Genomic DNA, 112,021 nt, shown 5'->3' with positions numbered 1-112,021 from the left:
GGGGCGTGCTTCTCCAGGGCCTGCGCGAACGTCAGCACCGCCGTGGCGAGGCGCTGTGCGCGCGGGTCGTCGTGCAGCAGCTCGGGGAGGTCCGTGCGCAGGGCGGCGGCGCAGCTCGGCTCGAGGACGACAACCGGGGCGCCCGCCGCCAGGACCGGCTCCATCAGGTCCAGGGTGCGGCGCATGACCTTGCGGGCGCGGTCCAGTTGGCCCGTGGAGACGTACGTCAGGCCGCAGCAGACCCGGCCACGGCGGCCCGGCGGCAGAGCGACCCCGAGGCCGGCCGCTTCCAGGACGCGGACCGCCGCGCGGCCCACGGACGGCGCCAGGTGTTCCGTGAAGGTGTCCGGCCAGAGGGCCATCAGGGGGCCGGTCGCGCGGAGGCGCCCGCCCGTCGTGCGCCTCCACCATCGGGTGAACGGCTCCTGTGGCAGCCGGGGGAGCCGGCGCTCGGGCGCGATCCCGGCCAGGCGCTTGGCGAGCGCCGCCAAGGGGTCGGCCGAGGCCAGGGCGTTGACCAATGGGGCCGTGCGGGTGCGGTCCACCGCCCCCAGCCACAGCGGCAGCCATCCCATCGCGTAGTGCGCGGCCGGGCGGCGGCGGCCGGCGTAGTGGTGGTGCAGGAACTCCGCCTTGTACGCGGCCATGTCGACGCCGACCGGGCAGTCCGTACGGCAGCCCTTGCAGGACAGGCACAGGTCGAGGGCGTCCCTGACCTCCGTCGAGCGCCAGCCGTCCCTCACCACCTCGCCCGCCAGCATCTCGTGCAGCAGCCGGGCCCGCCCGCGCGTGGAGTGCTCCTCCGCGCCCGTCGCCCGGAAGGACGGGCACATCACCGAAGAGCCGGACACCGTCGTCGTACGGCACTTGGCGACGCCGACGCACCGGCGGACCGCCGCCGAGAAGTCCCCGCCGTCCGCCGGATAGCCGAAGGCGACCTCGACCGGCTCCCGGGGAAGCACCGCGAACCTCAGGTTCTCGTCCAGGCGGGCCGGGCGGACCAGCATTCCGGGGTTGAGCAGGCCGCGCGGGTCCCACAGGTCCTTGGCGCGGGTGAACAGGGCGACCAGATCGGGGCCGTACATCTTCGGCAGCAGCTCCGCGCGCGCCTGCCCGTCACCGTGCTCCCCCGACAGCGAACCGCCATGGGCGACAACCAGGTCCGCGAGGTCCTCGGAGAAGCGGCGGAATCGGGCGACGCCCTCCTCGGTCAGCAGGTCGAAGTCGATACGGACGTGGATGCAGCCGTCCCCGAAGTGGCCGTACGGGGTGCCGCGCAGGCCGTGGCCGGTCAGGAGGCGGCGGAAGTCCCGGAGGTAGTCGCCGAGCCGGGCGGGCGGCACCGCGCAGTCCTCCCAGCCCGGCCAGGCTTCACTCCCGTCCGGCGTACGGGTCGCCGTACCGGCGGCGTCCTCCCGCAGCCGCCACAGCGCGCGCTGTCCGGCAGGGTCGGTGACCACCGTGGCGTCCGTGACGTCCGCCGCCCGGACGACGGCCTCCGCACGCGCGCGTGCCTCCGCCTCATCCCCGCCGCCCGCCTCCACGAACAGCCAGGCGCCACCGCGCGGCAGCCCCGCCGACGGTGGTACGAGATCGGCGGCCATGCCCTCCACCGTCAGCGGGCCGAGCGGCAGCAGCCCGGCCGCCGCCTGGGCCGCCGCCGTCTCGTCCGCGTACCCCAGCACGGCGAGCGCACGCGCGCGGGGTGCCTCGACGAGGCGGACGACCGCCTCCGTCAGGACGCCCAGCGTGCCCTCGGAGCCGCAGAAGGAACGGGCCACGTCCGCGCCCCTCTCCGGCAGCAGAGCGTCCAGCGCGTATCCGGAGATGCGGCGCGGCAGAGATGGGAAGCCGGTGCGCAGGAGCGCCAACTCCCCCTCCACCAGTGCCCGCAGGCCCTCGGGGGCGCCCTTCCAGTCCCGGCCCAGGGTCAGCGGCTCGCCCCGCGCGGTGAGCACCGACAGCTCCCGTACGTTGTCCGCCGTCGTCCCCCACGCCACCGAGTGCGAGCCGCACGCGTTGTTGCCGATCATCCCGCCCAGCGTGCAGCGGGCGTGGGTGGAGGGGTCCGGGCCGAAGCGCAGGCCGTGCGGGGCGGCGGCCTCCTGGAGGCGGTCCAGGACCAGGCCCGGCTGCACCACCGCCGTGCGCTCCTCGGGGTCCAGGGACACGATCCGGTTCATGTGGCGGGTGAAGTCGAGCACCACGCCCGTGCCCGTCGCCTGCCCGCCGATCGACGTGCCTCCGCCGCGGGCCACGACCGGCACGCCGTGCGCCCGGCACACCGCGAGCGCCGCCGCCACGTCGTCCGCGTCCCGGGGCGCCACCACGCCGAGCGGGACGCGCCGGTAGTTGGACGCGTCCATGGTGTGCAGCGCCCGCGCGGTCGTGTCGAACTCGACCGCACCGCGCACCGCCGCGTGCAGCTCCCGACGCAGCGCACCGACGTCGGCGCCGGCGCCCACCGCCTGCTGCCCTCGCACCCCACGATCCGTCATGCCACCAGCATGCCTGCCGCCACTGACAGTGACCGTCCCGGGGCACACCCCCGAACAACCCCGACCGTCCGAACAGGAGCTGGTGTGACCTCCGCCCCCGTGCCCCTGAGCGGGCCGAGGTTCCAGACCGAACCCGCCGCGCTCTACCGCGAGATGCGGCGCGAGCACGGCGCCGTCACCCCGGTCCTGCAACAAGCCGGTGGTGACGCAGAACGACCTGTTCGAGCTGCCGGTACGGCTCGAGGGCTGAGGCAGGGGTTCCTCGCCCCCGTCCCTGCCCTTCCCGTCCCTGGGGGCTGCGCCCCCAGGACCCCCGCTGTCGGCCTTACGGCCTCGCACGCGAACGCCGAGCGGGCTGAATTCTCAGCCCGCCCGGCATGCGAGGAGCCGGAGCCCGGAAGCAGGCGCCCCGGAGGGCGCGCAGGGGCAGACCGACGGAAGGCCGACTCACGCGGTCCCGCTTCAGTGCTGTGCGCCCTGGGTTTCCCTCGAGCCGGCGACGAGCCCCTGCGTGTCCTGGGCCTGGGCGGTGGACTCCTGAGTGTTCTCCGGCCTGTCGGCGAGCTTGAGCCAGACCACTCCGACGATGATGACGCCCAGCCACAGGGCCTGGACCGGGGTGAGGGTCTCGCCGAAGAAGACCGGGCCGAGCAGCGCCGCGCCGGCTGCCCCGATTCCCGCCCAGACGGCATAGCCGATACCGACGTCGATGGTGCGCAGTGCGACGCTCAGCGCCCAGAGCGTCAGGAGGAAGAACACGACGGCGACCAGTGACCACGTCAGACGGGTGAAGCCGTGGCTGCCGCCGACGGAGAGCGCGTAGCCGACTTCGAATCCTCCGGCGAGGAGGAGCATGAGCCAGGAGTTGGCCGAGGAGCGGTCGGTGTGGGACATGTACCCGGGTCCTTTCGGGGAGACGGATCAGGCGTGGGCGGGATTCCTAGGCGGCACCGCTGAGCTGGAGGCCGACGACCCCCGCGATGATGACGACGATGCCGAGGGCCTTGCGCCAGTTCAGGCGCTGGCCGAAGAGCAGCACTCCGAGAACGGTGATGCCGACACCGGCGATGGACGTCCAGATGGCGTAGCCCACGCCGACGTCGAAGGTCAGCAGTGCCCTGCTGAGGAAGTAGGTCCCGAGCGCGCCGCTGACCAGGGTGATGGCGGTCCACCGGCGGTTCTTGAAGCCTTCGGCCTTGCCGGCTGCGATGGCGACGACGATCTCGAAGATGTCCGCGATGGCGAGGTAGAGCCACTGCATGGCAGTCCTTTCGTTCGGTGAGGGGCAGCGTGTTTCGGGACCGGCTCGCCGTGAGCGACGGTGGCCCGGACGGCGGCGGCAACAGCGGCCAGGCCACACTTCCCCATGACATTTGCTTGTACGTGCATGCTCAGCGCGTCCATAGAGCCACGTCACAAGGCTCTCGAGCAGACAGGTAAAGCTTGCATGAACATGTATCTAGTTGTCAATGCCGCTCGGGAGAGTGCCGCGTGCGACCGGCCCAGGTGATGTACACGCCCCCCGCCCCCGCCGCCACGGCCACCACCACACCGAGCAGGGTCGCGCTCAAGCCGATGCCGACCGCGTCACCGAGGTAGCCCGAGCCGACCGGCAGGAGCCCGGCGAACAGATATCCCCAGGAGCTCAGCGCCGCGTTCGACTCGGCCAGCCGGGCCGCGTCGACCCGGGCACCCAGCAGGGAGAAGCCGCCCAGCTGCCCCATCCCCTGCCCGGCACCGGCGAGGACGGCGGCCGCGAGCAGCAGACCGATCGACCGGCCGTGCACGGCCGACACGACCAGCGCCATGCCCGCGGCGGTCGCCACGGTGGCGGTGGCCAGCAGCCGGCGTGTCGGCCATCCGCTCACCACGAACTGCACCGCGGTCGACGTACCGAACATCACGAACGCCGTGCCGCCCGCCACGATCCGGTTCTCGGTCCCGAGCAGGGCCGCCAGCAGGGACGGGCCGAGCGCGAGCAGGAACGACGTCCCGGTCATGCCCGGCATGTACGCGGCCAGCCCCAGCAGGAGGTCGCGCCTGTTGCGGCGCGGCACGGACGGCAGGCGCAGCCACGGCCCCGTGGCGGGGCGGCGGACGTTCGGCACGTGGCGTACCACCAGGAGCGCCGACAGCAGCAGCACGGCCTCGACGACGAACACCGTCACCGTGGGCGCCGGCAGCGTCTGGGCCACACAGCCCGCCAGCAGCGGGCCGGTGGCCAGGCCGGCGCCCATGGCCACCGACCCGGCGAGCGAGGCCTGCCGACGCCGCTCGGGTCCGCCGACGTCCACCACCGCCGCCATGCCCGCGGCCACCGTGCCGCCCACCGCGAGACCGGTCAGCAACCGGGCGGCCAGCAGCGCGGCGACGCTCGTCGCGGTCGCGTAGAACAGACACGCGAGCAGCGCGCACAGCACGCTCGGCAGCAGCACGGTCCGCCGGCCGCAGCGGTCCGAAAGGGCGCCCGCGACCGGCAGGGCGAGCAGCAGTCCGCCGATGTACATCGCGAAGACCACGGTCAGGGTGCCCGTGGCGAAACCGATCCGGTGCTGCCACAGCACGAACAGCGGGGTCGGCGCGTTCGACAGCATGAACACCGCGGTCAGCGGCCAGGCGGCGCGCCAGATGTCCCCCTGGCCCGCCCGGCTCGTCCCGGTCGGCGACGCGACATGCCGACCCGCCCGTGGCGTACGGGTGGTCCCCATCACGCGGCGGAGCGCAGCAGGGGCAGCAGTTCCTCGGCGGTGCGCTCCAGGGCCGCCCGGTAACGGGGCTCTTGGAGGTCGGCGGTGGGCAACCGAAGCACGAGGTGGCGGGCACCGGCCTCGATGTAGCCGCCGAGCCATTCGGCGACCTGTTCGGCGGTGCCGCCGAAGATCCCCTGGGTGGTGCGCATGGTGGGCAGGTCGAGCCGGTAGTAGGCGCGGAAGTAGGCCTCCAGGGTCTGCTCGGCCTTCTCCCGGCTGTCGTCGACGGCGACCGACAGGTAGACGGCGGCGGTGACGTCGCCCTCGGGACGCCCTGCGGTCCCGGCGGCCTCCCGCACCCGCAGCCAGCCCTTCTCGTAGTTCGCGGCGGTGGTGCTGGTGGGCATCCAGCCGTCGTAGAGCCGCCCCGTGCGCTCCAGCATCTTCTCGCCGGAGTGGGCCATCCACACCGGCGGCCCGCCCGGCCGGCCGGGCACGGGCAGCAGCGCCACGTCGTCGAGGCGGTGGTAGGTGCCCTCGTACGACACGGGGTCGCCCTCGGCGACCCACAGGGCCCGGCAGATCTCGATGGTCTCCCGCATCCGGCCCACCCGCTCCTGGAACGGGACGCCGTACGCCGCGAACTCGGCCTGGGTGGCGGGCGAGGAGAAGCCGGAGCCCAGACCGGCGATCAGGCGGCCGCCGGAGATCCGGTCCAGGCAGGCCAGTTCGTGGGCCAGGTGCACCGGCGGGCGCAGCGGCAGCAGGACGGCGGTACCGAGGCCGACCCGCTCGGTGGTGGTGGCCGCGGCGGTCAGGGCCAGCAGCGGGTTCATCCGGGAGCGGGCCAGCGGGGACTCGCCCGCCCAGATGGAGTCGTAACCCGACGCCTCGATCTTCGCGGCGAGTTCGCCGAGGTGGCTCGGGTAGTCGCCGCGGTCGACGACGGACTCGCGTCCGGGCAGGACGACGCCGATACGCAGGTCGGAGGTGGGCTTGGGCATGGGGGTTCCTCTCGGGCGGTCCGCAGGGCCGGTGCTCGGCGCCGCTGCTGGGTGGGGTCTCGGCCCGGTCGCACGGGCCCGGGTCAGGCGAAGACGGCGTCGATCAGCTCGTGTGCCTGGCGGGGGTTGAGGCGCGGGTCGCACAGGGTCAGGTAGCGCTCGGACAGCAGGTGTTCGGCGACCGGGCCGCCGACGCACTCGGTGACGTCGGCCGGGGTGGTCTCCAGGTGGAGCCCACCGAGATGCTGTCCGTGCCGGTGCAGCTCCCGCCGGACGGTGACGGCCTCGGCGACGGCGTCATCGAGGTGACGGGTCTTGATCCCGGCCGCGGCCGTCACGGTGTTGCCGTGCAGCGGGTCGCTAAGCCACACCACGGGATGACCCGCGCGGCGCACCGCCTCGGCGATCGGTCCGGTGGCGGTGGCCGCGGCCTGTGCGCCCATGCGCAGGATCAGGGTGAGCCGGCCGGGCAGCCGGTGCGGATCGAGGACCCCGCACAGCCGCACCACCTCGTCGGGCGTGGCGGAGGGGCCGATCTTGCAGCCGACGGGGTTGGCCATCGCGGCGAGCAGTTCCACGTGCGCCAGGCCGAGCTGGCGGGTGCGCTCGCCGATCCACGGGAAGTGCGTGGAGGCCAGGTACGGCATACCGGTCGCCACGTCCCGGCGCACCAGCGCGCCCTCGTAGTCCAGCACGAGCGCCTCATGGCTCGCCCACGGCCCGGTGGAGTCCGTGCGCAGCAGGTCGAGGGCGCCGATGACGCGCTCGCTCGCCTCGTAGGCCCGCAGCATCCGGACCGGGTCGTGGCGGCGGGCGGGCGCGGTCGGCTCGTGGGAGTTGATCAGGTGCCCGCGGAAGACGGGCAGGTCCATGCCGTCGGTCCGCTCCGTGGGACGGCTGCGCGGCTTGGCGAACTGGCCGCCCATCCGGCCGATGCGGACCACCGGCCGGCCGGTGCGCGCGGCGATCCGGTCGGCGAGATCGGCGAGCAGTCCGGCCTTGCGCTCGGTGTGATGCGGGGCGCACTCACGGATGTCCTCGGCGCAGTCGCCGGTCTGCAACAGCACGGCCCGGCCCAGCGCCACCTCGGCGAGCTGCCCGCGCAGGGTCCGCACGTCCCGCGCCGACGTGAGCGCGGGCGCGCCGCGCAGCTCCGCGCGCACCCGGGGCAGGTCGGGGTGGGCGCCCCAGTGGGGCTGTTGTTCGGCGGGGAGCAGGTCCCACACCGCGGGGGTGGTGGTCTCCGGCGCGGACAGCGAGGGAGACTCGCTCATCGGGTCCACTCCGGTCCGGGGACCAGGCCTTCGATCTCCACGAGCAGGTCGTCGCGGCACACGGCCACGTTCAGGTACACGGTCTCCGCGTCGGGACCGAGCGCCTCCCGGCAGCGGGCGCGCACCACCGCGAGGTCCTCCTCGTGGCGGACGTACACCTTCACCAGGCGCAGGTCCTTCAGCTCGTGGCCGCTCCGCAGGCCGGCCGCGGCCAGGTTGGGGCCGCTGATCAGCTCGGCGATGTTCTCCAGGACCACCTCGGTCTGCCGGGCGACGTCGCCGCGGTGCACGGTCTCGTGGCCGAGGATGCTCGCGGTGCCGGAGACGAACAGCGTGCCGCCGGTGGGTGCGTCGGCCGGTTCCAGCAGGGTGGCTCGGGCGAAGCTCGGCGGCTTCGGTCCGTACTGCTCGGGGTAGTGGTAGGCGGGCGTCTGCCGCTGGTTCTCCACGTGCCGGGGGCGGCCGTCGCGGCAGGCGATCAGAGTGAAGGAGATGCCCTCGCCGCGGGTGCCGATGCCGGTGGCGGCCGGCATGTGGCCGGTGCCGTCGCCGTAGGAGGCGAAGGCCTCGGCGCGTCCTGCCACGAAGTCCCGGTAGATCTCCATGCCCTCGGCGTTGGTGCCGATGATGTCGCCGACGAAGTTCCACATCCGGAAGATGTGCGGGTAGCCGAGGTCGGAGACGAGTGCGAAGGCGGCCTCGTAGGTGGCGCGGACCGTGGGCGCGTAGACCGGCAGCGGGTCGATGGTGCCGGAGACGAAGAGGTGTTCGCCGTCGTGGGCGAAGGCCAGGCCGTCACGGGTGCCGAAGACCGGTTCGGCGGTGGTGGTCCACACCTCGCGGAAGGCGTCGAAGCCGGGCGAGGACATGGGGATGGCCAGCTCGGGGTGGCCCTGGGGGGTGAGGGCGAGGCCGGAGTGCTCGCCGAAGGCCACCGTGGCGAGGACGTGGCGGCCGAGGACCGGCTGGGGGGTGCCGTCGAGGGGGGCGAAGTAGGCCTGTAAGCCGGGGTGCTGGGACATGGCTGATGCCTTTCCGTGCGTGGGGGGCGGCCCGGAGGCCGCCGGTGACGGGCCCGTGCGAGGGGTGCCGCACGGGCCCGGGTGGTTCAGCCGGCCGCGCCGGCGTAACGCGGCCGCGGTTCCTCGGGCGCGAATGAGGGGGCGGTCTCGCTGCCGTGCGCGTAGCGGCGGAAGCCCGGTACGAGCTCGGCCTGGCGCAGCGCGCCGCGGTACAGGACCAGGCCGTGGACGGTGGTGCCGTCGTCACGCCAGCAGACCAGCGGCAGGCCGTAGGTGTCTCCCTCGGGGGTGCCGAACAGGGCGATGTGGCCGTCGGCCGCCAGCAGGCTCATGACGCACCGCTCCCGGGTGCCGTGTCGAACAGCCGCCCGTAACCGGTGATCCGGGCTGCGGCCTCACCCGCGCCGGCCAGGTGCAGGGCGTGCCAGAACAGCACCTGGTTGGCGGTCAGGACGGCGAAGTCCAGCTCCTTCTCCAGGGCGTTGATGACGCCGACCGCGCGGATGCCGTTGCCGGCGACCAGGACGGCGTCGGGCCGGTGGCGGGCGACGGTGGTGCGGATCCAGTCGGACAGGGCCTCGGGCGTGATCAGCTTCTGGTTGCTGGGCAGGCCGCACGGGCCGTGGTGGACGACCGTGAATCCCTGCTCGGTGAAGTAGTCGGCGCCGAGCCCGGAGAGCCGGTCGTCGAACCACGGCGGGTTGACGATCGCCACCTTGCGGGCGCCGAGCGCGGTGAAGCCGGTGACGGCGGCCGCGGTGGTGCCGGTGAGCGGGATGCCCCGGGTACGGCGCGCCAGCCGGTCGAACAGCTCTTTCTCACCGCTCGCGCCGAGCACATAGGCGGAGCTGGTGAAGCCGAGCGCGATCACGTCGAGCGGGGACGCCGCGAGCAGTTCCACCGCGTCGTCGATGAGCGGCGGCTCCACGAAGGCGCGCACGGGGTCGTGCGGGATCTTCGGGTCCATCTCGCCGCCGGGGCGCATCGCCGCGAAGTGCACGCGTGAGCCGTGGACGAAGACGTCGTCGGGGGCGATGGCCTGGAACTCCGACTCCGGGCCGACGTCCGCGTGCGGTACGACCACGCCCACCCGGGCCCGGGCCTCCCAGCCGTCCTTCTCGGCCTGGACGTTGCTCATGTTGGTCACTCCTTCCGGGGTCAGGCCTTCGCCTCGGCGGCCAGCGAGCCGCCGCGGACCGTGCCGGTGCCGCTGCCGTCCAGGAAGCGGGGGTGCTTGCGGCGCATCTGGGACATGACGAACTCGTAGGGCACGTCGTCGAAGTCGCCGTGGTCGGCGACGAACTCCATGTTCTTCTCGCCCTGGTCGTCGAAGGGGTGGTGCACGCTGTCGGCGGTGCCGTCGAACTCCAGCGGCGTCATCCCGTACAGACGGCAAAGGATCTTGTTGAAGACCGGGGTGGCCTTCACCCATCTGCCGTCCAGGTGGACGGTGTTGAGGCCGTGGAAGAAGACGTCTCCGCCGATGTGGGCGCGCAGCCGGTCGGAGGCGAGGTGGTTGCGCACGTCGCCGTAGTGCAGACGGGCGGGGATGCCCACGGCCCGGCAGGCCGCCGCGTACAGCACGGACTTGTGCAGGCAGAAGCCCTTCTTCGTGGTCGCGACGTGGCTGGCCCGCAGTCCCTCCGGGGACAGATCGGCCCCGTACACCTCGTAGAAGACGTCGTCGCGGACCGCGTAGTACAGCTCGACGGCGAGCCGGCGCTTGTCGGCGGCCCGGTCGGCGACCGCGTGGTCGACGAAGGCCTGGACGGCGTCCGTCTCGTAGTCCAGGAATGCGGTGGGCGCGGTGAGCCGGGCGTGCTCGGCACTCGTGATGGCGTTCATGGTCCCCCTTTCGTCAGCGCTGCCCGCTCACAGGCCCAGCAGGGCGGCGATGCGGTTGCGCTGGATCTCGCTGGTGCCGGAGTAGATGGTTCCGCCGACGGCGTTGCGCACGTCGCGCTCGATGCCGGTGCCGGTCAGATAGCCCTGGCCGCCGAAGATCTGCACCGCGTCCAGAGCGGTGCTCTTGTTGGCCTCGCTGACCACGGCCTTGGTCGCGGCGATGTCGATCGCCGCGTCCTGGCCGGCCTCGACCTTGGCGCCGGTGTCGGTGAGCCACTTGCGTGAGGTCTCCACCGCGATCTTCATGTCGGCGATCCGGTGTGAGACGCCCTGGAACCGGCCGATCGGCTGGTCGAACTGGCGGCGTGTCCGGGCGTGGCGGATCACCCGCTCCAGGCGGTGGCTCATCTCTCCGAGCGTGAGGGAGAAGGAGAACAGGATCTCCCGCTTCATCACGTGGTCGAGGATCAGGAAGCCGGCGCCCTCCTGGCCGATGCGGCGGGTGGCGGGCACCCGCAGGCCCTCGAAGGTCACCTCGCTCAGCGGGGAGGTGCGCAGTCCCATCTTGGCCAGCGGTTCACCGACCCTGAGGCCGGGGGTGTCCCGCTCGACGAGAAAGACGCTCAGGCCGAAGGGGCCGGGGTCGCCGGTACGCACGTACAGGAGGAACAGGTCGGCGATCGGCGCGTTGGTGATGAACATCTTGCCGCCGTCGATGACGTAGTCGTCGCCGTCACGTCGCGCGGTGGTGGTGATGTTCAGGGCGTCCGAGCCGTGTTCCGGCTCGGTGATGGCATGTGCCGTGATCAGCTCGCCGGAGATGATCCGTGGCAGGAAACGGGACTTGAGCTCCTCGCCGGCGAACGCCTGGAGGGGTACGCCGACGCTGACGATCTGGGTGGAGGTGGAGAAGCCGAGGCCTGCGTCCCGGCAGGTGTGGCCGAGTCCCTCCAGGGCGCGCATCGTCTCGGTCAGGGTGCCGCCTCTGCCGCCGTAACGCGTCTCGAAGGGGACCGCCAGGATTCCCGAGCGCCGGATGGTCTTCCACTTCTCCCAAGGGAATTCGGCGCGGGCATCGAACTCCTCGACGTCACGGTTGAGTTCCTCTGCCCAAGGGGCGGCGAGTTCATAGGGATCGGGGGCGGGATCGGGGGTCTGTGGAGCGGACTGCGCGAATGCGGATGTCATGGCTGTGCCGGCCTTCCGGTACGTGGTGAGCTGAGGGGCCGGGGCCCGTCGGCGTGCGGGCCCCGGAAACACGTGACTCAGTACTGGGAGAAGCCGTCGGGGGACAGCGTGTGCTTCTCGTCGCCGCGCAGGGCCGGACTGAAGATGGATATCAGCCGCAGGTCCTCGTAGTCGGACGCCACGAGGTGGTGCGCGTCGTGCTCGTTGAGGGCGTAGATGGTGCCCTCCGTTATCTTGAAGCGCGTCCCGTCCTTGGTTATGACTTCGCCGGAACCACCGGTGCAGTAGCAGGCCTCCAGGTGCCGGCGGTACTGCAGTGCACTCGAGGTGCCCTTGCGGACCAGGGTCTCGCACACCGTGAAGCCCATGCCGTCGGCCTCGGTCAGCAGACGGTGGCTGGTACCGTTGCCCCACTCCACGGGGACGACGTCACTGATGCTCCGAACGATCATGACAAAACTCCTTCTCGATGTGTGGGTTTCGCTTCTCCGGGGTTCTCCCGGAAGATCAGGCGGCAGCCCGGTTCGCGTTCTCGACGAAGGCGACGATGGCGCCGATGCTGCGGAAGTGCTCCGGCTTCAGCGGGATGTCGTCGATGGGAATCGCGTAGGCACTGGAGAGGTGCGAGACGATCCTGACCAGTCCGAGACTGTCGACGACTCCGCTGTCGATCAGGTCGAATTCGGTGGTCAGGTCGGAGGTGTCCTCTCCGTCGAGGAATTCGGTGACGACATAGCCGCGGATCTCGTCCGTCAGCGTGCTCATGCGTGGTTTCCCTTCTGGCGCAGCGCCTTGATGAGGTTGCGGTCGGGTTTTCCGGTCGCGGTGCGCGGCAGGGGTGTGTCGCCCACCTGGACCGAGGAGGGGATGGCGTGCCGGGGCAGGTGCGCGGCGCTGTGGGTGCGCAGACGCAGGGAGGTGAGCGTGGTGCCGGGCCGCCGGGTCACCTGGGCGTGCAGCCGGTAGCCCGCCTCCGGGTCGGGGAGGGCCACCACGGCGGCCTCGGCGACGTCCGGATGGGCGGCCAGGACGTTCTCGACCTCCTGGACGTTGGTGCGCACACCGCGGACCTTGACCTGGAAGTCGGTCCGCCCGTCGAGCCAGTGCAGGCCCTCGGAGTCCCGGGAGACGACGTCGCCGGTCCGGTAGAACACCTCGGGTCCGCCGTCGGGCGCGGGGACGAACACGCCTTCGTTGCGCTCGCGTTGCAGGTAGCCCGCGGTCTGGAACGGGGTCGACACGAAGAGTTCACCCTTGCCGGGCCCGTCGAGGACCTTCCCCTCGTCGTCGAGCAGCAGGGCCCGCACGCCCGGCAGCGGACGGCCGATCGGGGTCTTCTCCCCCGCGGCGGCGGGGTCGACGTCGTGGAGGAAGCTGTCGTTGGTCTCGGTGCAGCCGAAGACGTTGTGGAAGCGGGCACCGGGGAAGGCCGCGCCCAGCCGGGCCAGCAGCGGAGGCGGCATCGCGTCTCCGGTGAAGATCACGGTGCGGACGTGCGGGTGCCGGGCGTCGTCCTGGGTGAGCAGCCGGTACAGCATGGGGACGCCCTGCACGAAGGTGACCTCGTGCTCCGCGAGCAGGTCCCGCAGGTGGCGGGCGTCGGTGCTGGAGTCCTGCTCGACGAGCACGACGGCGGCGCCGAGCCGGAGCCCGGTCCAGACGTCGAGCAGCGAGAGGTCGAAGTTGAGCGGGGCGTAACTGAGCAGCGTGTCCCGCTCGGTGAGGTGGAAGCGTTCGGTGGCCCATGCGGCGAACCGGTCGAAGCCGTCGGCCGCGATGGGCACGATCTTGGGCGTTCCGGTGGATCCGGAGGTGGTGAGCAGCAGGCGGGCGGCGGTGGGGTCGACGGCGTCGAATCCGCGGGCGGCCGCCTCGTCCTGCGGGACGTCGTCGTGGTGGAGCGCACCCTGGTCGTCCACGGTGAGGACCACGGAGCACCGGGCCTGCACGGTGAGCGTTTCCAGGACCGCGGCGCCCAGCCCGGGCGAAGGGGTGAGGACGGCGTAGCCGGCCCGGAAGGCCCCGATGAGCAGGGCGATGGTCTCCGGCGTCTTGTGTGCGGGTACGCACAGCGGGCGGCTGGGGTCGAGGCCCAGGCGGTCCAGCGCGGCGGCCAGTTCCCCGGCGAGGTCGACGAGCCGGCGATACGTCGTACGCCGCCCGCGCCACACCAGGGCCACGGCCTCGGGCCGGTGCCGCGCATGCTCCGCCAATGCGTCGCAGAGGCATAAGGATGGCATGGTTCCCCCTAGTTCATCCCGGTTTCGACGGGAAGAGTGATCTCCGCTGCAAGGGGGGTGACGGCGCATGAGGCGCGCCGAAATGCCGCGCCCGGAGACCGGCGCCCATCAGGCCGAGCCGGCTCCGGCCACGTCCCCCGTGGCGGTTCGGTCATTCACCGTAGCGGCAATGCATGCAGAGTCAAGCATGTATTTGCTGCAACGGGCGTGACAGAAGTCACGTCGGGCCATGGGGCGACCCTGCTTCATGAAGTATTCATTTCAAAGGGATTAAAAACGCACTACCGAAGCATCAAAGGCGTCACGGGTCGCTCCACCTCAGAAAGAGGGCGTTTGCCGTCGGCTGCCGCACCGGCGTCCGGAAACGCCGAGAGCCGCCCCGAAAAACCGGGCGGCTCTCGATCGGGCCATACAGGGGGAGTGTCGGCGGAAGCCGACGAAGCGCAGGTCAGACGCCGCTGCGCAGCGCCTGGACGATGCGGGCGAGCTCGGGGACGGCTCCCGCGGTGTTCAGTGCCGCGCTCAGCACCTCGCCGTAGGTGCCGCGGGCGGCGGCATAGCGCTGCCGGCCCTCGTCGGTGATCACCGCGTACACCCCGCGTTTGTCGTCGGGACACAGGTCCCGGAAGGCGAATCCGGCCGTGCTCAGGCGGCCGACCAGGCGCGTCACCGAACTCTGGCCGAGACCTACCTTGTCCGCCAGGTCCTGCATGCGCAGCTCGCCGTCGGCGGCCTGGGCCAGGCATTCCAGGGCGCGAAATTCGGACAGGCCGATGCCGTGCTTGCGCTGCAGCACCTGGGTCAGCTGGCGCTCGACATGCGCGAACAGAGTGAGCACCCTGTTCCACATGGCTTGGTCAGAGGAAGCAGTGGGCGCGTGAGGGATGGTTGTCATCTGGGGTACCGGCTCCTCCCAAGCGGCGTTGACAACAAGATACATGTTCATGCAATCTTTTGCTCCATCCCTTCGATTCCTCAGGAGGTCGTCTCACATAGGGATTACTTGTACGCACAAGCAAGCAGATGAGGGGCGCACTCATGCCGGAGAACGCGGAGTACCCCGCAGGCGGTTCCCTCCGCCGAGGCCGCCCGGCTGCCGTGGCCCTCGCTCTTGGAGATCATGTCCGCGCTGAGCACCCGCACCGCCGAGAGCTGCGCCCGGAGGATCGCCTCGGCCGGGCTTCTCTCCTTCGCCTCGATCACCGGCGGCGCCCTTCCGCTCCGCCCGACCGCCCTCTGACAGGAGTGCAGCCATGACACCCACCGAGAGCCGGCTGGCCGAATACGTCCAGGAAGCGGTGCGAATCAGCAGAGAGCACGTCGCCGAGGGCGGCATCCCCTTCTCGGGGATCGTCGTCAACCACGGGCAGATCCTGGCCACCGGTTTCAACCGCGTGCGCGAGGACGACGACCCCACCGCCCACGCCGAGGTCGTCGCGCTGCGCAAGGCGGCGGCCGAACGAGGGGTGTGGGCCACCGCCGGAGCCACGCTGATCGCCTCCGGCGAGCCGTGCGCCCTGTGCTACATGGCGTCGTTGTACTTCAGCGTCAGCCATGTCGTGTACGCCGTCGACCGCAAGACGGCCGCGCAGTACGGCTTCGACTACTCGGGCTCGTACTCGATCTTCGCGAAGGACCCGGTCGACTGGCCGGTGAAGGTGACGTACCTGCAGGTGCCGGACGCGACGAAGCCGTTCGAGGAGTACCTCATGAGCAAGGGGAGGCTGGGATGAGCGACGCGACGAACGACCGGGTGAGCGTGAAGGTCTGGTCGGACTACGTCTGTCCGTACTGCATGCTCGCCGAGGGGCCGCTGCACGAGGCCACGCACGATCTGGACGTCGACATCGAGTGGATGCCGTTCGAACTGCGGCCGTACCCGAAGCCGACGCTGCGGCCCGAGGACGAGTACCTGCCCGCGGTGTGGGCGAGTTCGGTCTATCCCATGGCCCGCCGGATGGGGGTGGACATCACCCTGCCCACCGTCTCGCCACAGCCGTACACCCGGCTGGCGTTCGAGGGGTACCAGTACGCGGCCGAGCACGGCAAGGCGGCCGCGTACACCCCGCGCATGCTGCGGGCGTTCTTCCAGGAGAACCAGGACATCGGCCGGCTGGAGGTGCTCACCGCCATCGCGGACGAACTCGGCCTCGACGCCGACGACTACGCACGGGCGCTGGAGGAGGGCACCTACCGGGAGACCCACCAGGAGGCGCTGCGCACCGCGGAGGCGTACCGCATCTCGGTCGTTCCCACGATCGTCGTCAACGACCGGCACCGCATCGAGGGCGTGCCGAACGCGGCCCGGCTGCGCAAGGCGATCCTCGACGAACAGGCCTCCCTGGCCGTCGTCCAGGGCAACGCCTGCGGGATCGACGGCTGCTGAACCGCGGCGACCGCCCCCAGGATCGCCGCAGTTCCGAGCCACCGCCCACCGTGCCGAAGGCCGGTGCGTGGTGCCCACTTCCCGGAAGACTCCGGGAAGCCCGACGGACGGCCCGGATTCCCCCGACGGGCCGTCCGTCTCGGCCTGCCCGCACACCGCCCCTACGACGGAGCGGAGCCGTCCGCCGGATCCGCGAGATCCGCACCGCCGGAAGCAGCTCGTGACGGAGCAGGGGACGCAGTCCCCGACGGAGGCACAGGGGGACGCAGTCCCCCCGGCCCCGTCCGGGTTCCAGGGGCCGGGCACTGGCGGGGTCGGAGGGGCGGAGCCCTTGGAGGACGGGAAGAGAAAGGGGTGGCGGGGGCGGTTCACCCCCTCGGGGGACACCCCGTCTCAGCCGACGGACCACGTTTCGCCCAGGTTTCCTCCAGCGGCTACGCTCCCGTCCGTGGCTGATATCCAGATCCCTGACGACATCAAGCCCGCCGATGGTCGTTTCGGCGCGGGTCCCTCCAAGGTGCGGGTCGAGGCGCTGGACGCCCTCGCCGCCACGGGTAGCTCCCTGCTCGGCACGTCCCACCGCCAGGCCCCGGTCAAGAACCTGGTCGGCAAGGTGCGCGAGGGTGTCCGCGAGCTGTTCCAGCTCCCCGACGGCTACGAGGTCGTCCTGGGCAACGGCGGGTCCACCGCGTTCTGGGACATCGCGACCCACGGCCTGATCGAGAACAAGTCGCAGCACCTCAGCTTCGGCGAGTTCTCCTCGAAGTTCGCCAAGGCGGCCAAGCTCGCCCCCTGGCTCGCCGAGCCCACCGTCGTCGCCACCGACCCCGGCACCCACCCCGAGCCGCAGGCCGAGGCGGGCGTCGACGTCTACGCCTTCACGCACAACGAGACGTCGACCGGCGTCGCCATGCCGATCAAGCGCGTCGAGGGTGCCGACGAAGGCGCGCTGGTCCTCGTGGACGCCACCTCCGGCGCCGGCGGCCTCCCGGTCGACATCGCCGAGACCGACGTCTACTACTTCGCCCCGCAGAAGTCCTTCGCCTCCGACGGCGGCCTGTGGATCGGTGTCTTCTCCCCGGCCGCGATCGAGCGCGCCGAGCGCATCCACGCCTCTGGCCGCCACATCCCGGAGTTCTTCAGCCTCCCCACGGCGATCGACAACTCCCGCAAGAACCAGACGTACAACACCCCGGCCCTCGCCACCCTGTTCCTGCTCAACGAGCAGCTGGAGTGGATCAACGGCCAGGGCGGCCTGGACTGGGCGGTCCGCCGCACCGCCACCTCGGCGCGCACGCTGTACGGCTGGGCCGAGGACGTCAAGTTCGCGACCCCGTTCGTCACCGACCCGGCCAAGCGCTCCCAGGTGATCGGCACGATCGACTTCTCGGACGAGATCGACGCCGCCGCCGTCGCCAAGGTCCTGCGCGCCAACGGCATCGTCGACACCGAGCCGTACCGCAAGCTGGGCCGCAACCAGCTCCGCATCGCGATGTTCCCGGCGATCGAGCCGACGGACATCGAGGCGCTGACGAAGTGCGTCGACTACGTGATCGAGAAGCTGTAGGGCTCAGCCGACTTCATGCGTACGACGGAAGGGGCGTCCGGTGTCACCGGGCGCCCCTTCCGCCCTTCTCTAGCGCGGGGTGCGGCGCAGCAGGCGTTTGAGGACCAGGACCACGGCCAGGCCGGCGGCGAGGACCAGGGCGCCCACCTTGTAGTCGGCGTTCAGTGGTGAGCCGTTTCCGGCTCCGGTCTGCGTACTCCCTTTCCCTGAGGGCGACTTGGACGACTGGTGACCGGGCACCTTCTCCGCCTGCACCGGGCTGTCCGCGCCCTCGCTCCCGTACAGGAGCTTGGAGCCGTCGAGCGTGTACGTGACCGACTCGCCCTGCCGCTGCAGGGGGACGTCCAGGCGGGTCTGCTTCTTGATCCGCCCGCCGTTCCACGCGTACGCGATGCCGCCGAAGTAGCCGCGCACGGCGAGCTGTCCGCCGTCGGGTGAGAAGGCGGCGTCGGTGGCCCACAGGTCGACGGCGGCGGTGGGGCGGAAAACGTTCGTCCCCGTGGCGGAGAGCCTGGCCGGGCCCTCGTAGAGGTGGCCGCCGTCCTCCTTCTTGTCGATGATGTAGACGCGCCCGGTCTTCGGGTGGACCAGCAGGGACTCGGCGTCCCTGGGTCCGTCCGCGTACTTGACGACGTACTGGGTGGCGCGGATCGTCTGGTCCTTGAGCACCTTCGGCTCGGGCAGCTTGTAGATCCACACGTACGGCCACCTGCCGCCGAAGTTGTCGCCGATGTCGCCGAGGTAGATCTCGTTCCCCGGGCCTATGGAGACGGCCTCCACGTCACGGGGCGTGCCGATGCCGCGGAGGGTGAGGGTGGCCACCGTCCTTCCGGTGCGGCTGTCCACCGCGTAGACGTACGGGCCGTCGTCGCTGTCGTTGTGCGTCCAGTAGATCCCCGGGTGGAGACGGGAGGCGGCGAGCCCGCTCGACTCGGTGATCCGGGGGTCCTTGATGGTGAAGCCGCCGTCATCGGCGGACGCGGGCGCCGACGCGACGAGCGCGAGCACACCGGCGAGAAGGGCCCCGAAGAGGCCGGAGAGGAACGCGAACGATCGACGCATGGCCCCAGCGTGCCATCCCGTGATCGACGGCCGTCGCGCGTGTCGATCCTCACACCCACCCCGTCCCATACGTCCCACCCCGCTCCCCCGCTGATCCTCCATCATGAGCGGATGCTCAGGTTCATGCCCGTAGGCGACTCCCAGACGATCGGCAGCGCGGGCGAACACACATGGCGCTACCGGCTGTGGCGGCATCTGTGCGAGACGTACGGCGGCCCGTACACGCTCGTCGGTCCGCGCGAGACGCTGTACGACAAGGCGGAGGACGCGCCGACGTCGTACGCCTACGCCGAACCCGACTTCCCGCGTGCCCACCTGGCGGGCTGGGGCGAGGGCTGGCTGCACATGGCGCCGCTGATCGGGGACGCGGTCCGCGCGTCGCGGGCGGACGTGCTCCTGGTCTCCCTGGGCCTGATCGACCTCGGCTTCTACACGAACGCGGAGCAGACGGCGGAGAACGTGCGCCGCTTCGTGGCGGAGGCCCGGGCGGCCGACCCGCGCATCCGTATGGTCATGCTCCCCGTGATCCCGAACATCCGGGCGGAGGCGGACGCCTCGTTCGCGGCCCAGGTGACGCTCTTCAACGAGCTTCTGGCAAAGGCGGTGGCCGACCTGGACGAGCCCCGGTCGCCGATCCTGCTGGCCTCGCCGCCGCCGTCGTACGACATCCACGTCGACACGTACGACGGTACGCATCCGAATGCCTCCGGCGAGCACAAGATCGCGGCGGCGTTCGCGGGGGCCATGTATCAGGGGTGGGGATTCGGACAGCCATACGCGGCTGGAACGAGTTGACCGAATACCGGCGTGCCCCGGTCACCGTGCGTATCGTTGTACTGCGCGCCTGCACTCGTGCGGAGAGTGGCCGGGGAGTAGCGCCACGATGACCGTCGTTGCAGACAGGATCGAGATGGCCGACAAGAGCGGCGAGCTGACTCTCGACATCATGTTCGAGTCGCTCGAGAAGATGCCCATCCCCGAGGGAACGAAAGTCGAGATCGTCGGGGGGCACATCTTCATGTCACCGCAGCGGCAGACCCACTGGGAGATCATCCTCGGCATCATCGAGCAACTGCGCGGCAAGTACCCGCGCAATCGGCTCGCGTCGGACGTACGCATCGACTTCCCCGGGCACCTGAACGGCTTCGCGTGTGACGTGGCGGCAATGACGGAACGGTCGGTGAAAGACGGCAACGGCCGCTGGCGCTACCAGGATGTCGAGTTCGTGGCCGAAGTCATCTCCGAGGACACGGCTGCCAACGACTACGGACCCAAGAAGCTCGCCTACGCCCTCGCGGAAGTGCCCGTCTACCTCATCGCCGACCCGTACGAGGGCCGATGCCACCTCTTCACACAGCCGAAGGGCGGCGATTACATCAGCGAACTCTCCGTCGCCTTCGGAGCCGACGTCGACATGACCACCACTCCACTCGGCCTGACCCTCAAAACCGACGACTTCCCCCGCGACTGATCCACCCCCTCCCCAACCCCCCTTGCCTAGAGCGCACTCCACGCCGTTGGCTAAGCAGTCATGAGGTACACGCAGCTCGGACGCACGGGACTCAAGGTCAGCCGGCTCGTTCTCGGGACCATGAACTTCGGTCCGCAGACCGAGGAAACCGACAGTCACGCGATCATGGACGCGGCCCTGGACGCGGGGATCAACTTCTTCGACACCGCCAACGTGTACGGCTGGGGCGAGAACAAGGGCCGTACCGAGACCATCATCGGCAACTGGTTCGCCAAGGGGGGCGAGCGGCGCGACAAGGTCGTGCTCGCCACGAAGGTGTACGGCAACATGGCCCCGGACGGCACCACCGCCTGGCCCAACCACGACAAGCTCTCCGCCGTGAACATCCGGCGGGCGGTCGACGCCAGCCTCAAGCGCCTCCAGACCGACTACATCGACCTGTACCAGTTCCACCACATCGACCGGAACACTCCCTTCGAGGAGATCTGGCAGGCCCTGGACGTGCTGGTCCAGCAGGGCAAGGTCCTGTACGTCGGCTCCAGCAATTTCCCCGGCTACAAGATCGCCCAGGCGAACGAGACCGCCGCCCGGCTCGGCTCGCTGGGGCTGGTCAGTGAGCAGTGCCTGTACAACCTCTTCGAGCGCCGCGCCGAGATGGAGGTCATCCCGGCCGCGCAGGACTACGGCGTCGGGGTCATCCCGTGGTCGCCGCTGCACGGCGGGTTGCTGGGCGGTGTCATCAAGAAGGAGGTCCAAGGCGGACGCCGGGCCGGTGGGCGCACCGCCGACTCGCTCGCCGACCCCGCGGTCCGGGCACAGATCCAGTCCTACGAGGACCTGCTGGAGAAGCACGGCCTGGAGCCCGGCGAGGCGGCTCTCGCCTGGCTGCTGACCCGCCCGGGCGTCACGGGCCCGATCGTCGGCCCGCGCACCGCCGAGCAGCTTCAGTCCGCGATCAGGGCGGTGGAGCTGGAGCTGTCGGAGGAGGTCCTGGCGGGCCTGGAGGAGATCTTCCCCGGTCCGGGTCCGTCGCCGGAGGCCTTCGCCTGGTAGCCCGCCGGCGGGGCGTGGGGTGGTGTCCGCGGGCCGGGGAGGCCTGGCCCGGGGCACCTTGCCCGCGTTCCGCGCGGGACCTCCGGATCTACTTCCCGACCGCCGCCGTCAGCGCAACCACCGCGAACATCAGCACGAGCACACCGGCCATGATCCGGTTACGGGTCTTCGGGTCCACGTATCGAGCGTAACCGGACCTCGTCACTCCTCTGCGCCGAGCCCCCACCGCTCCACCGTCTCGTAGCGCGGCTGCTCCCCCGGCATGCCCGACCTCGGCAGGCGGCTGCGCACGAGGGTCAGGTCGGCGACCGTCCACTCGCGGCCCGCGAACTCGCGCAGTGCCGCCACATACGGCCGGAAGTCCGCCGTGCCCCGGCTGCGGGCCAGGGTCAGATGCGGGCGGTAGGGGCGGTGCTCCCCCATCTCCAGGCCCGCCTTGCGCGCCGCGGACTCCACACGGTCGGCGAGCAGCCGGAGCGCCCGTACGTCCCCGGAGGCGCCCATCCACAGTGCCCGGTCCCCGAAGCGCCCGCCCCCGGACACGGACAGCGGGAACGGCTCGGTGCGCCGGGCCGCCCGTGCCAGCCGCTCGGACAGCTCCGGTACGACGTCCTCGGCCACCTCGCCGTAGAAGGCCAGCGTGAAGTGCCAGGCCGGCCGTTCCGTCCAGCGCAGTGAGCGCGCCCCCGGAAGCCCCTCCAACTCGCGTACCGCCGAGGCCACTTCCCGGAGGGCGTCCGGAGGCGGCAGCACCGCGGCGAAGAGTCTCATGACCTCACCTTCGCAGGGATCGGATTCCCCGGCCACACCGGCCACCAGGCGCGCAGGGGGGCGCCCCCCGCCCCGGGCGCCCCGAACCCCTCAGGCCGGCACCGGCTCCTCGCGCGGCACGAACCGCACCCGCGGGTGCCCCCGGTGCCAGCCCACCTCCGGGCGCAGGCCGCTCGTCCGGACCAGGATCAGGCCGATGGTCACGGCGGCCAGGGCCGAGATCAGGCCGCCCAGGGCGAACCCGACCCGGGCGCCGTACGCGTCCGTGATCCAGCCGACCACGGGCGCACCGAGCGGCGTACCGCCCATGAAGACCATCATGAACAGGGCCATGACGCGGCCGCGCATCGCCGGGTCCGTGCCCATCTGGACGGCCGTGTTCGCCGTGACGTTCACCGTGAGGCCGAAGATCCCTATCGGCACCATCAGCAGCGAGAACAGCCACAGGGACGGCGCCCCGGCCGCCACGATCTCCAGCGTGCCGAAGAGGGCCGCCGCCGCGATCAGCACCCGCAGCCGGGCCGTGCCGCGGCGGGCGGCGAGCAGTGCGCCGGTCAGCGAGCCGATCGCCATCAGGGTGTTGAAGAGGCTGTAGGCGCCGGCGCCCGCGTGGAAGACGTCGTCCGCGTAGGCCGAAAGCCACACGGGGAAGTTGAAGCCGAAGGTGCCGATGAACCCGACCAGCACGATCGGCCAGATCAGATCGGGATGCCCGGCGACATAGCGCAGGCCCTCGCGCAGCTGGCCCTTGCCGCGCGGCGCGCGCTCCACGGCGTGCAGCTCACGGGCGCGCATCAGCAGCAGGCCGGCGATGGGCGCGACGAAGGACAGGCCGTTGAGCAGGAAGGCCCAGCCCGTGCCCACGCCGGTGATCAGGACACCGGCTACGGCGGGACCGACCAGACGGGCGGACTGGAAGTTCGCCGAGTTCAGGCTGACCGCGTTCTGCAACTGCTTCGGGCCGACCATCTCGGAGACGAAGGACTGCCGGGCCGGGTTGTCGACGACCGTGGCGAGTCCGACGGCGAAGGCGGCCACGTACACGTGCCAGACCTGGACGTGCCCGGTCAGGGTCAGGAAGGCGAGGACGAGGCCGGTGGCCCCCATCGCCGACTGCGTGACGAGCAGCGTCGGGCGCTTGGGCAGGCGGTCGACGAGTACGCCCCCGTACAGGCCGAACAGCAGCATCGGCAGGAACTGCAGCGCCGTGGTGACACCGACGGCGGTGGAGGAGCCGGTCAGGCTGAGCACCAGCCAGTCCTGAGCGATGCGCTGCATCCAGGTGCCGGTGTTGGAGACGACCTGGCCGAGGAAGAAGAGCCGGTAGTTACGGATGCGCAGCGAACTGAACATCGATGACCTGCGGGGCTCGGCCGGGACGGCGGTCCGGGGGTGCTCGGCGGACTCGGCCGGCAGAACGGGCTTGGTCGGCGCGACGGGCTCGGTCCGAGCGACGGGCTCGGTCCGAGCGACGAGGCCGGTCCGTACGACGGTCTCGGTGCGTTCGACCGTCTCGATCCGCTCGGCGGGCTCGGGGCTCTCGGCGGCGGTGGGGGGCTGTGCCGGTTGTGCGGTCTCGGGGGCGGGCGGGGAGTCGTGGGTGGCTGGTGCGGGGGCGGAAGCTGCTCCGGTTCCCGAACTCAAAGGGATTCGCCTCCTTGCGATGACGGCTTCGTACGTACGCGGGTGGAGGCCGCGTCGGTCACGGTGGGCGTCCGGCACGGGCACGCACCCGTGGCCGCGGCACCCCGGCTCGGGGCGCCGCGGTACCCCGGATGCGCCCCGGTCACAGGTGTGCGAGCTTCTCGAGGACGGGGGCCGCGGCGCGCAGTGCCGCCCACTCGTCCTCGTCCAGGCCCTCGATGAGTCCGGCCAGGAACGCGTTCCTCTTGCGGCGGCTCTCCTCGAGCATCACCTCGGCACGCTCGGTCTGGGTGACCACCTTCTGGCGCCGGTCCTCGGGGTGGGGCTCCAGGGCGACCAGACCCTTGCTCTCCAGCAGCGCCACGATGCGGGTCATGGAAGGCGGCTGGACGTGCTCCTTGCGGGCGAGCTCGCCCGGGGTCGCGGAGCCGCAGCGGGCCAGGGTGCCGAGCACCGACATCTCGGTCGGGCTCAGCGACTCGTCGACCCGCTGGTGCTTGAGTCGGCGCGACAGGCGCATCACGGCGGAGCGGAGAGCGTTCACGGCGGCGGCGTCGTCGCCATGGGTCAGGTCAGGCATGCTCTTTAGGATAACTCATTACTTTCCCTAAAGACCACCCGGGACGTACGCCCATAAGGGTGACTCCGACCACTTCCGGAGCCGCACTCCCGAGCCCCGGCCAAGAAGCCGCCGAACCGCCCACATCACTCGAACGAGTGATCCCGTGGCGGAACGTGACGCGTCGCGCGCCCGGGTCCGGCAACCCTCTTAGCCATGGGGACCAGCGTGCTCAGCCTGCGGATGGACGGGGAACTGCTCGAGCGGCTCCGGCACCACGCCGCCAGAAGAGGAATGAGCGTCCAGGACTATGTCGTCCGGACGCTCATTCGGGATGACTTCGACCAGCGGTTCGAGGCCGCCGTCGAGGAGACGGAACGGTTCTACGGGGTCACCTGACCGTCACCGGACCCCGGGGCCGATCCGGCGGCTCAGGTCAGACCAAGCGCCGGCATCAGGTAGTAGAAGGCGAAGACCGCCGCCACCACGTACATCGCCGCCGGGACCTCGCGCCCGCGGCCCGCGGCCAGGCGCAGCAGGGCGAAGGTGATGAAGCCCATGCCGATGCCGTTCGTGATCGAGTACGTGAACGGCATCATCAGCATGGTCACGAAGGCGGGGATGGCGATCGTGTGGTCCGCCCAGTCGATCTCCTTGATCGAGTTGGACAGGATCAGGAAGCCCACCGCGACCAGGGCCGGGGTGGCCGCCTGGGACGGGACCATCGTGGCGACCGGGGTGAGGAAGAGCGCCACCGCGAAGAGCAGGCCGGTGACGACGTTCGCGAAGCCCGTGCGCGCGCCCTCGCCGACACCGGCCGTGGACTCCACGAAGCAGGTGGTGGCCGAGGAGGAGCTGGCGCCGCCCGCCGCGACGGCGATGCCGTCGACGAAGAGGACCTTGTTGATGCCGGGCATGTTGCCCTCGGCGTCGGTCAGCTTGGCCTCGTCGCTGATGCCCATGATCGTGCCCATCGCGTCGAAGAAGCACGACAGCAGGACCGTGAAGACGAACAGGATGCCGGTCAGCACGCCGACCTTGCCGAAGCCTCCGAACAGGCTGACCTTGCCGATCAGGCCGAAGTCGGGGCTGGCGACCGGGTTGCCGGGCCACTTCGGGACGGTCAGGCCCCAGCTGGGGATCTTGGCGACGGCGTTGAGGACCACCGCGAGGACCGTCATCGCGACGATCGAGATCAGGATCGCGCCCGGCACCTTGCGGACGATCAGCGCGAAGGTGAGCAGCGCGCCGAGGACGAAGACCAGCACCGGCCAGCCGTTCAGGTGACCGTTCATGCCGAGCTGGAGCGGGACCGTGGTCTGGGCGACGTCGGGGATACGGGTGACGAAGCCGGAGTCCACGAGACCGATCAGCATGATGAACAGGCCGATGCCGATCGCGATGCCCTTGCGCAGGCCGAGCGGCACGGCGCTCATCACGCGCTCGCGCAGACCGGTGGCGACGAGGAGCATGACCACGAAACCGGCGAGGACGACCATGCCCATCGCGTCCGGCCACGACATGCGCGGGGCGAGCTGGAGAGCGACGACCGTGTTCACCCCGAGGCCGGCGGCGAGGGCGATCGGGACGTTGCCGATCACGCCCATGAGCAGTGTGGTGAAGGCCGCGGTCACGGCCGTCGCGGTGACGAGCTGGCCGTGGTCCAGCTGGTGCCCGTACATGTCCTTCGCGCTGCCGAGGATGATCGGGTTCAGCACGATGATGTACGCCATCGCGAAGAAGGTGGCGAAACCGCCGCGGATCTCACGGGACAGCGTGCTGCCCCGCTCGGAGATCTTGAAGTAGCGGTCGAGGGCGCCGGACGGCGGCCGGGTGCCCGGCTGCTGCGGGGCGGAGGCCTTGGCGGGGGCCGAGATGGGCATGCGGGACCTCAATGTGCACGGGGATCACGGGGATCGCTGACAAACGTGATCGAGTCTCGCCGTCGCCTGTCACCAACAGGTTCCCCCTCGCTGCTGTTGGTGCTTCATACGAACGTAAGTGGCCAGACTCGAACCGTTTCAGTATGAACATATAAGGCGCTGATCGCTATCTCCGCGCGTAGACCCTTGGTGTGTAAGGGCCCCAAGCACCCGGGCTCGTGCCCTGGCCGCCCCCGGGTCGCCCCCACGGCCGCGCCCGGGCCGCAGTCGGTGCGGTTTCGGCCCCTCGTAAGCTGTGCGCATGGCGAAGTGGACCCCCAGGCATGAGGCGCCGGAGCCCCTCGAGGGCCCCGTGGTGCCCGTCATCACCGGCGGCACGATCCTCTGGTTCCTGATGTTCCTGGTCCAGCTGCCGTTCTACGGCTGGTTCGCCGACCACGGGCACACATGGTGGCTGTGGACGTGCCTGGCGGGGGCGGGACTGGGCTGCGTGGGCATCTGGTACGTACGCAGGCGGGACGCCGCGATCAAGCGGGCCTCCGACGCCGGACGGCGACTCTCCCAGCAGTAGCCCTCGGCCGTTCCCCTACGACCACCGCACGAGGCCCCTCCTTCCCGGGTCTGATCTTCGGTGCGTTCGGCGGGTGAAGGCGCAAATCCGCACGTACCGTCGAATGCATGACGCACATCGACGCGGGTGCCGAACTCGATCCCGTGCACCCCGCCCCGATGCCCGTGCGGACGCGCGGCCTGACCGCCGCGGAAGTGGCCGAGCGGGTCGCCCGCGGTGACGTCAACGACGTTCCCGTGCGCAGCAGCCGCTCCCTGAGCGAGATCGTCCGCGCGAACGTCTTCACCCGCTTCAACGCGATCATCGGTGCGCTCTGGCTGATCATGCTGTTCGTGGCGCCGTTCCAGGACAGCCTGTTCGGATACGTGATCATCGCGAACACCGGGATCGGCATCATCCAGGAATGGCGGGCCAAGAAGACCCTGGACTCCCTCGCGGTGATCGGCGAGGCGCGGCCGACCGTGCGCCGGGACGGGACGGCGGCCGAGATCAGCACGTCCGGGATCGTGCTGGACGACGTCATCGAGATCGGGCCGGGGGACAAGATCGTCGTCGACGGCGTCTGCGTCGAGACCGACGGGCTGGAGATCGACGAGTCACTGCTCACCGGAGAGGCCGATCCCGTCGTCAAACGGCCCGGTGACCCGGTGATGTCCGGCAGCTTCGTGGTCGCGGGCGGCGGAGCGTTCCAGGCGACCAAGGTCGGCCGGGAGGCCTACGCCGTCCAGCTCGCCGAGGAGGCGAGCCGTTTCACGCTCGTGCACTCCGAGCTGCGCACCGGCATCTCCACGATCCTCAAGTACGTCACCTGGATGATGGTCCCGACCGCGGTCGGCCTCATCATCAGCCAGTTGGTGACGACCCGGCACGGGATCAAGGACTCCGTCGCCCGCACGGTCGGCGGCATCGTGCCCATGGTCCCCGAGGGGCTGGTCCTGCTGACCTCCGTGGCCTTCGCGATCGGCGTCATACGCCTCGGCCGCAAGCAGGTCCTCGTCCAGGAGCTGCCCGCCATCGAGGGGCTCGCCCGCGTCGACACCGTCTGCCTGGACAAGACGGGCACGCTCACCGAGGGCGGCATGGACGTCACCGAGCTGCGACCGCTCCAGGGCGCCGACGAGACCTACATACGCAAGGTCCTCGGCGCCCTCGGCGAGGCGGACCCGCGTCCGAACGCCTCCCTCCAGGCGATCATCGACGCCTACCCGGACAGCGAGGAGTGGCGCTGCACCCAGGCCCTGCCCTTTTCCTCCGCCCGCAAGTACAGCGGCGCCTCCTTCAGCGAGGGCGACGGCCAGGCCAGTACCTGGCTGCTGGGCGCACCCGACGTCCTCCTGGACCCCGACGACCCGGCCCTGACCGAGACCGAGCGGCTGAACGGCCAGGGGCTGCGCGTGCTGCTGCTCGCCCGCGCCTCCCGGGCCCTGGACGACCCCCGGGTCGCGGCAGGCGTCCGGCCCACCGCGCTGGTCGTCCTGGAGCAGCGGCTGCGCCCGGACGCCGCCGACACCCTGCGCTACTTCGCCGACCAGAACGTCCACGCCAAGGTCATCTCCGGCGACAACGCGGTGTCGGTGGGCGCGGTGGCCGGAAAACTCGGCATCCGCGGCGAGGTGCTGGACGCCCGGCACCTGCCGCAGAACCAGGACGAGATGGGGAAGTCCCTGGACAAGGGCACCGTCTTCGGCCGGGTCACCCCGCGGCAGAAGCGGGACATGGTGGGCGCGCTCCAGTCGCGCGGGCACACGGTGGCGATGACAGGCGACGGCGTGAACGACGTGCTGGCGCTCAAGGACGCGGACATCGGGGTGTCGATGGGCTCCGGCTCCGAGGCGACCCGGGCGGTGGCGCAGATCGTGCTGCTCGACAACAGCTTCGCGACGCTGCCGTCGGTGGTCGGCGAGGGACGGCGCGTCATCGGGAACATCACGCGGGTCGCGACCCTGTTCCTGGTGAAGACGGTGTACTCGGTGCTGCTGGCGGTGCTGGTGGTGTGCTCGCAGGTGGAGTACCCGTTCCTGCCCAGGCACCTGACCCTGCTGTCGACGCTGACGATCGGCGTCCCGGCGTTCTTCCTGGCCCTCGCGCCCAACAAGGAGCGGGCAAGACCCCACTTCGTCCGGCGGGTGATGCGGTACTCGATCCCGGGCGGGGCGGTCGCGGCGGTCGCCACGTTCGTCACCTACCTGATCGCCCGCCACCACTACAGCGGCCCCGGCTCCCTGGAGGCGGAGACCAGCGCCGCGACCCTCACGCTGTTCCTGATCTCCATGTGGGTGCTGGCCATCGTCGCCCGCCCCTACACCTGGTGGCGGATCGGTCTGGTGGCCGCGATGGGCGTGGCGTTCGTGTGCGTGCTGGCCGTGCCGTGGCTGCAGCACTTCTTCGCCCTCAGGCTGGTCGGGGAGACGATCCCGTGGGTCGCGGTGGGTGTCGCGGCGGTTTCGGCGGCCGCCCTGGAGCTGCTCTGGAAGTGGGTCGACCGCCGGTTCCCCGCGTGATGCCTCAGTCGAACGTGATGCCTCTGTCCATGCCCTAGTCGAACCAGCGGTCCCGCGCCAGTTCCTCGGTGCGGGACGGGTCCTCCAGCAGCGCCGCCACCTCGAAGCGGCGCGGCCACTGGCCCGCCGCCCAGGCCAGGCCGGCCGCGACGCCCTCCAGGGTGGCCGCGTGCAGGACGCCGCCGGCTGTCAGGCGCCAGTCCAGCTCGACCCCGTCGACGACGAGTTCCTCGTGCTCCACGTACGTCTCGGGTGTCCGCGGTCCGAGCAGGACCCGCACCGAGTCCGGTACGTCGTGCTCGACGCCCTCGGAGGTCACCTCGCCCGTCACCGACTCGCTCAGCCGCCGCACCTGGAACAGCTCGGCCAGGTCGGCGGCCCGGGCCGGGCGGACCGGCAGCAGGGGGACGCCCTCGGTGAAAGGCAGCAGATCGGGCGAGTCGACGACCACAGCGTCGGCGGCGTCCACCACGGTCACCCGCCCGTCGACCACCGCCCGCAGCTCCTCCGGCAGGGTCACCTGCTGCGGGTCCAGCTCGGCCAACGCTCCGTACAGCGCGTGCAGTTGGGCGGCCGTGACGGGGCGGTCCGGGTCGGCGAGCCGGTCGAGGAGTTCCGCCGCGCCGCCGGGCTCGTCGAGGAGGGCGGCGACCGACGTCCGTACGCCGAGGGCGCGCAGCACCTGCTCGTCGTCGAAGCCGGTGGCGTCCGCCTCCTCGTACAGGCCGGCGAGCAGCGGGTCGCCGCCCGCCGCGCGCAGACCGGCCGGGCGGCGGCCGTCCAGCACCGGGTGGCCGCGCAGCCACCAGGCCGTGTAGGGGCGTACGACCTCGTGGGTGCCGTCCGGCAGCAGCACCCGCACCGGCTGGGTGAGCGCGTCCCTGAGCGGGGGCTGCGAGAGCAGGGCGAGGGCCTGCGGCCACCGGTCGTCGTCGACCAGGTCCAGGTCCCGTACCGCGACGACCTCGGTCGCCACCGGCGGCACCGGTGTGTCGGGCAGCCGGTCGAGGACGTCCTCGCACCACACGTCGACCGCGTCGAGCAGCCCCACGTCGTCGGGTTCGGCGAAGTCGGAGTCGCGGGGCTCCAGTTCGTCCGGGTCGAGGACGACGTCGGTGGCGCGGACGAGGGCGAAGCCGGCGAGCACGCCACAGGCGGCCAGCGGCTGCTGACCCCAGCGTTCGGCCAGGTCGGCGTCCACGAAGGCCAGTTCGCCCTCGCGCATGACGCTCGCGAAGGGGCTGCCGGGCAGCACGAGTTCCCCGGCGGGCGCGAGTTCGCCGTCCTCGTCGGGCAGCGCGAGCGCGCCGAGCCACGGCTCGTCACCGGGGTCGAGGCCCGCCTCGCGGACGAGGGCGAGCACGGTGTCCGCCAGTTCCTCGGCGTCCAGGCCGTCCTCCTCCCAGCCCACACCCTCGTCATCGAGGGAGGCGGCGACGGCGGCCCGCACCTGCGGGGTGGTGAGGATGGCCCGCGGGGTGGCCGGGAGCGCGCCGAGCTTCTCCAGCAGCGGGTGGGCGCCGTCCGCGTGGGCGACCTTCAGTCCCAGCCGGGCCAGCGCCTCGGGAGCCACCGGCGGCCCGTCGAACGTCGGCAGGAGGACCTGCCGGGGCCCGATGGTCGTGCGCCCGTCGGCCAGCGGCACCGGCAGCCCGGACAGCCGGTCCGGGTCGACCCCGGCCAGGCTGTCGTACAGCCGCCACCACCACTCCGGCGCCTTCTCCAGCCCCGCGAGCCGGTCGATCGCCTCGGTCAGCGGCACCCGGGCCACGCCCAGCGTCCGCAGTTCCACCCGGCGTTCGAGGCCGGCGGGCAGCAGGCAGGGCAGCACCTCCGCGAGGACCCGTACGGTCCCGGCTCCGGCGCCCTCGACGACCTCGGCGTCCCGGGGGCGCAGCGCCTCGGGCAGTTCGTCGTCGTCGCCGGGCTCGTTCGCGGGCGGCAGGAAAGCGGTGCGCGGCAAACGCTCCAGGATGGCCCCGCGCAGCGCTCCGTCCAGCTCGCCCTTGCCCAGCGGCCCAGGCACCAGGTCGAGGATGCCGGAGGTCACCGGGCGCCAGGCGGCGAGGAGTTCGGCGTAGGCGTCGGCCGCGCGCTCCACCAGGAAGTCGGTCAGCGGGCCGGGCGCGGCGTGACGGCGGCTGGTGTCCAGCGGGAACGACGCGATGAGCAGGGCGGGCACCCCGAGCGGCTCGTCGCTGGGGGTCGGCGCGTGCACCACCGGGGCGGTGCGGGGACGGCCCGGGGTGCCGTCGGCCTCGGCGGGGACGGCCCAGGTGACGGACCAGTGGGGGCGCAGCCGCTCCTCGACCGGACGGTCGGCGAGCAGATCGGGGGTGAGGGGGCCGTGCTGGGAGACGGTACGCCAGCGGGTGGTGCCGTCCCGTGAGTCCTCCACGACGGTGGAGGTGCCCTCGGTGCGCCGGATCAGCGTGCGGGGGCCGAAGTCATGGATCTCGACGACGACTTCTTCGAGGCCGGGCAGGGCGAGCAGCAGCGCGTCGTCGACGGCCCCCAGCAGCCGCTCGGCGAGGTCGGCGGCCGCCGCGTCGCGCAGCGGGAGGATGACGGCGGTGTCGTACGGGTCCGGGGCGGTGCCCTCGGCGGCGAACGGCAGCCTCAGCAGCGGTACGTGCCCGTCGCGGCGGCGGATCTCGTCGCCGAGGCCGGGGCTGTGCCGGGCGGTCTCGGTGGCGAGCTCCCTGGCCTCGGACAGGGACCAGCGCACTCCGCCGTGCCGGCCGACGACCGCGGGTTCGTCGCTGACGGAGAGGACGGCCGCGAAGCCGACGCCGAAGCGGCCGACGGCCTGTTCGCGTTCGTCGCGCTTGGCGGACGCCCGCAGGGTGGACAGCGACTCGACACCGGCCGCGTCCAGCGGGGCACCGGTGTTGGCGGCGACGAGCACACCCTCGCGGAGGGTCAGCCGGAGCCGGCCGGGCACCCCCGCCCGGGCCGCGGCGTCGGCGGCGTTCTGTGCGAGCTCCACGACGAGGCGGTCGCGGTAGCCGCCGAGGACGAGGTCCTCCTCGGCGTTGGCGTCCTCGCGGAACCGGGCCGGGCTGGTCGCCCAGGCGTCCAGCACGCCGCGGCGCAGGCGGGCCGTGCCGAACGGGTCCCCTTCGGCTGCCGGTCGCACGAACTTGCTCACGCTTCATCCTCCACCGGGTCGCTTCGCTGGATGAAGGTACCGTGCGGGAGGCCCGCCCTTCGCTCTGGGAAGGCGCCGTCTGCCAGGGTGACCGTTGCGGGGGCTCCGCCCCGGGCCCCCGTGTCGGCCTGAAGGGCCTCGTCCTCGAACTCCCCCAAGCTCTTCGAGCAGGGGACCCCAGACAGGCTCAGGTGCTCGACCAGGCTGCGAACGCGCCCTACGAGTGCCCGAGCTCCGCCGACGACTCGTCCGCCACCGCCGGCACCGACCCCTCCGGCGAGGGCCGCAGCGGAAACGGTTCGACCTTCGTCTCGTCGACCACCGGCGGAGCCGGGCGCGGCGTCTTCGGCATGACCGCCGCCTCCGAGTGGCCGCCGCAGCCGTACGACAGGGAGACCACGCGGCCGTCCGCCGGGGAGAACTCGTTGGCGCACACCCCGAAGGCCTGTCCGAGCGAGCCGCCGATCGGGACCAGGAAGCCGCAGGAGACACAGGAGGCAGGAGCCGCCTGTGCCATCGGCGTCTTGGCGCCGAACGCCTCCTCCCAGCGGTCGGCGGCCACGTGCAGTCCGTAGCGGGACAGGACCCGGGCGCGGCGCATGCCCAGCTCCTCCGCCACCGCGGAGATCGAACCGCGCGACGGGGCGATCGGCAGGTTCGCCGGGGCCCCGCCGGTCACCTCCGCGTCCTCCGCCTCGACCAGCTCGGCCATCTCGCCGGAGACCGCGGAGTTCGGCGGCGCCTCCTCCTCTCCGATGAACCCGGGCTCCAGGCGCGGGTCCTCGGCGTCCGTCGGCAGCAGGTCGCCCGGACCCAGGTCGCCGGGGCGCAGCCGCTCGCTCCACGGCACCCACTCCGGCGCGAGCAGTGCGTCGGGGCCGGGCACCAGGACCGTCTCGTCCACCGTGACGATCTTCGCGCGCGAGGCCCGCGCGACCGTCACCGCCCAGCGCCAGCCCCGGTACCCCAGTTCCTTGCACTCGAAGAAGTGCGTGACAACACGGTCACCCTCGGAGACCATCCCGGTGTGCTCGCCGACGACGCCGGGCGCGGCGGCCTCCTCGGCGGCGGTGCGGGCGAGATCGATCGCCTCGGCGCACAGGCGGTCGGGGGTGCGGCTTCGCGTTGTCGCGCTCACAGGTATCGCTTCTCTCCTACGCCGTCTCACGGGTGCGCCCTTTCTCGGCTGGGTGCGGACGGAGCGGACCTGGGGGCCGCGTCGACGTCCGCGCCCGATCGCGCTCGGGCGCACCCACACCATCCATTCTGCGGGATGGATTTCAGGCGCGCGGCCGAGAACAATCGCCACGGCGCGCTACGCACGCTACCCTCTCCGGGCCCCGCGGCCCACACCGAGTCGCCGCGCTTTCCCGGAGCCCGGCCCTCCGCATGCCGTTCCGGACATGTCGGCGCGGCCTCCTCGGGCGGGCGCGTCCCGCCGCCGGCACGACACCCGTCGATCCCGTACGTGCGGTAACGGCACTACACCCGCGCTTCTCGGGGCACTATGACGGGGTGGCAGCCGCGAGGTCGTCCCAGGGAACCACCGGGGCCGGTGGGGTCGGGGGGCGCAGCCGGGATGGCGGTTCGGGCCGGTTCGGCGGGTCCGTCCGCACGGTCGGCCGTGCCGTGCGCCGTCCGTTCACGGGTGTCGCCCGCGGTATCCGGAAGGCCACGCACGCGCACGGCGCGGGCGAGTCCGGCCTCGGCAAGCTGATCGAACTGCACGCCGTGAACGGCGCCGGCGACGTCATGGTCACCGTCGCCCTCGCCTCCACCGTGTTCTTCTCCGTGCCGACCGACGAGGCCCGCGGACGCGTCGCGCTCTATCTCGCCATCACGATGGCGCCGTTCACGGTGCTCGCCCCCGTGATCGGTCCCCTCCTCGACCGCCTGCCGCACGGCCGGCGGGCCGCGATGGCGGGCGCGATGCTCGCCCGCGCCCTGCTCGCGCTGATCATCTCCGGGGCGGTGGCGAGCGGAAGCCTGGAGCTGTACCCGGCGGCGCTCGGCGTCCTCGTCGCGTCGAAGGCGTACGGCGTCGTCCGCAGCGCCGTGGTGCCCCGGCTGCTGCCGCCCCGCATCTCCCTGGTGAAGGCCAACTCCCGGGTCACTCTCGGCGGCCTGCTCGCCACCGGGCTGGCCGCCCCGGTCGGGGCCGCACTGCACGCCATCGGTCCGGGCTGGCCGCTTTACGGCGCCTTCGTCCTGTTCGTCGCGGGGACGTTCCTGTCGTTCTCGCTGCCGCCGAAGGTCGACTCGGCGAAGGGGGAGGACCGCGCGCTGCTCGCCTCGGACGAGGACCATCTGCACGGCCCGGCACGCAAGGCGGCCTCACGCCGGCCAGGGCTGCGCACCGTGGGCCCCGCCGTCATCAACGCCCTGGCCGCCAACGCCGCGCTGCGCTGTCTGTCCGGCTTCCTGATCTTCTTCCTCGCCTTCCTGCTGCGCGAGCACCCGCTCACCGGGGAGAGCGCGGCGGTGTCGCTGGGCATCGTGGGCGTGGCGGCGGGCGCGGGCAACGCGCTGGGTACGGCCGTCGGCGCCTGGCTGAGGTCGCGCGCACCGGAAGTGATCATCGTGACGGTGGTGGCGATCGTGCTGGGCGCGGCGATCACCGCGGCCGTGTTCTTCGGCGCGTTCCTGGTGGCGTGTCTGGCGGCGGTCGCCGGGTTCGCGCAGGCGCTCGCCAAGCTGGCCCTGGACGCGCTGATCCAGCGGGACGTGCCGGAGCTGGTGCGTACGTCGGCGTTCGCGCGTTCGGAGACGTTGTTGCAGATGGCCTGGGTACTGGGCGGGGCGATCGGGATCGTGCTCCCCCTCAACGGGGTGCTGGGGCTCTCGGTCGGCGCGGCGATCGTCGCGGCGGGCTGGCTGCCGACGGTACGGGCGCTGCTGACCTCGGCACGGCGCGAGGGCACGACCCCGGCGCGGGTGCGCGGGGCCTGATCGCGGGAGCGGGCGGCACGTCGTCCACCCCGCGTGGGGGGCGCTCCGGCCGTGCCCGATAGCCTTCGGCCATGACCGCACTGCGTTCCCGTCGCGCCGTAGCCGCCTTCGGCGCCGTTTCCGCCGGACTGCTCCTGCTGTCCGCCTGTGAGAAGCCTTCGCCGCTGGCGACCGTCACGGTCGGCACGAACTCGGTGAGCTCCCAGACCGACTGCTACAACGACGGCAAGGAAGTCCCCCCCACCGACCTGGCGAAGTGCCTGAAGTCGAAGGACATCGAGTCGATCAAGGTCGACCCCGACGAGACGGTCCGCTTCGGCGTCGACCCGACCATCGCGGACAAGGGCTGGACGATCCTGATGAACGGCCAGCCGCTGACCGAGTCCAGCACCAAGACCTACCGCACGATCCCGGGCAGCGTGTTCTTCAACGCCCAGTACGGGGCGAGCGGCAACTCCACGCTCGTCTCCATCAAGGAGGGCGAGAGCAAGGTGACGGGGTTGTGGTCCTTCAAGCTCGAGAAGGCTTCCTGATCACGTCCTCCCCAGCGCGGGTCCTGGTGGCCACCGCGGTCCCCGTGGAACGGGACGCGGTGGCCAGGGCCTTCGCATCCCCGGCTACCGAGGTACGGCTTCCCGGGGCGACCCTGCACCGCACCGGCGCCTACGACCTGCTCGCAGCCGGGGTGGGCCCCGCCCTCGCCGCCGCCTCCACCGCCACCGCGCTCACCGCCGCCGCCCTCGAGGGCTCCCCCTACGACCTGGTCGTCTCCGCCGGCATCGCGGGCGGCTTCGCGCCCGGCGCGCCCGTCGGCTCGCTGGTGGTCGCCGACGCCATCGTGGCCGCCGACCTCGGGGCCGAGACCGCGGACGGCTTCCTGCCGGTCACCGAACTCGGCTTCGGGACCGTCAGTCATCGACCGCCGGAATCACTCGTACGAGATCTCGTCGCCGCCACCGGGGCGCGCGCCGGGACCGTGCTCACCGTCTCCACCGTGACCGGCAGCGCCGCCCGCGCCGCCGAGCTGCGGGCCCGGCATCCTCGGGCGCTCGCGGAGGCGATGGAGGGGTTCGGGGTCGCGGAGGCGGCCGCCTCGCACGGCACGCCCGTCGTGGAGGTCCGGGCCGTCTCCAACCCGGTCGGCCCGCGCGACCGCGCCGCCTGGCGCATCGGTGACGCGCTCACGGCCCTCACGGAGGGCTTCGGGAAGCTAGCGCCCGTATTGGAGAGTTGGGAGTCAGCATGACCGCATCCGCCGAGCCCCTGAAGATCGCCTACTCCCCCTGCCCGAACGACACGTTCGTCTTCGACGCCCTCGCCCACGACCGCGTGCCCGGCGCCCCCGCGCTCGACGTGAGGTTCGCCGACATCGACATCACCAACGGGATGGCCGAGCGCGGCGAGCTGGACGTGCTGAAGGTGTCGTACGCCGTGCTGCCGTACGTCCTGGACGAGTACGCCCTGCTGCCCTGCGGGGGCGCGCTGGGGCGGGGCTGCGGGCCGCTGGTGCTCACCCGGGAGCCGGACGTCGACCTGACCGGCCGGACGGTCGCGGTGCCGAGCGAGAAGTCGACGGCGTACCTGCTGTTCCGGCTCTGGGCGGCGGACACGGTCCCCGGCGGCGTCGGGGAGATCGTGGTCATGCCGTTCCACGAGATCATGCCGGCCGTGCGGGACGGGAAGGTCGACGCGGGGCTGGTCATCCACGAGGCGCGGTTCACGTACCAGAACTACGGGCTGCACAAGCTGGCGGACATGGGCGAGCACTGGGAGGACACCACCGGCCTGCCGATCCCGCTGGGCGCGATCATCGCCAAGCGGTCGCTGGGCGCGGACGCGCTGAAGCTGCTCGCCGACTCGATCCGCACGTCCGTGCGGGCGGCCTGGGACGACCCCGAGGTCTCACGCCCGTACGTCATGGAGCACGCGCAGGAGATGGACCCGGCGGTGGCGGACCAGCACATCGGCCTGTACGTCAACGAGTTCACGGCCGACCTGGGCGAGGACGGCTACGCGGCGGTCCGCGGTCTGCTCACACGCGCGGCGGCCGAGGGGCTGGTACCGCCCCTCGGCCCGAATGCGCTCGCTTTCCCCTGACGGGGCCGGTGCCCTGTGCGCGTGGTCAGACGTCCAACTGGTCGGCGACCGCGCGCAGCAGGCCCGCGATCTTCTTGCCGGATGCCTTGTCGGGGTAGCGGCCCTTCTCCAGCATCGGGGTGATGTTCTCGAGGAGAGTCGTCAGGTCCTGGACGATGGAGGCCAGTTCGTCCGGCTTCTTGCGCTGGGCGGCGGCGACCGAGGGGGTCGGCTCCAGAAGGGTGACGGACAGCGCCTGGTCGCCGCGCTGGCCGGCGACCACTCCGAACTCCACGCGCTGTCCCGGCTTCAGGGAATCCACTCCGGCGGGGAGAACCGAGGAATGGACGAAGACGTCGCCGCCGTCGTCGCGGGAGAGAAAGCCGAAGCCCTTCTCACTGTTGAACCACTTGACCTTGCCGGTAGGCACGTCTGTCCTCGTCCTCGTACTCGTCGGAAACTGCGTCTGCAAAGTGTTTCGGGAAACTGCTCTGGAGAGCACTGCAGCGGGCCGCGTGGACCCGCCGGTACCAAGGCTAATGGTCCGGGGGCCGGTGACAAGACGTCGCCGAGTGGTTCCTCGCGGTGGGAACTACCCTGGTCCAGTGCGTGACAAAACCCAAGCGAATTCCGCCGCGGCCGGCGACCGGCTGATCCGTGCCGGCGCCATCGTGTTCTTCGTCGGAGCCGTGTCCACTTTGGTCACCGTGGCCCCGTTGCTGCTGGGGACGAAGCCTTTCCCAACGTACATGTACGGCCTGTGCATGCTCATGGGCGTGGGCTTCCTGATGGCAGGGGCCGGTGTGCTCCAGTCGATCGCTCAGGGGCGCAGGCAGGCGCGCGGAGTGGGGCAGCGCCAGGAGTAGCGGGGTCGCTACCGAGCCCGGTACGTCGCGAGCCAGGCCGGGAACTCGGTGAGGTCGGCGAGGACGACGTCCGCGCCCGCGGCCCGCAGCTCGTCGGCGTCGCAGGGGCCTGTGGCGACGGCGACGGAGTGGGCCCCCGCCGTACGGGCGCCGCGTACGTCGCCCGTGTGGTCGCCGACGTAGACCGCCGCGCCGTGGTCGAGCAGGGCCTCCGCCTTGCGCTCGGCCCACAGATCGCCGATCACCGCGTCGGGTTCGATGCCGAGGTGCTCCAGGTGCAGCTTGGCGTTGGGCTCGTACTTGGCGGTGACGACGATCGCGCGCCCGCCGGCCGCCCGTACGGCGTCGATCGCCTCCCGGGCGCCGGGCAGGGCGGGCGTCGCGGCGATGGCGATGGTGGGGTACATCTCGCGGTAGAGGTCGGCCACGGCGTCGATCTCCTCCGCCGGGAACCAGTTCACGAGCTCCTCCGCGAGCGGCGGCCCGAGCCGGGTGACGGCCAGGTCGGCGTCGATGTACCTGCCGGTCCGGGCGGAGAGTGCCTGGTAGCAGGCGTGGATTCCGGGCCGGGAGTCGATCAGCGTCATGTCGAGGTCGAAGCCGACGGTGAGCGCGCGAGAAGTCATATCGGGGATTGTCCCAGGGGAGAACAAGCCCAAAGGGCCCAAATCATCCCATCAGTGACATCATGAGTAGTGAATTCCGTATCACGACGTTCGTCCGACGGACGACACCTGAGCCTCTTCCCGCTTGTCAGCACGGGAAGGCGGTGAGCACGTGAGCGATCCCGAGCAGGAGCCCACTGCGGCCGAAGGGACAGAGGCAGAGACCACCCCCGAGCAGACGCCGGCCACGACCGGGTCCGGCCATGCCGAAGGCGAAGAGCCGACCGCCGAGGCGGCGGACACCGGGACGGAAGGGCCCGAGGCCACCACGGCGACCGAGGAGGCCGGGGCTGAGGAACCCGCCGCCCCCGCAACCGAGGAGAACGCGACCGAAGAACCCGCGACCACCGCGGCGGAGGACACCGGGACTGAAGCACCCGAAAGCGCCACGGCCGAGGAGAGCGGGGCTGAAGCACCCGAAACCGCCACGGCCGAGGACACCGGGACTGAAGCACCCGAAACCACCACGGCCGAGGAGAGCGGGAGCGCGGAGACCACCACGGAGGAGTGAGGAGTAACAGAAAACTAAGTGATCGCGACCGAGCAATCGTGCAGTGATGAGTACGGAAACGGCCCCGGCTCCGACGTGAGCCGGGGCCTTTGCGGTGTCACCGGCGGCGCTGTGAGCGCCAGACCAGGAACAGGGCCGAGGCGACGGCGGCGCCGCGGACCACCCAGGGCCAGGTCTGGGAGATCGCGTCGTTCATGTGGCCCTCCGGGATGGGGGTGCCCCAGCGGCCTTCCGTGCGGCCCCACAGCCAGACGATGCCGGCGGCCGCGACCAGGCCGGGCATGCCCATGACCGCCCACTTGGACTCCGTGGGGCTCAACCGACGGGAGGCCCAGGCGATGAGCCAGCCGAGGCCGAGGGCGATCCAGTTGCCGAGCACGGCGCCGGCGACGAGGAGACCGGCGGCGAGGAGCAGCAGCGGATTGCGCCACCCCGTCAGGCGCGGCGCACGGCGGGCAGGGGCGGCTGCGGTCTCCTCGACGGCGGGGGCGGCCTCGACGGTCGGTACCGGCTCCGGTTGCTTCCGCTCGGTCTCGGGCTTCGGCGGGTCGCGCGGCGGCGGCTTCAGCAGCTCGGGGATCTCCACTCCGCCGACGAACCCCGGGACGCCGTCACCGGCCTCGAAACCACCGCCCGGCCCGCCGTCGACCCGCCACCAGTCGGGGCGGACGGCGCTGTCGCCGAGCTCGTGGGCACCGGCCAGGTGGGGCGGGGAAGGGGCGTTCCGGGAGGTGTCGGCGGGCGGCGGATCGGCCTGGCGGGGCCGGGGTACGACCCGGCGCAGGCCCTTGGGGCGGTCGTCCGTGTCGTTCGCCCGCTGGAGGGGGACGGAGGCGGGGCGGCTGTCGGTGGCGCCTGCGGGGGCGTCGGCGGACGCGGCGGCGACGACCTCGTCGGGGGTGCCGAGCCGGGCGAGGATCCGGCGGACGGCCGTGGGGCTGTCGACGGCGGCCTTCGCCCGCCGCCGGTCGATCTCGTTCCGCAACTCGGACACGAGGCGCATGCGCGCGGCCGACGGCAACTGGCGCTGCTGGGCCACGTCTCCGACCCGGCTCAGATAGTCGAAGACGAGCTGATCGCTCTCAATCCCCACGAAGCCCCTCCGGGGTGGCGCCGCATCTTCCCCGTACCGTACCGGGGGGAACCGTGCTCTGGGGGCTCCGCCCCCAGGACCCCGGTCGGCCTTCGGCCCGAGGAATGGGGCGGCTTCGGCGAGTGCCCGACTGCGGGGCGTACGTGGCTGAGCGCGCAGTTCCCCGCGCCCCTTCAGGGGGCTCCGCCCCCAGGACCCCGGTCGGCCTTCGGCCCGAGGAATGGGGCGGCTTCGGCGAGTGCCCGACTGCGGGCCGTACGTGGCTGAGCGCGCAGTTCCCCGCGCCCCTTCAGGGGGCTCCGCCCCCAGGACCCCGGTCGGCCTTCGGCCCGAGGAATAGGGCGGCTTCGGCGAGTGCCCGACTGCGGGCCGTACGTGGCTGAGCGCGCAGTTCCCCGCGCCCTTCTGGGGGCTTCGCCCCAGGCCTCTCGGTGGTTGGCGCGGTGGGGCACGCGTCGGTCCCGTCCCACCCGCTACCGTTGACCGGATGACGACCGAGGAGCGCTCACGCAAGGAAGCCACCGGCACCGGTGCGCCCCGTTCGCTGGCCGAATCCCTGCGCACCCGGGACGACGCCTCCCTGGCCGCCCTCCTCCGCGCTCGCCCGGACCTCATCACCCCGGTCCCCACGGACCTCACCCAGCTCGCCACCCGCGCCGCCACCCGCGCGAGCGTCGTCCGCGCGCTGGAGCGCCTCGACCGGTTCGCCCAGCAGACGGCCGAGGCACTCGCCGTGGCAGCGGACCCGGCGTCGTACGAAGAACTCCTCCAGCTGATGACCGGTGACGGCGGCGCCGAGGCCGATCCCGTGGTCGCAGAGGCCGTCCCCCACGCCCTCGCCACCCTGCGCGAGCAGGCCCTCGTGTGGGGCACCGACGACCGGCTCCACCTCGTCCGCACCGCCCGTGAGCTGCTCGCCCCCACCCCACAGCACCCCTCCCCCACCGGCCTCGGGCCCACCGTCGCCGAGGCCACCGCCGGCATGTCCCCGGGGCGGATCCAGGAGATCCTCACCGTCGCCGGGCTGCCGACGACCCACGACGCCGTGTCCGCCGTCTCCTCGCTCACCGGCCTCTTCAGCGACCGCGCCCGCATGGCCGCGCTCCTCGCCACGGCCCCCGCCGAGTCCCTCGAGGTGCTCCACCGGCTGGTGTGGGGACCGCCGTACGGGCAGGTCACCCCGGACCCCGCCCCACGTCTGCGCTGGCTCCTCGACCGCGGTCTGCTGCTGCCCACGGCGCCCGGCACCGTCGTACTCCCCCGCGAAGTCGCCCTGCATCTGAGGTCCGGGCGGGCGCACCGCCACCCCGAGCCGCTGCCCCCCGCCGTGGAGCCCGCCGCCACCCACCGTCCACAGGTTGTGGACGCCACCGCGGCCGGTCAGGCGTACACGGCGCTCGCCACCGTCGAGGAGCTGCTGAAGGACTGGGACGAGGGCGGGCCGGCCGTGCTGCGGGCCGGCGGGCTCAGCGTGCGGGATCTGAAGCGGACGGCCGTCGCCCTCGACGTGTCGGAACCCGTCGCCGCCTTCTGGGTGGAACTCGCCTACGCGGCGGGCCTGCTGGCCTCGGACGGCGAGGCCGACGAGCGGTACGCGGCCACCCCGGCCTACGACGAGTGGCTGGAACGCCCCGCCGCCGAGCGGTGGACCCGGCTCGCCACCGCCTGGCTGGCCGCCACCCGCACCCCCGGTCTGGTCGGCGGGCGGGACGCCAAGGACCGTACTCTGTCCGCGCTCGGCCCCGGTCTGGACCGCTCGGCCGCGCCCGAGGTCCGCCACCGGGTCCTGACTCTGCTCGCCGGGCTGCCGGAAGGCGCCTCGGCCACCCCGGAGTCGATCCTGGCCCGGCTGCGCTGGGAGCGGCCCCCGCGCGGCACCCAGCCCGCGACCGTCCAGCCCGCCGCCACCCAGCCCCCCGCCGACGACCTGCGCACCCGCCTCGCCCAGTGGTCCCTCGCCGAAGCGGAACTCCTCGGCGTCACCGGCCGCGGTGCCCTGTCCGCCCACGGCCGCGCCCTGATCGGGGAGCCCTCCGGTCACGCGCCGGCCGTCGAGCCCGCCGCGACCGGCCCCGGCGACAAGCTCCCCGTCCACCGGCAGCACCACCGGGCCGCCGCGCCCCGCGCGCCGCTCACCCCCGCCGAGCAGGCCGCGGCCGCCTCCCGCGCCGCCCGCCTGCTCGCCCCGCTGCTGCCCGAACCGCTGGACCACGTCCTGCTGCAGGCGGACCTCACGGCGGTGGCCCCCGGCCCGCTGCAGCGCCCGCTGGCCGACGTGCTCGACGTGCTCGCGGAGGTGGAGTCGAAGGGCGGCGCGACCGTCTACCGCTTCACGCCCGCCTCCGTCCGCCGCGCCCTGGACGCCGGTCGCACCGCGTCCGACCTGCACGCCTTCCTCGCCGCCCACTCCCGCACACCGGTCCCGCAGCCGCTGGCCTATCTGATCGACGACGTCGCGCGGAAACACGGCCACCTGCGCGTCGGCGCGGCCTCGGCGTATGTGCGCTGCGACGACGACGCCCTGCTCAACGAGATCCTCGCCGACAAGCGTTCGGCCGCCCTGCGCCTGCGCCGCCTGGCCCCCACCGTCCTGGCCGCGCAGACCGACCCGGCGGCCCTGCTGGAGGGGCTGCGCGCCATGGGGCTCGCCCCGGCCGCCGAGTCCGCCGAGGGCGACGTCCTGATCGCCCGGGCCCACGCCCACCGCACCCCGCCGCGCACCCCGCCCGAGCCGGTCCCGGACGGCCCGCCGACCCCGGACACCACTCTCCTCACGGCCGCCCTGCGCGCCATCCGCGCCGGCGACCTGGCGTCCACGGCCCCCCGCAAACCCGCCGGCGCTCCCGCCACAGGAGGCGACCTGCCGCGCACCACCTCCGCCGAGACCCTGGCCACCATGCAGGCCGCCGTGCTCACCGGCGAGTCCCTGTGGATCGGCTACGTCAACGCCGAGGGCGCCGCCAGCCAGCGCGTCATCGCTCCGATCCGCGTCGAGGGCGGCTTCGTGACGGCGTACGACCACACGGCGGACGAGGTCCGCACCTATCCGCTGCACCGGGTCACGGGGGTCGCGGAACTCGCGGACGACCAGCAGTGATCCTTCCGGTGGGGCCGGCCGTGATCGTCCCTGCATGAGGCACACTGGACGTTTGGCCACAGCGTATGGCCGTAGCGAAAGGGTGCGCGCGTGAATGGTCCGCTGATCGTCCAGTCCGACAAGACCCTGCTCCTCGAAGTCGAGCACGAGCAGGCCGACGACTGCCGTCGGGCCATCGCGCCGTTCGCCGAACTGGAACGGGCGCCCGAGCACATCCACACCTACCGCGTGACCCCGCTCGGCCTGTGGAACGCGCGCGCGGCGGGTCACGACGCCGAGCAGGTCGTTGACGCGCTCGTGCAGTACAGCCGGTATCCCGTGCCGCACGCGCTGCTCGTCGACATCGCCGACACCATGGACCGGTACGGGCGGCTGACCCTCACCAAGCACCCGGCCCACGGGCTGGTCCTGAGCACCACCGACCGGCCCGTCCTGGAGGAGGTGCTGCGCTCCAAGCGGATCGCTCCGCTGGTCGGGGCCCGGATCGACGAGGACACCGTCGCCGTGCACCCCTCCGAGCGCGGGCAGATCAAGCAGGTGCTGCTGAAGCTGGGCTGGCCCGCCGAGGACCTCGCGGGCTACGTGGACGGCGAGGCGCACCCCATCGAACTGCGCGAGGACGGGTGGGCCCTGCGGGCCTACCAGAAGCAGGCCGTGGAGAACTTCTGGCACGGCGGCAGCGGGGTCGTCGTGCTGCCCTGTGGCGCCGGGAAGACCCTGGTCGGCGCCGGGTCCATGGCGCAGGCCAAGGCCACCACACTGATCCTCGTCACCAACACCGTCTCCGCCCGCCAGTGGAAGCACGAACTGGTGAAGCGGACCACGCTCACCGAGGACGAGATCGGCGAGTACTCGGGGACCAGAAAGGAGATCCGGCCGGTCACCATCGCCACCTACCAGGTCCTCACCACCAAGCGGAAGGGCATCTACCCGCACCTGGAACTGTTCGACTCCCGCGACTGGGGGCTCATCGTCTACGACGAGGTGCACCTGCTGCCCGCGCCCGTCTTCAAGTTCACGGCGGACCTGCAGGCGCGGCGGCGGCTCGGGCTGACGGCGACGCTGGTGCGGGAGGACGGGCGCGAGTCGGACGTGTTCTCCCTGATCGGGCCCAAGAGGTTCGACGCGCCGTGGAAGGAGATCGAGGCCCAGGGATACATCGCGCCCGCGGACTGCGTGGAGGTGCGGGTGAACCTCACCGACTCCGAGCGGCTCGCCTACGCCACCGCCGAGACCGAGGAGAAGTACCGGTACTGCGCGACCACCGACACCAAGCGGAAAGTGACAGAGGCGCTGGTCAGACGCTTCGCCGGGCAGCAGATCCTCGTCATCGGGCAGTACATCGACCAGTTGGACGAGCTGGGTGAGCATCTGCGCGCGCCGGTCATCAAGGGCGAGACGTCCAACGTGCAGCGCGAGAAGCTCTTCGACGCCTTCCGCCAGGGCGAGATCAGCGTGCTCGTCGTCTCCAAGGTCGCGAACTTCTCCATCGACCTGCCGGAGGCGACGGTCGCCATCCAGGTGTCGGGGACGTTCGGGTCACGGCAGGAGGAGGCTCAGCGGCTGGGGCGGGTGCTGCGCCCCAAGGCCGACGGCCACCAGGCCCACTTCTACTCGGTCGTCGCCCGGGACACGATCGACCAGGACTTCGCGGCCCACCGCCAGCGCTTCCTGGCGGAACAGGGCTACGCGTACCGGATCGTGGACGCGGACGAGATCCTGGCCGCAGAGAGCTGAGAGGCCGGGCGACCAGGGGCGACCGGGCGACCCGGGGCACCTGCGCGACCAGGGGCGGCCGGGCGACCAGGGGCGGCCGGGCGACCAGGGGCGCCTGCGCGACCAGGGGCGGCCGGGTGACTAGGGGCGGCGGCGGATGCCCGCCTCCTCGCCGTACTCGCCGAAGAGGACCACGTCCACCGCGGCGCCCAGGAACACCTTGACGGCGCGCAGGGCGTCGGCGAGGCGGTGACGGTGGTGGTCGCCGTCGAGGGCCGTCGCGCCGGACGGCGGGCCGTGCCGGGAGGGGGTGAAGGTTGCTGCGCTCATGTCTCCATGGTGGAACCGCACAACCCGAATGGCGTCGGACCAGGGACGTAACCTGCACGGCCCTCGCCTCCCCCTGGAGTCGCCCCCGCGTAGTACCCGGGAGGGACACCGGCTCCTAGGGCACTCGGGCCGTACCCCTGAGACGGCGCCCGGCGCGGCGGAAAAACCGTTGGCCCCCGTATCCGACCGTCACCTAGAATCCCCTCTCTTGCCCGCCTCCCTTCACGGAGAGCCGTCGTCCGGACGGAAACCGGACGGCAGAACCGCCACCCGTCACCGCAGCGGCCGGCCGCCGGTACGCGCGCGCGTGCCCGCGTACCGCCCGGCTCCTTGCCACGCCCCGGAGGCACCTTTCCGTGTCCACCCCGACCACCCCGACCACCTCGTCCGACACCGACACCGACCCCCTCTCCCGCGAGCGCGCCCACCTCGCCGCCTCCCGGGCCGCCCTGCGGGCCATGCGCGAGGACGTGGAGAACCTCGACATCCGCGACGTCACCGCGAACTGGGTCAACGCGGAGGTCCTCGCCCACCAGATCGAGGAACGCATCAAGGCCCTGGCCGACCTCAGCCACACCCCGCTCTTCTTCGGCCGCCTCGACTACCTCCACGCCCCCGGCGCCGACCAGGCGGAGGGGGCGGAGGGCGAGCGCCCGCAGCCGGAGGCTGCTTATCAAACACTGCACATCGGGCGCCGGCACGTGCACGACGCCGATGGCGACCCCATGGTCATCGACTGGCGCGCCCCCGTCTCCCAGCCGTTCTACCGGGCCTCCAAGAAGGACCCGATGGACGTCGGGCTGCGCCGCCGCTTCGGCTACACCGGCGGGGACCTCACCGCGTACGAGGACGAACACCTCTCCGACCCCGCCGAGGCCGCCACCACCAGCAAACTGCTCCAGCAGGAGATCGAGCGCCCGCGCGTCGGCCCGATGCGCGACATCGTGGCCACCATCCAGCCCGAGCAGGACGAGATCGTACGAGCCGGACTGTCCGGGACCGTGTGCGTCCAGGGTGGACCCGGCACCGGCAAGACCGCCGTCGGTCTGCACCGCGTCGCCTACCTCCTCTACGCCCACCGCGAGCGCCTGGCGCGCACCGGGACGCTCGTCATCGGCCCGAACAAGTCCTTCCTGCACTACATCGAACAGGTGCTGCCCGCACTCGGGGAACTGGAGGTCCGGCAGGCGACGGTCGACGACCTGGTCGCGCACGTCGAGGTGCGCGGAACGGACACCGCGGCCGCCGCCGTGATCAAGGGCGACGCGCGCATGGCGGAGGTCCTGCGCCGGGCCGTCCGTTCGCACGTGACGATGCCCACCGAGCCCGTCGTGGTGGTGCGGGGCTCGCGGCGGTGGCGGGTACCGGCGTACGAACTGGAGGAGATCGTCCGCGAGTTGCTGGACCGGGACATCCGGTACGGCGCCGCCCGCGACGCCCTGCCGCAGCGGATCGCGCACGCCGTGCTCGTCCAGATGGAGCGCTCGGGGGAGGCACCGGACGACCGGGTGCAGGACGCCGTGGCCCGCAACGCGGCCGTCAAGGCGGCGGTGAAGGCGATCTGGCCGCCGGTCGACCCCGCCAAGCTGGTCCTGCGGCTGCTCACCGACGCCGACTTCCTCGCCGAGCACGCGGAGGGGGTCCTCGACGCGGACGAGCAGAAGGAGATCCTCTGGTCGAAGCCGGTCAGGTCGGTCAAGTCCGCCAAGTGGTCGCCCGCGGACGCCGTGCTGATCGACGAGGCCACCGACCTGGTGCAGCGCACGCACTCGCTCGGGCACGTGGTGCTGGACGAGGCGCAGGACCTCTCCCCGATGCAGTACCGGGCGGTCGGCCGGCGCTGCACCACCGGTTCGGCGACCGTGCTCGGCGACCTGGCCCAGGGCACCACGCCCTGGGCGACGCGGAGTTGGCGGGAGGCGCTGTCCCACCTCGGGAAGCCGGAGGCGGTGATCGAGGAGCTGACGGCGGGTTTCCGTGTGCCGACGGACGTGATCACGTACGCCTCCCGGCTGCTGCCGCACATCGCGCCGGACCTGACACCGGTCGCCTCGGTCCGCGAGAACCCCGGCTTCTTCGAGGTCCGCTCGGTCAAGGAGGCCACCGAAGTGGTCACCGCCTGCGCGGAGTTGCTGCGCAACGAGGGATCGACGGGTCTCATCGCCGCCGACGCCCGCATCCCCGCTCTGGCCGAGGCCCTGACGGCGGCGGGCGTCCCGTACCTGGCCCCCGGTGAGGAGACCACCCGCGAGACCCGTCTGACCCTGGTCCCGGCCTCACTCGCCAAGGGTCTCGAGTACGACTACGTCGTACTCGACGAACCGCAGGCCGTCGTCGACGGCGAACCCGACGAACGCACGGGCCTGCGCCGCCTGTACGTCGCCCTCACCCGAGCGGTCTCGGGCCTGATCGTCACGCATGCGGCGCCGCTGCCACCGCAGCTCGGCTAGGGCCTGCCGCCACCACCGGACTCCACGGGGGGCAGGCGTGGCACCTCGCGCGGTGCCACGCCTGCGCCCTGGTCAGATGAGCGAGTTGTAGATGTTCCAGCCGTAACCGACGGAGGTGCGGGCCAGGAAGGGCGCCGAGGCGTTGCCGGTGCCGCGGTAGAGCCACAGACCGCCCCGGCCGTCGCGGGCGACCAGGTCGGCCCTGCCGTCCCCGGTCAGGTCAGCGGTGCCGACGACGGAGTTGTAGATGTTCCAGCCGTAACCGATCTGCTTCCGGGGCGCGAAAGGCGCGTTCGGGTTGCCGGTGCCCTGGTACAGCCACAGGCCGCCCTGGCCGTCGCGGGCGACCAGGTCGGCCTTCCCGTCCCCCGTCAGGTCACCGGTGCCGACGACGGAGTTGTAGATGTTCCAGCCGTAACCGACGAAGGTGCGGGCCAGGAAGGGCGCCGAGGCGTTGCCGGTGCCGCGGTAGAGCCACAGACCGCCCCGGCCGTCGCGGGCGACCAGGTCGGCCCTGCCGTCCCCGGTCACGTCACGGGCGCCGACGACGGAGCTGTAGATGTTCCAGCCCGAGCCGACCTGCTTCCGGGGCGCGAAGGGCGCCTTCGGGTCGCCGGTGCCCTGGTAGAACCACAGCGTGCCCTTGCTGTCACGGCCTACGGCGGTTCCGGTGCCGTCCGCCATCTCACCGCTGACACTGGTGATGAGGTTGTAGGTGTTCCAGCCGGTTCCTATGGCGGTCCGGGCGGCGAGTGTCCCGGAGGGCACACCGGTGCCGTGGTACTGCCACAGGGTGCCGGAGTAGTCCCGTGCCAGCACGGTGCCCAGCTGTGAAGCCGGGGGCACCCCTGTGCCGGTGAGCGGCTCCAGCTGTGCCCCCTGCCCGCCGTCGCCGGTGACCTCGTACGTGGCCGACTGGCTGCCGCTCACCGTCGGGGCGAAGGTGACCGTCTGCCGGACACTCTGCTCCGGACCGATGACCAGGCCCTCGGGGAGCGGGTCGGCACTGCTGAACACACCTGCCGGGGCCTTCGCCTTGGTGACGGTGACCGGGATGTTCCCGGTGTTGGTGATGGTGAAGGTCCGGGTGCTCGACGTGCCGCGGACCACCGCGCCGAACGAGAGGGCCGTCGGATTGAACACCAGGTGGCCCTGACCGCTGATCGCGCTGCCCCGGACCGGGAGGGTGAGCGGACCGCTGGTGCTGCTCAGTGTGATCGACGAGGAGTTCTGGCCGGTGGCCGTGGGCGCGTACCCGACCTGCAGGACGATCGAGCTCTGGGCCGGGATCACCGTCGGGTTCGCCGGGTCGGTGCTCGGCAGGCCGGCGGCCGTGAACGGTCCGTCGGGCGGGGTGACGGAGGTGATGGTCTCGGGGTCGGTGCCCGTGTTCGTCAGCTGGACGCTGGCGGTGGCCGTGGTCCCCGTCGGCTGGTTGTCGAAGGACACCGCGCCCGGGAACGCGGCCAGACCGGGCTTGGTGCCGACGCCGTGCAGGCTCAGTGCGAAACTGCCTGCGTCGGTGGCCACGGTGAGGGTTCCGCCGGCGCCCAGGACCGCGGTGGGCTTGAAGGAGACGGGTATTCGCAGCTGCCCGCCCGCAGGGATCGTCGGCGGCAGCGACGAGGTGTCCGCGGTGAACGGGCCGTCGACGGTGACGCCCTTGATGCCGAGGGACCGGGAAGGGTTCTGGTTCTCCGTCAGGACCACGTCGGTGCTCGCGGAGCCGCCCACCGGCACGAGCCCGAATTCGACCGGGCCGCCCTTGAGGGGGCTGCCCACCGGGTTGCCGAAGGCATAGACCTTCCCCTCCCGGGTGCCGACGAAGACCTGCCCGCCGTCGGTCGCGGGGGTGGCGAACTTCGACGCGGTGCCGATCGGCGCGGACCAGACCAGTGGCAGGACGCCGTTCGGGTCGGGAACCGGGTCGTACGCGCGCAGCTGCGCGTTGACGCCGGTCGGTCCGCCCGACCAGACCACCCACACCAGGGCGCTGCCCGAGCGTGTTCCGTCGGAGGTCACCACGGGCGATCCGCTGGTGTAGGGGAAGGCGTCCTGGCTGGACCCGGCGACGGTCAGCGCGGGGTCGCCCGAGCCCGTCAGGCCGCGGTGCAGCGCCACCAGTGAGCCACCGTTGCCGACGCAGTAGACATAACCCCCGTCACCGCCCCAGACCGCGGGGTGGCCCCACTGGCCCTTGAGCGGACCGGTGACCCCCACCACGTCGTCGGTCCCGCCGGCGCCCTGCGACCTGCCGCCGAGGTCGTCGCGGTCCAGCAGGAACACCCGGCCGTCCTTGCCCTGCTCCACCATCAGATGCGGGTGGGAGGCGGTGCCGAAGCCGTCCGGCAGGCCGACCGGCCCGCCGGAGCCCAGGTCCTTGTCCTGCTGGTCCAGGGTCGGTGCGTTGGACGGGCTGAAGAAGTCGGCGGTCTTCAGACTCCGGTCGGCCTGCACCTGCAGCCGGACCACGGACTCCGCGAGCGTGCCGGGCGGGGCGCTGCCGGGGCCGGGCGCCGGGCTGACGCCGTTGCCGGTGGCGAGGAAGATCCGGCCGGGACCGTCCGAGACGAGTCCCCCGCCGGCCTGCCAGACGCCGGCCCCGCTGATGCCGGCGCCGGTCTCCGTCGCCCACATCGAGGTCACCGAGGGGTTGGCGGTGCTGACGCCGACCACGTAACCGCGATAGGGCTTGGCGTCGCAGTGTCCGCCGAACGCCGCGTACACCACTCCGTCGAGGAGCAGCAGGCCCGGACGCTGCATCTGGTACGCGGGCAGGAACGACTGGGTGGGGTCGTTGGACGGGGCGCCCTGGATCGTCACGGGGAAGCCGGGCTTCTCCGCCCCGGTGACAGGGTCGAGCGCGTGCATGTACCAGTGGGGGCTCAGGGCACTGGAACCGTCGTCGACCTTGGTGGTCAGATAGACGGTCCCACTGGCCGGGTCGTAGACCGGCGTCGCGGTGCTGCCGATGCTCGGCACGAGATCCCCGCAGTTGAGGGTGGACGCGGGCCATGCGGGCCCGAAGCTGCGCTGCCACAGCACGGCTCCTGTGGCGCGGTCGAGTCCGTAGGCCTTGTTGTTCTCGGTGACCGCCACCACTGTGCCCCCGATGACGATCGGCTGGGCGTATATCTGCCCGTCGAGCTGCGCGGGAGCCTTCCAGAGCTGCCCGAAGGAAGAGGAGCGGACGTCGGAGGGGCCGAGGTTCGGTTCATTCGGGTCCCAGCCGGTCCGGAGGGTGTCCACCGAGCCGGTCGTCTCGCTCGCCTGCGCCTGTGGGACGCCCAGCCCGATCAGGCCCGCGGTCACCGCGGTCACCGCGGCCGTTACGGCGAGCGCCAGGAAGCGCCGACCGGTGTCTCTGCGTCCGTATACGTGTCCGGTGGCGCCCTCCGCCACATCGCCGCGTGAAATCGCCAAGGAAACCCCCCTGAGTCCCCGTCCGCGAAGGCCTCCCCAGGCCCTCCTCCCGCGTCACGGCGGCCTCCACGGTTCACATGGGAGGCCGCGGCGCACGGGCACAGTCCGCGCATCCAATCACAAACCGGCATCCGTGCCTACGGTTGTGGACTTTCCGTGCCTGCGGTCGTGGCTCTGATGCACGCGGTCCCGCCGCGTGCATCACGCGCGGATCCGCGACGCAGCCGCACGGGTGTCACGCCCGGGAAACGGGACCCCGGCCGTCGAGCGCCCCGCGCCAGACGCGTACCGCCTCCGCCGACACCGGTGTCGTCCAGCCGTCCGTTCGGGCCGCCGCGCCGATGTGGAAGGCGTCCACGCCCGCCGCGCGCAGCCGGGGGACGTGGTCCAGGCGGAGGCCGCCGCCGGCCATGAGGCGCTGGGTGTAGCCGGGCTCGCCGCGCCGGGCGGCCTCGGTGAGGAGGGTGGGCAGGCCGTCGTCCACGCCGCCCGGCGAGCCCGCCGTGAGGTAGGTGTCCAGGCCGGGCACCTCGGCGAGCTGCTTGCGCAGGGCGTCGCGGTCGGCGGCGCGGTCGATCGCGCGGTGGAAGGTCCAGCGGCAGCCGTCCAGTTCCCCGGCCAGCCGCTCCACGGCGTCGAGGTCGGGCCCGCCGTCCTCCCCGAGGAACCCGAGCACGAACTCCTCGGCGCCGGCGGCACGCAGCTCCCGTGCGGCCCGTACGAGCGCCTCGACGTCACCGGCCGCGAACCCGTCCCCGAGGCGGAGCATCACACGCAGGGAGATGTCCACGGCGGCGCGGATCCCGGCGAAGGCCGCGACGGGCGGAGTGAGCCCGTCGGAGGCCATGTCGGTGACCAGCTCGAGGCGGTCCGCGCCTCCGGCCTGGGCGGCGACCGCGTCCTCGACGTCGAGGGCGATCACCTCCAGGACTGCACGCGTGCTCATAGGACCCCTTCCGTCGGTGTTCCCGTGGAGCGGCTACAGGTCTAGTCCAATCCAAGGGTACGACGACGGCCACGGGTGCCGCGAGAAGGGCACCGGTCGGCGTCCTCAGCCGAAGAGGTTCAGCTCCCTCTCCTCGACCCCCGCCAGCTCGTACCGCGCCCCGCCCAGCGGGCGGCCGGAGTAGAGCCGCACCAGCGTGGACGCCTCGCCGATGAACCGGGCGGGCGGGTGCTCCCCGTTCGCGTCGCCCAGGAGCAGGGGCTCGTCGAGGTCGTCGAGGTCCGCGTGGAGCGGGACGTGCCCCTTCTCCCGGGACACGCGGGCGAGCAGGGTGAGCGCGTACTGCAGCCCGTCGCCGGCGTACGCCCCCGGCTCCCCGAACGCCTCCCGCACGTCCCCGCCGTGCACCCACTCCCCGAGCGCGACCATGTCGAGCACCCCGCCCGCCTTCGCGATCGCGGCGCCCGCCCCTGTCATGCCGCGCTCCAGTTCGTCGACGACCTGGGCGTTGGTCCAGCCGGCGCGCTCGGCGATGTCGCGGTCGTTCGACTCGGGGCTGAACACGCCCTTCTCGAAACGGCTCTCCACCACCCGCGTCAGGGCGGCCGAACAGTGCGCGAGGACGTGCCGCACGGTCCACCCCGGACACGCGGCGGTCGGCAGCGCGAAGTCCGCGTCCGGACGGGAGCGCAGCAGCGGGATCAGCGCGTCGCGCTCGGTGGCCAGCAGCAGGCCGGGCAGTTCGGGGTCTAGTACGTCGTCGTGCAGGTCTGCATTCGTCATGCGCCCCACGCTAGGTGCCCACCGGCGAACAGGGGAGAATGCCCCCATGACCGACCTCGACGCGTTGCGTGAGAGCTGGCGGCGCACCCTGCTCACGGTGCGGGGCGGTGCGGAGCGGCCCGACCCCGCGCCCTACGCCGACAACCTGCTGCGCCGCTGGTCGGAGCCGCAGCGCCGGTACCACACGGTGGAGCACCTGGCAGCGGTCCTCGACCGTGTCGACGTCCTCGAGCAGTACGCGGACGACCCGGACGCGGTGCGCCTCGCGGCCTGGTTCCACGACGCGGTGTACCTGCCGGAGCGGTCGGAGAACGAGGAGCGCTCGGCGCGTCTGGCCGAGCGCGCGCTGCCGGAGGCGGGGGTGTCCGGGGAGAGGACCGCCGAGGTCGCCCGTCTGGTGCGCCTCACCGTCACCCACGACCCCGCCGACGACGACCTCAACGGCCAGGTCCTGTGCGACGCGGACCTCGCGATCCTCGCCTCGCCCCCGTCGGCGTACGCCGCCTACACCGCGGCCGTCCGCGAGGAGTACCACTTCGTGCCCAGCGAGGCGTTCGGCGAGGGCCGCACGGCCGTCCTGCGCCGACTCCTCGATCTGCCACGGCTGTTCCGCACCGCGTACGGGCGGGAGAAGTGGGAGGCGACGGCCCGTTACAACATCACCTCCGAGCTGGAAATGCTGTCGATCCGATGAGCGTCGCGCCCGTACGCTGCCCCGCATGCGGAGCATGGGCGGGCAACGGGTGACGGAAGCCGTCGCGGGGGCCGTGGCACTGCTGCGGACGGTGGCGGACCGGGACTGGGACGGGGTGAAGGCGGGGCGGCTCACCTGGAGTTGCCGCCTGACGGCGTTCCACGTCGCCGAGGGCCTCATCGCGTACGCCGGGCAGTTGGCGGGGCGCGCGCAGGACGAGTACGTCCCCTTCGAGATCACCCTCGACGAGGGCACCGACAACTCCGGCCTGCTGCAGGTGATCGGGACGACGGGCGCGCTGCTCGCCGCCACCGTCGCCAGCACGCCCCGCGAGGTGCGCGCCTTCCACCCGTGCCCGTTCCGCAGCGCGGACCGCGAGGGGTTCGCGGCGATGGGCATCGCCGAGGTAGTGCTGCACACGCACGACATCGCCGAGGGCCTCGGGCTCGCCTACGCCCCGCCCGCCGAGCTGTGCGAGGACCTGCTCATGCGCCTCTTCCCGCATGTGCGGCCGGGCCCCGAGCCCTGGCCGACGCTCCTGTGGGCCACGGGCCGTGGCGATCTGCCCGGGCGTGAGCCCGTCACCGAGTGGCGCTGGAGCAACAACCTGGTCATCCCCACCGAGCGTCTCACCCTTCAGGGCGTCACCCCGGCGGCCGCCACCGATCTGCGCATGGGCGGCACCGGAGGCTTCGAGTGGCTCGACGGCGAGCCCTTCGAGGGCACACGGGAAGCCGCCGGGATGCTCGTGAAGGCGTACGAGGCCGGGGTGCACCGGCCGGAGTGGGGCGTCTTCGTGCTCGTGCGGAGTCAGGACGGGCGTGCGGTCGGGAGCATGGGCTTCCACGGAGCCCCGGACGAGGAGGGACGCGCGGAGGTCGGCTACGACCTGGTGGAGGGCGCCCGCGGCCACGGCTACGCGACCGAGGCGCTGCGCTCCCTCGCCGCGTGGGCCCTGGCCAGTGACGATGTCGGCACGCTGTTCGCCACCGTCGAGCGGGCCAACGTCCCGTCGCAGGGCGTTGTCACCCGGGCCGGGTTCACCCGGGTGAGTGAGGACGAGCAGACGTACGCGTACGCGCTGCACCGCTGAGCCCCTGCTCGCGGCCCTTGCGCCGGCGCAGTCCGGACGCGTGCAGCAGCCGCACCACCTCGCGGCTGGAGACCTCCACCGCTCCGGCGGCCACGACGTCCGCGTACCGGTGCGAGGGGATGTCGTAGTGGTCGCGTTCGAAGGCGCGGCGCGGCACGTCCAGCTTCCCGGCGAACGCGTGGAGTTCGTCGTACGAGACGTCGCTGATCAGATGCGACCACAGACGGCCGTGCCCAGGCCAGGCGGGAGGGTCGATGTAGACCGTCACGAGGACGTCATCCCGCCCGTCGCCCTCCCGAGCGAGCCCACCGCCGCGACCTTCACACCGGCTTTTGAACACACCCAGTGCGGGTTCGGCCCGAGTTCCGGCTCGACGTCGAGGGCGTGCGGGTCACCGGAGCCGCAGACCGGGCACAGCGGCCAGCGGCCGTACCGCTCCAGGAGCGCGTCCTGGACGTCCTGCGCGACCAGGCCCGCCACGTAGTCGGCGCCGTCCGGCCACTGCTCGACCCACCATCGCCGCTGGGACACGGAGTCCTCGACGAGTGAAACCACGTCCGCCTGGGCGACCTCGCCCGTGACCAGGTCGGCGAGCACCAGGGCGCGCGCCGCGTGCAGGGCTTGCTCCAGGGGGCTGATGGGGTCCATGCCCCTATTGTGCGCACTCTTGACCGGACGGCCGAATCGAAAATAGCTTTCAGATGTGAGCCGCAATGTGAAGGAAATTTTCGCAGGGCCGGTGGGCCCGGGGGTGCCACCCGCCCCCGCCGCCCTCGCCGCCAAGGTGCGCACCCTCGCACCGTCCATGACCCGGTCCATGCAGCGCGTCGCCGAGGCCGTCGCCGGGGACCCGGCCGGCTGCGCGGCGCTCACGGTCACCGGGCTCGCCGAACTGACCGGCACCAGCGAGGCCACCGTCGTCCGCACCGCCCGCCTGCTCGGCTACCCCGGCTACCGGGACCTGCGGCTCGCCCTCGCCGGCCTCGCCGCCCAACAGCAGTCGGGCCGCGCCCCGTCCGTCACCGCGGACATCGCGGTCGACGACCCCATCGCCGACGTCGTCGCCAAGCTCGCCCACGACGAACAGCAGACCCTCGCCGACACGGCGGCCGGACTCGACACCGTGCAGCTCGGCGCCGCCGTCGCCGCACTCGCCGCCGCCCGCCGCATCGACGTCTACGGCATAGGCGCCTCCGGGCTCGTCGCCCAGGACCTGGTGCAGAAGCTGCTGCGGATAGGCCTCATAGCCCACGCGCACAGCGACCCGCACCTCGCCGTCACCAACGCCGTGCAGCTGCGCGCCAAGGACGTGGCGATCGCCATCACGCACTCCGGCTCCACCGGCGACGTCATCGAACCGCTGCGCGTCGCCTTCGAGCACGGCGCGACCACCGTCGCGATCACCGGCCGCCCCGACGGCCCGGTGTCGCAGTACGCCGACCACGTCCTGACCACGTCCACGGCCCGCGAGAGCGAGCTGCGCCCGGCCGCGATGTCGTCGCGCACCAGCCAACTCCTCGTGGTCGACTGCCTGTTCGTGGGAGTGGCGCAACGGACGTACGAGACGGCGGCGCCGGCGCTGGCCGCCTCGTACGAGGCGTTGGCGCACCGTCACCGCCCACGGGGCGGAACGAAGCGCTAGGCCCTTCCGTCCTCCTCCCAGAGCAGTGCCGCACCGGAAACGAGTCACCCTCATGACCTCCTCGTCCCACCCCCGCGATCTCCGCGCCGAGCTGGAGACGCTGACCACCGAGGCGTTCCGTCCCGAGCTGGCCGAGATCGACCGGCTGCCGACGCTGGAGATCGCGAAGCTGATGAACGGCGAGGACGCGACCGTGCCCGCCGCGGTCGCCGCGCGGCTGCCGCAGATCGCCGCCGCGATCGACGCCATCGCCGAGCGGATGGGCCGCGGCGGCCGGCTCGTCTACGCGGGCGCGGGGACCGCCGGGCGGCTCGGCGTCCTGGACGCGTCCGAGTGCCCGCCGACCTTCGACACGGACCCATCCCAGGTCGTGGGCCTGATCGCGGGCGGCGCGGGTGCCATGGTGACGTCGGTCGAAGGCGCGGAGGACTCCAGGGAGCTGGCGGCGCAGGATCTCGACGCGCTGGAGCTGACGGAGCGTGACACGGTGGTCGGCGTCTCGGCGTCCGGGCGCACGCCCTACGCGGTCGGCGCGGTGGAGCACGCGCGGGCGCGGGGCGCGCTGACGGTCGGCCTGTCCTGCAACGCGGACAGCGCGCTCGCGGCCGCCGCCGACCACGGCATCGAGATCGTGGTCGGCCCGGAACTGCTGACCGGCTCGACCCGGTTGAAGGCGGGCACGGCGCAGAAGCTGGTCCTCAACATGCTCTCGACGATCACGATGATCCGCCTCGGCAAGACCTACGGGAACCTGATGGTGGACGTCCGTGCGTCCAACGACAAGCTGCGCGCCCGCTCCCACCGCATCGTGGCGCTGGCGACCGGCGCGACGGACGAGGAGATCGAGCGTGCCCTCGCGGCCACGGGCGGCGAGGTCAAGAACGCGATCCTCACCATCCTGGGCGGCGTGGACGGCCCGACGGCGAAACGTCTCCTCGCTCAGAGCGGAGGACATCTGCGCGCGGCACTGGAGAAGTCGGCCGGCTGAGCCACCTTTCGGTGGAGAGCGGCGGAGGTTTCCGCGCGGCGCCCACCTCGGCGCTCCCAGGCGCCGCACCCTCGACCCGTGCCCAGTACCTCACACGCCGCCACCGCCGCCGCGCTGCTCCCCATGGTCGGCGGCCCCGAGAACGTCACCTCCGTCGCCCACTGCATGACCCGACTGCGGCTGGGCCTGGCCGACCGCTCCCTCGTCGACGAGGACGCCTTGCGCGGGCTGCCCGAGGTGCTGGGAGTGGTGGACGACGACACGTACCAGATCGTGCTCGGGCCGGGAAAGGCCGCCCAGGTCACAGCGGAGTTCGAGGCCCTCGTCCGCGCGAGCGCCGATGAACCGGCTGCCCGGGGCGCCGCGTTGGAGGAGGCCCGGCGACAGCGCAACGCCACCCCCGGCAAGATCCTCCTGCGCCGCGTGGCGAACGTCTTCGTGCCGCTGATCCCCGCTCTCATCGGCTGCGGCGTCATCGCGGGCGTGACGGGCCTGCTCCTCAACCTGCGCCTGCTGCCGTCCCTCACCCCCGCCCTCACCGCCCTCGCCTCCGCCTTCATGGCTCTGATCGCGGTCTTCGTGGGCCACAACACCGCGAAGGAGTTCGGCGGCACGCCGGTGCTGGGCGGCGCGGTGGCCGCAGTCGTGGTCTACCCGGGGGTCGCCAAGGTCACCGTGCTCGGGACGGCCCTCGCCCCCGGCCAGGGCGGGGTGCTGGGCGCCCTGGCCGCCGCGCTCCTCGCGACGTGCGTCGAGAAGTGGTGCCGCACCTGGGTCCCGGCCACCCTGGACGTCCTGCTGACCCCGACGCTCACGGTCCTGGTCCCCGGCCTGGTGACGCTCTACGTCCTGATGTACGCGGCCGGAGCGGCGGCGAGCGCCATCGGCACGGCGGCGAACTGGCTCCTGTCGACGACGGGCGCGGCAGCGGGCCTGGTCCTCGGCGGCCTGTTCCTCCCTCTGGTGATGCTGGGTCTGCACCAGGCCCTGATCCCGATCCACACCACCCTCATCGAACAGCAGGGCTCCACAGTCCTGCTCCCCCTCCTGGCGATGGCGGGCGCGGGCCAGGTGGGCGCGGCCCTGGCGGTCTACGTCCGCCTCCGCCACGACCTGTCCCTCCGTACGACGATCAAGTCCGCCCTCCCGGCGGGCCTGCTGGGCGTGGGCGAGCCCCTGATCTACGGGGTCTCGCTACCGCTCGGCCGCCCGTTCCTCACGGCGTGCGTCGGCGGTGCGGCGGGCGGAGCCTTCGTCGGCGGCTTCGCGATGCTCGGCTACAGGGTGGGCGCGACGGCGATCGGACCGTCCGGGTGGGCGCTGTTCCCGCTGCTGGCGGGAAACAGGGGCCCTGGGGTGACGGCGGCGATCTACGGGGGCGGACTCCTGACCGGCTATCTGGTGGGTTTCTTGACGACGTACGCGTTCGGCTTCGCGCGGCGGGCGTAGCCCGTCACATGCGAGGCGCGACCACTCGCGGGCTGCTCCGGGTGTGCGGTGCGCGGAGTGCAACAGTTCTCGGGAAACTGTCGCACTCCGCGCGGGCACCCGGTGGGCGTCGACGGCGCGCCCGAGCACCGGTTCACGGCACCCGTGAGTCCCGTGCCCCCACGGCCCGAAGCTCGTGTTCCGGGCAGAGACCTGGTCGGCGTCGCGCCGCTGCGCGAGTTCCTCGACCGTGCCGGAGGCCCGGAAGAAGCCGCGTTCGGGCCGCCTGACAGACAAGCTCCCGCCCCAGCCGCTGCCGCCGGCACGGCCGGCTCACCGCCGTCCGTCTTGTCCTCCGGCTCCCGGCTGCCGGGCCGCGTCGCTGCGGCGGCGGTGGTGCAGGTGGCGGGCGCCGAGGATCAGGATCAGCACGGCCATGGCGATCAGCACGTACAGCTCGTAGCGCTGGATCGCCGGATACAGCGTGTCCAGGTGGGCGCCGGCCAGGCCGCCGAACGTGACCCAGGCGCCGACCCACAGGGCCGCGCCCAGAGCGTTGAAGACCAGGAAACGGCGCCAGGGCATTCCGGCCATCCCGGCGATGATCCCGTTCGCCTGGCGCAGGCCCTCGACGAACCTGGCGACGGTGACCACCTTGCCGCCGTGCCGGGTGAAGAAGCCTTCCGCCTTCTCGACGCGGGCCGGCGTGAGCAGCACGTAACGGCCGTAGCGCTCGACGAGCCGGTGGCCGCCGAAGCGGCCGATGGCGTAGCCGACGTTGTCGCCGAGCACCGCGGCGCAGAAGGCGATGACCGCCACCAGGACGATGTTCAGCCGGCCGGCGCCCGCGTAGACGGCGGCGACGATCAGGACCGTCTCGCCGGGCACGGGCACGCCGAAGTCCTCGATGAACACCAGGCCGGCGACCGCCAGGTAGCCCCAGTGGTCCAGGACCGGGGCGACGTCCGCCAGGACTCCGGGAAGCGGGGGCTGTGTCATCGGCGGTCTCCCGTGCGGCTGGGCATGAGCTGTCGGCACCGGATTCCATGGTCCTGCACGCCCGCGCGTCCCGGGCCGGCGGTCGTCACGGCTCCGTGGCGACGAGCTGGTCCACCAGGCGGCGCGCCTGGGTCAGCAGGGTGCCGTAGGTGGCGACCTGGCCGGGGTCGTCCGGTACCGAGCGGGACAGGTGCCGGCGCAGTTCTTCGTGCGTGTCGCGCAGGGTCCGCACGGCTTCCCGCAGCTCGTGGTCGTCCCGGCTGCCGAAGCGGCTCTGGCAGTAGAGCTGGAGCGCCTGCGCGGTCCGGTGCAGGAAGTCCGCGTAGCGGCGGGCGGCGGAGGGGCCCGGCCGGGCCACCGGGCGGTCCTCGGACGCGGCCTCCAGGACCGCCCGGGTGACACCGGCGGTGTGCACGGCGGCGTAGTCCAGGACCACGACCGCGTCGTCGTAGTCCTTGCCCGGTACGGAGTGGGCGCGCGAGCGGCGGAGGTTGACGCGCATGCTCTCCCGGCTCCAGCCGATCGCGGAGCGGGCCTGGTCCACCAGGCGTTCCAGGCGCAGCGCGCGCTCGTGCCAGGTGGCGGCCTCGTCGGCGTCCCACCGGTCCTCGGCCATCCCGTCGGCCACCGCCTCGAGGATGTCGTGGGCCTCCCCGGCGGCGTCCTGGAGGGCCGCACGGCTGTCGCGCAGATACACCGGGGGCCGGATCAACGCGTTGACGATGATCCCGACCAGCGCACCGAAGACCGCCTCGGCGATCCGGGCGGCCGAAGTGGCGACGGTGACCTGCCCGTTGGTCAGGACGAACAGGGCGCCGGTGGCCGCGTAGATGCCCTGGCTGCCCAGGCGCTGCCAGTGGCCCAGCAGCACCACCGTGGGCAGCACCAGCGCCATGGCGGTCATCGCGCTGTGCAGCAGCAGGGCCGCCGCCGTGGCCACGACCGTGCCGGTGGCGATCGCCGCGAGCTGCTGCAGCCCGTGCGCGATCGACCGGTACACGGTCGACTCCACCAGGACGACCGCCACCCAGGGCGCCACGAAGGCCACCGGGGCCTTCAGCCACCAGCCCGCCACGGCCCAGGCCACCCAGGCGGCCAGCGCCGCCTTCAGCGCCTGGACGACGATGTCCCGCTCCCGGCCCGGTCCCTCGCAGGCCCGCAGCACCGCCTGGCCGGCCGTCTGCAGCCAGTGCCACACCGGCTGGATCGCCGTACGCTTCCCTCTCATGGCACACCAGGTGCCACGGGGCACGCGATGAATGCCCCTTCGGCCGCAGGTGACCTGCGGTGGCCGGTTCCCGGAGCGGGTACCGGCTCAGCGCAGCAGCGGCAGCGCCGGGAACTCGTAGCCCTCCCAGATGCGCCGCGACGCCTCCTCCGGATACGCCGTGACCGTCGGCTCCACGTCCAGCACCTGCACCAGCCGGCGCTCGGTGTCGTACGCCGGCCAGCCCGGGTCGCCCGTCCTCGCGAACGTCGTCCAGGCCGCGCGGAAGCGGGAGGCCAGCGCCTCGGCCTCCGGGCCGGGCCCCGCGTCCGCGAACAGCAGGGAGCCGAGGTCCGCCGTGAACGTGCCGAACAGCAGCGGGACGTCGAGACCGTGGCAGGCGCGCAGGACGCCTCCGTTGCCCGGGGCGGGCCAGGTCAGTTCGTACGCGTACGCCCGGCCGCCCCCGGCCACCTGCGCCTCGGCCAGGTGCAGGGTGGGCATGCGGAAGAGCCAGTCGGACTGGATCCGTTCGTACAGCTCGTCGGGCGTGGCGTCGGGGAACGCGGCGCGGTAGGCGGCCTCGCCGTCCGGACCCGGGGCGAACAGGCGCAACGCTCCTGTCACCTGCTCGTCGGTGATCCGGCCGAGCATGCCGCCGAGGATCAGGAAGAGCTGGTACTCCTCCCGGTTGTGCCCGGTGATCAGCTCGACGTCCCGGCCCGCGCCGCCCGCCAGCGCCCGCCAGGGTGTGGTGGGCAGCACCTCGCCGTCGACGACCGGTGAGAAGGGGGTCACCGTGGGTGCGACCTGTCCCCAGCGGTCCTGGTGCTGGAGCATCTTCGCGCTCAGCGCGTGGCCCGCGTCGGTCAGGCGGCGCGGGTCCACGGCCGACAGGTCGGCGGCCGTGGGGCGCAGGCCCGCCTCCGCGGCGATGGCGGTCGCGAGGCCGCGGGCCAGTTCGTCGGAGAAGTAGGTGCACGGCACGCTCTGGGCGATCGCCCGCCGGAAAAGCCCGGCCGCGCGGGGCATGGCCAGCAGCGCGGCGACCGAGCCGGCGCCCGCCGACTCGCCGAAGACGGTGACCTGCTCCGGGTCGCCGCCGAAGGCCTCGATGTTGTCCCGCACCCACTCCAGGGCCGCGACCTGGTCCAGCAGCCCGCGGTTGGCGGGGGCGCCCTCGAGGCGGGCGAAGCCCTCGATGCCCACGCGGTAGTTGAAGGTGACGACGACGAGGTCGCCGTCGCGGGCGATGTGCCGGGCGTCGTAGCCGGGGCTGCCCGCGTGGCCGAGCTTGTAGGCGCCGCCGTAGATCCACACCATCACGGGACGGCGGGAGGCCGGATCCGGATCGGGCGTCCAGACGTTGACGGTCAGCCAGTCGTCGCCGAAGGACGCGTCCAGGACGCCGGTACGGCCCATGAAGGCCGTCTCCTGCGGGGGCGGCGGCCCGAACGCGTACGCCTCCCGTGTGCCCTCCCAGGCCCGTACCGGGCGGGGCGCCCGGAAGCGCTCCTCCCCCACCGGCGGCTCGGCGAACGGTATGCCGCGGAACACCGCGAGCCCGTCCTCCCTGCGCCCGCGCACCGCGCCGGTCGCGGTGCGCACCACGGGCCCGGTCTCGTCGTCGGTGCTCGGCGTACGGGATTCGGCTGTCGTCATCGTGTGACCTCCAACTTGTCGCCGGTACGGCCCCTCTTCCGGGTGCCGGTGGAACACCTGGTGCACGGGCGGCCGGGCGGCCGCCGCCCGCACCAGCGGGACCGCGACCGCCCGACCTGACGATCAGTCGGACTTTACGCCTTGGCCTCGGAGACCTCCGCGTGCCCGGCCGGACCCTCCACCGCGGGCGGCGTCTGCCCGGCGGCCGGACGCCGGCGCGGAATGAAGGAGGCGACGGCGAAGGCGAGGAGCGCGGCACCGGCCCCGATGGCCAGGACGGTACGGAAGCCGTCCTGGGAGGGCAGGGTGACGGGCCCCAGGGTCTTGGTCATGTTGGCGAGAATCACGCCGGCGACCGCGCTCGCGGTGGAGGTGCCGATGGACCGCATCAGCGTGTTGAGGCTGTTGGCGGCACCGGTCTCGGACGCGGGCACGGCGCCCATGATCAGCGCGGGCACGGAGCCGTAGGTGAAGCCGATGCCGGCGCCGATGACGCAGGAGACCAGGACGAAGTGCCAGACCTGGTCCATCAGCACGATGTTCAGCACGTAGCCGGCGGCCACGATCAGGGCGCCGATCATCAGGGTCGTCTTCGGCCCCCGGGCCTTGGAGACGGCAGCGGAGATCGGTGCCACGGCCATCATCACCAGGCCGGACGGCGCCATGACCAGGCCTGCGGTGAGCAGGGACTTGCCGAGGCCGTAGCCGGTCGCCGTGGGCAGCTGCAGGAGCTGGGGCAGGACCAGCGACATCGCGAACATCGCGAAGCCGATCGCGATGGAGGCGAGGTTCGTCACCAGCACCTGGCGGCGGGCGGTGGTGCGCAGGTCCACCAGCGGCTCCGCGACGCGCAGCTCGAAGAAGCTGCCTCCGTCGGGCATGGGGTCTGCTTGACTTAGGCAACCTTATGCCCATTGATTGACTTAAGCAAGCGAATTCCCGCCGAACCCCCCACGCAGCGACCGCCCATGAGGACGGCCCCCCGCCCCGAAGGGCGAGGGGCCGTCCGTACTCCCCGTTCGTCAGTGCAGGGTCTTCAGCGCCGCCGCGTCATACGCGCCCAGCTCGTCGAAGCGGCCCTGGAGGACCTTCTTCGCCCACTCCGGGTCCTGGAGCAGCGCCCGACCCACCGCCACCAGGTCGAACTCCTCCGACTCCAGTCGGTCCAGAAGGTTGTCGAGGGTCTTGACCGGGGCGCCCTCGCCCTGGAACGCGCGGAGGAAGTCGCCGTCCAGGCCCACCGAACCCACCGTGATCGTCGGCTTGCCGGTGAGCTTCTTCGTCCAGCCGGCGAGGTTGAGGTCCGAGCCCTCGAACTCGGGCAGCCAGTAGCGGCGCGTGGAGGCGTGGAAGGCGTCCACACCCGCCGCGGCGAGCGGCGTGAGGATCGCCTCCAGCTCCTCGGGGCTCTCGGCGAGCCGGGCGGTGTAGTCCTGCTGCTTCCACTGCGAGTAGCGGAAGAGCACCGGGAAGTCGGGGGACACCCGCTCGCGGACCGCCGCGACGATCTCGGCCGCGAACTTGGTGCGGGCCACCGGGTCGCCGCCGTACGCGTCCGTGCGGCGGTTGGTGCCCGCCCAAAGGAACTGGTCGACGAGGTAGCCGTGGGCGCCGTGGATCTCCACGCCGTCGAAGCCGATGCGCTCGGCGTCCGCGGCGGCCTGGGCGAAAGCGTCGATGACGTCGTCCAGGTCCTGCTGGGTCATCGCCTTGCCGGTCGGCTCGGCGCCGGCGGTGACGAGGCCGGACGGTCCGACGGCGGGCGCGTCCGCGAAGGGGGGCTCGCCCTGCTTGCGGACCATGCCGATGTGCCAGAGCTGCGGGACGATCGTGCCACCGGCGGCGTGCACGTCCTCGGCGACCTTGGCCCAGCCCGCGAGCTGCTCCTCGCCGTGGAAGCGCGGGACGCGGTCGCTCTGGCCGGCCGACTCGTGGCCGACGTAGGTGCCCTCGGTGACGATCAGCCCGACGCCGGCGGCGGCGCGGCGGGCGTAGTAGGAGCGCACGTCCTCACCGGGAATGCCGCCCGGGGAGAACATGCGGGTCATCGGCGCCATCACGATCCGGTTCGGGACGGTGAGGCCACCCAGCGCGATCGGGCGGGACAGGATCTGGGCCGCGCGGGAGGCGGGCGTGGTGACGGTCACGGGAGGGGCTCCTCGGGGATCGCTGTGTTAACCGACTGGTATGTGCGCGCGCATTGTTGCAGCTTCTGAAGCAACCGCCTATGCGCTGCCCCACATTCCCGGCCGGTCGGGGCACCCGAGTGATCCCGGACACGCCCGAGGGCGGCACCCCCTGCCACAGACAGGGAGTGCCGCCCTCGTACGGAAGGACTGGTACCGATCCTCGGAAGGATCAGAAGTCCATGTCACCGCCCGGCATGCCGCCACCGGCGGGCGCGGCGGCCTTCTCCGGCTTGTCGGCGATGACGGCCTCGGTGGTGAGGAACAGCGCGGCGATGGAGGCGGCGTTCTGCAGCGCGGAACGGGTCACCTTCGCCGGGTCGATGATGCCCTCGGCGATCATGTCCACGTACTCACCGGTCGCGGCGTTCAGGCCGTGGCCCGGGGTGAGGTTGCGGACCTTCTCCACCACGACGCCGCCCTCGAGGCCGGCGTTGACGGCGATCTGGGTCAGCGGGGCGGTCAGGGCCTTGCGGACGATCTCGGCGCCGACGGCCTCGTCGCCCTCGAGGTCCAGCTTCTCGAAGGAGGTCTGCGCCGCCTGGACCAGAGCCACGCCACCACCGGCGACGATGCCCTCCTCGACGGCCGCCTTCGCGTTGCGGACGGCGTCCTCGATGCGGTGCTTGCGCTCCTTGAGCTCCACCTCGGTCGCGGCACCGGCCTTGATGACGGCCACGCCGCCGGCCAGCTTCGCCAGACGCTCCTGCAGCTTCTCGCGGTCGTAGTCGGAGTCGCTGTTCTCGATCTCGGCGCGGATCTGGTTGACGCGGCCCGAGACCTGGTCGGCGGAGCCGGCGCCGTCGACGATGGTGGTCTCGTCCTTGGTGATGACGACCTTGCGGGCGCGGCCCAGGAGGTCCAGGGTCGCGTTCTCCAGCTTGAGGCCGACCTCCTCGGAGATGACCTCGCCGCCCGTGAGGATGGCGATGTCGCCGAGCATGGCCTTGCGGCGGTCACCGAAGCCCGGGGCCTTGACGGCGACGGACTTGAAGGTGCCGCGGATCTTGTTGACGACCAGGGTCGACAGGGCCTCGCCCTCGACGTCCTCGGCGATGATCAGCAGCGGCTTGCCGGACTGCATGACCTTCTCCAGCAGCGGGAGCAGGTCCTTGACCGAGGAGATCTTGGAGTTGGCGATCAGGATGTACGGGTCGTCGAGGACGGCCTCCATACGCTCCATGTCGGTGGCGAAGTACGCCGAGATGTAGCCCTTGTCGAAGCGCATGCCCTCGGTGAGCTCCAGCTCGAGACCGAAGGTCTGCGACTCCTCGACGGTGATGACGCCTTCCTTGCCGACCTTGTCCATGGCCTCGGCGATCAGCTCGCCGATCTGGGTGTCGGCGGCGGAGATGGAGGCCGTGGAGGCGATCTGCTCCTTGGTCTCGACGTCCTTGGCCTGCTCGAGCAGCGAGGCGGAGACGGCCTCGACGGCCTTCTCGATGCCGCGCTTCAGGGCCATCGGGTTCGCACCGGCGGCCACGTTGCGCAGACCCTCGCGGACCAGCGCCTGGGCGAGCACGGTCGCCGTGGTCGTACCGTCACCGGCGACGTCGTCCGTCTTCTTGGCGACTTCCTTGACCAGCTCGGCGCCGATCTTCTCGTACGGGTCCTCGAGCTCGATCTCCTTGGCGATGGAGACACCGTCGTTGGTGATCGTGGGGGCGCCCCACTTCTTCTCGAGGACGACGTTGCGGCCCTTGGGGCCGAGGGTCACCTTGACGGCGTCCGCGAGCTGGTTCATGCCGCGCTCGAGGCCGCGCCGCGCCTCCTCGTCGAACGCGATGATCTTGGCCATGTGAAGTGGTCCCTCCAGGACTGGGGGTGATTACTTCGGACCGCGCCCGCGCCCGCGACGGACGGCCCCGGCCGGAGGTTCCTTGCCCCACCCGGCCCGCGGCCTCACCGACCCGGTCCTTCTGTTGTCACTCTCACCTTCAGAGTGCTAACGCCAATGATTAGCACTCGCCCCTGCCGAGTGCAAGCCGCTCCGGGGTATCGGAAGGTGAACTCGGGAGCATGATCCGCAGGTGGACGCTGCCGCGCGCCCCCTGGAGAAGCCGTGACCGGACACGGCCGAGGGCCCGTACCCCGGACACGACCGAGGGGCCCGCATCCCGGACGGGATGCGGGCCCCTCGACACGTCGAACAGTTCAGTCGTCGGCGCGTTGTATCAGGCGGTCACGCGGACCATGTCCGCCTGCGGGCCCTTCTGACCCTGCGAGATCTCGAACTCGACCCGCTGGCCCTCTTCAAGGGTGCGGTAGCCGTCCATCTGGATCGCGCTGTAGTGGACGAAGACGTCCGCACCACCGTCGACCGCGATGAAGCCGTACCCCTTCTCCGCGTTGAACCACTTGACGGTGCCCTGAGCCATGCCTAACTCCCCTATTACTGGCCCTTGCACAGATCCACACTTCGCGGATCCGGGTCAGACCTCACCCCCCAACGGTTGGGGGCGTGCGCCGGAACGCGTCGACCGCGGCTGAATGTATCTGTCCAACTGCCGTCTGCAACAGGTCAATCGGACGAGAATTCGGGGTCCGACCGGTCGGGAATATACGGAGAATTCACCCGAATTCAGGGCAAGTCGGGCCGGGCAAAGGGAATGAATGGCGCAAAAACCCTGCACACTTTGGCTGCTTCTTGTCGGGCACGCGGCAGGTGATCGCGGATCCGGAAGGGGAGCCCGGGAGCGCCGTTCCCCAACTCTACCGCGCTCAACCATGCAGAATTGCCCCCTCCGTTTCTCTCACGGAGAGGGCAATTCGATGAACTCTCGGTTACCTGCGTTACCGAGGGTAAGGATCCTGCGTTCGAGGGACCGTCAGCCGCCCGCGACCGCGGGGATGATGGAGACGCCCGCGCCGTCCGGGGTGGCGGTCTGAAGGCCCTGCTCGAAGCGGACGTCGTCGTCGTTCACGTAGACGTTGACGAAGCGGCGCAGCTTGCCCTGGTCGTCCAGGACGCGTGCGGCGATGCCGGTGTGGTTCTTCTCCAGATCGGCGATGACCTCGGCGAGGGTCGCGCCCTCGGCGGTGACCTCGGCCCGGCCGCCCGTGTAGGTGCGCAGGATGGTGGGGATGCGGACGTTGACGCTCATGGGGGGATGACCTCCGGTCGGGGTACGGCTGCTGGGTTGTGGCGGGAGGAGGTCAGACGAGACCGGCCTCGCGGAAGGACTCGAGGGTAGGACGGATCGTCACGGTCAGCCCCGTGTCGGCCACCGCGTCCAGCGTCTTCAGACCGTCCCCGGTGTTGAGGACGACCGTCGTCTTCGCCGGGTCGAGGACGCCGTTCTCGATCAGCTTGCGCGTGACACCGACGGTCACGCCGCCCGCCGTCTCGGCGAAGATGCCCTCGGTGCGCGCCAGCAGCTTGATGGCGTCCACGATCTGCTCGTCCGTCACGTCCTCCACGGCGCCGCCCGTGCGGCGGGCGATGTCCAGGACGTACGGGCCGTCGGCCGGGTTGCCGATCGCCAGCGACTTGGCGATGGTGTTCGGCTTCTGCGGCCGCACCACGTCGTGGCCCGCCTTGTACGCCACCGACACCGGCGAGCAGCCCTCGGCCTGCGCACCGAAGATCTTGTACGGCTTGTCCTCGACGAGCCCGAGCTTGATCAGCTCCTGCAGACCCTTGTCGATCTTCGTCAGCTGCGAGCCGGAGGCGATCGGCACCACGATCTGGTCCGGCAGCTCCCAGCCGAGCTGCTCCGCGATCTCGTACGCCAGGGTCTTGGAACCCTCCGCGTAGTACGGCCGCAGGTTGACGTTGACGAAGCCCCAGCCCTCGCCCGCCGGGTCGCCGATCAGCTCGGAGCAGAAGCGGTTCACGTCGTCGTAGTTGCCCTCGATGCCGACGAGCTCGCCGCCGTAGATCGCGGCCATGACGACCTTGCCCTGCTCCAGGTCGTGCGGGATGAACACGCAGGAGCGGAAGCCGGCACGGGCCGCAGCGGCGCCGACCGCGCCCGCGAGGTTACCGGTGGAGGAGCAGGACAGGGTGGTGAAGCCGAAGACGCGCGCCGCCTCGAGTGCCTGGGCGACCACGCGGTCCTTGAAGGAGTGCGTCGGGTTACCGGAGTCGTCCTTCACATACAACCCGCCGGTGACGCCCAGCTCGCGCGCCAGGTTGTCGGCCTTGACGAGCTTGGTCCAGCCCGGGTTGAGGTTCGGCTTGTCGGCGACGTCCGCCGGGACCGGCAGCAGCGGCGCATAGCGCCAGATGTTCGCGGGGCCCGCCTCGATACGCTTCCGCAGCTCCTCGGTGTCGTAGCCGGAGAAGTCGTAGGCGACCTCCAGCGGGCCGAAACACTCCTCACAGGCGAAGACCGGACCGAGCGGCACGCGGTGGCCGCACTCGCGGCAGGACAGGGCCGCGGCGGGGCCGAGGTTCACGGAGTCGGTGGTGCTTGCAACTGTCTGCACAGCCATGTCAGGCGAGGCCCTTTCTCCTCATCTTCCTCACGACGCATCTCGCCGTGAGACGGAATTGGCACCTTCCCTAGCCGGGAGCCCCGCCTGCGAAGACGAGAGCCGACTGGAGGGTTGCCGGGGCTTCACCGGGCCGTGTCCCTCTGCCCCTCTGGATGAGCTGTATGTGGTTGTTTCGCCGACGACGGACCGAGGCGGACCCCGACATGCGATGGTCACCGGCGCTGTTCAAGACTGTAACCGACGGCCGGGAGAGTTGAGATAGTCGTCCGAACCGCGAGATGGATCACAAGAGAGACATTCGACCGTCCCCGACTCACCCCCCACCCCGTACGAACGTGAGGAGCCGCAGACTGTGCTGGAAGAAGTCGAGCGCTGGCTGAGCACCCGCTCCTGGTCCGTCACCGACCGCCCGCTCCACCAGATCATGGCCGCGAAGCGAGCCTCGGGCTCCTCGGTCAGCGTCGTGCTGCCCGCGCTCAACGAGGAGGAGACGGTCGGCGAGATCGTCTCCGTCATCCGCCACGACCTCGTGCGGCAGGTCCCGCTGGTCGACGAGATCGTCGTCGTCGACTCCGGCTCCACCGACCGCACGTCCCAGGTCGCCGCCGCGGCCGGCGCGAGAGTGGTGCACCGCGACACGATCCTGCCGCGCATACCGGCCGTGCCCGGCAAGGGCGAGGTGCTGTGGCGCTCCCTGCTCGTCACCGGCGGGGACATCGTCTGCTTCGTCGACGCGGACCTGAGGGAGTTCTCCTCGGACTTCGTGACCGGGATCGTGGGCCCGCTGCTCACCGACCCGGACGTGGACCTGGTGAAGGCGATGTACGACCGGCCGCTCGGCACTGAGTTCGATTCGCTCGCCTCCGGCAGGACGGCCGGACAGGGCGGCCGCGTCACGGAACTGGTGGCCCGCCCGCTGCTCAACATGCACTGGCCGCAGCTCGCCGGGTTCGTCCAGCCGCTCGGCGGCGAGTACGCGGCCCGCCGTTCCCTGCTGGAACGGCTTCCCTTCCCGGTCGGGTACGGCGTCGAGCTCGGCATGCTGGTGGACGCGCTGCACCTGGTGGGCCTGGACGCGCTGGCCCAGGTCGACGTCGGCGTGCGCAAGCACCGCCACCAGGACGGGCAGGCGCTCGGCCGCATGGCCGCCGCGATCTACCGTACGGCCCAGCTCCGCCTGGCCCGCGGCCATCTGGTCCGCCCGGCCCTCACGCAGTTCGAACGGGGGGCGGACGGCTTCGAGCCCCGGACCTACTGGGTGGACACGGAGGAGAGGCCGCCGATGGCGGAGATCGCGGAGTACATGGAACGAAAGGTGGCCTGAACCGTGTGCAGCCGGACGCCCGGACGTGACGGACACGGCTCCGCATACGGCCGAACCGTACGTTTGAGCGTTTTCGGCGCGGGCTAGGTTTCGTGGCATGGCTTCCACGCAGCATGCGCACGGCGCCCGCATCCTCGTCGCCTCCAACCGCGGCCCCGTCTCGTACGCGCTGGACGACTCCGGGCAGCTCACCGCCAAACGTGGCGGAGGCGGCCTGGTGTCCGGCCTGTCGGCGATCGGCTCCGACGCGGACGCGGTCTGGGTGTGCGCGGCCCTGAACGACGGCGACCGCGAGGCCGTACGCCGCACGGGTGGCGCACTGGATCCGGCCCACACCGGCGGCCGGCGGGTCCGGATGCTCGACATCGACGCGACGGTGTTCTCCGAGGCGTACAACGGCATCGCGAACTCGGTGCTGTGGTTCGTCCACCACATGCTGTACCAGACGCCGCTCGAGCCCGTCTTCGGCAGGGAGTTCCGGCACGCGTGGACGTCGTACGAGGCCTACAACCGCGCGTTCGCCGAGGCGCTGGCCGAGGAGGCGGCCGAGGGGGCGGCGGTCGCGGTGCAGGACTACCACCTGACGCTGGTCCCTGGGATGCTGCGGCAGTTGCGGCCGGACCTGCGGATCGGTCACTTCTCGCACACGCCGTGGGCACCGGTGGACTACTTCCGGATGCTTCCGGACGACATCGCCGGTCAGGTGCTGCGCGGCATGCTGGGCGCCGACCGGCTCGGCTTCCTCACCCAGCGGTGGGCGGACGCCTTCGCCGGGTGCTGCGAGGCGCTCGTCGGCGGGCTGGGGAACACCCGGATCGGCGTGCACGGCCTGGGCGCGGACGCGGACTTCCTGCGCGAGCGGGCGCACCGGCCGGATGTGGACGAACGGATGGCGATCCTGCGGGAGCAGATCGGCACCGGCCCCGACGGCCGCCCCCGCAAGGTGATCGTGCGGGTGGACCGGACGGAGCTGTCCAAGAACATCGTGCGGGGTCTGCTGGCGTACGAGGAGCTGCTGGAGTCCCGTCCGGAGTGGCGCGAACGGGTGGTCCACGTGGCGTTCGCGTACCCGTCCCGCCAGGACCTGGCCGTCTACCGGGAGTACACGGCGGAGGTCCAGCGGGTGGCCGCGGAGATCAACGAAAGGTACGGGACGCCGGGCTGGACCCCGGTCGAGATGCACGTCAAGGACGACTTCGCGCGCTCTCTCGCCGCGTACCGGCTCGCCGACGTGGCCCTGGTGAACCCCATCCGGGACGGCATGAACCTCGTCGCCAAGGAGGTTCCGGTGCTGTCGGACCAGGGGTGCGCGCTGGTGCTGTCGCGGGAGGCAGGGGCGTACGAGGAGCTGGGCGAGGACGCGGTGACGGTCAATCCGTACGACATCCGGGGGACGGCGGAGGCCTTGCACGAGGCGTTGTCGATGCCGGCGGGTGAGCGGGCGGAGCGCTCGAAGCGGCTCGCTGCGCAGGCCACGGCGCTTCCGCCGGCCCGCTGGTTCCTGGATCAGTTGGCTGCGCTGGAGGTTTGAGGGTCTAGTTCCGGGTGCGGGCCGGTGGGTGTTTCCCGCAGGGGCGCGCCTTCGGGCGCGCCTCAGCTCAGCCTTCGTGACAGTGACCGCAGAAGGCGGACGACCCCCTGCGGGCCGTCGACCACCAGGTCCGCCCTCTTCGCGAGTTCCGTGACCTCGTCGCTGCCGCTGCAGACGAGGAGGCCGCAGACGCCGTCGGAGCGGAGTTTGTCCACGGCGGCGAAGGCGGGGAGGTCGCCGAGGTCGTCGCCCGCGTACAGGACCGCTTCGGCGCCGGTCTCCCGGACGTACTCCGACAGGGCCACCCCCTTGTCCATGCCCGGCGGGCGCAGTTCCAGGACCATGCGGCCGGGCTCGACGATCAGGCCGTGGCGGGCGGCGAGGTCGGCGAGGGGTTCACGCAGGGCCTCGAAGGCGGCCTGCGGGTCCTCGGCACGGCGGGTGTGGACGGCGACGGCGCGGCCCTTCTCCTCGATCCAGGTGCCGCGCCAGGCGCCGATCTCGTCGAGGTAGCCGGGGAGTTCGGCGCGGACGGCGGCGACTCCGGGGTGGGGGGCCGGGGCGGTGACGGTGCCGGTTCGGGCGTCCCAGCGTTCGGCGCCGTAGTGGCCGAGGACGACGAGGTGGTCGAGTCCGGGGACGCCCGCGAAGCCGCCGTGGCGGACGGCGACGCCGGCGGGGCGGCCGGTGACGACCGCGACGGAGGCGACCTTCGGGGCGAGGGCCGCGAGGGCGGGGACCGCGTCGGGGTGGGCGCGGGCCTGGTCGGGGTCGGGGACGATCGGGGCGAGCGTCCCGTCGAAGTCGAAGGCGAGGACGGCCCGCTCGGGCCGCGCGAGGATGGCGTCGAGACCGTCACGCCCGGCCGGGGTGGCGGGCGTCGGCAAGGAGTCCGTGTGGCTGCCCATGGGTCCGACCCTATCGGCGCGGGGCCGGGCGCACCCACGGGGTCACGGGGGCGCGCCCGGCGCGTCCCAGGGCCACGCGCTCAGCGTTCCGCGCGGCGTGCCTCGCGGATGCGGCGGAGGCGGTTGACGGTGACCGGGGCGTGGGCCAGGGCCCTGGGGTCGTCGAGGAGGGCGTTGAGCAGCTGGTAGTAGCGGACGGGGGCGAGATGGAGCTGCTCCCGTATGGCCCGCTCCTTGGCCCCCGGCCCGGAGAAACCGCGGCCCTCCAGGGCCAGGATGGCCTTCTCTCTCGGGTTCAGGTCGTCCATGGGGGAACCGTAACCGGTGGGTCCGACACGCTCCCCCGCGTGCCTGCCGTCAGCGGGCCGCGTTGTCCGCTGTGACGGCCGCCCGCTGCAGCTGGCCCAGGATCGCCGCCGGGCTGCCGTCCGGGCCGACCGCCTTGCCTATCTGCTTCTTGATGTCCGCGCTGACGGTCGCCCACGACGTCTTGCCGACCGGGTACAGCTCGGCGCTCGGCAGCTCCTGGAGGAACGGCTCCAGGTCCTGGTCCCTGGACGACTGCGCCATGGCCTCCTGGGCGGAGCTCGTCACGGGCAGCAGGTCGTACTCCCGGGAGAAGGACAGCACGTTCTTCTCGCTGTACACGTAGTCGAGGAACTCACGGATCTGGTCCTTGTGGCCGCCCTGCCGGAACGCCATCATCCAGTCCGCCACGCCCATGGTCGACTTCGCCCGGCCGTTGATCCCGGGCATCGGCACCATGCCGAACCTCACGCCCTTCTCGCGCGCCGCCTTCATCAGGGACGGGTGGCCGTTCAGCATCCCGACCTCGCCACGCGTGAACGCGGCGAAGGCGTCGGCGCGGTTCAGCCTCCCCGGCGCCACCGGGCCCGTCAGCCCCTTGCTCACCAGGTTGTCCTTCAGCCAGGTGAAGGTGGCCACGTTCTGCGTGGAGTCGAGGTCGTAGGAGCCGAAGGCGTCCAGGTAGCCGGCACCGCCGCTGAGCAGCCACTGCATCGTCTCCGCCTGCGCCTCCTCGGGGCCCAGCGGCAGCGCGTAGGGGTACTTCACGCCCTTGGCCCTGAGCAGCTGCGCGTCCGTCGCCAGGTCGCTCCAGCTCTGCGGCGGGGTGGTGATGCCGGCCTCGGAGAACAGCGTCTTGTTGTAGAAGAGGATCCGCGTGGAGGCGGCGAACGGCATGCCGTACTGGGTCCGGTTCACCTTGCCGGCGTCACTCAGCTCAGAGGCGAAGTCCGCCTGGACGGGGATCGAGAGGACGTCCGAGGCCTCGTACAGCTTGCCCGCCGCGGCGTAGTCCGCGTACGCCCCGATCTGCGCCATGTCGGGAGCGTCGCCCCTGGCCACCATCTCCTTGACCTTGCGGTCCACGTCGTTCCACGAGTAGACGCCGACGTCGACCTTGATTCCGGAGTGCTCCGCCTCGAAGTCCTTGACCAGCTGGTCCCAGTACTTCTTGGAGCTGTTCCCCGACGAGTCCCCGTAGTCCGCGGCCACCAGCCGCAGGGTGACGTCCCCGGAACCCACCGCACCCGCGCAGCTCGCCAGGGCTCCGGTCATGCCGAGGGCGGACACCGCCGCGATCAGACCCCTGCCCCATGTCGTCCTGCGCGTTCCGCGTCGCTGCACTGCTCTGGCCCTGCCGTCTCGTCATTCGGAATATCCAAAGGATAAGGTCTACACCACCTGAGTGGACTAGACCTCTTCCGGGTCGAGGGGCGACACTGGTCCCCGTGAGACATGTCATCGCCCTGGATGTGGGCGGCACCGGGATGAAGGCCGCCCTGGTCGGGGCCGGGGGCGAGCTGCTGCACCGGGCGCGCCGGGCCACCGGACGTGAGCGCGGGCCGGACGCCGTGGTGGAGTCGGTTCTCGCCTTCGCCGCCGAGCTGCGCGCGCACGGCGAGCGCCACCTGGGCGAACCCGCGGCCGCCGCGGGCGTCGCCGTCCCCGGGATCGTGGACGCCGAGCGCGGTGTCGCCGCCTACTCGGCCAACCTGGGCTGGCGCGATGTGCCCCTGCGGGATCTGCTCAGCCGCCGCCTCGACGAGGTGCCCGTGGCGCTGGGGCACGACGTGCGCACCGGCGGGCTCGCCGAGGGGCGCCTCGGCGCCGGCCGGGGGACGGACCGGTTCCTGTTCGTGCCGCTCGGCACCGGGATCGCGGGCGCCATCGGCATCGGCGGCCGGATGGAGGCCGGGGCGCACGGTTTCGCGGGCGAGATCGGCCACATCGTCGTACGGCCGCAGGGGAGCCCGTGCCCGTGCGGTCAGCGCGGCTGTCTGGAGCGGTACGCGTCCGCGGCCGCCGTGGGTGAGGCGTGGGCCGAGGCGGCCGGTGCCCCGGAGGCGGACGCCGCCGACTGCGCGAAGGCCGTGGCGTCGGGGGACCCGCGGGCGCGCAAGGTCTGGCAGGACGCCGTGGACGCCCTCGCCGACGGCCTGGTGACGGCGCTCACCCTGCTGGACCCGCGCACCCTGATCATCGGTGGCGGGCTCGCCGAGGCCGGGGAAACGTTGTTCGCACCGCTGCGCGCGGCCGTGCGTCGCCGCGTGACCTTCCAGAAGCTGCCGTCGATCGTCCCCGCGACGCTGGGGGATGCGGCCGGCTGCCTCGGTGCCGGGCTCATGGCCTGGGATCTCCTCGAAACCACTGACCCTGCGGAGGTAACCATCTGATGGCCACTACGAAGGTTCTCGCCGGTGCCCGGGTGGTACTGCCCAGCGGGGTCGTGGACGACGGCCGCCTGGCCGTGGAGGGCACGCGCATCGCCGGGTCCGCCCCCGAGAGCGCCGAGATCATCGACGTAAGCGGCCACTGGCTGGTCCCCGGCTTCGTGGACATCCACAACCACGGCGGCGGCGGTGCGTCCTTCTCCGGCACGGTGGACGACGTCCTGACGGCCCTGCGCACCCACCGGGAGCACGGCACCACCACGCTCGTCGCCTCCACCGTCACCGACGACATGGACGTCCTCGTCCAGCAGGCGGGACTGCTGTCGGAACTGGCCGAGCAGGAGGACATCGCCGGCATCCACTTCGAGGGGCCGTTCATCTCGCCGTGCCGCAAGGGCGCGCACTCGGAGGCGCTGCTGCGCGATCCCGATCCGGCGGAGGTGCGCAAGCTGATCGACGCCGCGCGCGGCCGGGCCGCGATGGTGACGCTCGCCACCGAACTGCCCGGCGGCCTGGACTCCGTACGGCTGCTCGTCGAGCACGGGGTGATCGCGGCGATCGGGCACACGGACGCGACCTACGAGCAGACGGTCCAGGCCATCGACGCGGGCGCCACGGTCGCCACCCACCTGTTCAACGCGATGCCGCAGCTCGGCCACCGCGCCCCCGGCCCCGTCGCCGCCCTGCTGGAGGACGAGCGGATCACGGTGGAGCTGATCGACGACGGCGTCCATCTGCATCCGGCGGCGCTGCGGCTGGCGTTCCGTCAGGCGGGCGCGGCGCGGGTGGCGTTCATCACGGACGCCATGGACGCGGCCGGTATCGGGGACGGGCGGTACATGCTCGGCCCGCTCGAGGTCGAGGTCCGTCAGGGGGTGGCCCGGCTGGTGGAGGGCGGCTCGATCGCGGGCTCGACGCTCACGCTGGACCGCGCGTTCCGCCGGGCGGTGACCGTGGACGGGCTGGCGGTGGAGGACGTCGTCACGGCCATCTCGGCGGGCCCGGCGAAGCTGCTCGGCGTCTACGACCGGGTGGGCTCCCTGGAGCCCGGCAAGGACGCCGACCTGGTGCTGTTGGACGACGACTTCCGCCTCAAGGGCGTGATGCGCCGCGGGCAGTGGGTGGTCGATCCCCAACTGGGGTGATTGATCCGTTTGTTGGCGTGCGGCGGTCGGCCCCGGGGACTGGGCCGACCGCCGACTCTTTTGGCATGATCGAGCCTCCGCAACCGCCGACGGCAGGCGCACTGACGAATCCGGGCCCCGGACCGCGCCGGCACGACTCTCGAGGGAGGTCCCGACGTGATCCTGACGGTCACGCTGAACACCGCTCTCGACATCACCTATCGCGTACGGGAGCTGAGGCCGCACACCTCGCACCGGGTGACCGAGGTGACCGAACGGCCCGGCGGAAAAGGCCTGAACGTCGCCCGGGTGCTCGCCGCGCTCGGACACCAGGTGACCGCCACGGGCTTCGCGGGCGGCGCCACGGGCCGCACCCTCAAGGAGCAACTGACCCGCACGCACGGTCTCGTGGACGCGCTGGTCCCGGTCGCGGGTGCCACCCGGCGCACCATCGCGGTGGTCGACCAGTCCACCGGCGACACCACCCAGCTCAACGAACCCGGCCCGGTGATAACGCCCGCCGAGTGGTCGGCCTTCCTTCAGGCGTACGACGACCTGGTGCGCTCGGCCGCCGCGGTGGCCCTGTGCGGCAGCCTGCCGCCCGGCGTGCCCGTGGGGGCGTACGCCCACCTGGTGCGCACCGCACGGGCGGCGGGCGTCCCGGTGCTGCTCGACACCAGTGGGGAGCCGCTGCGCCGCGGGGTCGCCGCCCGCCCGGACATCGTCAAGCCGAACGCCGACGAACTGGCCGAACTGACCGGCTCCCACGAGCCGTTGCAGGCCACCCGGGACGCCCGTCGGCGCGGCGCACACACGGTGGTCGCCTCACTGGGCGCGGAGGGCCTGCTCGCCGTCAACACGGAAGGCCGCTGGCGGGCCGCCCCGCCGCGCCGCCTGACGGGCAACCCGACGGGTGCGGGCGACTCGGCGGTCGCGGGCCTGCTGTCGGGCCTGGTGGACCACCTGCCGTGGCCGGCCCGCCTGGCCCGGGCGGCGGCCCTCTCGGCGGCGACGGTGCTCGCCCCGGCAGCGGGCGAGTTCGACCGGCGCACCTACGAGGAGCTGCTGGACCAGGTTGCGGTGACGGGCGAGGTCACGGCGGCGTAGCCGTAGAGCCCTTCTGAGGGCCCTACTTCGACCAGCCCTTCGTCAGCCACAGCTGGTCGAGGTAGGCGTTGCACTGGTTCCCCTGCTCGCAGGAGATCCGGATCGTGTTGGTGCCCTTGTTGAGCTGGATGTAGTTGTACGTCTTCGTCCAGCCCTTCTCCCAGTCGCCCTGGGGCGCATTGGCCCAGTTCTTCAGGGACATGGGGGTGGTCTGCGCCGTGCCGTCGACCGTGAGGGTGGCGGTGGCGTCGACGCCGGGCACGCCGTAGCCGGTGTGCAGCGTGTACTTGCCGGTCGAGGGGACGTCCACGGTCCAGGTCACGGCGGCGCCCACGTTGTTGAAGTTGCCGACGTAGACACCGCCGTCGGCCTGGGCGCCCTTGACGTCGGACGCGGTCGTGGCGCCACCCTCCAGGTGCAGTGCCTTCGCGTCGATCGTCGGCAGCTTGCCCTCGTCCGTGGACTGCTGGGTGGCGGACTGGCTCGGGGACGCGCTCTGCGCGGTCGACGGGCTGGAGGCCGCCTGGCCGCCCTTCTTCCCGTCGTTCGAGTCGCCGGTGATCATGGCGACGCCGATGCCGATGACGACCGCCGCGACCACCGCGACGGCACCGATCAACAGGCCCTTGGTGTTGGGGCCCCGGCCGCGGCCGGGGCCGGGCGGCGGGGCCGTGGGGGTCTGACGGGTCGTCTGGGCACCGCCCGGCACCGTTTCCGGCGCCGCGTAGTGCGCGTTCGGGCGGCCGTACGCCTGCTGCTGGGGGACCTGGCCGTAGGCGGCCGTCTGGGCCTGCGGCTGGCCGTACTGGCGTTGACCGACCGTGCGCACTCTGTTGACGGAGCCCGGGTAGCCGTAGCCGCCGGAGGGCGGCTGGGCGCCGTTGGCCTGACCGTCGGCGTAGAGGTAGCCGAACGGGTCGTCGTCCTCGGGCGTGCTCGCGCCGTTGTTGCCGGGCGTCATCCCTAGGTCTCCTCAACAGGTGCGGGTCCAGATGCGTACGTGGCTGAATGGCGAGCCTACCCGGTCCCCGGACCGGACACGGCTGTTGTTCCCATCACCCATGGGTTGACCTGCGGTTTATCCCGCACGCCTGTGCTGTTTGGGACGCGACCGTTTCTCTACGTACATCCGCTCGTCAGCCGATTTCAGCACTTCGTCCGCCGTCATGCCGCAGTGTGCCCAGCCGATGCCGAAGCTCGCGCCGACCCGCATGGCGCGGCCGTCGACCCGGATCGGCTGGATGATCTCGTTGCGCAGACGGACGGCGAGGTCCTGGGCGTCGGCCTTGCCGAGCCCGTCGGCCAGCACGACGAACTCGTCACCGCCGAGCCGGGCCACCGTGTCCCCGTCCCGCACCCCGCGGCTGAGCCGCCGGGCGACCTCGATGAGGACGGCGTCGCCCGCGTTGTGCCCGAACCGGTCGTTGATGGACTTGAAGCCGTCGAGGTCGCAGAAGAGCACCGCGAGGCCCTTGGTGCCGTCGTCGCTGCCGCCGTCCGGGGCGACGGTGTGCACATGGTGGTCGAAGGCGTCGTACGGCCCCGGCCCGGCGTGGAAGTCGAAGGCGTGGCCGCCGCCGTCGTGGGCGGCCGGGTGGTCGCTGCGGAACCCGTCGCCGTACGCGGCGTCCAGGGAGTCCGCCGCGCTCGGCGGCAGCGACTGCGGGCGCCGGCACAGGCGGGCGGACAGACGGGCGCGCAGTTCCGCGGAGTTGGGCAGGCCGGTGAGCGAGTCGTGCGAGGCGCGGTGGGCGAGCTGCAGCTCGCGGCGCTTGCGCTCCTCGATGTCCTCGACGTGGGTGAGCAGGAAGCGGGGCCCGTCGGCGGCGTCGGCGACGACGGAGTTGCGCAGGGACACCCACACATAGGTGCCGTCCCGGCGCCCGAGCCGCAGTTCGGCCCGCCCGCCCTCGGCGGAGGTGCGCAGCAGGGTGCCGATGTCCTCGGGGTGGACGAGGTCGGAGAACGAGTAGCGGCGCATCGCGGAGGCGGGCCGGCCGAGCAGGCGGCACAGCGCGTCGTTGGTGCGCAGGATCCGGCCGTGCTGGTCGCCGCCCATCTCGGCGATGGCCATGCCGGAGGGGGCGTACTCGAACGCCTGGCGGAAGGACTCCTCGCTGGCGCGCAGGGCCTGCTGCTCCCGCTCCAGGCGGACCAGGGCCCGCTGCATGTTGGCCCGCAGCCGGGCGTTGCTGATGGCGATGGCGGCGTGGAAGGCGTACATCTGGAGCGCCTCGCGCCCCCAGGCGCCGGGTCGCCGCCCGTTGCGCGGCCGGTCCACGGAGATGACGCCGAGGAGTTCGCCGCAGGAGCTGCCCTGGGCACCCGGCGTGTACATGGGCGCGAAGAGACGGTCGGAGGGGTGCCACTCGTCCTCGAAGCGGGGCTCGGGACCGTCGGTGTACCACTGCGGCACGTCGTCCTCGTCGAGGATCCAGCCCTCCGTGTGGGGTATGAACCGCAGGGTGCCCCAGGCCTCACCCATGCTGAGGCGCCTCTCCCAGGAGGCGCGGGAGCCGACGCGGCCGGTGATCAGCGCCTCCGCTGCCGAGTTCCCGGCGAGCGCGGCGACGACGAGGTCACCGTCCGGGCGTACGAGGTTGACGGCGGCCAGCTCGTAGCCGAGACCGTTCACGATGCCGTCGGCCACAGTCTGCAGCGTGTCCGCCAGGCTGCGGGCGGTGTTCATGTCCGCCATCACCTGGTGCAGCTGCCTCAGGGTCGCAAGGCGGACGTACGGCTCCGACTCGGTCTCCATTCGCCCTCCCCTCGAGATCTCGCAGCAGCTCCAGGGACGCGTCGGCGTACTACCGTTCTCCCGGTCTTCCGCGGCACGCTACTCGGCGTACTCCACGGGTAGCGTCGTGCAGCGCCTCCGCCACTGAATCACAGCGCGCTGCCCACTAGGTACACAGGGTCAACAAAATACGCTTCCTGTGACTCAAGTCACAGCCAAAGATGAACAATTAAGGAGAGGTTCCGCATTTTCCCTGTGTTCCGCGGAATGCTTCCGGACTCGATGCGGGCCCTGTGTGCGGACCTTGTGATCCTACGACGTCCGCCGCTGGTCCTAGGCCGCGATTCGGACCCGGGCCCGATGCGGGCGGCCGTGAGCGGGGACTAGCGTTTTGACGTGCTCAAGACTTCCGCTGTCCCGTCCGTGTCCGCCGTGCCGCCCTCCTCCGGGCATCCTGAGGGGGTGAGCAACGACGAGTTCCGCGCTGCCATGTCCCGGCTGGCGGCGGGCGTGGTCCTGGTGACCTCGCACGAGCCGGCGCTGGACCCCGAGGGGCCGAAGGCCGAGGACGTCGGCATGACGGCGACCGCCTTCATGTCGGTGTCCCTGGACCCGCCCCTGGTGCTGGTGAGCCTGCGCGAGGGCGCCCGCATGGACGACCTGCTCGCCGAGCAGCCGCTGTGGGCGGTCTCCGTCCTCTCGGAGAGCCAGCGGCACATCGCGGGACGCTTCGCGATGAAGGGCCGCGTCAGCGACCGCCTGCTGTTCGAGGACATCCCGTACACCCGCGGCGAGGTCTCCGGCGCACCGCTGGTCGGCGGCGCACTGGCGACCCTGGAGTGCCGCACGGAACAGCGGGTGCAGGCGGGCGATCACACACTGGTGATCGGCAGGGTGCTCACGGCCCGGGTGCCGAGCGCGGAGGGCGGACCGCTGATGTATTTCCGGGGGCGGTACCGGCACTTGGGGTAAGAGCTCCGAGCGCAATGGAGTCCGATCAGCTCGCGGCGTCCGGTCCGAGCCGCCGGCCCGGCTGTCCGCCTACGTCCAGTCACGAGCGGATCGGCCGCGTTTCGTCTCCGAGCGCTGCTTCTTCTCCCGCAGTCGCCGCTCGTTGATCCCCCGGGGGATCCGGGTCGGCCTGCGGGGCTTGGGCGGGGGCGCGGTCGCCTCCGCGAGCAGCGCCGCCAGGCGTACCGCGGCGGCCTCGCGGTTGCGCCACTGGGAGCGGTGCTCGGAGGAGCGGACACTGACGACCCCGTTCACCAGGCGGGGCGCCAGGCGCTCGAGGGCGCGCTCCTTCCACACCCGGGGAAGGGCCTCGGTGTTCGCCAGGTCGAAGCGCAGCTCGACCTGCGAGTCGCTGGTGTTGACGTGCTGTCCGCCGGGCCCCGACGACCGCGAGAAACGCCACATCAGCTCGGCCTCGGGGAGCGAGACGGAGCCGCGAACGACGTAAGGACCGGACATGCCGTCCATGTTCCCCGCTCCGCCCGGTCCGCGTCATCCCGATTTCCGGCGTCAGGTAAAAAAGGTAAAGGAACCCGGAACCGCGAGTACCCCCCTTGGCGTTGCTAGAGGTGGCGGTAGCTTCATCCGCACACGCAACGAGGGAAGGGACTCCCAACAATGGCTGTAAGCCTGTCCAAGGGTGGCAACGTCTCGCTCACCAAGGAGGCTCCGGGCCTGACCGCCGTCACCGTGGGCCTCGGCTGGGACGTCCGCACCACCACCGGCACGGACTTCGACCTGGACGCGTCCGCGATCGCGGTCAACGCCCAGGGGAAGGTCTACTCGGACCAGCACTTCGTCTTCTTCAACAACAAGCAGACCCCGGACAACTCGATCGTCCACACGGGTGACAACCGCACGGGCGAGGGCGCGGGCGACGACGAGGCGATCAACGTCAACCTGGCGGCGCTCCCGGCCGACATCGACAAGATCGTCTTCCCGGTCTCCATCTACGACGCGGAGTCCCGCTCGCAGAACTTCGGCCAGGTGCGCAACGCCTACATCCGCATCGTCAACCAGGCCGGCGGCCAGGAGATCGCCCGCTACGACCTGTCGGAGGACGCGGCCACGGAGACGGCCATGGTCTTCGGCGAGCTGTACCGCAATGGCGCGGAGTGGAAGTTCCGCGCGGTCGGCCAGGGCTACGCGTCGGGCCTGGTGGGCATCGCCCAGGACTTCGGCGTCAACGTCTGACGGAGCCCCCTGTCTCCGCACCGGAGTCCCGGTCCGGGAGGCCGGGACTCCGGCGTGGTCCCCGGCCTCCCACGACCCGTGCGGGACCCGTCCGCGATACGTTGCCCGAGTGATCCTCGAGCCCCTCTCCCCCGCCCCCGACCACGACATTCCGGGTGAGCTGCTGACCGAACTCACCGCGCTCTACGCCTCCAACCGGGAGTTCCACGCCCTGAGCGGCGACTTCCCCGACCCGGACGACATCCGCCCGGAGCAGGTGGCGGCCGCGCTGGCCGACGAGTTGGCGCACCCCGATGTGGAGGTCCTGCTCGCCCGCAGTTTCGGGCGGCTCGTCGGAATCGTCGTCACTCTGGCCCACCACCCCGACCCGGCCGACCCGGACCCGTGGATCGGCCTGCTGATGGTGGACGCGGCGATGCAGCGGCACGGGCACGGGCGACTGCTGGCGTCCCTGGTCGAGGACCGCTTCCGCGCCGCGGGCCGCACCGCCGCACGCCTGGCCGTGCTGGAGAACAACCCCGCGGCCCTCGCCTTCTGGACGGCGCTCGGCTACGAGGTCGTCGACCGCCGCCCGGACCGTGACCGGGGCCGCCCGTGCGCCGTGCTGCGCAAGGCCCTGTGACACCATCGCCCCCGTGCTCGACATCGGCTACGCCCTCTCCAACCGCTTCCCCGACCCCCCGCAGACCGACTACCGCCGCGCGGACGTCCACGCCCTGCGGCACGACCTGTTCTGCGGCGACGTCTATCTCGCCGACACCGAGGCGGACCGGGAGCTGTCCACAGCCTGGGGATGGGTGCCGGTGCTCGACTTCGCGTGGGCGCTGTGCGACATCGTCGAGCGGCTCGACCGGGACCCGCTCGGCAGCCGTGCCGCCCGGCCGCAGCGCGCGGAGCTGGACTTCACCGAGTCGACCGACCGCCTGCTCTTCGAGCGCCGTTTCGGCTGGGTGGACATCGAGGCGGAGTGGCTGCCGCCGGCCGAGCCCCCGCTGACGTTCCCCTACACGGAACTGCGCCGCGAGGCCCGGGACTTCCTTCAGGACCTGCTCGCCGACCTGACCGACCTGCACGAGGACCTCGGCGAGAACCCGGCGATCTGGACACTGCAGGCCCGATTCCCCCGGGTCGCCTGACGGAGGAGTCGCAGGCCGGGGCCATTGTCAGTGGCGGGGTGCAGCATGGGGGCATGGTGCGGAAGGCGCAGGTGGTGAGGGCGGCGCGGCGGCCTCAGGTGCGGCTGCCCGAGCTGGTGGCGTGGACGGACGGGGAGGTGGCGCCGGACGGGGACTACGACGGGTTGGAGTTCCGGGACGCGGATCTCGCGGGGCAGGACGGCGGGGGCGCCCGGTTCATGGACTGCGCGCTGACGGGGTGCGCACTGGACGGTACGGGGCTCAACCACGCTCGCGTGCTGGACTCGGTCCTCACGGGCATACGGGGCGTGGGCACGGACCTCGCGGAGGCGACCCTGCGCGATGTGGAGCTGGTGGACGCCCGGCTCGGCGGGACGCAGCTGCACGGGGCGGTGCTGGAGCGGGTACTGGTGCGCGGCGGCAAGATCGACTACCTGAACCTGCGCAAGGCGCGGCTGAAGGACGTCGTCTTCGAGGGCTGTGTCCTCATCGAGCCGGACTTCGGGGGCGCCCGGCTGGAGCGGGTGGAGTTCGTGGACTGCGTGCTGAAGGGAGCCGACCTGACGGCGGCGACCCTGGTCGACGTGGACCTGCGCCGCGCGGCGGAGCTGGATGTCGCCCGCGGGGTGGACCGCCTGTCCGGCGCGGCGATCAGCCACGCGCAGCTGCTGGATCTCGCGCCGGTGCTGGCGGCGGCGATGGGGCTGCGGGTCGCGGAGGCGGACTGACGGCGGACGGGCCCGGGCGGCGACGTACGACGTGGCTCGTCTCGCCATGGCGGTCGCGTGGGTGGACCATGGAGGGGGGAGCGACGAAGGAGGCCCGCCATGAAGTCATCCGGAGCCTCGGATTACGACACCTGGCTCTACTCGCACACCCCGTCGCAGGCGGAGGGCGAGCGCGACGAGCCGGGCGAGCGCAGCACCATGGAGCAGCACCCGGACGTACCGCGCACGGAGCCGTCCCAGGCGGAGGGCGAGCGGTCGGACGAGCAGGGGCCGAAACGCCTCTGACCACGGGTGATCCGAAGATCGGCGGTGGCCTTCGGTGCCGTATGTCGCTGTCAGCGCGCTCAGCCATCCGGGCCTGCTGCGGGACAAGAACGAGGACAGTCTCGTCGCCGGGCCGTGGACGCTGTGCGCCACCGTCACCGAGAACCCGCAGACGCTGGTGTTCCCCCTGGGGACGCCCCTGGTGGTCGCCGTGGCCGACGGCCTCGGCGGGCACCCCGGGGGTGAGGTGGCGAGCGCGCTCGTGGCACGGCGGTTCGCGGCCCTCGGGCCGGCGCTGGGCAGTGAGGACGCCCTCCGGGGCGCCGTGGACTCCAGCAACCGTGCCGTCTACACGGCCGCCGAGGGCGGCGAGGACGAGGGCCGCGGCCTCGCGATGATGGGCACCACCGTCGCGGGTGCCGTCATGCTGCCCAAGGAACTGCTGGTCTTCAACGTGGGGGACAGCAGGGTCTTCGCCGCGTCCCCGGACGGACTGCGGCAGGTGAGCGTGGACGACAGCCCCCCACCGGCTCCGGGGCAGCGCACCACCTCGCTGGTCACGCAGTGCCTCGGCGGCTCTCCGCACTACCGTGCCGTCGTGGCGCATGTGACGGCGACGCCGTTGTCACCGGGCGACCGCTATCTCGTCTGCACGGACGGCCTCACGGATCCGGTGCCACAGGACACGATCGACGCGGTGCTGCGGGAGCACGACGACGCACGGGCCGCCTTCGAACTGTGGAAGGCAGCCATCAGCGCGGGCGGTCCCGACAACATCACCCTCGCGGTCGTCCGCGTCGCCGACGACTAGAGGGGGCGGGCTCTCCTACCCCCTGCTAGAGGGGGCGGGCTCCTACCCCCTGCGCGCCGCGGACCGCCCCAGTTCCGCCAGCGGCCCGTCGGTCAGCCGGTACACCGTCCACTCGTCCTGCGGTCGGGCGCCCAGAGCCTCGTAGAAGTCGATCGACGGGCGGTTCCAGTTCAGCACCGACCACTCCAGGCGCTCGTAGCCGCGCTCCACGCAGATGCGGGCCAGTTCCCTCAGCAGCGCCTTGCCGTGGCCGGCGCCGCGGGCCTCCGGGCGGACGTACAGGTCCTCCAGGTAGATGCCGTGCACGCCCCGCCAGGTGGAGAAGTTCAGGAACCACAGCGCGAACCCGACCACCTCTCCCCCGTCGTCCTCCGCGACATGCGCGAAGGCCGCCGGCCGGGCGCCGAACAGCGCCTCGCTCAGTTGCTCCTGCGTGGCCCGCGCTTCCTCGGCCGCCTTCTCGTAGGCGGCGAGTTCACGGATCAGGGTGTGGATGACGGGGATGTCGTCGGGAGTCGCGGTGCGGATCATGCGGGCAGTCAAACACAGGTGGGGCCGGGCCCACCAAGGCCCGGCCCCACCCCGCCGTCACCTGCGGCTCAGCGCAGGCGCCGTACGTCGATCGCCCAGATGCCGCGTCCGTGGGTGGCCGCGTAGAGCCGTCCGTCGGGGCCCGTGCGGAGCTGCATGACCGCCGTCGTGGGCAGGTTGGTGCCCGCCACCTTCCAGCTGGACGCACCCGCCGGGCGGACCAGGACGCCGAGGTCGGTGCCGATCGCCACGGTCCCGTTCTTCAGCAGCACGACCGTGTTGGCCGGCACGTCCGGCAGGTTCCCGGAGATGTCCTTCCAGGTCGCGCCGCCGTCCCGGGTCTCGAACAGGTGCCCGACACCGGCGCCCGGCCCCTCGGTCCACTTCCGGGAGAAGCCGTTGACCGCGAGGAGGACGTGGCTGGAGTCCGCCGGGTCGATCGCGAGGCCCGCGAGGTAGCGGTTGGGGACCGTCCCGTCGACCGGCAGGTTCAGCTGGTGCCAGCCGGTGCCGTCCGCGTTGCCGACCGCGATGCCCCGGGTGAAGCCCTTGTTGTTGCAGGGGCCGCACCAGGCGGCGTACACCTTGCCGCCGGATGAGGCGACAGCGGTCGCGGTGTGGCCCGCACCGAGGTCGAACGCGTTCAGCCACTCGCTGCCGCTGCGGATCGCCCACCCCTTGGTGTTGATCCACACGTGCCGGCCGCCCGCGACCCAGGTGTTCGCGTCCTTGATGTCGGAGTTCAGCGGGGCGATGAAGCGCGCCTCACTGGTCGCGTTGTCCGGCGGGGCCACGGAGTAGGTGGTCGCCTTCGACGGGTCGGCGACCCAGCTGCCGTCATTGACGGCGCAGTTCTGCGTGACCGCGACCGCCAGGTACACGTACTCGGAGGCGACGTTGCACCCGTTGGCCGGGTCGACGATCGTGTCGCCGCCGTCGCCGCCGAAGTTGGAGCCCATCACGCGGTCGCCGGCGCGCAGGATCGACTGCCCGTTGTCCTGCAGACCGCCGCTGACCGCGAGCCCGCGCGCGGCCTGGTCGATGCCCACGCCGACCGAGTAGTACTGCAGCGCGTCCATCGTGCCGTCGTTCAGGGACGTCCAGTCGGTGGCGTGGCCCGAGGCGTTCGCCGAGCCGTTCAGCGGCCTGCGGAACGCGCCGCCGTCGTCACCGACCACCAGGTACGGCGCACCGCCGTTGCTGCCGATCGCCACCGAGTGCTGGTCGGCGTGCACGGTGGAGGGGCAGTCACCGCTCTGCTTGGCGGGGTCGATGGACCAGCAGGGGAAGCCGAAGTTCCAGTACGGCCCGGGCACGGTCCAGCTCTTGCCGCCGTCCTTGGTCTCGAAGACCTCCTCCAGACCCGCGTAGACGTGGTCGGGGTTCTTCGGGTCGACGGTGAGGAACTGGTCGTACCAGGACTGGATGCCCGGCTGGTACCCGGCGCCGGTGAGCGCCGAACCGGAGTCGCGCAGCTGCTTGTAGTCGGCGATCTTCGTCCACGGCCCGGCCGGAGAGCCGGACTTGGAGACGAAGATGCCGGCGAGCCCGCTGTCCGGGTTGGAGTTGGTCATCGCCGGCGACTGGTCGATCGCGTAGTAGCGGGAGCCGTCGGCGCTGCGGGCGAAGGTCACGTTGCCCACGTCGCCGCTGTCGCTCGGCAGGTCCCCGAGCCCGGTCAGCCGCTGCCAGCCACCGGGGCCCTTGGCGTAGAAGCCGTTGTAGGTGTCGCCGCCGCGCCAGCCGACCGCGAGGACGACCTTGCTCGGGTCCTTGGGGTCGATGGCGATGTCACTGGTGATGTTCTTGTACGCCGCGTCGGGGTCGCTCGCCTTGGAACCGCCCGGCAGGTAGTCGGGGTTGGGGGCGAACTCCAGCTTCCAGGGGCCCTTCAGGTACTTCGTGGAGTGGCTCCACACGCCGCGCGTGGTCGCCGCCCACACCTTGTCCCCGCCGAACCTCAGCGCGTTGATCGAGGTGGACTCCAGCTCGTCCCCGCCGACCCGGTCACGGGTGCTGAACTTCCCGTCGCGCGGGTCGTCGAGCACGTAGACACCCGTGCCGAGGAACGAGGTCGCGCTGGTGTTGGCCTCACCGGTCGCGTACCACAGCCGTCCGCGGCCGTCGAGCTGGAGGTCGCCGGTGGAGAGGGCGGGCAGGCCGTCGGAGATGTTCTGCCAGTGCCCGCCGCCCGTGCGGGAGCGGAAGACACCGCCGTTGGCCGAACCGGCGTACACATAACCGTGGTTGTCGGCCGCGAGCCCGGTCACGCGCCCCGTGACCCGCCCGGCGCCGCCGCTGGAGTTGGAGTTGACGTCCCGGTAGCGCGGGTCGTCGGAGTCGTACGGCAGCCGCGTCAGCTCGCTCCACTTGCTGTGCGTGTGCCGCAGACCGCTGAGTTCGTCGTACGCGGCCCCGTAGGCGCCCGGCGCCACGATGCCCGGCGAGGTGCGGGCCTCCGCGTACTGGTCCGCCTGCTCGGCGATGTTCCCGGCCTCGTCCTCGTCGCCCCCGGGATCCCCGGGGTCCTCCGTCTTCGCGAACGGCGACAGGCCCTTGTGCTGGTTCACAAGGGCCTGTTTCCGAAGTGCCCGCACCCCGAAGGGGTCCGTATGGGTACCCGATGCCGCCTGGGCCTGTGTGACCGTCAGACCCAGCGCGGCGGACACGGCGAACACCGCCGCCCATGCCCGTCTTCTGCGCAACCCGTCGCCTGCCATGAAAAAGGTGCCCTCCCCTAAGAGCCGTGGCGTACATGACACAAGCTGCCCACAGCTTTGGGGAGACGGGAGTTGAGGGAGAAGCGCTTACGGGCAATCAGAGCGTAAAGATTTGCCGGATGCGTCAGTGGCGTCCGGCGACCCGGTCGGCCAGTTGTGCCAGCCGTGACGACTCGATGCCGGGCGCCGTCCGTTCATGCCGGTCCGCCGTGCGGTACGTGGCGTACAGGCCGTGCACGCCCAGCCAGCGCAGCGGTTCCGGCTCCCATTTGCGCACCCGGTGGTTCACCCACGGCAGCGCCGTCAGCTCCGTCGGGCCCGCCTGACCCGAGTCCTGCTGGACGAGGTCGCGGAGCGTGCGGGCGGCGAGGTTGGTGGTGGCGACGCCCGAGCCGACGTAGCCGCCCGCCCAGCCGAGGCCTGTGGAGCGGTCCAGGGTGACCGTGGCGCACCAGTCGCGCGGCACACCCAGCACCCCCGACCAGGCGTGGGTCACCCTGATCCCGGCCAGCGACGGGAAGAAGCGGACCAGGATGTCGTACAGCGCCTCGACGGTGGCGGGCTGGGTGCGGCCGTCGTTGTCCGTGCGGGAGCCGAAGCGGTACGGGACACCGCGGCCGCCGAGCGCGATCCTGCCGTCGGCGGTGCGCTGGGCGTACATGTACGCGTGCGCCATGTCGCCCAGCGTCTCGCGCCCCTCCCAGCCGATCCGCTCCCACTGCGCTTCGGTGAGCGGCTCGGTAGCGATCATGGAGGAGTTCATCGGGAGCCAGGTGCGCCGCTGCCCCTTCAGGGAGGCGGTGAAGCCCTCGGTGCAGCGCAGGACGTAGGGGGCGCGGACCGTGCCGTAGGGCGTCACCGCGTGCTTCGGACGGATCTCGGTGACCGGGGTGTGTTCGTGGATCGTCACGCCGAGGGCCTCGACGGCCGCCGCGAGGCCCTTGACCAGCTTCACCGGGTGCAGCCGCGCCCCGTGCGGGGTCCAGGTCGAGCCGACCGCGTCCGCGACCCGGATCCGCTCGGCGGTCTGCCGGGCGCCGTACAGCTCGCGGTCCTTCTCGCCGTACGCCAGCTCCTGCTCGTGGAACGCCTTGAGCCGGGCCAGCTGCGCGGGCGTGTACGCCACCTCCAGAACGCCGCCGGCGTGCACGTCCGCGTCGATGCCCTCCTCCTCGGTGACGCGGACGACCTCGGCGACCGTGTCGTTCATCGCCCTCTGCAGGCGGACGGCGGCCTCGTGGCCGTGCAGCTTCGCGTACCGGTCGCGGCCCGCGATGCCGTTGTAGAGCCAGCCGCCGTTGCGACCGGAGGCGCCGTAGCCGCAGAACCTCTGCTCCAGAACCATGATCCGCAGGAAGGGCGCCGCCTTCTTCAGGTAGTAGGCGGTCCACAGACCGGTGTAGCCACCGCCGACGATCACCACATCGGCGGACGCGTCCCCGGCGAGGGGTTCCCGGGGCTCGGGGAGGCCGTCGTCGGCGTACCAGAAGGAGACGCCGCCGTTGACGACGCCATTCACCGCACTGTTCATGCGCGGGACGTTAACTCCTGAGAGCGACCAGTGTCTCCTTCGGATTCCATGGTTTTCCGCAGCCGCGGGTCAGCGGATAGCAGGCCAGACCGATCAGCACCGAGATGAAATGCCCGAAATCCGTGAAGGTGGGGGTCGCGGTCAGGGGGAGGGCGTACACCAGGAGGACGACGGTCAGATACGCGTAGCTCCAGGGCGGCGCGAGCCGGTAGGTGAGCACGCCGACCACCCCGGCCAGCGCGTAACTGACCCCGAAGTCGAGCGTGTTGACCGCCGAGTGCGGGGCCATCCCGTCCTTTATCGCCTGCAGCAGCGCGCCCTCGCTGACGAGCGTGGCGAGCACGTGTGCGGCGGCGCACACGGTCAGCCAGCGGGCGGTGCCCAGCCAGCGCTCCGCCTGCGCGTGGAAGACCGTGTAGAGCGCGGCGTACGGCAGCCAGTGCCCGCCGTCGATCCACATCGCGGAGGTGATGAACACGCGCAGCGGGTCCTGGGACAGCTGGTGGATGTTGGTGGACCGATGCCGCAGGAAGCGCTCCTCGAAGTGCGGCGACATGTGGTGCAGCGCGATGGTGGTGAAGAACAGGACCAGCAGCCACACGTACGTCCCCGGGGCGCTGCGTATGTAGGCCACCGCTGCCCCGAGGCCGCGCCGAAACCGCCTGACCCCGTCCACACAGGCCAGTATGGTCGGGAAGGTGATCGAGGTGCCTGGCGAGCTGGTCGCTTCTCAGGAGAAATTCAACCGGGAGGCGGGACGCGCGTTCGTCGCGGAGCTGCCCCGGCGGGCGGAGGAGTTCCTCGGGCGGTGGGGACTGCGGGTGGACGGGCCCGCGATGTGCGGGGTGTGCGCGCTGGTGCTTCCGGTGTTGCGGGCGGAAGCGACGCCGGCCGTGCTCAAGCTCCAGTTCCTGGACGAGGAGACCGTGGGCGAGCCCCTGGCCCTGCGGGCGTGGGACGGGGAGGGGGCCGTGCGTCTGCTGGAGTACGACGCCGCCACGGGCACCCTGCTGCTGGAGCGCCTGGACGCCTCGCGCACGCTCACCCAAGTGCCGGACACACGCGAGGCGGTCCTCGTCGTCGCCGGGCTGCTGGCCCGCCTGACCGCCGTCCCGGCCCCGGAGGGGCTCCGCCGGCTCGGCGACATCGCGCGGGCGATGCTGGAGCAGGCGCCCAGGGTGCTGGAGCGGATACCGGACCCGGCGGACCGTCGCCTGGTCGCGGACTGCGCGGCCGCCCTGCGTGAGGTCGTGTCCGAGCCGGGCGACCGCCTGCTGCACTGGGATCTGCACTACGACAACGTCCTGGCCGCCGACCGCGCCCCCTGGCTGGCCATCGACCCCAAGCCGCTCGCCGGCGACCCCGGCTTCGACCTGCTCCCCGCGATCCGCAACCGCTACGAGCCCGCGGAGACCCGGTGGCGCTTCGAGGCCCTGACGGCCGCGCTGGGCCTGGACCGGGAGCGGGCGCGGGCCTGGACGCTGGGCCGGGTGCTGCAGAACAGCCTGTGGGACATCAAGGACGGCAGGCCGCTGGAGACCCTCCAGTTGGAGATCGCCCGCACGCTGCGCGGCTGAACCTCCGCGCGAGAACAGGGCGGGCCGAGACACGCCCCCGTATGGCCGATCCGGCATTCACCGGCTTATCCGGTCATAGCGTACCGAATATGACGAAACGCCATCTCGCCTTCCTCGCGTGTGCCGCAGCGCTCGTCGCGTCGGGGTGCGGCGCCACCGCCGACCCCCTCCCCGCAGCACCCGGCACCCGCACGGTACGTCCGGGTGACTCGATCCAGAAGGCGGTGGACGCCGCCAAACCGGGAGACACGATCCTCCTCGCCGCCGGCACCTACCGGGAGAGCGTTCGGGTGACCACCTCCGGTCTGACCCTGCGCGGCATGGGCCGGCACACCGTCATCGCACCGGCCGACGGAGCCGCCTCGAACGCCTGCGCGAAGGCCGGCAACGGGATCTGCGTGGAGGGGAAGAAGGGGCACCCCGTCACGGACACCACCATCACCTCCCTAGCCCTGACCGGCTTCGCCAGGAGCGGCCTGTGGTCGACGTGGACCGACCGGCTCACCGTCCGGCACGTGACCGCCGAGAAGAACAAGGTGTGGGGCATCGCGCAGGAACGCTCCACCCGGGGCGTGTTCCTGGACAACACCGCCCGCGACAACGGCGACGCGGGCCTGTTCCTCGCCAACACGGTCGCCTCCGAGGGCGGGGCCATGGACACCAAGGGCGCGGTGATCGCGCGCAACCGTCTCCAGGGCAACCGGATCGGTCTGACGGTCCGCCGCCTGAGGGACCTCACCGTCATGAGCAACGACCTCACCGCCAACTGCGCGGGGGTCTTCGTCGTCGGGGACGAGAACAGGCCGCGGGCCGGTGCTTTGACCGTGAGCGACAACGTCATCCGTCAGAACAACAAGTCCTGCCCCAAGACGGCCCGGCTGCCCGCCCTGCAGGGCTCCGGGATCGTCCTGACCGGGGCCGAGAGCACCCTGGTGACCCGGAACACGATCACGGACCACATGGGCAGGTCCCCGCTCTCCGGCGGCATCGTGCTCTTCAGGAGCATGGTGGGCGCGTCGAACGAACGCAACCAGATCACCGGTAACACGGTGCGGCGCAATGCCCCGGCAGACCTCGTCAACGGCGAAGCCGGCAAGGGCAACACCTTCCAGGGCAACACCTGCGGCGCCTCCAAGCCCGCTGGACTGTGCTGACGCCACGGCACCCCAGAGAGGAAAGGCAGCACATGACGACCGTAAGCCCTGCCCCACCGCCCTCCATGCGCCTGCGGGAACTCGCGTTCGGGGCGGCGTGCGCCGCCGCCCTCCGCGCCGCCGCCCGGCTGGGCGTCGCCGACGCGCTCGGGGACGGCCCCATGGCCGTGGAGGACCTCGCGGCCGCGGTGAAGACCGAACCCGGCCCGCTGCGGCGGCTGCTGCGGGCCCTGACCTGCTACGGCGTCTTCGACGAGCAGGAGGACGGGACGTTCGCGCACACCGACATGTCCCGGCTGCTGCGCGAGGACGACCCGAACAGCCTGCGCTACATCACCCTGTGGTGCACCGAACCGTGGACATGGGACGCGTGGCCGAAGCTGGACGAGGCGGTGCGCACCGGCCGGAACGTCGTCGAGGACCTGTACGGCAAGGAGTTCTTCACCTACCTCAACGAGGACGCCCCCGAGTCGGCCGACGTCTTCAACCGGGCCATGACGACTTCCAGCCGGCAGTCCGCGCGGGACGTCGCCGAGCTCCTCGACCTGTCGGGGAGCTCCTCGGTCGCCGACATCGGCGGCGGCCAGGGGCATGTGGTGGCGAGCCTCCTGGAGAAGTACCCGTCGATGCACGGAACGCTGCTGGACCTGCCCCCCGTGGTGCGGAACGCCGACCCGCGGCTGCGGGAGGGCGGCGCCCTCGCCGACCGCGTGCGCATCATGCCCGGCGACTGCCGGGAGGCCATCCCGGTCAAGGCCGACGTCTACATCATCAAGAACATCCTCGAGTGGGACGACGACTCGACCGCCCGGTGCCTGCACAACGTCGTCACGGCGGGCGGCCCCGGGGCGCGGGTCGTGGTCATCGAGAACCTCGTGGACGACACGCCCTCGATGCGGTTCTCCACCGCCATGGACCTGCTGCTGCTCCTCAACGTGGGCGGGGCCAAGCACACCACGAAGAGCATGGTGGACCGGATCACCGCCGCGGGCCTGATCATCGACGACATCCGCCCGGTCAACCCCTACCTGCACGCGTTCGACTGCAGCGTTCCCCGGTGAACGGCGTCCCTCGGTGAACGACGTCTCGCGGTGAACGGCGTCTCCCGATGAACGGCGTCCTCCACTGAACGACGACCGCCACCGGCCCGCGGGGGCCGCCCCCACAGGCCACCGGTCGCCGGGTCCGCGGTGCACGCGGGCCCGGCGACCGGTGGCCGTTCGGGTGGTTCGGACGGTGGCGTCGGCGGTGGTTCAGCGAGCGGAGTCCAGCTCCCAGCGGTAGAAACACTGCGCCATCGCGTCCTTCGGGGACCGCCAGGTGGCCGGGTCGTAGGCGCTGACGTACGCCGTCAGCCGCTCGCTGACGTCCCGGAAGGCCGGGTGCTGGGCCACCTTGGCGATGGCCGGGCCGGGCTCCTGCTCGGCCTCGATCAGGTGCATGTAGACGTCGCCGAACTGCCACAGCGTGCGCCGGGTGACCCCGACGAGATGCGGCAGTTCTCCCCGGTCGGATTCCTCGAACACCTTGGCGATGTCCGGGGCCGATCCGGGGGCCATACGGGCGACGATCAGGGCCTGGTTCATGAGCGTGTCCTCCGTCCGGTTCAGTCGGCCAGCGCGGGCGCGGGCCGTGACTCGGCGGCGGCCTTCTCGATGCGGTCCCGGATCAGGGCCATCTGCACCTTGGAGTTCCGGTTGATGTTGTCCGTCATCCACGCGTCGTCGACCGGGGCGTCGGGCTTCATCGCGAAGTCCTGCGTCCACACCATCCGGGTGCCCTCGGGGACCTCCTCGTACTGCCACCGGATGTTCATGTACGCGAAGGGCCCCGGCTCGACACGGCGGGCCTTGACGGTGAGCGTGGGACGGTCCGTCTCCCGCTCCGAGACCCAGCTCCACACCGTGCCGTTCTGGTCGGGGTGCATCGTCAGCCGGAAGGTCGTCCTGTTCCCCTCGCGGGAGAGCACGTCCACGGACGCGTACTCGCTGAACAGGTTCGGCCAGTTCTCCAGGTCGTTGGTCATGTCCCAGACCAGATCCACCGGCGCGGCGATGGTGATGGCGTTCTCGGTGTGTCCGGCCATGTCAGGCTCCTGCCATAAGGGTGCTGTTGACGAGGTCGAGGAACTGCCGGGGCGTCCTGCAGCGCTCCGCGTCGGGCGGCATGGGGGTGCCGTGCCGGTTCTCCAGTTCGCCGACGATGCCGAGCAGGCCGAGCGAGTCGATGCCGAGGGCGTCGAAGCCGGAGTCGCACCGTTGCTGCAGATCCTGCGGGGCGACGGTGACTCCGGCGGCCTTCTTCATCAGCTCGGACAGTTCTTCCAGGGTGATGCGGTCGTTCATACGGTGGGTCTCCTTTGCTCCAGGGCGGCCTCGCTGCGAGGCGCCGCTGTTCCGGTCGTTCGCTCCCGGCTCACTCGGCCGCTCCGTGCCGCAGCACGAGCGCCGTGTTCGACCCCATGAGGCCCCGGCTGAGGACCAGCGCCGTGCGCGGCTCGGCGGCGCGGGCCCGGCCGGTCACCAGGTCGAGGTCGTGACAGACGTCGAGGACGTTCGGGGTGGGCGGGATCAGGCCGTGCTCCATCGAGAGCACCGCCGAGGCGACGTCCAGCACGGGCGCCGCGCAGTAGCCGCGGCCTATGCCCGTCTTGGGCGCCGTCACGGGTACGCGCCTGCCGTGCGCGCCCAGCGCGTCGGCGATCGCCAGCGCCTCGGCACGGTCCGCCTCCGGTACGCCGAGGGCGTCGGCGAACACCACGTCGATCTCCTCCGGGGCGCACTCGGCCTCCTCCAGAGCGCCGCGGATCGCCTGCACGAGCCCTTCCCGGGACCGCTCCCACTGGGAGGCGCCGGTGAACGTCGCCGCGTGCCCCGCCAGCACGGCCCGCACCCGTACGCCCCGCTCGCGGGCCGAGGTCTCGTCCTCCACGACGAGCATGGCGCCGCCCTCCGCGGGCACGAACCCGCAGGCCCCCGAGGTGAAGGGGCGGTAGGCACGCTCCGGGTCGGTGACGGTGCTCAGTTCCTCGTAGCCGAGCTGGCAGACCACCGAGTACGGCGCGAGCGGCGCCTCGGTCGAGCCGGCCACGATCACATCGGTGCCCCGGTGCACGGCCCGCGCGGCGTGCGCGAGGGCGTCGAGCCCGCCGGCCTCGTCGGCGGCGACGACCGAGCAGGGGCCCTTGAACCCGCGGCGGATGGAGATCTGACCGGTGCTGGCCGCGTAGAACCAGGCGATGGACTGGTAGGGACCCACGAAGCGGCTGCCCTTTCCCCACAGCTGCTGCAGCTCCCGCTGCCCGAACTCACCGCCGCCGGATCCGGCCGCGGTGACCACGCCGAGGGAGAACGGCGAACCGTGCTCGTCGGCGCGGCCGATCCGGGCGTCGGCCAGAGCCAGGTCGGCCGCGGCCATCGCGAAGTGCGTGAACCGGTCGGTCTGCACGAGGAAGCGCTCCTCGACCACCGCCGCCGGGTCGAAGGCGCGAACCTCGCCGGCCACCTTCAGCGGCAGGTGCTCGCACCCCTCGCGGGTGACCCGGTCCAGGACGCTGATGCCCTCCCGGGTGGACTTCCAGAAGGTGTCGGTACTCGTTCCGTTGGGCGCGACGACGCCGATTCCGGTGACGCCGGCGCGCCTCACATGGGGTGCGCTCATCGTGTCCTCTCCCTCTGCCGGGTCAGGATCACCGCGGACTGGAAGCCGCCGAACCCGCTGCCCACGGAGAGCACGCTGTTCAGCTTCCGCTCCCGGGCCACGCGCGGGACGTAGTCCAGGTCGCACTCCGGGTCGGGGGTCTCGTAGTTCGCGGTCGGCGGTACGGCCTGACGGTCCAGGGCCAGTACGCAGGCCACGACCTCGATCGCGCCGATCGCCCCGAGGGAGTGCCCCACCATGGACTTGATGGAGCTCATGGGCGTGTCGTAGGCGTGGTGGCCCAGGGCCCGCTTCACGGCGGCGGTCTCATGGCGGTCGTTCTGCCGGGTGCCGGAGCCGTGCGCGTTGACGTAGTCGATGGCCGAGCCGTCGAGGCGGGCGTGGTCGAGCGCCGTCTCGATGGCGCGGGCCATCTCCAGGCCCTCGCTGGTCAGTCCGGTCATGTGGTAGGCGTTGCCGAAGGTGGCGTAGCCGCTGAGCTCGCAGTACACCCGCGCGCCGCGGGCCCGGGCGTGTTCCAGCTCCTCCAGGACGAGCACCGCGCCGCCCTCGCCCATGACGAACCCGTCACGGTTGTTGTCGAAGGGCCGTGAGGCGTGCGCGGGGTCGTCGTTGTTCGGGGACGTGGCCTTGATCGCGTCGAAGCAGGCCATGGTGATCGGGGAGATCGGCGAGTCGGAGGCGCCCGCGATGCAGACGTCGGCCCGGCCCTCCTCCACGGTGTGGAAGGCGTACCCCACCGCGTCGAGCCCCGAGGTGCAGCCCGTGGAGACGGTCTGCACCGGACCAGAGGCGCCGAAACGTTCCGCCACCATCGAGGCCAGCGTGCTCGGCGAGAACGCCCGGTGCAGGTGCGGACCCGCCTCCCGGTGATCCACGTCCCAGCGCTGCCCGCGATGGCTGACCAGGACGTAGTCGTGCTCCAGCCGGGTGGTTCCGCCCACCGCGGTCCCCAGGGACACCCCGACCCGCCAGGGGTTCTCCCGGGCCAGGTCGAGGCCGGCGTCCCGTACCGCCTCCTCACCGGCGACCAGGGCGAACTGGATGTACCGGTCGGCACGCTCGATCTGCTCCGGCCCCAGCCCGCACGCCACCGGGTCGAAGTCGCACTCGGCGGCGATCCGCGAGCGCAGGCCGGTCGGGTCGAAGAAGGTGATGCCCCGCGTCGCGGTACGGCCGTTGGCGAGCAGATCCCAGAACGCCGGGACGCCGATGCCGCCCGGTGCCACGACGCCTATGCCGGTGACCGCCACGCGCCGGGTCATGAACGGACCTGACCTCGGTCGGCCGGCCGGGCACCGCCCGCCCCGGCTCCTTCCGCGGCGACCGCGACGGCTTCCGTCTCCTCGGTGTCGACGTGGCCGAGCTGCGGGGTCGGGGCGAGGGGGCCCAGATGGAAGACGAGACGCGCCTCCTCGTCACCCACGTTGCGGAAGCGGTGCCGCATGTAGGCGGGGATCATCAGACCCTGCTCGGGCCGCAACGCCTGCGGATCGCCGTCCAGGTCCACCTCGAGCCGGCCGCTGAGGACGTAGACGAACTCCTCGGAGTAGGGGTGGTAGTGCTCGCCGATCCGATCCCCCGGCTGCACGATGGCAACACCCATGAAACCGCTGGTGGAGCCGACCGTGGCCGGGGTGAGCATGGCGCGCAGATCGCCGCCGCGTCTGGTGTTGGGCTCGATCTCGCCGAGCTCCACGATTCTGGGACGGGGTTTGGTCACGTCGTTCCTCCGATGGTGTGCTGCGTCGACAGGGGGCGGGGCCACCACGGCCCTGTGGTGCCGGTCAGGCCTCGGCCGAGCGGCGGTCGGTGATGAGGTCCATACGGGCGAGCGTCAGGAAGCGCGCCAGGTCGCCGCCCTTGAGCGCAGAACCGTCCGCGCCGACGGCGGCGCCGTCGAGGAGGGTGGTCAGCTCGGCCGCCTGCCCGGGGTCGGCCAGGCCGAGGGTCAGCACCGGGTCGGCGTCGGCACCACCGCGGACATCGATCAGCCGTACGACGATCTCGTCGCGCTGGAAGATCGTGCTGCCGCAGACCGGGCTGCGCGGGTCGTCCGCCCGCGCCTCGTCCTGCTCCGCGAGCAGCCGGGCCAGCCTCATCCCGCAACCCGGGCGGGCGGGGTAGTACAGCGCCAGCCGCTTCGCCTCCGGGCACTCCTGATCCGACGTCACATGGTGGACCGCGGGCAGCGCCGCACGGGTGAAGAAGACCCGGGCGGACTCCGGGTCGTCGAGGTCCCGGTCCTGCTCCAGATAGGGGTTGATGGCCTCCTCCACCGCCCGCACCTCCGGCTGCCGGGAGACGTGCCGCAGCGCCGCGAGCAGGTCGCCGCGCACCTCGATGGCCCGCACCACCCGGTTGCCGTGCATGAACAGCGAGGTCCGGCACAGCCGGGTGGTGTCGTCGACCCGGGCCTGAGGCGAGGCGTAGTCCGAGAGGATCTTCGCCACGGTCTGCTCGCTGCCCGGCTTGACCGTGAAGGTGAGCGCGTGGCGGATCACTCCGTCACCGATCCGCGGGGACGCCTGCAGCCGCCGGTTCGCGGACCTGGCGGACGGCTCGCCACCGGTCTCCCGGACGATGTGGAAACGCAGCGACCGGGTGTCCCTGACACAGCTGTGCAGCGGCTGCACCATCCGCACGTGCTCCTCGCTGTTCACCCAGGCGAGGAACGGCGGGGCGCTCTCCCACTCGCTCGTGATGAGCCACTGCGAGGGATTCTCGATCGACTGGCAGAGCTGGTCGCTGACGTGCCCGGGAACGGACGCGACCTCGTTGCACAGCTGCTCGTACGCCTCCAGGAACTGCTGCTGGGCTCCGTCGTAGACGTCCACCAACAGGACGACCCGGAGCGGGGAGCCGTCGAACACCGACTGCGAGACCCGTTTCGACACCTGTCGCGTCACCGGTTCTGAAACACGTTCAGACATTGTGGTCATGCTGCGCTCTTCTCCTTCGGCGGGGCAGAAGCCGACATCGGCCGCGGGTGACACGACGTCAGCGTTCCTCGATCGTGTTCCGGCCGCCGGTGGTGCGCGACTCGTATGAACCACGTGGGTGATCACGCGGGTGATCACGCGGGTGATTGGCCGCGCCGACGCACGCGAAGCCGCCCGGAGAGGGCATGGAATCCACAACGCGCCCCAAACCCGCACCCCTGCCCCTGGAGGCACCGATGCAGCAAGAAGCCGACCACCGGGTTCCGGTCCTCATCGTCGGCGGCTCCCTGGTGGGCCTGTCCATGTCCCTGTTCCTGGGCCGTCACGGCGTGCGGCACACCCTCGTCGAGCGGCACGCGGGAACCTCGATCCACCCGCGCGGACGTGGCAACAACGTGCGGACGATGGAACTCTTCCGGGTGGCCGGCATCGAACCGGACATCAAGAACGCGGCCTCGCTCCTCGCGGGCAACCACGGCATCCTGCAGACCCCGACGCTCGTCGGCGACGCCGGCGAATGGCTGTTCCGGCACATCGACCCGGGTGGCGGACTCGCCCGGTTCAGCCCCACCGCCTGGTGCCTGTGCAGCCAGAACGACCTGGAACCCGTCCTGCTCGACAGCGCCCGGGAACTCGGCGGCGACCTGAGGTACTCCCACGAGATGGAGTCCTTCGAACAGGACCCCGAAGGGGTGACGGCCGTCGTCCGCGACCGGGCCACCGACGAGCGGTACACCGTCCGCGCCGACTACCTCGTCGCGGCGGACGGCCCACGCAGCCCCGTGCGGCGCCGGCTCGGCATCGGCCAGAGCGGACCCGGCGACCTCTTCGCCAACGTCAGCGTCACCTTCCGCTCCAAGCTGCTCGCCGACGTGGTCGGCGACCGCCGCTTCATCTGCTGCTACCTCACCGACCCCGAGGCCGACGGCGCCCTGCTGCCCGTCGACAACAAGGAACAGTGGGTCTTCCACGCGCCCTGGCACCCCGAACGCGGCGAAACCCTCGAGGAGTTCACCGAGGACCGGCTCCAGCGGCACATCCGCCGCGCCGTCGGCGTGCCCGACCTCGACGTGGAGGTCACCGGCAAGGCGTCCTGGCGCGCCGCAGAACGCGTCGCCGACCGGTACGCGGCCGGCCGCGTCTTCCTCGCCGGGGACTCCGCCCACGAGATGTCCCCGACCGGGGCGTTCGGCTCCAACACCGGCATCCAGGACGCCCACAACCTCGCCTGGAAACTCGCCGCCGTCCTCGGCGGCTGGGCCGGGCCCGGCCTGCTGGACACCTACGACACCGAGCGCCGGCCGGTGGCCCTCGCCACCAGCGCCCGCGCCTCGGCGCGCTCCGTGGAGCACAGCCACCCGGGCTTCTCCCCCGCGCCCGGAATGCGCGGCGACGGCCCGAGAAGCGGCATCCTCAACGTCGTCCTCGGCTACCGCTACCCCGAGGGCGCCGTCGCCGGGGCCGACCCGGCGCAACCGGTCGTGCCCGACGCGGTGCGGCTGACCGGGGAGCCGGGCAGCCGGGCCCCGCACCTGTGGCTGCGCCGCTCCAGCGCCCGGCTGTCCACGCTCGACCTGTACGAACGCGCCATGGTGCTGCTCAGCGACGCCCGCTCCACGGCGGGGTGGCACGACGCGGCCCGCCGCATCGCGGTGACGGACGGCGTACGCCTCGAGACGTACCGCATCGGCACGGGACCGGATGCCGACCTGACGTATGACGAGGGGGAGGGAACCGGGCCCGGAGACTGGGCACAGGCATACGGCACGACGACGGACGGAGCGGCCCTGGTACGACCGGACGGGTTCGTGGCCTGGCGGACACCGGGGGCCGTGCCGGATCCGGTGGCGACGCTGCGGGAAGTACTGGCGGGGGTGCTCCGAAGGGGCTGAGACGCCAGGAGGGGCGAGGAGTGGGGCACCTGCCCTGCACGGCGCCGGAGTACGACGAAGGCCGCCCGCACGGTGCGGGTGGCCTTCGCAGGTGTGGAGCCCCCTGTCGGATTCGAACCGACGACCTTCGCTTTACAAGTTCGATCGGGCCTTAGGTGAGGTGGCTGTACACCTGACTGTGCCTGTCGTGCGTGGCCGTCGGAGGCTGTTGGCGGCTGCCCTCGTTGATGTCAGCCATGGATGTCACCGCGGAGGTCTGCCCGGCTTCACCTTGTCTGCCACTCGGCTGGTCAAGGTGAAGGCTCTGGACGGACGATCACCGCTGCTAACGTCCCCTCGTGCCCTCGGAGATACAGCGCCTGGTCGATGAACTCGTCACACAGATGGAGTCCGGCTCCGCTCCCGCCTACCGAACCGCGATGAAGCGGCTTGCGGATACTGCTCGGGCGGGAGGCCCCGAGAGCCTGACGGCCGCAGTAGAAGCTCTCGCGCCATTGCTGCCGGGTCTGAGTGGGGACTTCGCCATGACGGCGGTTCTGGCGGGCGCCTGCGTCGAGTGGGGTGCGTCCCCCATGGCTCTCGTCGACGTGCTGCCGCGGCGCGCCTCGGAAGCCATGATGCTCAACGAGGCGGTGCCGGAACTCTGGGACAAAGCAGCACGCGGCCGATCGCTGCCCGAACCGGTGAGCGCCAGCACCCACCAACTGGTGCGGACGCTGACAGGACTGGCCCGGTGGCGCCGGGGCGTCGACAAGAACACCATGACCCGGATCGCCATGTCCTGGTTCGACATGGAGCACTGGCTCAAAGCGCTGATCACCGTGATGGCGGACGCAGGTTTCCGCGCGGCCGTCGCCGGCGACGTCAAAGCCGCGTTGCGTGAACACGCCGCAGCGGTCGCCCACCGGTCCCAGCGAGCTGCTTGGGTCGGCGCGCTGGCCGCCGTCCTTGACGACGAGCCGCTGGTCGTCATCGACCCTCGCACACACCGGGGATACGCCCTCACGATGAGTGGCGTCGGGGACAACGGTCAGTTGCACATCCTCTTGGCGGATCGCCTCGTTGGGGATCCCGGACAAGGCCTGGTCGCTGGGGATCGTCCCGCGCGGTCCTGGGTCGAGGCGGCCACCAACGGCGACCCCCACCTCGGCCCCGACGACCCGGCGATCCGCTGCTTCCGCCTCTTCGACGGCCAAGGGGCCTACATCAGCCCGGAGGGTGTGCCTGCGGACATAGGACCCCTCGACGGCACCCGCGTTCTCGTGCTGCACCCGCCGAACGGCAACTACGCCCTGGGCGTGGGTCGAGTGTTCGAGCACATGATGCCAGCCCTCCGCCTCGACCGGATTCTCGAACCGGTCGAGACACAGCGCTGGCTCGTCCGGCTGGCTCCCGCCGTTGAGAACGACCTGATGGCCGACGTTGGTCACCATTGAGCGCCCTTCCACGGCCCGAGGACGGCCCGGAAGGGCGCTCACATGCCGGTCTACCGATCAAGGGTCTCGCTGACCAGCGAGGCTGAGGAAGCCCACGGCTCTGACCAGCTCAGGTGCCGTGGGCTTCTGTCGTTGTCGGTCGGCGTCGGATGGCCTCGCACGGCCCAGAGACGGCCCGGACTTTACGCCGGGTCGTCGCCGGTTCGCCAGTTGACTGCCGGAGCCCTACAGGTCAATACGGGACTCGATGTCCCCCCGCCTGAGAACGGCGTGTGCCGGCCGGAATGGCAGACTGCGGAGAGTCGGCTCCATGACCCTGAAGAGAGCGTCTGCATCAGGCCCGTAGGCGTAAAGCACGGCTTTGCCTCCTCCGAACTCGTTGCCGTCGACCTCGCCGACACCGGCCTCCTCGGCCGCCGCCGCCATCACCTGCTCAGCCTCGTAGACCTGCCTTCGCTGGTCGACGTCGCCGAAACCCTCGGCGGCGAGCCGGAAGTGGGCGATTACGGCGTGCTCCTCGTCCCCGTTGTCCGGGGCAATGGGCGTCTGGGTCATGTCCCGCGGGGTGGTGTAGTCACGGCAGCTGTTTCGGTTCCGGTTGTGGGGTGATCTCGGGTTCGGGTTCGGTCGGCTTGGTGGTGAAGAGCTCGGCCATGGAGGCTTCGGAGAAGTAGCGGCGGTCGAAGACCTGCCACTCGTCGTGGAGTTCGGCCAGCACCGCGGCGGCGAGCCGGTCCAGGGCCGCGGGGTTGGGAAAGACCTGGACGACGTCGGCCCGCCGTTTGATCTCCCGGTTCAGCCGCTCCAGCGGGTTGGTCGACCAGATCTTCTTCCAGTGCGCCGGCGGGAAGTCGGCGAACGCGGTAATGTCCGTTGCGGCGTCCAGCAGCATCGTCTTGACCTGCGGGAACTGCCGTCCGAGCATGTCTGCGACCACGTGCAGCTGGGTGCGCACCTGCTCACCGGTGGTCTGCGCGAAGATCGTGCGGATGGTCGCGGCGACCATCTCCCCGGAGCCCCTCTCGATCACCGAGAACACGTCCCGGACGAAGTGAACCCGGCACCTTTGCCAGGCCGCGCCGAGGAAAACGGTGCGGATCGCGGCCACCAGACCGCTGTGGCTGTCGGAGATGACCAGCTGGACGTTCTCCAAGCCGCGGGCCCGCAGCGAGCGCAGGAACTTCGTCCAGAACGGCTTCGACTCACTGTCGCCGACCATCAGCCCGAGGATCTCGCGGTGCCCGGTGGCGGAGATCCCGGTGGCGATGACCACGGCCTGGGAGACGATCCGGTGGTTGACCCGTGCCTTGCAGTAGGTGGCGTCCAGGAAGACGTAGGGGAAGACGGTGTGCTCCAGCGGCCGCTCCTTGAACGCGGTCAGTTCTTCGTCCAGCTCACCGCAGATGCGGGAGACCTCGGACTTGGAGATCCCGCTGTCCGCACCGAGTGCCTTGACCAGGTCGTCGACCGAGCGGGTCGAGACACCATGTACGTATGCCTCCATCACCACGGCGAACAATGCCCGGTCGATCCGCCGCCGACGTTCCAGCAGCGACGGGAAGAATGACCCGCTCCGCACCTTCGGGATCTTCAAGTCCAGGTCGCCGGCCTGCGTGGTCAGCACCCTGTCCCGGTGTCCATTGCGCCAGGTCGTGCGCGTCTCGGAGTGCTCGCGCGGCGCGGCACCGATCACCTCGGTGGCCTCGGCTTCGATCAGCTCCTGCAGGATGCGCTCGCACACCACCCTGATTGCTTCAACTCCATCGGCCCGACGTAGTGACTCAAGCAGCCGCATCAGCTCAGACTGGGACAAGGCCATCGCGTGCTCCTCCGGTCGAACTGCCCGTTCACCAGAGAGACTTGCGCGATGGCCTGCCCTTGTTCAGGGAGCATGCACCGCCAGCGGATGCACGCCCCGAGCAGACACCCGCGCGTTCCGGGACATTGCCCGGCTACACCACTTCACGGGACGCCATCGGCGTCTGCATGGCGGTCACCCTCTCATCGGGCTCTGACATTGCGCAGTGAGAGCTCCGCCGCCGCTCCAAGCTGCCACGACCTCTTCGTCCCGAACGAACCTTGTTGAGCGCTTGACCTCGTGCTGGTATGTCTCCCACCTGCTGCGACGGTCCGCAGACGTCCGTGGTTGTTCGCCGCTGTGCGTCAGCGTTGTCACGCAGTTAGACACTCATGTCCGCCGCGAGGGCTTGGACCGTATGCCTCAACTGCGGCTCCGTCTGACGTCGGCTCGTTCGGCTGACACGACCAGCACGGTACCCCGGACCCGGGGTGCACGCTCTCCAAGTGTGCTTGTGCCGGTCGGGCGGCCGTGCGGAGTCATTCACCTGCGTGCATGTGCGGCCGTCGCCTTGGAACTCGACTTGCCCTGGTACTCATCCGGACGGGGCGGTACGCATGCGAATGAGACCAGAAGTGAGGCCACGACCGGTGCCGGCCGACTGGGCGGCACGCCAGTGGCTCCGGATCTCTCCGGAGCCACTGATCATCTCACCAACTGAGAACGCATCAGCCCTGGGCGTCGGTGCGCCGCACTCACAGGGGGCCGGGCCCTACATGCCGTGGGCCGGTTATTTCCACAGGCCTTTCCCATAATCGCAGTTCAGAGTGCTTGTATATGGCACCTTTCCTGTGACTGCGCTATTAATCCGGGGATTCGGCAGACAGTGGAACCGTAAGTTCCCAGGTCATGTCTGTATAGTCGGGTCCATCGCACGGCAAGGACCCGAGGGTTTCCGATTTTCTCTGACTTATGGGACAGGGAATCGCTGCCCGGCTTGACCAACATCTCGCGCCTTCTCCCTCTCCCGATCGTGCCCCATCCGTGCCCGATGTGATGGGGAACGACGGGGAACAGCAGTAGGTCACGGAGAACAGGAACGAGAACGGCCCCCGACCAAACACCCAGGTCAGGGGCCGTTCTCACTGTTCAGTGAGCGGAGGCGGTGGGATTTGAACCCACGGTGACATCGCTGCCACGACACTTTTCAAGACCGCCGAGCAAGGGCTACCCGAAAGTCCGCTGACCAGGGGGTTCGCCATCCCCAGGTCGCGCGCATATGGCGTTTTGGCCAGAGGTTGGCCACAGCACCCAGCTCTTGCAGCCCCTCGTCATGGTGGGACTAAGGCCGGGTTGCCCCTGGCGACCCGCCTCCAGAGGCAACCCGAGCTGGCCATGGGCACCGGCGCCCCGTCGCGGCGGCTACTCGTAGCCGAGGACCTTGAAGTTCTTGCTGACGAAGACGTGGTGCGGCCAGTTGACGCTGATGTTGTGGACCTCGTACTCGCCGTCGCTCAGCTGCACCACACGGTCGTTGATGCCTCCAGGGACGATGGCCTGCGCGGCCTTCACCGCCTTGTACGCCGTCGTTCCGCTGACGATAGTCCCTTCTCCCTCGGTGTAGTCCGGGATTTGGCCGACCGACTTCGACGGTGACGGCGTCCCTTGCTGGAAGGGGATCACTCCTGCCGCCTTGGCGGCCGCGGCTCCGCCGTCGCCCCCGCGTTGCACGATGACCTGCGCCGCCGTGATGGTCGCGCTGTCCACCGTCCCCAGGACGAGGACGCTTGCGCCCTTCTTCACGGCTTTGGCCGAAGCTCCGAGGGTTTTCGTGGAGGACGTCTCGTCAACGGTCACCGCCACGCCCGTTGCCGTCGACATGGTGAAGCCCGACGTGGACGTGGTGTCGACGATGCCGGTCGCACCCCCGGTGGCCGGCCCGGACCGAGCCCCGCCGCCGGAGCCTGCGGGCCTCGTGGGCGCTGCGGTCGGTGAGGACGTGGCCGGGGTCGAAAGAGACGACGAGGAAGCCGCCGCGTCGGACGTGCAGCCCACGGTGAGTCCAGCCAGGGCGCACGTCAGCCCGGCGGTCACCATCCATCCGCCCTTCTTCCGCAGCAATCGCCGTGCGCTGGACATAGGTGCGTGGACGGGTGTTCTCGCAGCGGCCGACTCGGGCGACGAGTGGCCTGTCACGTCATAGTCGTTCATAACGGCTCTCCTCATTGCTGGGGCAACTGCTCAGAGCCTGTCGGCCATGCATATGAGGCCGCTGTGGTTGACCTGAAGGAGTCCTGTCAACGTGGAAGGTCAACAGTCACCGAGACTTCGGCGTCATACCCCCACGGCACACGCCGTGTCGGGCCTGCACTTGGAGCAGGCCAGCACCACAGCCTTGGGTGTCCTCATCTACTGGTGGTTCGGAAACAGGCAGCCACCTGGTGCGAGGCGTGGGCCCCGGTGGGCCCACGCGTCTCAGGATGCTGCTGAAAGCTTCAGGAGCAGGGGTGGAGCGCACGGGCCAGATCAGGGAACCCGCGCGCAGCCGTGAAGCGGTCACCACCATGCAGGACACCGCCTCCCCCACCAGCGCGTTCGTCCGCGAACGCTGCACCACCGGACCCACGTGCATCGCGCACTTGCGATAAGCCGCTTACGGCCGCTGTCACAAACGGCCGCTCAGAAACGGCCACCGGAGGTTTTTCCCGGCGCGCGGGCGGGAGGGTACCGGCGGTGCGTCGTCAGCGGACGGTGACGGTCACGGCCTCGGACGCGGTCTTGCCGTCCACGGCGCGCAGGACCTCCGTGCCCTTGTGCTTGAACTCGTCGGCGAGCTTGTATGCGCTCCTCTTGACGGTGGTGGTCGCCGGCAGCGACACCCACTTGGCGCCATCCTTCACCTGGAGCGTGACCGTGCTGCCCTCCTTCAGACCGGCGGTCCGGCCGGTGAAGGTGATGCTCTGGCCCGGCTTGGCGTGGGTGGTGCTCGCGGAGAGAGTGATGGACGCCTTCGGGTTCGGCGCCTTGGCCGGGGCGGCGACGGCGGCCGTCGCGCCGCCCACGACGAGGGCGGCGGAGACGAGGGAAACAGCGACTGTACGAGCCTTCACAATGAACTCCTTGGTCAAGGATGATTTTTCGACAAGGGCCCTTTGAAGCTGTTCCCGTCAGAGGATGAGCTCTGCTTTCTCTGTGCGAAGCCGTTCAGTGACGACGGCCAAGCGGTGCGGTGGACGGGCGTTGGGGTGTCCATCTACCTCCACGGCCAGTACTGTGCGGGGTCATTCGTGCTCAGGCTCGCCCGAGACGCTTGGCAGGTCGAGCATGAGCGAGGCGAATCCTGAGACCTGAGGGGTGCCGGAGCCTCACAGGTCGAGTGAAGCCGACGGGGCGCCGTCCATCGACTGAGGAGGGCGCCCCGCATCGGTCACAGGCTTTGAGGTCAGGCCTCATCCTTATCAGGTCGATCACAGGGACGCTTTCACCCTGAGGACTCCCTGAGGTGTACCGGTGCTCTAGCCACTGAGATCCGCCCTGATCCGGCTTCGTTCGTCGCTGTTGGTGTCAAACGTTGGTGTCAGGCATCAGTGGTTCCCTTGACATGCCGGGTCACCAGAAGTTCCGATCCGTAGCTCTAGCCAGAACCGGTCAGCGACGGTCATCCCGGTCGCTCCGAGGACCCTGAGGACGCCAAGGGGCGGGGTCGTCCAGTTGGCGGTGTGGGTGTGCCGTACTCTCCGCTGTCATGAGCATGGATCATGCGGGGCGTGCCGAAGTCGCCGCCCCCGGTGTCGCCCGGTTCGAGTACACCCCGGCGGCTGCGGACTATGACCGGGCGCTGCGGCGTTTCAGTCTCCATACCCGACCCGGACTCACCGGTTCCCTGTTGCTGCCTGGCGCGTTCGCGGCCGCAGCAATTTTCGTGCGCGCCGTGAGGTGGCATCTCGATGAGACCGTTGTCGTCATAGCGGGCGTGTGCGGTGTCATCGTCCTGTTCGTAGTGCGTCAGGCGTTCCGCCGGTTCCGGATGCGGGACCAGTACGAGACTCACGCGGCTCGCGGGATCTGCCGCACCACGGTCGCCGAGGACGGGCTGACCACCACCGGTACGGACGGCAAGAGCGACCGCATCGAGTGGAGCTCCTACCCCTGGTGGTTCGAGACGCCCGAGCTGTTCGTCCTCACCGGAAGTCTGGGCTACTTCCTCGTGCTGCCCAAGCGCGGTGCCGCTTCCTCCGAAGACCTGGACAGGGCACGCGCATTGTTCGCGCAGCACCTTCGGCGCATCTGAAGACCTTGGTACTCGCCAACTCCTTTGGCCGATGGGCGCAGCAACCGCCACGTCATCCACCGTCACCACGACCTACCCCAGCTCCCATCCCGTACGCCGTCGACCCACACACCGTGGAGCGGGCGTGGTTCATGGCGTCCAGGTGGAGCGCGCCACTGTACGAACGACCTGGACGCCATGGGCCGCGTCTGCTCGGCTCTGCCTGGGTCGATGGCGTACGGGATGGGAGCACCCGCGCACGCCACTACGGACCCACGGGCGGAAACGGCGCCCCTCTCCCCCCGGTGCCGGCCGATCCCCCGCCGGAGGCATTGCCTTGACCGCTGGCCGCGCTATGCGGTGATCGCCTCATGGCCTCTGGCCCTATCCATGTGTGGGCGCGCGTCGGTGCAGCGTGCGCGGAGCGGGCCGAAGGCAGGAGCGCAGCGCGCAGCGGAGCCGGGAGCGCGCCCGGCGGAGCGGAGCGGAGCCGGGGCTTGATGAACGTAGGGAAAGTCTTACCGCACCATGATCGGTAATCGTCGGCTCATGGCCTGTCGGCTCACAGCTCGACTCGGCTACCGTTCCATCTTGCCCAGCTCGGCCGCGCGGCCGGCATCTACCTGGAGATCTGCGGGCAGCGCTTCGGCTCCGAACTCGGTAAGGGCATCACCATGCTCCGCGCGCAGCTCACCGGCCGGACCGCCCACCGCGTCAACGACGAGACCTCCGCCAACATGGCCTTCGGTGACATCTCGCCGGACGCCGTCCTGGCCGCGATCCAGATTCCCGCCGAGATGCGCGGGGTGGCCATCGCGGGTGACTCCAGCGGTGGCTGGCACCGCATCCGCGCCCCGCACACCTCGCTGCGGCAGGCCGTGAACATCTGCAACAAGTACGCCGACCGCACGCCCGACCTGCCTGCGCTGGCGGCCTACAAGCCCGCGGCTGCCGCGCTGCCCTCGGCCCCTGTGCCGCTGTCCAAGACAGCCCCCGCCACGGCCTGACTCTCTCCCCGCTCCATGGTCGGCGCGACCGCTTCGCGCCAGGTCCCTACCCCCGCCATGCCTGACGAAGGGAGAGCCCCGCCATGTGCCCCCACCGCGAGGACTTCGCCCGCACGGTCCTGCTGCTCCTCCAACTCGGCCACTACGCCCACACGGTGGACGCCGACCAGGGCTTCATCGAGGCCATCGGCCCGTCGCTGGCCGCCTCGCTGCCCGAGCCGCCGCCCGGCATCTTCCCGCCCGGCTACGACCCCAACGACGGCCCCGCCTACCCCGGCGAGGACTCCTGATGGCTCGCCCCGCTCTCCGCGTCGACGCTGTCCTGGTCCAGGCCGTCATCGCCGGGGCTTTGTCCTTCGCCCACCTGCACGACCTGGCCGCCGCTGCCGGACAGAGCGGGTGGAAGGCCTGGGCCTACCCGATCAGCGTCGACCTGCTCCTAGTCGCCGCCTGGCGACGGCTCCGCTCGGACGGCCCGTCCCGGCTGGCCTGGTGCTGGTTCCTGATCGCCCTGTTCGCCTCCCTCGGCGCCAACGTCGCCACCGCCGGATTCCTCGACCTCGGCAACCCGCCCGCCTTGCTCCGCCTCGGCGTCGCCGGATGGCCTGCGCTGGCCTTCCTCGGCGGCACCCTCCTCGCCCACTCAGCGGCCACCGATCGGGAGCTGGTTCCGCCGGCACCCGCCGCCGAGCCGGAACCGGTCCCTGACGCACCGACCTCGGAAGCGGAAACGGACACGTCCCCAGAGGCAGAGACCGATGAGGCTTCCGCGCTTCCCGCTGCCGCTCCGCCTCCGCCCGCCGCACCGGCCGTACCGGTCCCGGCCGCCCTGGTCGAGCACGCCCGGAAGGTCGCCGCCGACCACGAAGCACGCACCGGAGCCCGGATCGACACCGACACCCTTCGCGCCCGCCTCGGCGTCCCGCCCCAGCTGGCCGACGCCATCGCCACCCAACTCGCCTGAGCCGAAAGGAGAACCACCGCGATGCCTGCCCGCGACCACTTCCACTCCGTCATGAGCATCGGCCCGGTGCAGATCGGCACCTACCGCGACCGCAACGGCCGGACCAAGTACGCCGCCGTGTGCACCGCGGACCGCTGCGGCTGGTCCGCCGACTACTCCAGCCAGTCCGCCGCGCAGCTCGCCGCCCGCACCCACCGCTGCCGCGTCCGTTAGGAGGCCCCGTGCAGGTTCCGCTCTGGCTCGCCCTGATCGTCGTCGGATGGCTCGGCGTCAAGCTCATCCGCCCGCCCTGGTGGCTCATCGCCGTGCTCCTGCTCGGCGGCTTCCTCCTCGCCGACAGCGTC

105 protein-coding genes, 2 pseudogenes and 1 riboswitch (1 of these 108 cut by a window edge) are annotated in these 112,021 nt (G+C 71.5%); of the genes and pseudogenes, 46 read left to right on the top strand and 61 right to left on the bottom strand.

The genetic code is table 11. From position 1 onward, the window contains the following. From ACFYZE_RS31680 to ACFYZE_RS31610, 15 genes are all read right to left on the bottom strand, one after another. Positions 1–2,498: the 5' portion of an FAD-binding and (Fe-S)-binding domain-containing protein gene (locus ACFYZE_RS31680; protein WP_389001635.1), read on the bottom strand. Its footprint begins 373 nt before the window's first position; only the first 2,498 of its 2,871 coding nucleotides appear in the window; its start codon is at positions 2,496–2,498; its stop codon lies off the left edge, out of view. Positions 2,499–2,960: 462 nt separating this feature from the next. Next, positions 2,961–3,392: a DMT family transporter gene (locus ACFYZE_RS31675; RefSeq protein ID WP_389001632.1), complete on the bottom strand. Its 432-nt coding sequence runs from the start codon at positions 3,390–3,392 to the stop codon at positions 2,961–2,963. Between the two features lie 46 nt (positions 3,393–3,438). Continuing rightward, positions 3,439–3,759 carry an SMR family transporter gene (locus tag ACFYZE_RS31670; RefSeq protein ID WP_366030195.1) on the bottom strand — a complete coding sequence of 107 codons (321 nt, stop codon included), beginning with the start codon at positions 3,757–3,759 and terminating at the stop codon, positions 3,439–3,441. A 205-nt stretch (positions 3,760–3,964) separates the two neighbouring features. After that, complete coding sequence (locus tag ACFYZE_RS31665) at positions 3,965–5,206, bottom strand: MFS transporter (protein WP_389001656.1); 1,242 nt, start codon at positions 5,204–5,206, stop codon at positions 3,965–3,967. Next, positions 5,206–6,192 (bottom strand): LLM class flavin-dependent oxidoreductase, encoded by a 987-nt coding sequence (locus ACFYZE_RS31660; RefSeq protein ID WP_389001629.1) that lies wholly within the window; start codon positions 6,190–6,192, stop codon positions 5,206–5,208. Before ACFYZE_RS31660 ends, ACFYZE_RS31665 begins: the two co-directional genes overlap by 1 nt. Before the next feature lie 83 nt (positions 6,193–6,275). Further along, complete coding sequence (locus tag ACFYZE_RS31655; RefSeq protein WP_389001627.1) at positions 6,276–7,466, bottom strand: 3-deoxy-7-phosphoheptulonate synthase; 1,191 nt, start codon at positions 7,464–7,466, stop codon at positions 6,276–6,278. Further along, positions 7,463–8,488, bottom strand: coding sequence for an FkbO/Hyg5 family chorismatase (locus ACFYZE_RS31650; protein WP_389001624.1), 1,026 nt, complete (start codon positions 8,486–8,488; stop codon positions 7,463–7,465). Before ACFYZE_RS31650 ends, ACFYZE_RS31655 begins: the two co-directional genes overlap by 4 nt. 86 nt (positions 8,489–8,574) lie before the next feature. Continuing rightward, positions 8,575–8,820, bottom strand: a complete 246-nt coding sequence (locus tag ACFYZE_RS31645) for a DUF6253 family protein (protein ID WP_389001622.1) — start codon at positions 8,818–8,820, stop codon at positions 8,575–8,577. Further along, positions 8,817–9,626, bottom strand: coding sequence for a maleate cis-trans isomerase (locus ACFYZE_RS31640; protein WP_389001620.1), 810 nt, complete (start codon positions 9,624–9,626; stop codon positions 8,817–8,819). Before ACFYZE_RS31640 ends, ACFYZE_RS31645 begins: the two co-directional genes overlap by 4 nt. 20 nt (positions 9,627–9,646) lie before the next feature. After that, on the bottom strand, positions 9,647–10,333 hold the full coding sequence (locus ACFYZE_RS31635; RefSeq protein ID WP_389001618.1) for a transglutaminase family protein: 687 nt from the start codon (positions 10,331–10,333) through the stop codon (positions 9,647–9,649). A gap of 27 nt (positions 10,334–10,360) precedes the next feature. Continuing rightward, positions 10,361–11,521, bottom strand: coding sequence for an acyl-CoA dehydrogenase family protein (locus ACFYZE_RS31630; RefSeq protein ID WP_389001615.1), 1,161 nt, complete (start codon positions 11,519–11,521; stop codon positions 10,361–10,363). Positions 11,522–11,598: 77 nt separating this feature from the next. Continuing rightward, complete coding sequence (locus ACFYZE_RS31625; RefSeq protein WP_389001612.1) at positions 11,599–11,973, bottom strand: ectoine synthase; 375 nt, start codon at positions 11,971–11,973, stop codon at positions 11,599–11,601. Between the two features lie 55 nt (positions 11,974–12,028). Further along, positions 12,029–12,286: an acyl carrier protein gene (locus ACFYZE_RS31620; RefSeq protein WP_389001609.1), complete on the bottom strand. Its 258-nt coding sequence runs from the start codon at positions 12,284–12,286 to the stop codon at positions 12,029–12,031. Beyond that, positions 12,283–13,734 (bottom strand): AMP-binding protein, encoded by a 1,452-nt coding sequence (locus ACFYZE_RS31615; RefSeq protein ID WP_389001606.1) that lies wholly within the window; start codon positions 13,732–13,734, stop codon positions 12,283–12,285. The genes ACFYZE_RS31620 and ACFYZE_RS31615 overlap by 4 nt, the downstream gene beginning before the upstream one ends. A 475-nt stretch (positions 13,735–14,209) precedes the next feature. Then, positions 14,210–14,656, bottom strand: a complete 447-nt coding sequence (locus ACFYZE_RS31610; RefSeq protein ID WP_389001603.1) for a MarR family winged helix-turn-helix transcriptional regulator — start codon at positions 14,654–14,656, stop codon at positions 14,210–14,212. Positions 14,657–15,014: 358 nt separating this feature from the next. Between ACFYZE_RS31610 and ACFYZE_RS31605 the strand changes: the two genes are divergently transcribed. From ACFYZE_RS31605 to serC, 3 genes are all read left to right on the top strand, one after another. Further along, on the top strand, positions 15,015–15,494 hold the full coding sequence (locus ACFYZE_RS31605) for a nucleoside deaminase (protein ID WP_389001600.1): 480 nt from the start codon (positions 15,015–15,017) through the stop codon (positions 15,492–15,494). Further along, positions 15,491–16,147 (top strand): DsbA family protein, encoded by a 657-nt coding sequence (locus ACFYZE_RS31600; RefSeq protein WP_389001596.1) that lies wholly within the window; start codon positions 15,491–15,493, stop codon positions 16,145–16,147. The genes ACFYZE_RS31605 and ACFYZE_RS31600 overlap by 4 nt, the downstream gene beginning before the upstream one ends. Positions 16,148–16,595: 448 nt before the next feature. Further along, entirely contained in the window at positions 16,596–17,714 is a 1,119-nt protein-coding gene (serC, locus tag ACFYZE_RS31595; RefSeq protein WP_389001593.1) for a phosphoserine transaminase, read from the top strand. A 69-nt stretch (positions 17,715–17,783) separates the two neighbouring features. Here serC and ACFYZE_RS31590 read toward each other — a convergent pair whose 3' ends face one another. Continuing rightward, on the bottom strand, positions 17,784–18,776 hold the full coding sequence (locus tag ACFYZE_RS31590) for a WD40 repeat domain-containing protein (RefSeq protein WP_389001590.1): 993 nt from the start codon (positions 18,774–18,776) through the stop codon (positions 17,784–17,786). Between the two features lie 111 nt (positions 18,777–18,887). On the opposite strand from ACFYZE_RS31590, the gene ACFYZE_RS31585 reads away from it, so the two are divergent. The 3 genes from ACFYZE_RS31585 (at position 18,888) to ACFYZE_RS31575 (ending at position 21,300) form a co-directional block, all read left to right on the top strand. Next, positions 18,888–19,571 carry an SGNH/GDSL hydrolase family protein gene (locus tag ACFYZE_RS31585; protein ID WP_389001587.1) on the top strand — a complete coding sequence of 228 codons (684 nt, stop codon included), beginning with the start codon at positions 18,888–18,890 and terminating at the stop codon, positions 19,569–19,571. A gap of 88 nt (positions 19,572–19,659) precedes the next feature. After that, positions 19,660–20,247, top strand: coding sequence for a Uma2 family endonuclease (locus ACFYZE_RS31580; protein WP_389001584.1), 588 nt, complete (start codon positions 19,660–19,662; stop codon positions 20,245–20,247). A gap of 60 nt (positions 20,248–20,307) precedes the next feature. Next, a complete protein-coding gene (locus ACFYZE_RS31575) occupies positions 20,308–21,300 on the top strand; it encodes an aldo/keto reductase (RefSeq protein ID WP_389001581.1) in 993 nt (330 codons plus the stop codon). A 201-nt stretch (positions 21,301–21,501) separates the two neighbouring features. On the opposite strand, the gene thpR is transcribed toward ACFYZE_RS31575, so the two are convergent. The 3 genes from thpR to ACFYZE_RS31560 all read right to left on the bottom strand — a co-directional run bounded on the left by thpR (position 21,502) and on the right by ACFYZE_RS31560 (position 24,295). After that, positions 21,502–22,071 carry an RNA 2',3'-cyclic phosphodiesterase gene (gene thpR / locus ACFYZE_RS31570; RefSeq protein ID WP_389001578.1) on the bottom strand — a complete coding sequence of 190 codons (570 nt, stop codon included), beginning with the start codon at positions 22,069–22,071 and terminating at the stop codon, positions 21,502–21,504. Between the two features lie 90 nt (positions 22,072–22,161). Then, positions 22,162–23,424 (bottom strand): MFS transporter, encoded by a 1,263-nt coding sequence (locus tag ACFYZE_RS31565; RefSeq protein ID WP_389001653.1) that lies wholly within the window; start codon positions 23,422–23,424, stop codon positions 22,162–22,164. Between the two features lie 433 nt (positions 23,425–23,857). Then, complete coding sequence (locus tag ACFYZE_RS31560; RefSeq protein WP_389001575.1) at positions 23,858–24,295, bottom strand: MarR family winged helix-turn-helix transcriptional regulator; 438 nt, start codon at positions 24,293–24,295, stop codon at positions 23,858–23,860. Between the two features lie 195 nt (positions 24,296–24,490). On the opposite strand from ACFYZE_RS31560, the gene ACFYZE_RS31555 reads away from it, so the two are divergent. Further along, complete coding sequence (locus ACFYZE_RS31555; RefSeq protein ID WP_389001572.1) at positions 24,491–24,673, top strand: ribbon-helix-helix protein, CopG family; 183 nt, start codon at positions 24,491–24,493, stop codon at positions 24,671–24,673. A 32-nt stretch (positions 24,674–24,705) separates the two neighbouring features. Here the strand turns inward: ACFYZE_RS31555 and ACFYZE_RS31550 are convergent, their stop codons facing one another. Beyond that, a complete protein-coding gene (locus tag ACFYZE_RS31550; protein ID WP_389001569.1) occupies positions 24,706–26,157 on the bottom strand; it encodes an NCS2 family permease in 1,452 nt (483 codons plus the stop codon). Between the two features lie 301 nt (positions 26,158–26,458). On the opposite strand from ACFYZE_RS31550, the gene ACFYZE_RS31545 reads away from it, so the two are divergent. Next, on the top strand, positions 26,459–26,728 hold the full coding sequence (locus tag ACFYZE_RS31545; RefSeq protein ID WP_389001566.1) for a DUF2530 domain-containing protein: 270 nt from the start codon (positions 26,459–26,461) through the stop codon (positions 26,726–26,728). 107 nt (positions 26,729–26,835) lie between these two features. Continuing rightward, complete coding sequence (locus ACFYZE_RS31540; RefSeq protein ID WP_389001563.1) at positions 26,836–29,229, top strand: HAD-IC family P-type ATPase; 2,394 nt, start codon at positions 26,836–26,838, stop codon at positions 29,227–29,229. Between the two features lie 34 nt (positions 29,230–29,263). Here ACFYZE_RS31540 and ACFYZE_RS31535 read toward each other — a convergent pair whose 3' ends face one another. Then, on the bottom strand, positions 29,264–32,380 hold the full coding sequence (locus tag ACFYZE_RS31535) for a sacsin N-terminal ATP-binding-like domain-containing protein (RefSeq protein WP_389001560.1): 3,117 nt from the start codon (positions 32,378–32,380) through the stop codon (positions 29,264–29,266). Between the two features lie 217 nt (positions 32,381–32,597). Further along, positions 32,598–33,518, bottom strand: coding sequence for a DUF3027 domain-containing protein (locus ACFYZE_RS31530; protein WP_389001557.1), 921 nt, complete (start codon positions 33,516–33,518; stop codon positions 32,598–32,600). Between the two features lie 377 nt (positions 33,519–33,895). Here ACFYZE_RS31530 and ACFYZE_RS31525 point away from each other — a divergent pair, with 377 nt between their 5' ends. The 4 genes from ACFYZE_RS31525 (at position 33,896) to ACFYZE_RS31510 (ending at position 37,426) form a co-directional block, all read left to right on the top strand. Continuing rightward, the gene (locus ACFYZE_RS31525) at positions 33,896–35,329 is read left to right on the top strand and encodes an MFS transporter (RefSeq protein WP_389001554.1); all 1,434 of its coding nucleotides are present in this window, start codon (positions 33,896–33,898) and stop codon (positions 35,327–35,329) included. Between the two features lie 80 nt (positions 35,330–35,409). Continuing rightward, positions 35,410–35,862, top strand: a complete 453-nt coding sequence (locus ACFYZE_RS31520; RefSeq protein ID WP_389001651.1) for a DUF2771 domain-containing protein — start codon at positions 35,410–35,412, stop codon at positions 35,860–35,862. After that, complete coding sequence (locus ACFYZE_RS31515; protein WP_389001551.1) at positions 35,832–36,575, top strand: futalosine hydrolase; 744 nt, start codon at positions 35,832–35,834, stop codon at positions 36,573–36,575. Before ACFYZE_RS31520 ends, ACFYZE_RS31515 begins: the two co-directional genes overlap by 31 nt. Next, entirely contained in the window at positions 36,572–37,426 is an 855-nt protein-coding gene (locus ACFYZE_RS31510) for a 1,4-dihydroxy-6-naphthoate synthase (RefSeq protein WP_389001548.1), read from the top strand. Before ACFYZE_RS31515 ends, ACFYZE_RS31510 begins: the two co-directional genes overlap by 4 nt. 25 nt (positions 37,427–37,451) lie before the next feature. Here ACFYZE_RS31510 and ACFYZE_RS31505 read toward each other — a convergent pair whose 3' ends face one another. Further along, positions 37,452–37,835 carry a cold-shock protein gene (locus ACFYZE_RS31505; RefSeq protein ID WP_103845154.1) on the bottom strand — a complete coding sequence of 128 codons (384 nt, stop codon included), beginning with the start codon at positions 37,833–37,835 and terminating at the stop codon, positions 37,452–37,454. Between the two features lie 175 nt (positions 37,836–38,010). Between ACFYZE_RS31505 and ACFYZE_RS31500 the strand changes: the two genes are divergently transcribed. Further along, positions 38,011–38,271: a hypothetical protein gene (locus ACFYZE_RS31500; protein WP_389001545.1), complete on the top strand. Its 261-nt coding sequence runs from the start codon at positions 38,011–38,013 to the stop codon at positions 38,269–38,271. An 8-nt stretch (positions 38,272–38,279) separates the two neighbouring features. Here the strand turns inward: ACFYZE_RS31500 and ACFYZE_RS31495 are convergent, their stop codons facing one another. Further along, a complete protein-coding gene (locus tag ACFYZE_RS31495; RefSeq protein ID WP_389001542.1) occupies positions 38,280–38,897 on the bottom strand; it encodes an HAD family hydrolase in 618 nt (205 codons plus the stop codon). A 151-nt stretch (positions 38,898–39,048) separates the two neighbouring features. On the opposite strand from ACFYZE_RS31495, the gene ACFYZE_RS31490 reads away from it, so the two are divergent. Further along, complete coding sequence (locus tag ACFYZE_RS31490) at positions 39,049–39,447, top strand: hypothetical protein (protein ID WP_389001539.1); 399 nt, start codon at positions 39,049–39,051, stop codon at positions 39,445–39,447. A gap of 97 nt (positions 39,448–39,544) precedes the next feature. Here ACFYZE_RS31490 and ACFYZE_RS31485 read toward each other — a convergent pair whose 3' ends face one another. Then, positions 39,545–40,540: a hypothetical protein gene (locus ACFYZE_RS31485; RefSeq protein WP_389001536.1), complete on the bottom strand. Its 996-nt coding sequence runs from the start codon at positions 40,538–40,540 to the stop codon at positions 39,545–39,547. Between the two features lie 487 nt (positions 40,541–41,027). Here ACFYZE_RS31485 and ACFYZE_RS31480 point away from each other — a divergent pair, with 487 nt between their 5' ends. Both ACFYZE_RS31480 and ACFYZE_RS31475 read left to right on the top strand, forming a co-directional pair. Further along, on the top strand, positions 41,028–43,637 hold the full coding sequence (locus ACFYZE_RS31480; RefSeq protein WP_389001533.1) for a helicase-associated domain-containing protein: 2,610 nt from the start codon (positions 41,028–41,030) through the stop codon (positions 43,635–43,637). Between the two features lie 90 nt (positions 43,638–43,727). Then, positions 43,728–45,374, top strand: a complete 1,647-nt coding sequence (locus ACFYZE_RS31475) for a DNA repair helicase XPB (protein WP_389001530.1) — start codon at positions 43,728–43,730, stop codon at positions 45,372–45,374. Between the two features lie 120 nt (positions 45,375–45,494). On the opposite strand, the gene ACFYZE_RS31470 is transcribed toward ACFYZE_RS31475, so the two are convergent. Next, on the bottom strand, positions 45,495–45,683 hold the full coding sequence (locus tag ACFYZE_RS31470) for a hypothetical protein (protein WP_389001527.1): 189 nt from the start codon (positions 45,681–45,683) through the stop codon (positions 45,495–45,497). 458 nt (positions 45,684–46,141) lie between these two features. Between ACFYZE_RS31470 and ACFYZE_RS31465 the strand changes: the two genes are divergently transcribed. Beyond that, positions 46,142–48,133 (top strand): HelD family protein, encoded by a 1,992-nt coding sequence (locus tag ACFYZE_RS31465; protein WP_389001649.1) that lies wholly within the window; start codon positions 46,142–46,144, stop codon positions 48,131–48,133. Between the two features lie 72 nt (positions 48,134–48,205). Here ACFYZE_RS31465 and ACFYZE_RS31460 read toward each other — a convergent pair whose 3' ends face one another. The 3 genes from ACFYZE_RS31460 to ACFYZE_RS31450 all read right to left on the bottom strand — a co-directional run bounded on the left by ACFYZE_RS31460 (position 48,206) and on the right by ACFYZE_RS31450 (position 53,285). Next, complete coding sequence (locus ACFYZE_RS31460; RefSeq protein ID WP_389001523.1) at positions 48,206–51,556, bottom strand: choice-of-anchor D domain-containing protein; 3,351 nt, start codon at positions 51,554–51,556, stop codon at positions 48,206–48,208. A 235-nt stretch (positions 51,557–51,791) separates the two neighbouring features. Then, positions 51,792–52,502: a copper homeostasis protein CutC gene (locus ACFYZE_RS31455; RefSeq protein WP_389001520.1), complete on the bottom strand. Its 711-nt coding sequence runs from the start codon at positions 52,500–52,502 to the stop codon at positions 51,792–51,794. A gap of 105 nt (positions 52,503–52,607) precedes the next feature. After that, positions 52,608–53,285, bottom strand: coding sequence for a maleylpyruvate isomerase family mycothiol-dependent enzyme (locus tag ACFYZE_RS31450; protein ID WP_389001517.1), 678 nt, complete (start codon positions 53,283–53,285; stop codon positions 52,608–52,610). Between the two features lie 46 nt (positions 53,286–53,331). On the opposite strand from ACFYZE_RS31450, the gene ACFYZE_RS31445 reads away from it, so the two are divergent. Beyond that, positions 53,332–53,979, top strand: a complete 648-nt coding sequence (locus tag ACFYZE_RS31445; protein WP_389001514.1) for a hypothetical protein — start codon at positions 53,332–53,334, stop codon at positions 53,977–53,979. 25 nt (positions 53,980–54,004) lie between these two features. Next, positions 54,005–55,072 carry a GNAT family N-acetyltransferase gene (locus tag ACFYZE_RS31440; RefSeq protein ID WP_389001511.1) on the top strand — a complete coding sequence of 356 codons (1,068 nt, stop codon included), beginning with the start codon at positions 54,005–54,007 and terminating at the stop codon, positions 55,070–55,072. Here the strand turns inward: ACFYZE_RS31440 and ACFYZE_RS31435 are convergent. Further along, positions 55,020–55,340 (bottom strand): DUF4031 domain-containing protein, encoded by a 321-nt coding sequence (locus tag ACFYZE_RS31435; protein ID WP_389001508.1) that lies wholly within the window; start codon positions 55,338–55,340, stop codon positions 55,020–55,022. The two genes, ACFYZE_RS31440 and ACFYZE_RS31435, sit on opposite strands and share 53 nt — an antisense overlap. After that, positions 55,337–55,720: a hypothetical protein gene (locus ACFYZE_RS31430; RefSeq protein ID WP_389001506.1), complete on the bottom strand. Its 384-nt coding sequence runs from the start codon at positions 55,718–55,720 to the stop codon at positions 55,337–55,339. The genes ACFYZE_RS31435 and ACFYZE_RS31430 overlap by 4 nt, the downstream gene beginning before the upstream one ends. Positions 55,721–55,775: 55 nt before the next feature. Between ACFYZE_RS31430 and ACFYZE_RS31425 the strand changes: the two genes are divergently transcribed. From ACFYZE_RS31425 to ACFYZE_RS31415, 3 genes are all read left to right on the top strand, one after another. Beyond that, a complete protein-coding gene (locus ACFYZE_RS31425; protein WP_389001504.1) occupies positions 55,776–56,714 on the top strand; it encodes a MurR/RpiR family transcriptional regulator in 939 nt (312 codons plus the stop codon). A gap of 52 nt (positions 56,715–56,766) precedes the next feature. Then, positions 56,767–57,702 carry an N-acetylmuramic acid 6-phosphate etherase gene (gene murQ, locus ACFYZE_RS31420; RefSeq protein ID WP_389001502.1) on the top strand — a complete coding sequence of 312 codons (936 nt, stop codon included), beginning with the start codon at positions 56,767–56,769 and terminating at the stop codon, positions 57,700–57,702. Positions 57,703–57,825: 123 nt separating this feature from the next. Continuing rightward, positions 57,826–59,151 (top strand): PTS transporter subunit EIIC, encoded by a 1,326-nt coding sequence (locus ACFYZE_RS31415; RefSeq protein ID WP_389001646.1) that lies wholly within the window; start codon positions 57,826–57,828, stop codon positions 59,149–59,151. A 312-nt stretch (positions 59,152–59,463) separates the two neighbouring features. Here ACFYZE_RS31415 and ACFYZE_RS31410 read toward each other — a convergent pair whose 3' ends face one another. From ACFYZE_RS31410 to thrC, 9 genes and pseudogenes are all read right to left on the bottom strand, one after another. After that, positions 59,464–60,129 (bottom strand): DedA family protein, encoded by a 666-nt coding sequence (locus ACFYZE_RS31410; protein ID WP_389001500.1) that lies wholly within the window; start codon positions 60,127–60,129, stop codon positions 59,464–59,466. Positions 60,130–60,214: 85 nt separating this feature from the next. Beyond that, positions 60,215–61,357, bottom strand: coding sequence for an aromatic acid exporter family protein (locus ACFYZE_RS31405; RefSeq protein ID WP_389001497.1), 1,143 nt, complete (start codon positions 61,355–61,357; stop codon positions 60,215–60,217). An 87-nt stretch (positions 61,358–61,444) separates the two neighbouring features. Then, positions 61,445–62,998: a carboxylesterase/lipase family protein gene (locus ACFYZE_RS31400; RefSeq protein ID WP_389001495.1), complete on the bottom strand. Its 1,554-nt coding sequence runs from the start codon at positions 62,996–62,998 to the stop codon at positions 61,445–61,447. Between the two features lie 134 nt (positions 62,999–63,132). Next, a pseudogene (locus ACFYZE_RS31395) lies at positions 63,133–63,861 on the bottom strand (MFS transporter); the annotation flags it as partial. Positions 63,862–64,020: 159 nt separating this feature from the next. After that, on the bottom strand, positions 64,021–65,145 hold the full coding sequence (locus ACFYZE_RS31390; protein ID WP_389001493.1) for an NADH:flavin oxidoreductase: 1,125 nt from the start codon (positions 65,143–65,145) through the stop codon (positions 64,021–64,023). A gap of 211 nt (positions 65,146–65,356) precedes the next feature. Then, positions 65,357–66,982: a chaperonin GroEL gene (gene groL / locus ACFYZE_RS31385; protein WP_389001490.1), complete on the bottom strand. Its 1,626-nt coding sequence runs from the start codon at positions 66,980–66,982 to the stop codon at positions 65,357–65,359. A 376-nt stretch (positions 66,983–67,358) separates the two neighbouring features. Then, positions 67,359–67,562 (bottom strand): cold-shock protein, encoded by a 204-nt coding sequence (locus ACFYZE_RS31380; RefSeq protein WP_004986573.1) that lies wholly within the window; start codon positions 67,560–67,562, stop codon positions 67,359–67,361. 450 nt (positions 67,563–68,012) lie between these two features. Next, entirely contained in the window at positions 68,013–68,288 is a 276-nt protein-coding gene (locus ACFYZE_RS31375; RefSeq protein ID WP_389001487.1) for a MoaD/ThiS family protein, read from the bottom strand. Positions 68,289–68,340: 52 nt separating this feature from the next. After that, complete coding sequence (gene thrC, locus ACFYZE_RS31370; protein WP_389001484.1) at positions 68,341–69,621, bottom strand: threonine synthase; 1,281 nt, start codon at positions 69,619–69,621, stop codon at positions 68,341–68,343. An 18-nt stretch (positions 69,622–69,639) separates the two neighbouring features. Beyond that, a riboswitch (SAM riboswitch) is annotated at positions 69,640–69,783 on the bottom strand. Between the two features lie 193 nt (positions 69,784–69,976). Between thrC and ACFYZE_RS31365 the strand changes: the two genes are divergently transcribed. Continuing rightward, positions 69,977–70,948, top strand: coding sequence for a glucosyl-3-phosphoglycerate synthase (locus tag ACFYZE_RS31365; protein ID WP_389001482.1), 972 nt, complete (start codon positions 69,977–69,979; stop codon positions 70,946–70,948). Positions 70,949–71,045: 97 nt separating this feature from the next. Next, the gene (locus tag ACFYZE_RS31360) at positions 71,046–72,479 is read left to right on the top strand and encodes a trehalose-6-phosphate synthase (protein ID WP_389001479.1); all 1,434 of its coding nucleotides are present in this window, start codon (positions 71,046–71,048) and stop codon (positions 72,477–72,479) included. A 62-nt stretch (positions 72,480–72,541) separates the two neighbouring features. Here the strand turns inward: ACFYZE_RS31360 and otsB are convergent, their stop codons facing one another. The 3 genes from otsB to ACFYZE_RS31345 form a co-directional block, all read right to left on the bottom strand. Beyond that, positions 72,542–73,387 carry a trehalose-phosphatase gene (gene otsB / locus ACFYZE_RS31355; protein ID WP_389001477.1) on the bottom strand — a complete coding sequence of 282 codons (846 nt, stop codon included), beginning with the start codon at positions 73,385–73,387 and terminating at the stop codon, positions 72,542–72,544. An 80-nt stretch (positions 73,388–73,467) separates the two neighbouring features. Then, entirely contained in the window at positions 73,468–73,695 is a 228-nt protein-coding gene (locus tag ACFYZE_RS31350) for a DUF3263 domain-containing protein (protein ID WP_103839790.1), read from the bottom strand. Between the two features lie 49 nt (positions 73,696–73,744). Continuing rightward, positions 73,745–74,968: an extracellular solute-binding protein gene (locus ACFYZE_RS31345; protein WP_389001643.1), complete on the bottom strand. Its 1,224-nt coding sequence runs from the start codon at positions 74,966–74,968 to the stop codon at positions 73,745–73,747. 173 nt (positions 74,969–75,141) lie between these two features. Between ACFYZE_RS31345 and ACFYZE_RS31340 the strand changes: the two genes are divergently transcribed. From ACFYZE_RS31340 to ACFYZE_RS31330, 3 genes are all read left to right on the top strand, one after another. Then, positions 75,142–76,086, top strand: a complete 945-nt coding sequence (locus ACFYZE_RS31340; RefSeq protein ID WP_389001474.1) for an ROK family protein — start codon at positions 75,142–75,144, stop codon at positions 76,084–76,086. Then, complete coding sequence (nagA, locus tag ACFYZE_RS31335) at positions 76,086–77,228, top strand: N-acetylglucosamine-6-phosphate deacetylase (protein WP_389001471.1); 1,143 nt, start codon at positions 76,086–76,088, stop codon at positions 77,226–77,228. Before ACFYZE_RS31340 ends, nagA begins: the two co-directional genes overlap by 1 nt. 156 nt (positions 77,229–77,384) lie before the next feature. Further along, positions 77,385–78,314, top strand: a complete 930-nt coding sequence (locus ACFYZE_RS31330; RefSeq protein WP_389001468.1) for a 1-phosphofructokinase family hexose kinase — start codon at positions 77,385–77,387, stop codon at positions 78,312–78,314. A gap of 22 nt (positions 78,315–78,336) precedes the next feature. On the opposite strand, the gene ACFYZE_RS31325 is transcribed toward ACFYZE_RS31330, so the two are convergent. Together ACFYZE_RS31325 and cdgB are read right to left on the bottom strand one after the other, a co-directional pair. After that, positions 78,337–79,275 (bottom strand): CBM35 domain-containing protein, encoded by a 939-nt coding sequence (locus tag ACFYZE_RS31325; protein WP_389001465.1) that lies wholly within the window; start codon positions 79,273–79,275, stop codon positions 78,337–78,339. Positions 79,276–79,392: 117 nt separating this feature from the next. Continuing rightward, entirely contained in the window at positions 79,393–81,072 is a 1,680-nt protein-coding gene (gene cdgB, locus ACFYZE_RS31320) for a diguanylate cyclase CdgB (RefSeq protein WP_389001462.1), read from the bottom strand. 375 nt (positions 81,073–81,447) lie between these two features. Between cdgB and ACFYZE_RS31315 the strand changes: the two genes are divergently transcribed. Next, positions 81,448–82,023: a flavin reductase family protein gene (locus tag ACFYZE_RS31315; RefSeq protein ID WP_389001460.1), complete on the top strand. Its 576-nt coding sequence runs from the start codon at positions 81,448–81,450 to the stop codon at positions 82,021–82,023. A 69-nt stretch (positions 82,024–82,092) separates the two neighbouring features. Here ACFYZE_RS31315 and arfB read toward each other — a convergent pair whose 3' ends face one another. Then, entirely contained in the window at positions 82,093–82,530 is a 438-nt protein-coding gene (gene arfB, locus ACFYZE_RS31310) for an alternative ribosome rescue aminoacyl-tRNA hydrolase ArfB (RefSeq protein WP_103839797.1), read from the bottom strand. Positions 82,531–82,680: 150 nt separating this feature from the next. Between arfB and ACFYZE_RS31305 the strand changes: the two genes are divergently transcribed. The 6 genes from ACFYZE_RS31305 to ACFYZE_RS31280 all read left to right on the top strand — a co-directional run bounded on the left by ACFYZE_RS31305 (position 82,681) and on the right by ACFYZE_RS31280 (position 86,195). Beyond that, positions 82,681–83,256 (top strand): TerD family protein, encoded by a 576-nt coding sequence (locus tag ACFYZE_RS31305; RefSeq protein ID WP_103839798.1) that lies wholly within the window; start codon positions 82,681–82,683, stop codon positions 83,254–83,256. Between the two features lie 109 nt (positions 83,257–83,365). Beyond that, a complete protein-coding gene (locus ACFYZE_RS31300) occupies positions 83,366–83,878 on the top strand; it encodes a GNAT family N-acetyltransferase (protein ID WP_389001457.1) in 513 nt (170 codons plus the stop codon). 13 nt (positions 83,879–83,891) lie between these two features. Further along, a complete protein-coding gene (locus ACFYZE_RS31295) occupies positions 83,892–84,392 on the top strand; it encodes a hypothetical protein (protein ID WP_389001455.1) in 501 nt (166 codons plus the stop codon). Between the two features lie 53 nt (positions 84,393–84,445). Beyond that, positions 84,446–85,120: a pentapeptide repeat-containing protein gene (locus tag ACFYZE_RS31290; RefSeq protein WP_389001454.1), complete on the top strand. Its 675-nt coding sequence runs from the start codon at positions 84,446–84,448 to the stop codon at positions 85,118–85,120. 99 nt (positions 85,121–85,219) lie between these two features. Beyond that, the gene (locus ACFYZE_RS31285) at positions 85,220–85,405 is read left to right on the top strand and encodes a hypothetical protein (RefSeq protein WP_389001451.1); all 186 of its coding nucleotides are present in this window, start codon (positions 85,220–85,222) and stop codon (positions 85,403–85,405) included. 34 nt (positions 85,406–85,439) lie between these two features. Beyond that, positions 85,440–86,195, top strand: coding sequence for a PP2C family protein-serine/threonine phosphatase (locus ACFYZE_RS31280; RefSeq protein ID WP_389001448.1), 756 nt, complete (start codon positions 85,440–85,442; stop codon positions 86,193–86,195). 42 nt (positions 86,196–86,237) lie between these two features. Here ACFYZE_RS31280 and ACFYZE_RS31275 read toward each other — a convergent pair whose 3' ends face one another. The 4 genes from ACFYZE_RS31275 to ACFYZE_RS31260 form a co-directional block, all read right to left on the bottom strand. Beyond that, entirely contained in the window at positions 86,238–86,726 is a 489-nt protein-coding gene (locus ACFYZE_RS31275) for a GNAT family N-acetyltransferase (RefSeq protein ID WP_389001445.1), read from the bottom strand. Between the two features lie 68 nt (positions 86,727–86,794). Further along, the gene (locus tag ACFYZE_RS31270; protein ID WP_389001442.1) at positions 86,795–89,446 is read right to left on the bottom strand and encodes a glycosyl hydrolase; all 2,652 of its coding nucleotides are present in this window, start codon (positions 89,444–89,446) and stop codon (positions 86,795–86,797) included. 124 nt (positions 89,447–89,570) lie between these two features. Then, the gene (locus ACFYZE_RS31265; RefSeq protein WP_389001439.1) at positions 89,571–90,977 is read right to left on the bottom strand and encodes an NAD(P)/FAD-dependent oxidoreductase; all 1,407 of its coding nucleotides are present in this window, start codon (positions 90,975–90,977) and stop codon (positions 89,571–89,573) included. Positions 90,978–90,987: 10 nt separating this feature from the next. Further along, positions 90,988–91,611 (bottom strand): rhomboid-like protein, encoded by a 624-nt coding sequence (locus ACFYZE_RS31260; RefSeq protein WP_389001436.1) that lies wholly within the window; start codon positions 91,609–91,611, stop codon positions 90,988–90,990. 52 nt (positions 91,612–91,663) lie between these two features. Here ACFYZE_RS31260 and ACFYZE_RS31255 point away from each other — a divergent pair, with 52 nt between their 5' ends. The 3 genes from ACFYZE_RS31255 (at position 91,664) to ACFYZE_RS31245 (ending at position 94,769) form a co-directional block, all read left to right on the top strand. Beyond that, positions 91,664–92,554 (top strand): aminoglycoside phosphotransferase family protein, encoded by an 891-nt coding sequence (locus ACFYZE_RS31255; protein WP_389001434.1) that lies wholly within the window; start codon positions 91,664–91,666, stop codon positions 92,552–92,554. Between the two features lie 89 nt (positions 92,555–92,643). Then, positions 92,644–93,708: a nitrous oxide reductase family maturation protein NosD gene (locus ACFYZE_RS31250; protein ID WP_389001431.1), complete on the top strand. Its 1,065-nt coding sequence runs from the start codon at positions 92,644–92,646 to the stop codon at positions 93,706–93,708. A gap of 32 nt (positions 93,709–93,740) precedes the next feature. Then, positions 93,741–94,769: a methyltransferase gene (locus ACFYZE_RS31245; protein ID WP_389001428.1), complete on the top strand. Its 1,029-nt coding sequence runs from the start codon at positions 93,741–93,743 to the stop codon at positions 94,767–94,769. A gap of 192 nt (positions 94,770–94,961) precedes the next feature. Here the strand turns inward: ACFYZE_RS31245 and ACFYZE_RS31240 are convergent, their stop codons facing one another. The 7 genes from ACFYZE_RS31240 to ACFYZE_RS31210 all read right to left on the bottom strand — a co-directional run bounded on the left by ACFYZE_RS31240 (position 94,962) and on the right by ACFYZE_RS31210 (position 100,310). Further along, complete coding sequence (locus ACFYZE_RS31240; protein ID WP_389001425.1) at positions 94,962–95,294, bottom strand: TcmI family type II polyketide cyclase; 333 nt, start codon at positions 95,292–95,294, stop codon at positions 94,962–94,964. Positions 95,295–95,314: 20 nt separating this feature from the next. Then, positions 95,315–95,794, bottom strand: a complete 480-nt coding sequence (locus tag ACFYZE_RS31235) for an SRPBCC family protein (RefSeq protein ID WP_389001422.1) — start codon at positions 95,792–95,794, stop codon at positions 95,315–95,317. Position 95,795: 1 nt separating this feature from the next. After that, the gene (locus ACFYZE_RS31230) at positions 95,796–96,053 is read right to left on the bottom strand and encodes an acyl carrier protein (protein ID WP_389001420.1); all 258 of its coding nucleotides are present in this window, start codon (positions 96,051–96,053) and stop codon (positions 95,796–95,798) included. 70 nt (positions 96,054–96,123) lie between these two features. Continuing rightward, a complete protein-coding gene (locus ACFYZE_RS31225; protein WP_389001417.1) occupies positions 96,124–97,368 on the bottom strand; it encodes a ketosynthase chain-length factor in 1,245 nt (414 codons plus the stop codon). After that, the gene (locus tag ACFYZE_RS31220; RefSeq protein WP_389001414.1) at positions 97,365–98,633 is read right to left on the bottom strand and encodes a beta-ketoacyl-[acyl-carrier-protein] synthase family protein; all 1,269 of its coding nucleotides are present in this window, start codon (positions 98,631–98,633) and stop codon (positions 97,365–97,367) included. Before ACFYZE_RS31220 ends, ACFYZE_RS31225 begins: the two co-directional genes overlap by 4 nt. Continuing rightward, complete coding sequence (locus tag ACFYZE_RS31215) at positions 98,630–99,091, bottom strand: cupin domain-containing protein (protein WP_389001412.1); 462 nt, start codon at positions 99,089–99,091, stop codon at positions 98,630–98,632. The genes ACFYZE_RS31220 and ACFYZE_RS31215 overlap by 4 nt, the downstream gene beginning before the upstream one ends. A gap of 64 nt (positions 99,092–99,155) precedes the next feature. Next, positions 99,156–100,310: a SchA/CurD-like domain-containing protein gene (locus ACFYZE_RS31210; RefSeq protein WP_389001409.1), complete on the bottom strand. Its 1,155-nt coding sequence runs from the start codon at positions 100,308–100,310 to the stop codon at positions 99,156–99,158. Positions 100,311–100,546: 236 nt separating this feature from the next. Between ACFYZE_RS31210 and ACFYZE_RS31205 the strand changes: the two genes are divergently transcribed. After that, on the top strand, positions 100,547–102,202 hold the full coding sequence (locus ACFYZE_RS31205) for an FAD-dependent oxidoreductase (protein WP_389001641.1): 1,656 nt from the start codon (positions 100,547–100,549) through the stop codon (positions 102,200–102,202). A 572-nt stretch (positions 102,203–102,774) separates the two neighbouring features. Beyond that, positions 102,775–103,638, top strand: a complete 864-nt coding sequence (locus ACFYZE_RS31200) for a hypothetical protein (RefSeq protein ID WP_389001406.1) — start codon at positions 102,775–102,777, stop codon at positions 103,636–103,638. Positions 103,639–103,863: 225 nt separating this feature from the next. On the opposite strand, the gene ACFYZE_RS31195 is transcribed toward ACFYZE_RS31200, so the two are convergent. The 3 genes from ACFYZE_RS31195 to ACFYZE_RS31185 form a co-directional block, all read right to left on the bottom strand. After that, positions 103,864–104,193: a hypothetical protein gene (locus ACFYZE_RS31195; RefSeq protein ID WP_389001403.1), complete on the bottom strand. Its 330-nt coding sequence runs from the start codon at positions 104,191–104,193 to the stop codon at positions 103,864–103,866. 19 nt (positions 104,194–104,212) lie between these two features. Next, the gene (locus tag ACFYZE_RS31190) at positions 104,213–105,457 is read right to left on the bottom strand and encodes an IS256 family transposase (protein ID WP_389001400.1); all 1,245 of its coding nucleotides are present in this window, start codon (positions 105,455–105,457) and stop codon (positions 104,213–104,215) included. A gap of 1,401 nt (positions 105,458–106,858) precedes the next feature. Further along, positions 106,859–107,239, bottom strand: a complete 381-nt coding sequence (locus ACFYZE_RS31185) for a hypothetical protein (RefSeq protein ID WP_389001397.1) — start codon at positions 107,237–107,239, stop codon at positions 106,859–106,861. A 28-nt stretch (positions 107,240–107,267) separates the two neighbouring features. Between ACFYZE_RS31185 and ACFYZE_RS31180 the strand changes: the two genes are divergently transcribed. Further along, entirely contained in the window at positions 107,268–107,639 is a 372-nt protein-coding gene (locus tag ACFYZE_RS31180; RefSeq protein WP_389001394.1) for a hypothetical protein, read from the top strand. 538 nt (positions 107,640–108,177) lie between these two features. Here the strand turns inward: ACFYZE_RS31180 and ACFYZE_RS31175 are convergent. Then, on the bottom strand, positions 108,178–108,546 hold the full coding sequence (locus tag ACFYZE_RS31175; protein ID WP_389001391.1) for a hypothetical protein: 369 nt from the start codon (positions 108,544–108,546) through the stop codon (positions 108,178–108,180). A 635-nt stretch (positions 108,547–109,181) separates the two neighbouring features. Here ACFYZE_RS31175 and ACFYZE_RS31170 point away from each other — a divergent pair. The 5 genes and pseudogenes from ACFYZE_RS31170 (at position 109,182) to ACFYZE_RS31150 (ending at position 111,890) form a co-directional block, all read left to right on the top strand. Then, positions 109,182–109,727: a YcxB family protein gene (locus ACFYZE_RS31170; RefSeq protein ID WP_389001388.1), complete on the top strand. Its 546-nt coding sequence runs from the start codon at positions 109,182–109,184 to the stop codon at positions 109,725–109,727. A gap of 569 nt (positions 109,728–110,296) precedes the next feature. Beyond that, positions 110,297–110,713 (top strand): annotated as a pseudogene (locus ACFYZE_RS31165) (plasmid transfer protein); the annotation flags it as partial. 83 nt (positions 110,714–110,796) lie between these two features. Then, positions 110,797–111,003 (top strand): hypothetical protein, encoded by a 207-nt coding sequence (locus ACFYZE_RS31160; protein ID WP_389001385.1) that lies wholly within the window; start codon positions 110,797–110,799, stop codon positions 111,001–111,003. After that, the gene (locus tag ACFYZE_RS31155) at positions 111,003–111,677 is read left to right on the top strand and encodes a DUF2637 domain-containing protein (protein ID WP_389001382.1); all 675 of its coding nucleotides are present in this window, start codon (positions 111,003–111,005) and stop codon (positions 111,675–111,677) included. Before ACFYZE_RS31160 ends, ACFYZE_RS31155 begins: the two co-directional genes overlap by 1 nt. A 21-nt stretch (positions 111,678–111,698) precedes the next feature. After that, positions 111,699–111,890 carry a mobile element transfer protein gene (locus ACFYZE_RS31150; RefSeq protein WP_389001379.1) on the top strand — a complete coding sequence of 64 codons (192 nt, stop codon included), beginning with the start codon at positions 111,699–111,701 and terminating at the stop codon, positions 111,888–111,890. Positions 111,891–112,021 lie beyond the last annotated feature (131 nt).

Source organism: Streptomyces sp. NPDC001796, from assembly GCF_042892355.1.
Classification (GTDB): Bacteria; Actinomycetota; Actinomycetes; order Streptomycetales; family Streptomycetaceae; genus Streptomyces.
This window is presented reverse-complemented; position numbering and strand designations above follow the sequence as displayed.

Excerpts from the sequence above, each read along its gene's own strand:
- ACFYZE_RS31590 (WP_389001590.1), bottom strand. The coding sequence starts at position 18,776 with ATGCGTCGATCGTTCGCGTTCCTCTCCGGCCTCTTCGGGGCCCTTCTC.
- ACFYZE_RS31560 (WP_389001575.1), bottom strand. The coding sequence starts at position 24,295 with ATGCCTGACCTGACCCATGGCGACGACGCCGCCGCCGTGAACGCTCTC.
- ACFYZE_RS31675 (WP_389001632.1), bottom strand. The coding sequence starts at position 3,392 with ATGTCCCACACCGACCGCTCCTCGGCCAACTCCTGGCTCATGCTCCTC.
- ACFYZE_RS31270 (WP_389001442.1), bottom strand. The coding sequence starts at position 89,446 with ATGGCAGGCGACGGGTTGCGCAGAAGACGGGCATGGGCGGCGGTGTTC.
- ACFYZE_RS31375 (WP_389001487.1), bottom strand. The coding sequence starts at position 68,288 with ATGAGCGTCAACGTCCGCATCCCCACCATCCTGCGCACCTACACGGGC.
- thrC (WP_389001484.1), bottom strand. The coding sequence starts at position 69,621 with ATGGCTGTGCAGACAGTTGCAAGCACCACCGACTCCGTGAACCTCGGC.
- ACFYZE_RS31380 (WP_004986573.1), bottom strand. The coding sequence starts at position 67,562 with ATGGCTCAGGGCACCGTCAAGTGGTTCAACGCGGAGAAGGGGTACGGC.
- ACFYZE_RS31620 (WP_389001609.1), bottom strand. The coding sequence starts at position 12,286 with ATGAGCACGCTGACGGACGAGATCCGCGGCTATGTCGTCACCGAATTC.
- ACFYZE_RS31430 (WP_389001506.1), bottom strand. The coding sequence starts at position 55,720 with ATGGACCCCATCAGCCCCCTGGAGCAAGCCCTGCACGCGGCGCGCGCC.
- ACFYZE_RS31610 (WP_389001603.1), bottom strand. The coding sequence starts at position 14,656 with ATGACAACCATCCCTCACGCGCCCACTGCTTCCTCTGACCAAGCCATG.
- ACFYZE_RS31555 (WP_389001572.1), top strand. The coding sequence starts at position 24,491 with ATGGGGACCAGCGTGCTCAGCCTGCGGATGGACGGGGAACTGCTCGAG.
- groL (WP_389001490.1), bottom strand. The coding sequence starts at position 66,982 with ATGGCCAAGATCATCGCGTTCGACGAGGAGGCGCGGCGCGGCCTCGAG.
- ACFYZE_RS31605 (WP_389001600.1), top strand. The coding sequence starts at position 15,015 with ATGACACCCACCGAGAGCCGGCTGGCCGAATACGTCCAGGAAGCGGTG.
- ACFYZE_RS31480 (WP_389001533.1), top strand. The coding sequence starts at position 41,028 with ATGACGACCGAGGAGCGCTCACGCAAGGAAGCCACCGGCACCGGTGCG.
- cdgB (WP_389001462.1), bottom strand. The coding sequence starts at position 81,072 with ATGGAGACCGAGTCGGAGCCGTACGTCCGCCTTGCGACCCTGAGGCAG.
- ACFYZE_RS31580 (WP_389001584.1), top strand. The coding sequence starts at position 19,660 with ATGACCGTCGTTGCAGACAGGATCGAGATGGCCGACAAGAGCGGCGAG.
- ACFYZE_RS31655 (WP_389001627.1), bottom strand. The coding sequence starts at position 7,466 with ATGAGCGAGTCTCCCTCGCTGTCCGCGCCGGAGACCACCACCCCCGCG.
- ACFYZE_RS31465 (WP_389001649.1), top strand. The coding sequence starts at position 46,142 with ATGCGCGAGGACGTGGAGAACCTCGACATCCGCGACGTCACCGCGAAC.
- ACFYZE_RS31265 (WP_389001439.1), bottom strand. The coding sequence starts at position 90,977 with ATGAACAGTGCGGTGAATGGCGTCGTCAACGGCGGCGTCTCCTTCTGG.
- ACFYZE_RS31190 (WP_389001400.1), bottom strand. The coding sequence starts at position 105,457 with ATGGCCTTGTCCCAGTCTGAGCTGATGCGGCTGCTTGAGTCACTACGT.
- ACFYZE_RS31440 (WP_389001511.1), top strand. The coding sequence starts at position 54,005 with ATGCGGAGCATGGGCGGGCAACGGGTGACGGAAGCCGTCGCGGGGGCC.
- ACFYZE_RS31210 (WP_389001409.1), bottom strand. The coding sequence starts at position 100,310 with ATGACCACAATGTCTGAACGTGTTTCAGAACCGGTGACGCGACAGGTG.
- ACFYZE_RS31235 (WP_389001422.1), bottom strand. The coding sequence starts at position 95,794 with ATGGCCGGACACACCGAGAACGCCATCACCATCGCCGCGCCGGTGGAT.
- ACFYZE_RS31205 (WP_389001641.1), top strand. The coding sequence starts at position 100,547 with ATGCAGCAAGAAGCCGACCACCGGGTTCCGGTCCTCATCGTCGGCGGC.
- ACFYZE_RS31255 (WP_389001434.1), top strand. The coding sequence starts at position 91,664 with ATGGTCGGGAAGGTGATCGAGGTGCCTGGCGAGCTGGTCGCTTCTCAG.
- ACFYZE_RS31415 (WP_389001646.1), top strand. The coding sequence starts at position 57,826 with ATGGTCGGCGGCCCCGAGAACGTCACCTCCGTCGCCCACTGCATGACC.
- ACFYZE_RS31250 (WP_389001431.1), top strand. The coding sequence starts at position 92,644 with ATGACGAAACGCCATCTCGCCTTCCTCGCGTGTGCCGCAGCGCTCGTC.
- ACFYZE_RS31445 (WP_389001514.1), top strand. The coding sequence starts at position 53,332 with ATGACCGACCTCGACGCGTTGCGTGAGAGCTGGCGGCGCACCCTGCTC.
- ACFYZE_RS31200 (WP_389001406.1), top strand. The coding sequence starts at position 102,775 with ATGGCTCTCGTCGACGTGCTGCCGCGGCGCGCCTCGGAAGCCATGATG.
- ACFYZE_RS31350 (WP_103839790.1), bottom strand. The coding sequence starts at position 73,695 with ATGGACGACCTGAACCCGAGAGAGAAGGCCATCCTGGCCCTGGAGGGC.
- ACFYZE_RS31540 (WP_389001563.1), top strand. The coding sequence starts at position 26,836 with ATGACGCACATCGACGCGGGTGCCGAACTCGATCCCGTGCACCCCGCC.
- ACFYZE_RS31195 (WP_389001403.1), bottom strand. The coding sequence starts at position 104,193 with ATGACCCAGACGCCCATTGCCCCGGACAACGGGGACGAGGAGCACGCC.
- ACFYZE_RS31550 (WP_389001569.1), bottom strand. The coding sequence starts at position 26,157 with ATGCCCATCTCGGCCCCCGCCAAGGCCTCCGCCCCGCAGCAGCCGGGC.
- ACFYZE_RS31150 (WP_389001379.1), top strand. The coding sequence starts at position 111,699 with ATGCCTGCCCGCGACCACTTCCACTCCGTCATGAGCATCGGCCCGGTG.
- nagA (WP_389001471.1), top strand. The coding sequence starts at position 76,086 with ATGGCCACTACGAAGGTTCTCGCCGGTGCCCGGGTGGTACTGCCCAGC.
- ACFYZE_RS31325 (WP_389001465.1), bottom strand. The coding sequence starts at position 79,275 with ATGACGCCCGGCAACAACGGCGCGAGCACGCCCGAGGACGACGACCCG.
- ACFYZE_RS31495 (WP_389001542.1), bottom strand. The coding sequence starts at position 38,897 with ATGACTTCTCGCGCGCTCACCGTCGGCTTCGACCTCGACATGACGCTG.
- ACFYZE_RS31625 (WP_389001612.1), bottom strand. The coding sequence starts at position 11,973 with ATGATCGTTCGGAGCATCAGTGACGTCGTCCCCGTGGAGTGGGGCAAC.
- ACFYZE_RS31245 (WP_389001428.1), top strand. The coding sequence starts at position 93,741 with ATGACGACCGTAAGCCCTGCCCCACCGCCCTCCATGCGCCTGCGGGAA.
- ACFYZE_RS31545 (WP_389001566.1), top strand. The coding sequence starts at position 26,459 with ATGGCGAAGTGGACCCCCAGGCATGAGGCGCCGGAGCCCCTCGAGGGC.
- ACFYZE_RS31645 (WP_389001622.1), bottom strand. The coding sequence starts at position 8,820 with ATGAGCCTGCTGGCGGCCGACGGCCACATCGCCCTGTTCGGCACCCCC.
- ACFYZE_RS31665 (WP_389001656.1), bottom strand. The coding sequence starts at position 5,206 with ATGGGGACCACCCGTACGCCACGGGCGGGTCGGCATGTCGCGTCGCCG.
- ACFYZE_RS31360 (WP_389001479.1), top strand. The coding sequence starts at position 71,046 with ATGGCTTCCACGCAGCATGCGCACGGCGCCCGCATCCTCGTCGCCTCC.
- ACFYZE_RS31405 (WP_389001497.1), bottom strand. The coding sequence starts at position 61,357 with ATGAGAGGGAAGCGTACGGCGATCCAGCCGGTGTGGCACTGGCTGCAG.
- ACFYZE_RS31275 (WP_389001445.1), bottom strand. The coding sequence starts at position 86,726 with ATGATCCGCACCGCGACTCCCGACGACATCCCCGTCATCCACACCCTG.
- ACFYZE_RS31470 (WP_389001527.1), bottom strand. The coding sequence starts at position 45,683 with ATGAGCGCAGCAACCTTCACCCCCTCCCGGCACGGCCCGCCGTCCGGC.
- ACFYZE_RS31600 (WP_389001596.1), top strand. The coding sequence starts at position 15,491 with ATGAGCGACGCGACGAACGACCGGGTGAGCGTGAAGGTCTGGTCGGAC.
- arfB (WP_103839797.1), bottom strand. The coding sequence starts at position 82,530 with ATGGACGGCATGTCCGGTCCTTACGTCGTTCGCGGCTCCGTCTCGCTC.
- ACFYZE_RS31670 (WP_366030195.1), bottom strand. The coding sequence starts at position 3,759 with ATGCAGTGGCTCTACCTCGCCATCGCGGACATCTTCGAGATCGTCGTC.
- ACFYZE_RS31450 (WP_389001517.1), bottom strand. The coding sequence starts at position 53,285 with ATGACGAATGCAGACCTGCACGACGACGTACTAGACCCCGAACTGCCC.
- thpR (WP_389001578.1), bottom strand. The coding sequence starts at position 22,071 with ATGAGACTCTTCGCCGCGGTGCTGCCGCCTCCGGACGCCCTCCGGGAA.
- ACFYZE_RS31290 (WP_389001454.1), top strand. The coding sequence starts at position 84,446 with ATGGTGCGGAAGGCGCAGGTGGTGAGGGCGGCGCGGCGGCCTCAGGTG.
- ACFYZE_RS31630 (WP_389001615.1), bottom strand. The coding sequence starts at position 11,521 with ATGACATCCGCATTCGCGCAGTCCGCTCCACAGACCCCCGATCCCGCC.
- ACFYZE_RS31230 (WP_389001420.1), bottom strand. The coding sequence starts at position 96,053 with ATGAACGACCGCATCACCCTGGAAGAACTGTCCGAGCTGATGAAGAAG.
- ACFYZE_RS31410 (WP_389001500.1), bottom strand. The coding sequence starts at position 60,129 with ATGACACAGCCCCCGCTTCCCGGAGTCCTGGCGGACGTCGCCCCGGTC.
- ACFYZE_RS31220 (WP_389001414.1), bottom strand. The coding sequence starts at position 98,633 with ATGACCCGGCGCGTGGCGGTCACCGGCATAGGCGTCGTGGCACCGGGC.
- ACFYZE_RS31640 (WP_389001620.1), bottom strand. The coding sequence starts at position 9,626 with ATGAGCAACGTCCAGGCCGAGAAGGACGGCTGGGAGGCCCGGGCCCGG.
- ACFYZE_RS31635 (WP_389001618.1), bottom strand. The coding sequence starts at position 10,333 with ATGAACGCCATCACGAGTGCCGAGCACGCCCGGCTCACCGCGCCCACC.
- ACFYZE_RS31650 (WP_389001624.1), bottom strand. The coding sequence starts at position 8,488 with ATGTCCCAGCACCCCGGCTTACAGGCCTACTTCGCCCCCCTCGACGGC.
- ACFYZE_RS31455 (WP_389001520.1), bottom strand. The coding sequence starts at position 52,502 with ATGAGCACGCGTGCAGTCCTGGAGGTGATCGCCCTCGACGTCGAGGAC.
- ACFYZE_RS31345 (WP_389001643.1), bottom strand. The coding sequence starts at position 74,968 with ATGACCGGAGCCCTGGCGAGCTGCGCGGGTGCGGTGGGTTCCGGGGAC.
- otsB (WP_389001477.1), bottom strand. The coding sequence starts at position 73,387 with ATGGGCAGCCACACGGACTCCTTGCCGACGCCCGCCACCCCGGCCGGG.
- ACFYZE_RS31225 (WP_389001417.1), bottom strand. The coding sequence starts at position 97,368 with ATGAGCGCACCCCATGTGAGGCGCGCCGGCGTCACCGGAATCGGCGTC.
- ACFYZE_RS31170 (WP_389001388.1), top strand. The coding sequence starts at position 109,182 with ATGAGCATGGATCATGCGGGGCGTGCCGAAGTCGCCGCCCCCGGTGTC.
- ACFYZE_RS31400 (WP_389001495.1), bottom strand. The coding sequence starts at position 62,998 with ATGACGACAGCCGAATCCCGTACGCCGAGCACCGACGACGAGACCGGG.
- ACFYZE_RS31565 (WP_389001653.1), bottom strand. The coding sequence starts at position 23,424 with ATGTTCAGTTCGCTGCGCATCCGTAACTACCGGCTCTTCTTCCTCGGC.
- ACFYZE_RS31155 (WP_389001382.1), top strand. The coding sequence starts at position 111,003 with ATGGCTCGCCCCGCTCTCCGCGTCGACGCTGTCCTGGTCCAGGCCGTC.
- ACFYZE_RS31585 (WP_389001587.1), top strand. The coding sequence starts at position 18,888 with ATGCTCAGGTTCATGCCCGTAGGCGACTCCCAGACGATCGGCAGCGCG.
- ACFYZE_RS31285 (WP_389001451.1), top strand. The coding sequence starts at position 85,220 with ATGAAGTCATCCGGAGCCTCGGATTACGACACCTGGCTCTACTCGCAC.
- ACFYZE_RS31660 (WP_389001629.1), bottom strand. The coding sequence starts at position 6,192 with ATGCCCAAGCCCACCTCCGACCTGCGTATCGGCGTCGTCCTGCCCGGA.
- ACFYZE_RS31305 (WP_103839798.1), top strand. The coding sequence starts at position 82,681 with ATGGCTGTAAGCCTGTCCAAGGGTGGCAACGTCTCGCTCACCAAGGAG.
- murQ (WP_389001502.1), top strand. The coding sequence starts at position 56,767 with ATGACCTCCTCGTCCCACCCCCGCGATCTCCGCGCCGAGCTGGAGACG.
- ACFYZE_RS31240 (WP_389001425.1), bottom strand. The coding sequence starts at position 95,294 with ATGAACCAGGCCCTGATCGTCGCCCGTATGGCCCCCGGATCGGCCCCG.
- ACFYZE_RS31160 (WP_389001385.1), top strand. The coding sequence starts at position 110,797 with ATGTGCCCCCACCGCGAGGACTTCGCCCGCACGGTCCTGCTGCTCCTC.
- ACFYZE_RS31575 (WP_389001581.1), top strand. The coding sequence starts at position 20,308 with ATGAGGTACACGCAGCTCGGACGCACGGGACTCAAGGTCAGCCGGCTC.
- ACFYZE_RS31510 (WP_389001548.1), top strand. The coding sequence starts at position 36,572 with ATGACCGCATCCGCCGAGCCCCTGAAGATCGCCTACTCCCCCTGCCCG.